This window comes from Pseudorhodoplanes sp. (genome assembly GCF_059499825.1).
In genome coordinates this window covers 56,605-169,872 of record NZ_JCABZI010000013.1, presented here as the reverse complement: position 1 = coordinate 169,872, position 113,268 = coordinate 56,605, and the positions used below count along the sequence as shown (strand labels likewise).

Here is a 113,268-nt window from a genome sequence, read left to right as displayed (position 1 = left end):
GCGAAATGGTGGCCGCGCTCGGCCCGATCCAAGCGAAGTTCACCGGCGATGCCACACTCGCATACGATGACGCGACTCGCTCCGGCCGCGTCACAGGCTCGGGACGCGATACCGCGAGCGGCACCCGCCTGCAGGCCGATGCTGCCTTTCGGCTGACCGCGAAAGGCCCCGCCGAAAGCGACATTGTCATCGACGTAACCTATGCGCTGAAAGGACCGCTGGCGCAGTTCGGCCGTGGACCGATCGTCCGGGTCTTCGCCGCCGAGCTTAGCGCTATGGTCGCGCGCAATCTGGAAGCGCGGCTGCGGGGCGAAGACCTGGCGAACGGAGATGCGATACGAACAGGCGGACTGATCTGGCGCGTTGCTTGGCAATGGTTGCGCGACCTGTTACCTCGCTCCCATGTCCGATAGACGGATCAAGACACCGCCGCAATCAGCGTTCGATCTGGCGAGCCGCCCGGGATTCCTGATCCGGCGGCTACACCAGATTCATGCGGCCTTATTCATGGAAGAATGCGCCGCGTTCAACGTGACGCCGGTCCAGTACAGCCTGCTGACGGCCGTCGCCGAGCAGCCGGGCCTTGAGCAGGCGCGGCTCGCGCATGAAATCGGCGTCGATCGCACGACACTCGCCAATGTCGTGGCGCGGCTCGAAGCCCGCGGGCTGTTGCGGCGCAGCACCACCAAGACCGACCGGCGCCTTAAGCGCGTCAATCTCACCGCCAACGGCAAGCGTCTGCTGGAACAGATGCGCCAGCCGGCACGGCGTGCCCATGCCAGAACCATCGAGGCCCTGCCGCCGGCGGAACGTACGGCGTTTCTCCATGCCCTGGCGCATCTGGTCGATGCTGGAAACGACTCGGGCCGCGCTCCTCTGCGCCTGAGCTGAGCGAGTCCGCCCGGACTCGCGGCATCTGCACACTTTGCCGACAGCTTGCTTACTCCGCAGTCAGAAGCCTGCTCTCTGTAGAACCCGTCAGCACACTGACGAGCTAAAACGCCTATCGTAGCGCAGCAATTCGCCCCATACGGGTGGCATGGGAGTTGCAAACCTTCCTGCCGATGAACGTTCACCAAAGTCCCGTCGGGATCCACAACAGCAAGAGCCTCGCAGGCGCGGTCGCAATTGTGACCGGCGGTGCCGCAGGCATTGGCCATGCTGTGGCGACAGACCTCGCCTCCCGTGGCGCCGCCGTGGTTATTGCCGACCAAAGCAACGCGCAGTCCGGCGCGCAGACGATCATCGACAACGGTTATCGCGCCATCGGCGTCGAGGCTGACGTGTCGGTCGAAGCCGACAACCTCGCGATGGTGTCGGCCGCGGAAGATGCGTTCGGTCGCGTGGATATCCTAGTCAATAACGCCGCCATATTCTCGTCGCTGCGTCCGAAGCATTTTGAACAGATCGACATCGCGGAATTTCGCCGCGTGATGGATGTGAACGTGCTTGGGCTGTTTCTGTGCTGCAAGGCGGTCACGCCTGCCTTCGCAAAACAAGGCGCGGGGCGCATCATCAACATCTCGTCGGGTGTGGCCTTCAAGGGCAATCCGCTGATGGCGCATTATGTCGCAAGCAAAGGCGCCGTAGTGTCACTGACCCGCGCACTCGCCACGGAGCTCGGCCCGCGTGGCGTGCTCGTCAACAGCGTCGCGCCCGGTTTCACGCTGAGCGACAACGTCGAGCGCAATGCCGAACTCGTTGCCGGCGCGAAGGAGCCCTCGTTGCGGGGCCGCGTACTCGCCCGCTCCATGATGCCCGCCGACGTTGTCGGGGCGGTTGCCTTCTTCGCCAGCCCCGATGCCGCATTCATCACCGGTCAGACCCTGGTGGTCGATGGCGGCGCCTATTTCCATTGAACGGAGTTGCGGATGCCGATCACCATTCCCGTCATCGACCTTGAGCCGGCACTGAAAGGCTCAGATGCCGACAAGCGCGACGTGGCCGCGCAGATCGACCGCACCTGCACCGAGATCGGTTTTTTCACAATCAAGGGCCACGGCGTTCCGCTGGCGATGATCAACAACCTCCGTGACAAGGCGAACACGTTCTTCGCGCAGCCGCTCGAAGAAAAGCTCAAGGCCGCGCATCAGGATATCAAGGTGCCGCGCGGCTATCGCGCGCTCGGCATCGAAGCGCTCTCGGCCGGCAACGCCACCGAAACTCCGGCCGACCTGAAGGAGTATTACCATCTCGGCCGCGAACGCTGGCCGGACGAACCCTATTACACGCAGGGCGGGGGGCCGCGTTACTTCATCCCCAATCACTGGCCGGAATTCCCGGCAGGTTTCGCGCAAGCCGCGGAGACCTATTACCTGGCGTTGGAGAAGTTGTCCGAGAAGATGATGGAGCTGACCGCTCTGGCGCTGGGTCTTCCCGAGCACTTTTTCCAGGACAAGATCGACAAACATATCACCGCGATACGCCTCAATTATTATCCCGAACAGACCACGCCACCAAAGCCGGGTCAGTTGCGCGCGGGCGATCACACCGATTACGGGCTTCTGACCATTCTGAACGGTGAGAACGTCCCCGGCGGATTGCAGGTGCAGACCCGCGCCGGCGAATGGATCGACGTCGAGACCGATCAGGATACGTTCGTCGTCAATATCGGCGATCTGCTGATGCGCTGGACCAACGACCGCTGGGTGTCGAACGTGCATCGCGTCGTCAATCCGCCCGACAGCGCCGCCGCGCGCAGCAAGCGGCTGTCGATCGCCTTCTTCCATCACCCGAACTACGACGCCCTGATCGAGTGCATCGCGCCGCCCGGCAAAGCGAAATACCCGCCGGTTCTGTCCGGTGAATACCGTGACCTGAAGTACCAGCAGACCCGGCTGAAATCAGCCTGACCTCAAACAAGGAGTAGACGCATGCAGAATATACGGTGGGCAGCAACAGCGTTGGCTGCGGTCATGGCCGCAGCCGGGTTGACGTCTGGCGCGGCGCAAGCGCAGGAGGCTATCAAGATCGGAATGACGCAGCCGCTGACTGGTCCGGTGGCGGCGTCCGGTAATTATGTCGCCAATGGCGCCAAGATCGCGGTCGACGTCATCAATGCGAAGGGCGGCGTCCTCGGCAAGAAGCTCGAACTCGTTCTTGAGGACAATAAGTCGAACCCGAAGGAGGCCGTCAACGCGGTCGAGAAGCTGATCCTGCGCGACAAGGTGCCGTTGCTGATCGGGGCGTGGAGCTCGACCTATACCCTCGCGATCATGCCGAAGCTGATCGAATACAAGGTGCCGCTGATCGTCGAAACCTCGTCATCGGGCAAGATCACCACCTCGGGCAATCCCTGGGTGTTCCGCATCAGCCCGACCTCGGAAATGGAAGCCAAGGCATTTTTGGCCAAACTCGACAGTTTCCAGCCGGCCATCAAGAAGATCGATTTTCTCTCGGTCAACAATGACTGGGGCCGGGGCGCGGCAGAAGAATTCAGCAAATACCTGAAGTCGAAAGGCGTCGAGGTCGGCTCGATCCAGTACATGACGCCGGATGCCACCGATCTGTCGGCTCAGTTGACCGCTCTCAAGCAGTCGGGCGGCGATACCCTGTTCCTGACTACCGGCGTCGAGCAGATGACGCTGGCACTGAAGCAGGCCAACGAACTGAAGCTGTCTCACCGGATCATCTCCACCGGCGGCTCCTTCCCGGATCAGCTGATCGCACAGCCCGGTCCGAAGAGCATGGAGAGCTTCCACATCCTGTTCTTCTCTCCCTGGTATCCGGAGAAGTCAAAGTATCCGGACATCGCCAAGGTCTATGTCGATGAATGGACCAAGCGCAAATACGACTTCCCCGGCCTGACCGAAGGCTTCCGCGGCTATGATGCCGTACTGACCGCGGTCGAGGCGATCAAGATCGCCGGCAAGGCCGATTCGGAAGCTTTGCGCGAGGCGCTGTGGAAGACCAAGCTGCCGGCGGTGAATGGCGACATCGCCTTCACCAAGCAGGGTCCAGCTGGCCAGGAAAGCGGACAGAATGAGCCCAACATCTATGTCGTGCGGCTCAACGAGGGCAAGGTGACCATGCCGCTGCCCTGATCTCAGGGGCGACATCCGCTTTTCTGAATACCGCAACGAACCGTCCGGGCTCTATCGGCCCGGACGGGATGTGAACGAACCTGAAACTCTGCCGGGACGGGACGCGTGGATCAATTCCTTCAGCATGTCATGAATGCCGTCATGCTCGGTAGCACCTATGCGCTGCTTGGCATCGGGTTGACGCTGATTTTCGGCATCATGCGTATCGTTAACTTCACGCATGGCGAGTTTTATGCGCTCGGCGCCTATATGGCGTATCTGTTCGTGGTCCAGCTCGGCATCAATTTCTTCGCCGCCATCCTGCTCGCAACCGCGGTTGGGATCGTGGTCGGCGCCGCGCTGGAATTCTTCATCCTGCGCCGTTTGAAAACCACCGATATCGATTCGGTCATGCTGCTGATGATCGGCCTGTGGATCGCCATGCAGAACACCGAGCAGTTGATCTGGGGCGGAGTGGCAAAACTCATCCCCTCGCCTTTCTCTCAGCAGCCGCTGGTGTTCGGCCCGGTCTCGGTGTCGCCCCTGAAGGTTTTTGTCCTGATCACAGCGGTGTTCCTGCTGATCGGCTTTCACTTTCTGATCAATCACACCCGCCTCGGCCTCGCCATGCGCTCCACCTTTCAGGATCGCGACGTCGCGGCGCTGATGGGCGTCAATGTCGGCACGATCTATCTGGCGACATTCGCACTCGGTTCCGGTCTTGCAGCGGTCGCCGGCGCCCTGCTCGGCCCGATCTTTCTGGTCAATCCGACCATGGGCGACCTTGCCAGCCTGAAGGCCTTTGCGATCGTCATCCTAGGCGGGCTTGGCAGCACGGTCGGCGCGACCATCGGCGGCTTCGCGCTGGCGCTGGTCGAGGAGTTCGGCGCAGGCTACCTGTCCGCCGATTTCCGTGACGCCTACAGCTTCCTGGTGATTGTTGCGGTCCTGATCCTGAGACCGCAAGGTCTGTTCGTCATGAAGGAGCGGGTGGGATGACCCGGCTCTTCCTCGGTCTTCTCGTCGTACTTGTTTTCGTCACGCTGCCGTTCTGGATGAGCGATCCGTATATTCTGGGATTGCTGATCCTCACCGGCATTTTCATCATCGCGGCGATCAGCCTCAATCTTCTGCTCGGCTATACCGGACAGCTCAGCCTCGGCCACGTCGCCTTCTTCGGCATCGGCGCCTATACCAGCGCGCTTCTGTCGCGCGGCTTCGACGTCGATCTCGGCTTTGGCATCATGCTCGATGTCACCGCCAAGCCAGTCTGGCTGTCGTTCCTGGCTGGCATCCTGATGGCCGCCCTGTTCGGATGGCTGGTGGGACGGCTGGCGTTCCGCGTGCGCGGGGCGTATTTCGTCATTCTCACCATCAGCTTCGCGCAGGTGATGCGGCTGATCGCTTTGAACTGGGTCGATCTGACCGAAGGCCCGATGGCGATCAACAATATTCCGTCCTTCACACTCTGGCTGCCCGGGCTTGGCGTCACCACCCTGACCACCAAGGCGCAGAACTACTGGCTGGTGCTGGCCGTGGCCGTGATCGCCTTCATCCTGGTCGCGCATATCGTGAATTCGCGCTTCGGCCGCGCGCTGATCGCGCTGCGGGAGAATGAAGGGCTGGCGCGCTCGGTCGGCATCCCGGTAACCCATTATCTGGTACTGGTGACGATCGTCTCCGCAGGCATCGCGGGTGCTTCGGGCGGCCTGTACACGCATTACGTCCGCATCGTCGATCCCGACGTGTTCATGTTCATCTACACCGTCACCATGATCATCATGGTGGTGACCGGCGGCAAGGGCACGCTCACCGGTCCGGTTATCGGCGGCCTCATCTTCGGGCTGATGCCGGAGTTGCTGCGCGATTACGCAGGGCCGGAGGTGCAATGGATCATCTACGGCGTGGCAATCGTACTAATTGTGTTCTTCCTGCCGCTTGGCATCGTTCCCACAATTGCTAAAGCCTGGCACCGCCTCGTCAGCCTTTGCATCCGTCTCGTTCCCGAACGCCTGCGGACCCGACTGTCATGACGATCGCCGTGGATTCCGTTATCGTACCTGAAGACAGCACCGCCGCGGTTTCGGCCGAAGCCTCGCCGATTTCGCTCGCGATCGAGGGCCTCGCGGTCCGCATCGGTGGACTGGTGATCCTGGAGCGGATGAATCTTTCGGTGCCGAAGGGCAAGATCGTCAGCCTCATCGGCCCCAACGGCGCGGGGAAGACGACCGCCTTCAACATCATCACCGGCTATATGAAGCCGAGCGCAGGCACGATCCGGTTCGAGGGACGCTCTCTCCTCGATATGACGCCGGATGCCATCGCCGCGCTTGGCCTGGTTCGCACGTTCCAGCGAACCAGTATTTTTGCCGGCTGCAGCGTCACCGACAATATCCTGACCGCCATGCATCTGCGCGGCCGCGCCGGATTGCTCAGCGCCATCTTCCGAACGCCCTCGATGCTGCGGGAAGAGGTGAGCCTGCGAGCGCAGGTCCAAGAAATCCTGCATTTTGTCGGGCTGCATGGGCGCGCTGGCGAGAATGCCGGCAGTCTCGCCTATGGCGAGCAGAGGCTTCTCGGACTCGCAATCGCACTTGCGGCACGGCCGAAGTTGCTGCTGCTGGACGAGCCTGCGGCCGGCCTCAATCCGTCCGAGACCGAACGCTTCAAGGAACTGGTCCGCCGCATTCGCGACGATGGCGTGACCGTGCTTCTGGTCGAGCACGACATGCACATGGTCATGAGCATCTCCGATACTGTGTTTGTGCTCAATCAGGGCCGCATCATCGCATCCGGACCGCCGGCCAGTATTCAGAACAATCCGGATGTCATCACGGCGTATCTGGGAACGGGATTGAAGAAGCGTGCTAAAGCTTGAAGAAGTCACAGTCCGCTACGGCGCCGTCACAGCGCTGCGCGACGTCTCGATCACGGTCGAGGAAGGCGAATTGGTGACGCTGATCGGCGCCAACGGCGCCGGCAAGACTACGACGCTGAAGGCAATCAGCGGGATGCTCCCGCTCTCGGGCGGGAGGATTACATTCGAGGGCCGCAAGATCGATGGGGCCAGTCCACGACAGATCCTGGCGCTCGGCATCGCGCATTGTCCGGAGGGCCGGCGGGTCTTCCCGCAGTTGACCGTGCGCGAGAATTTGGAGATGGGCGCATTCCTGCGATACGATCACGCCGCGGTCCGTTCCGACATGGAGCGGATCTTCGTCCGGCTTCCACGATTGCGCGAACGGGTCGCACAAGTGGCCGGCACATTGTCCGGCGGCGAACAACAGATGCTCGCGATCGCACGATCGCTGATGTCGCGTCCGCGCATGATCCTGCTGGATGAGCCATCGCTCGGTCTCGCACCGAACATCACCGAAATCATCTTCGAGATCATCGACGACATCCGCCGCGACGGCGCGACCGTGCTGATGGTCGAGCAGAATGCGCTAGCCGCCCTCGATATGTGCGATCGATCCTACCTTCTGGAAACGGGCCGCGTCGTGCAGTTCGGCACCGGAGAGCAGATGCTCGGCGACGCTCACGTGCGTCGCGCCTATCTCGGCGGCTGAAGGCCGTCCGCAGCGGCATGTCAGCGCGCTGGGTTCATGCCTGTGGCCTCGATGCTTTCGACAAGAGGCAGATCGTGACCGCCATAATGGACGGACGGCAGTTCATCCTGATCCAGGACCAAGGCCGCTTTTTTGCTGCGGAGCGCGCCTGCCCCCACGAGGGCGCCGACCTGGCTCTTGGCCGCTGTTCGCATGCCAGGCTTCATTGTCCGCGTCACCAGGCATCGTTCGACCTCACTGACGGCTCGGTGTCGCCAGGATGGTCGTTTCCGGCTCTGCGCGTTTTCGACGTTCGCAGGATAGGCGCCGAGCTCTGGGTCAATCTCAACCACCGGGAAGACCGCGGCAACTAACGGCTCTGTCCGGGTCACCGGCGATACCGGCCGTCATGCGCCGCCTCACGGCCGCACCCCCGGACTTTCCATCGTCATGCCGCGGGCGCGCCACATCAGGAACAGCTCGAGTTCGACATATTCTATCGCGCCAAGCGCGTAAGGCTCCGCTCGCACGCCGGTCATGCAATTGCGCAATCGCCGCTGCAGCGAGCCGACGCTCTGCCATTCCAACCGATAGATCGGATAGCCGGTCGGATGAGCTTGCGGAATCAGATTGCCGGCAAGGCTCTTGCCCCAATTGTCGTCATGGCATTGTGCGCAGGACAGGTTCAATTGCCCGATCCGTTGATTGAACAGCGCCCGCCCCCGCTCGCGGAAAGGCTCAATCCGAGCGTCCTCCGACGGAGCCACCGGCTCACCGCGCGACTGCAATGCGATAAAGGCGGTCAGCGCCAGCAATTCCGCGCTTTCAAAGCGGAACGGCGCCGCCTTCTGATCGCGCTCCCGCGAGAGGTTGATGCGCTGCTCGAGATTGACGGCGCGTGCCACCGTCTCATCGTAAGCAGGATAGCGCGCGGCGACACCCTTCATGCTGCTGCGCGCATCGCCATGACAATCGGCGCAGGACTTGCCCGATGCGCCGGCCTTCGCGTTCCACAATGCTTCGCCATCCAGAACCGACAACATGGCCGGATTGGATGTATCGTCATCCTGCATCGCCTTGGTGTCGCGACTCATGTCGTCGTAGCTGGAGCGGCGCTGATCCAGCGGAATTTCCGCGCGAGCGGCGACCAAAGCAGTCGCGGCAAGACCCAACAGTGCGGCGCCCAGCACGGCGATGCGCAAGGCCCCGGCTACCTTCATTCGACTGAGATCTTCGCGGACGCTTCCGCCTCGAAGCCGTTGTCGCCGGTCCATTTAAAGGCGATGGTGCCGCTCTCGGTCGCAACCGTATGGAAGGTGAGAAACGGATTGGCGGCAATGGCCGGATACAGCGTGGCGTTGAAAATCTCCTCGCCATTATAAGTGCAAACCATCGACGTGATGATGTTGCGAGGGATCGGCTTGCCGGTATTGTCGATGCGGAAGCCGTTCTCCATCACGTGTGAGATCAGTGTCCGTATCAGGATCGTGTCGCCGCGCTTAGCCTTCGGCGGCACGTTGATGAGAGTGCGTGCGGGAGCGGCCATCAGATGGGATCCTCCAGACAGGCGCTGAGTGTGAGAATGACATCCGCCTTGTCCGACCAGAACGATCCGTCCGCCATCTGACAGATCGCCACGACCTGCTGGGTGTCGGCGAGCCGGATGCGGGTCGAGATCTCGGCCTTTCCGGCGCGCGCGCCGAGCCGAATACCGATCACGTTCGGCAGTGGATTTTTTTCGGTGAAAACATGAATCGCGGTGACATGATCCTGTTCCGTCATCGGACTGTCGACCGCCACCGTCACCGCGACCGCATTGCCGTTCTCAACCAGCGGCGGGATGCTGAGCTTGACCTTACCAGCCGTGACCGGCTTGCCGCCAGTGACCTGTTTGATCGCAGCCGCCATGCTGTCCGGCGTCGCACCGGCCGGGCGCACGATCAGCAGCGCCGCGGTTCCAGCCAGGAAAAGGCGCCGCGTCGTGACGGGAGACAGGGGATTGTCGATCATCGTGCGTCCTTGATTCGATCCTTTGGCCGATCGTTGGGTTGGTCCTTCAATGTGATCAGAAACGCCACCACGTCCTCAACTTCCTGAGCGCTCAGGATCGGGCTGCCGCGCAGGTTTTTCGCGACACGGGTTAGTCCATCGACCCGATAAAACGACGGCATGATCGTAGCCTCATTGAGGCGCGTGGCATCGACCATGCGAAGTCGCAATTCTCCCTCGGTCCAGCGCGAACCGGTACCTGTGAGATCGGGCGAAAGATTGCCCTGGAACCGCTGGTCGGGGAACGGGCCGGCATGGCAGAGCAGACACGTGGTCTCGCGCTTGACCACCAGCGCGCGGCCGTTCGTCGGGTCGCCCGGCTTCCCGGTCAGCGATTTCGGTATCGCACCTTCGATCACCTTGAAAGAAACCAGCGTCTCCTGCGCAAGCGTGGAGCCGGACATTACCGCAACGACGGCAAAACCAAGGAAGCTGCGCCGCATCATCCGAAGGTCTCGCTGGTGATGCGATGGAACCAGTTGTTTGCCTCCTTCGCTTCTTCGGCCCGCACTGCGCGAGAGGCGCCAGTGGAACTGACGACCACAGGCTCGGCCTCGACATATTGACCGTCGTCCGGGCGATAAGTCCCGCGTTGCGAAATCGCGTAATCCGGCGCGACCAAGCTGAAGCACGAACTTCTCAACGTTGGCGTCGCCGGTTGCCGGTCGGCAAGCAGGACGGAGATAGCCGCCGCACATATCGCCCCTTGGGATTGGGCGGCCGACGCCGAGCGCGGCATCGCTCCGGCAATGGCCGCATCCCCGATCACATGCACATTCTTTTGCAGCTTCGACTCGAAGGTCAAAGGATCGACCGGGCACCAGCCGGTCCGGTCGGCAACGCCGGCGAGCCCGGCCGCTTTTCCGGCCGTCTGCGGCGGGATGATATTCACCACCCCGCCGGTGTATTTGTCGAAGTCCGTCATCACCGTCATGGTGGCGACGTCCACGGCCTTCGGCGCACCGCCATCCGACAAACCGACCCACTCGATCAGGCCGGGATAGAGCTCCTGCCACGCGGCCTCGAACAGCTTCTGCATGGTGAAGCTGTCCTTCGCGTCCAGAACGATAACCTTCGATCGCGGTTTTGCCGTCTTCAGATAATGAGCGATGAGGCTCGCGCGCTCGTAAGGTGCCGGCGGGCAGCGTGCGGGGTTGACCGGCACGGTGATGATAACCGCCTTGCCGTCATCTAGCGCTTCAAGCTGCCGGCGCAGCACCTCGATCTCGCCGCCGCTGGTGAAAGCCGGCGGCATCTTGGCCATAGCCGCCCGATCATATCCGTCGAGGACATCGTCCTGAAACGCGATACCGGGAGACACCACGAGGCGATCGAACGGCAGGGTCTGGCCGTCAGCGAGCGTCACGGTCCGTTTGGCATGGTCGACCCCCGTCAGGGGCGACAGCACGACATCGATACCCAGCGCCTTGACGCTATCGTAGCCGAATTGCTGGCTCCGGATGCTGGTCAGGCCACCCAGCACGGCATTGCTGTGCGGTGGCGCGGTGTAAACCGGATTGGTCTCTACCAGTGTGATAGTAACATTCGGTCTGACCTTGCGCAGAGCCCGCGCGCAATTGACGCCGCCGAACCCTCCGCCCACGATCACCACACGCGCGCTGCCCTGCGCGATCAGGGGCTTCGGAAACGCGGCAGCCGCGGCACCAGCCGCGGCTGCCTTGATCACATATCTACGGTCGACTCGGATCACGATATCTGCAGATTATGGTTCTTCAGCGGGAACGACCGATAACGGTTCCCTGTCGCCGCGAAGATCGCGTTGAGCACCGCGGGTGCCGCCACGAAAATCGTCGGTTCGCCGACACCACCCCAGAAATCGTTGGTCGGGATGATGATCGACTCGACATGCGGCATCTCGGCCATGCGGATCGAGCCATAGGTGTCGAAGTTGGTCTCGACCACAGCACCGTCCTTGATGGTGATGCCGCCGTGGAACAAGGCCGACAACCCGTACACGAACGAACCGGCGATCTGCCGCTCGATCTGCGCCGGATTGACCGCGTGCCCCGGATTGGTCGCCGCGACGATGCGGTGCATCTTGATGTTGTTGTCCTTCACCGATACTTCGGCCGCCGCCGCGACATAGCTGCCATAGCCCATATGCTGGCAGATGCCGCGGAAGATGCCGGCTGGCGCCGGCTTGTCCCAGCCGACCTTCTCCGCGACCGCATTCAGAACCGCCAGATGCTTCGGATGCTTGCTCATCATCTTGCGGCGGAAAGCGAGCGGATCCTGCCCGGCCGCATGCGCCAGTTCATCGATGAAGCATTCGAGATAGATCGCATTCTGGTTGTTGTTCACGCCGCGCCAGAACCATGGCGGAACATGCGGATTTCGCATCGAATAGTCGATCAGCACGTTCGGAATGTCATAGCCGAACTGCCCTTCCGCGCCGCCGGCATTCAGCCCTTGGAACGCGATTGGGTCGGAACCGCCTTGCATCGCCTCCGGACGCGCATAGGCAAGGATCGACTGGCCAGAGAGCCGCATATGCAGACCGACCAGGTTGTTGTCCTTGTCGAGCGCGCCGGTGAGCTTGCACTGCGTCACCGGGTGATAGACGCCGTTGGTCATGTCCTCTTCGCGGGACTTGATCATCTTGATCGGGACGCCCGGCATCTGCTTGGCGATGTTGATCGCCTCCGTGACGTATTCGCTGCGCGTGCGCCGGCCGAAGCCGGTGCCGAGCATCAGCCGATGCACCACGCACTTGTCGGCCGGCAGACCCGAGGCCGCGATGGTAGCCGCCAGCGCAGCCTCACCATTCTGCGACGAGGTCCACACCTCGCACTTCTCCGGCGTGTAGAGCACCGTGGCATTCATCGGCTCGAGGCAGACGTGGTTCTGGTACGGATAGGAGTACACTGCTTCGATCTTCTTCGCCGCACCACCGAGCGCGGCCTGGACGTCGCCTGCCTTGTTGCCGACGAACTTCGTATCGGCGGTCAGGCCCTCTTCCAGCCACTTGGCGATCGATTCAGATGAGACATTGGCATTGGGGCCCTTGTCCCATTCGATCGGAAGCGCCTCGAGTGCGGTCTTGGCCTGCCACCAGGTATCGGCAATGACCGCGACCGCCTTGTCGTCGACCTGAACGACCTTCTTGACGCCCTTCATGCCGGCGACTTTGGACGCGTCGAAGCTTTTCACCTTGCCGCCGAAGACAGGGCAATCCTTGATCGCGGCGTTCAGCATGCCCGGCATGGTGAAGTCGATCGAATACACCATCTTGCCGTCGACCTTGTCGCGCGTATCGAGCCGCTTCAGCGGCTTGCCGGCGATCTTCCAGTCTTTCGGATCTTTCAGTGCCGGCTTTTCCGGCACCGGCAGCTTGGCCGCGGCCTCGACCAGCTTGCCATAGCTGAGCTTGCGACCCGACGGACCATGCGTCACGACCGAATTGGCCGCGCTGCATTCTGCAACCGGCACCTTCCACTCATTGGCCGCCGCCTGCACCAGCATCATGCGGGCGGCCGCACCGCCCTCACGCACATATTGATGCGACTCACGGATCGCGCGGCTACCGCTGGAGTTGAAATTGCCCCAGGCGCGCTTGCGCTTCACGTTGTCCATGGGCGTCGGGTATTCGGTCGTGACCTTCGACCAGTCCGCGTCCAGTTCCTCGGCGATCAGCTGCGCCAGGCCGGTCTGCGAACCCTGCCCCATTTCGGCACGCACGACGCGGATCGCAACCGTGTCGTCGGGCTTGATCGCAACCCAGATGCCGAGTTCGTTTGGCGTCAGGTTTTCGCCAAAGCCCTGCGCCGGTCCAGCCTGGGCCAGCGCGGCGCGGCCGAACGGCAGATCGAAGCCGAGCGCCATGCCGCCGGCGGCGGCCGTTCCGATGACGAAGGCGCGGCGATTCATTTTCGGGACCATGTTCATGCGGACCTCCCTCATGCCTTCGCCGCGGCATGGATCGCCGCACGGATCTGCTGGAAGGTGCCGCACCGGCAGATATTGGTCATCTCGCGATCGATATCTTCGTCGGTCGGCTTCGGATTGTTCTTGAGCAGTTCCACCGCGGCCATGATCTGACCGGACTGGCAATAGCCGCATTGCGGCACATCGTGGTCGAGCCAGGCTTGCTGCACTTTGTGCAGCGCATCATTCTTGGCCAGGCCTTCGATCGTGGTGATGGACTTGCCTTCGGCATCTCCGACCTGAAGGCTGCAGGACCGCACCGCGCCCATGCCTTCGATCTGGACCGTACAAGCGCCGCATTGTGCGATGCCGCAACCGTATTTCGTGCCGTTCAGGCCTACATTTTCGCGGATGACCCACAACAGCGGGGTCGTTGGGTCGACATCGATATTATGCGTCTGCCCATTGATGGTCAGTCGAGGCATCAACTCCTCCAAATTTTTATGTCGCGCGGCTTACGGACACGCTGTGGCGAGTATAGCCAGTTTTGACTCGATCAAAAGAGTGATGGGGCGGGATAGAAAGTTTTTGATCGCAAGGAATAATCGAAGAATAGCCAAAACTGGATCGCGTCATCTGTCTCGCGGCGATGTCTATCCGCAGCAAAGCTTAGACCTGTTGGCACTGGCGTTCGGCGGGGCAACGCGTGACGACAATTTCACCGTCGCATTGCAGCCACAAATGCTGCAACGCGGCCGGTGTTCTGCTAACCAGCGAGCCATGCATCTCGCAGTCATCGGAAATGGTATCGTCGGTACCGCGTGCGGCGCATTCCTGCAGCGTGACGGGCGCCGGATCACCTTCATCGACCCTATCGAACCGGGCGAAGCCACCTCGTTCGGCAATGCCGGGTCGCTGTCACCATCTGCCTGCCTGCCGGTCGGCATGCCAGGGATGTGGAAGAAGGTCCCCGGCTGGCTGCTCGATCCGCTCGGGCCGCTCACCATCAAATGGTCCTATACACCCCTCGTGACTCCGTGGCTCATCCGCTTCATGCGTCACACAAGCCCGGCGGAGGTGACGCGGATTGCGACCGCTTTGCGCGGCCTGCTGGCGCCGATCTTCGAATGCTACGAACCCTTGCTGCAGCGCGCAAATGCCACCGGCCTCGTCCGCCACAGCGGCTGTCTCTACGTCTATTCGAGCAAGGACATCGCCCGCCAGTGGCAATGGGGCATGGACCTTCGCAGGAAACTCGGTGTCGAGCTGCAGGATGTGGCTCAGGACGAGTTGGAAGAACTTGAGCCGGACCTGAAGGGACGCTTCCGCTTCGGCATCCTGGCGCCGCAGAATGGTTCGACCCTCGATCCCGAGGCGCTGACCAAGGCGCTGTTCGCGCAATGCGTCAAGGACGGCGCGAGCGTGAAGCGTCAGCGCGTGACTGAACTGCAGCGCAGCCGCGATCGCCTCACCGGCATTACCCTCGAGGACGGGGAAACGGTCGATTGCGACGGCGTGGTGATCGCAGGAGGCGCATGGTCGCGCGCGCTCGCGGCGCAGCTTGGCGCGCAGATCCCGCTGGAAACACAGCGCGGCTATCATGTCACCGTGCGTAGCAACAATCTGAAGCTTCGGCACACCGTCATGGCAGTCGAGCATAACATGATGGTCAACCCGATGCGCATGGGACTGCGGCTCGCGGGCTCGGTTGAATTTGCTGGCTTAAAGGCGCCGCCGAATTACGCGCGCGCCGACGCCCTGCTCGACAGGGGTCGCGAGATGTTTCCGCATCTCGACGTAAGCGACACCAGTCAATGGATGGGCCACCGTCCCTGCCTGCCGGACAGTCTGCCAGTGATCGATCGCGTTCCCGGCCTGCAGAACGCGTGGTTCGCGTTCGGCCATGGCCATATCGGCATGTGCGGCGCACCGACCACGGGCCGCGAGATTGCCAACCTCGTCGCCGGCCGGACACCCGAAATCGATCTGACACCATTCGCTGCTGATCGTTTCGGCTCTGCCCGGTAATGCACCTGATGCCCCATCCCTTGATCTCACACGCGGACGATCCCTCACCGGGCGAGGCGTCCACAGGATGGGACATCGCGATCGATGTCGGCGGCACCTTCGTCGATATCGTTGCGCGCCCGCTTGCGGGTGGCCGCTGGCGCACAGGCAAGCATCTGCGAAGCGGCTTGGATACCGCTGACGCCATCTCGGCAGCGGTTTTGAGTTTTTTGCAGAAGGAAGAGATCGACCACAGCGACGTCGTCCACTTGCGTCACGGCACCACGATCGCCACCAACGCGCTGCTCGAATTGCGCGAGCCGCCGGTCGTGCTGATCACCACCTCCGGCTTCGCCGACGTCCTTACGCTCGGACGGCAGCACCGGCGCGATCTCCGGAAATCGTTTCCACAGCCGCCGGTCCCTCCGCATATCTGCCTAGGCGATCATCGGTTCGAACTGTCGGAGCGCGTCGACGCACACGGCAACGTGGTGACGGCACTCGACGCGTCCGCACTTGAAAACATGATCGACCGGGTCGCCGCAATCCACGGCCCGCATCAGACGCCACCGCCCGTCGCGGTGTGCCTCCTGTTCGCGCCGCTCAATCCGGTTCACGAATGCGCGGTCGCATCGGCGCTTCGCGCGCGATGGCCGGAAATTCATCTTTCGTTGTCTCACGAGGTCGATCCACGATTGCGCGAGTTCGAACGCACGCTCACCACGGTCCTCGACGCCTATGTCCGTCCCTCGGTATCGGACTATCTCCGACGCCTTGAACGATCGCTCCGCTCGCAGAGCCTGCCGGCTCCGTGGATCATGCGTTCGGTGGGCGGTCTTGCGCCATCGTCCAGTTGCGTTGCCGCTCCGTTGACACTCGCAATGTCGGGCCCCGCCGCCGCCGCAAACGCCGTCCGCGATGCAGCGGCGCGCCACTTCGCGACCACGGCCATCGGCATTGATGTCGGGGGCACCAGTACGGATATCTGTCTGATTGCAGATGGCGAAGTGCTCACATCCAGCACGCTCACACTCGGCGAACTCGATATCCGCGTTCCGTCCGCCGATATCGCTTCGGTCGCGATCGGCGGCGGCTCGATCCTCAGGATGGTGGGCGGATTGCTTCGCGTTGGGCCGCATTCGGCCGGAAGCAATCCCGGACCCGCATGTTTCGGCCGCGGCGGCACTTTACCCACGCTCACTGACGCCGCCTTGATGGCCGGGCTCCTCCCCGAACGTCTTGGCGCCGAACTCGCGCTCGATCGCAGCGCCGCGATGCTGGCATTGATGTCTGCGTTCGGAATTGATGCAGACGACGTCGCCGCGGCTGCCTTCGGCGCGGTCAAGGTGGCCGAAGCCCTGATCGCTGAAGCCGTTCGCCGCAAGGCGTTTTCGCGCGGGGTCGATCCACGAAGCGCGATGCTGGTCGCAGCCGGAGGCGGCGGCGCCCTGCACGCGGCCGAAATCGCCGACCGCATTGGATGCCGCAAAGTGATCGTGCCGCCGGCCGCGGGCGTTCTGGCGGCAACGGGACTCATGCAGGTTGGATTTTGCGAGCAGACCGAGCGGCCGGTGGAGATGCCGCTGACGAACGAGGCAGTTGTCGGCCTTGCAAAGCTGGCAGCGGACAATTGCGCAGAATTGCTCAAGACGGTGACGGCATGGTCCCACAGCACGAGCTGCGTAACGGTCCGGCACGAACTGGAGATCAGCTATCACGGCCAGGGCCATTCACTCGCAATTCCGTTCGCGCCGGATACGGACGATGCGGCGGCGCTGGCGGCACGCTTCGATGCTCTGCATGAGCGTGTGCGCGGCCATGCCTTCGAGACCAGACGGCGCATTCTGGCGTTGCGCAGCATCGCAACATCCGCCGTCAACGACCCCGCGACGACGATACGTGCCGACCATGCCGGGATCCCGGCCGATCCCATGCCGCACCGGATTGTCGCGACGGAGCCGCCATTACGCTGCCCGGTCTTTTCCCGCGCCTTCCTCTCGGCCGCCACACTCCTCAACGGTCCGGCCCTGATCGACGCCGTCGACACCACGATCTGGCTGCCACCGGGATGGCGCTGCGAGGTGGCGCCGGACGGAACTCTGCGGCTCACGGCGGGGGGACAGGCATGACCGCCGCACGTGAATCGCTGCGCGAGGCCGCGGCGCACGAAATCTTCCGTATAGCGCTGGAGGGCCTGGCCGATCGCATGCAGGATTCGCTGTTGCGCGCGGCCTGCTCTGTGGTGGCCCGCGAGGGCATGGACTGCGCGGCGGCCTTGTTCCTGCCGGACGGTCGCGTGCTGGCGCAGGCGAGTTCGCTGCCGTTGCTGCTGGGCGGCATGATCCCGGCGGTGCGCGGCATTCTCGATCGTTTTCCAGCAACGTCGATGCAGGACGGCGACGGATACCTGCAGAATGATCCGTGGTCCGGCGGCACCCATCTGCCCGACATTATTATCGTGCGCCCGGTGCGCGCCGATGGCCGGACCGTGGCGCTGGCGGCGACCATCCTGCATCATCAGGATGTCGGCGGGCTGGCCGCTGGATCGGTGCCGCCCGACGCCCGCGACATCTTCCAGGAAGGCTTGCGGATCCCGCCGGTGCAATGGCGCCGCGCCGGCACGGAAGATGCTGGAATCGCAGCCATTCTGGCTGCCAACAGCCGCGCCCCAGACCTGCTGAACGGCGACCTTGGAGCGCAATGGGCCGCGGTGTCGCTGGGCGCGCGCGAGGTCGGCGAGCTGGTTCTATCGATGGGCATACCGGCATTCGAGCGGGCGCGCGACGCGCTGATCGACCATGCCCGCCAGATGACGCAAGATGCGCTCGGCGGCCTGCATGACGGCGTCGCGATCGCCGAGGATGCACTCGACGGCGACGGCCTGAGCGACACGCCCGTCCCGCTGCGCGTGACCTTGCGCAAGAGCGGCGGCGCCCTAAAGCCCCATCTGGAGATCGATTTCGAAGGCTCCGCGCCGCAAACCCAGGGCCCGGTCAATGCCGCGCCGTCCGGGCTGCTCGCCGCCACCTTCGCGGTGCTGCGGCATCTGGCGCCGGACGCGCCGGCCAATCACGGCATGCTGGCGCCGGTCACGCTGAAACTGCCCGACGGCAGCGTGGTCAATCCGCGCTTCCCCGCCGCGGTCAATGCACGCACAGCGACTGTGAAACTCGCCTGCAACGCCATGCTCTCTGCGCTCTCACGGCTGGGCGAACCGGAAGACGCCGTGGCCTCCAATGGCGGCGTGGCCGTGGTGCTCTCCGCCGGCGGCCAGGACGATGCCGGCCGCAACTGGTTCTTCACCGAAATCATCGCCAGCGGCTCCGGCGGCGGACCGGCGGGACCGGGCGTCGCCGGCATCTCCACCGATGTCAGCAATGCGCGCAATGTGCCGGTGGAAATGCTGGAGATCGCTGCGCCAATCCGGGTCGAGACCACGATGCGACGGCGCGGATCGGGCGGCGCGGGCCTGCATCAAGGCGGCGATGGCGTGCGTCGCGTCTACCGGCTGCTGGAAGGCTCTGCGACGGTGTCCTATCGCGGCGAGCGGCATCATCGCGGCGCCTCCGGCGCCCAGGGCGGCGGCGATGGCGCGCCGTCCGCAGCCTTCATCGAGCGTCATAATGGCACTGTCGAAACGCTTGCCTCCAAGGCCCGCTTTGTCTGGAATGCCGGCGACCGGCTCATCATCGAAACGGCGGGCGGCGGCGGTTGGCGCGCTATCTCATCGCCCACCGCGCCCTCGCCCATCCCGAACCAGGAGTAAGACACATGCTGACCCGTCGCGACGCATTGGGAGCCGGTTTGATCGGCTTGGCGCTGGCGATCTCAGGACCCGCGCAGGCGCAATCCTGGCCGTCGCAGAATATCCGGCTGGTGGTGCCTTTCCCGCCGGGGGGGAGCACCGACGTACTGGCGCGCCGGCTGGCAGAAGGGCTGCGCGAACGCCTCGGCCAGACCGTGATCGTGGAGAATCGCGGCGGCGCCGGCGGCACCATCGGCTCGGAATTCGTCGCGAAATCGGCCCCCGACGGCTACACCCTGCTGATGGGAGTCACCGGATCGCACGGCGTCGCGCCGAGCCTCTATCCCAATCTCGGCTACCAGCCGCTGCGCGACTTCGCGCCGATCTCGCTGCTCGTGTCGGCGCCGCTGGTGCTGGTGGTGAACCCCGAGGTCCCGGCCAGGACGCTGCAGGACTTCATCGCGCTGGCCAAGAAGGAGCCGGACACGCTGACCTACGGCACGCCCGGCAACGGCACCTCGATGCATCTCACCGGCGTGACCTTCGACCTGCAGGCCGGCACCAAGCTCATCCATGTGCCCTATAAGGGATCCGCCGGCGCGCTGACCGACCTGTTGAGCGGGCAGATCAAGAGCATGTTCGGCGACCTTCTGGTTGTTCTGCCGCAGATCCGCGCCGGCAAGATCAACGCGCTCGCCGTCACCTCGAAGGATCGCAACCCGCTACTGCCGGACGTGCCCACCATGGCCGAAGCCGGACTGCCGGGCTTCGAGGTGCTGTCCTGGCAGGGCCTGTTCGCACCCGCCGGCACGCCGCCGGCAGTGGTCGAGCGTCTGAGCAAGGAGGTGCGCGCGGTGATGGAAAGCAAGGACGTGAAGGACTTCTTCGCCGCGCAGGGCTTCCTGGTCGGCGCCACCACGCCGGCCGAATTCACCGCCTTTGTCGGCTCCGAGGTCAAGCGCTGGGGCGAAATCGTCAAGGCCGGCAACGTCAAGCCGAACTAGGCATCACTCGCAGCCCGCGTCGAACCCCGGCGCGGGCCGTTGAGGTTAGCGGACATGTCCCGGACCGGCCGCGATGACCGGCCGATCATTTTGATCGCGACTTGCTCCGGCGCTTTCCGGCCCGAGCATCTGCGATGGTCTGCAATGGTCTGGGATGACGTGTGCGCGGCCCGGACGGCCAGACGGCGACTGCCGCGTTGCAGCGACATCGACACGATTGTTCCAGATTTTTGGAAAGTGCCTTCAGAGCTCGGCGCGGCCCGAGCCTGCTGGATACCTCGGCCTAATTGCCCTACCGTCGCCTGTTAGATGAAGCTTTCCGCTCTACACATTCAGGGTTGCAACGCCGACCTCAGGTCTGATTGAATGCCGGATAAAGTGAATCGGGCTAGCCCCTCAAGTGCGAGTCCAATCAACACGTAATAGCCCACCGACGCGAAGATAAAAAACCACTCTTCGGATTGAGACAGGGTTCGCCCTGCATCAAGCGAAGCCCAGACTAGCAAAATCCAATTCACCACAGCGCCCGCAGCGGTGAACCAAAGGAATGGCCAAAGTAATTTCTCCAACTTTTCTGTCTCGTTGTGCAGACGCAGTTTCAGCGAAGAGTAGGTGAAAACTTTCTCTCGCGCTGCAGTAGTAGCGACACCTTGCGAGGCACTAAGCGCGCCATCGATCTGCTTGCGCATATTATGTACGCGCATGTCTACGGGTATTCGAAACACAGAGAGGCCGGCTCCGATTCCGAAACCCAACTGCAGAAGACTAGAGAATTCACCGAGTGTAGCCACTACCGCCCCCTGAAAGTATGACCTTAAAGCATCTGAAAACCCTTCGCGAACAACGACACTTCCTTCTTCAGGACGTGGCTGAAAAAGCGATTATTGCACCTTCGAGGTTGAAAGCAATCGAGGAAGGCGATCGCGAGCCATCGTACATTCAAATTGAAAAACTAGCGGCCGTTCTCGGAGTTACTCCTTACGTTCTCGCATCAGACACACTTCCTAATCTCCAGCAATCATTGCCGGACTATCGGAAAGCAGAGCCCACGCCCGCTCATCTGAGTCCTGCTGGCGCGCGCAGGGTATGGCAGGCCGAGGCGGTTTCCGATTTTGCGGCGCAGATGGTTTCCACGTTCGGATACCAGCGCCCAAAATGGGCGGACGATGTCCCGAAGGGAGCGGTTGATAGAAAGCTTGCTGTTGCGCTGCGCAGCTATTTCGACAATTGGTGCGCCTCGCGCATAGATGCATTCGAATTGCTTGGGCCAGATGAACATAAAACCCTCCAGTGTTTTCGCATATTTTTGGAGGTGCAAGGTCTCGCGGTAAGCATAAATGATGCGCCCGCAAAGGATTATCTGGGTTTCTACACGAACAGCGACACCAGCGTACCCATCGCGTTTATCAATCGGAATATTCTTTCTAAGAAAGCTCAACTATTTACGGCGGTGCACGAATTTGCGCATCACCTACTCAAAGCAGACGGCATCTCAAATCCTTTTCAAGTGCGCAACGCAGTCGAGCGAACTTGTAATCAGTTCGCAGCCGAATTCCTCGCTCCGACTGAGGCGTTTAATGACTTGATTGAAAGAAAAATTACAGCCGGCATTCGCAGTGACGTTTTTGCACTTGTGGCTGCGGCGTCCTCTATTTCGTTGCTGAGCAAACATGCTGCGGCCATCCGCCTAGTCGAATGCGGTTACCTGACCCAGGCGCAACTTGTTGCTTGGGAAAACGTCTTTAGTAGAAATGCGCGAGAGGAAAAAGATAACGAGGAGAGCGCGGAATTTGGACAGGTGCATGCAAAGCGATTATCTGAAATTGGATATCTACCGACCTATTTAGCTTTGCAGGCCTTTAATGTCGGCGCCATCGACAGCATCGACGTGCGCGATGCAATTTCGCTTCCCGAAAGCCTTCAAGACAGGGCGTTTGCTCTAGTCGAGAGAAGATTTAAGATTGCAGGCGACCGATGAGTTTGCCTGAAGTCGATGGCTGGATAATTGACTTCCGAACCGTGCGCGCGATTTTCGAGTCCGGCAGCAACCAGCGCATCGATCATTGCGTCCAAGGCTGCAAGACCGGAAAGCTGTTCGCGTGCCATGAAGACAGGGATGATATTAAATCACACCCTGCGTTGAAGGCAGTTTTTTTCGATGATCAGATGTGCATCTGCGTTCCCGACGCAGACGTTTTGGCGAGAGCTTGCACTATAGCAAGCTCTGATGTGGCCGCGAAGCGTATGAAAGGGAATGAGGCCGCGGTATTCATTGCGGCGACAGCTGCCTCAAAAAATCTTGGCGTGATATCGGATCACACATCCTTCATTTTTTCCACGGTGAGCGATATTTGCATCTCTATTGGTGTGCCGGTGATGACTGCCGATCAGTATTTTGCGGCTTTGTGAACTCGGTCGCTCCCCATAACAGCGCACCCCCACCACACCCGATCGTGACTATCGCACTGCAATAACTGCCGCTAAGGCTTTGCCGCCCGCGCATCGGCGGGCGAAGAACCGGGCCCCGGCTCGATCCTTGCAAGTTCACCGAACCAATTCAGGCTCCGTCCTGTCGGCGTGACCGCGACGGGGTGCAAACGTACCTTTGACCGGTCTCAAAAACTTCAATGCCGCTTGGCATAAGACTTTCAGGATGCGTGCCCGATCATGACCGACACTCCCGCCACCAACACTCCCGCAGACAACGCCCCCGGCGCGCCGCGCCCGGCCCGCGAAGAGGTGCTGGTCGATCTCGCGCTGCAGGGCGGCGGCTCGCACGGCGCCTTCGCCTGGGGCGTGCTCGACCGGCTGCTGGAAGAGCCATGGCTGAAGATCGAAGGCGTGTCGGGCACATCGGCCGGTGCGATGAACGCCGCCTTGCTGGCCGATGGCTTTGCCGCCGGCGGCGCGGAGGGCGCGCGCAAGGCGCTCGACAATTACTGGCGCAAGGTGTCCGAGGCCGCACGCTTCAGCCCGTTCCAGCGCGGGCCGGTGGACCGGTTGCTGGGCCGCTGGTCGCTCGATCATTCGCCGCTGTTCGTGTTCATGGACATGATGTCGCGACTGTATTCGCCCTATGACCTGAACCCGAGCGGCTTCAACGCGCTGGCGCCGATCCTGGCGGAGCAGATCGATTTCGAGCGGCTGCGCAACTCGCCGATCAAGGTCTTCATCACCGCCACCAATGTGCGCACCGGACGTCCGCGCATCTTCCGCAACGCCGACATCACGCCGGAGGTACTGATGGCGTCGGCCTGCCTGCCGACGCTGTTCCAGGCGGTGGAGATCGACGGCGAGGCCTATTGGGACGGCGGCTATTCCGGCAATCCGACGATGGCGCCGCTGGTCAACGAACTCGTCTCCGACGACACCATCCTGATCCCGATCAATCCGGTGGAGCGGCCGGGCACGCCGAAGACCGCGCATGACATTCTCAACCGCCTCAACGAAGTCTCGTTCAACGCGGTACTGATCAAGGAATTGAAGATGATGGCGCTGTTGCGCCGGGTCGCCAATATCGACACCGGCGAAGGCGCGGCCTGGGGCCGGATGCGCATGCACATGGTCCGCAACCGGATCATGGACAAGCTCGGCGCATCGTCCAAGCTGAATGCCGAATGGGAATTCGTCAGCATGCTGCGCGAAGAGGGCCGCATCGCCGGCGAGGAATTCCTGGCCGCGCATGCGGACGATATCGGCAAGACGTCGACGCTCGACATCGACCGGTTGCTGACGGAGATGCAGTAAGTGGGGACGCGCTAGGTTATGGGTCTTCTTGGCATTCTGGTCGGCCTCGCGGGCCTGATCTTCTTCGCCTATCGCGGATCGAGCATCCTCATCCTCGCGCCAATCGCCGGCCTGATCGCGGCGGCCTTCGCCGGCTATCCGCTGCTGGCGAGCTGGACGCAGACCTTCATGTCCAATGCTGCCGATTTCATCGCGCAGTTCTTCCCGCTGTTTCTCCTAGGCGCATTGTTCGGCAAGCTGATGGAGGATTCCGGCTCGGTCACCTCGATCGCGAACTACATGGTGACCAAGCTCGGCGCGCAGCGCGCGATCCTCGCGGTGGTGCTGGCCGGCGCCATCGTCACCTATGGCGGCGTCAGCCTGTTCGTGGCGTTTTTCGTGATCGCGCCGATGGGCATGGCGCTGTTCAGCCAGGCCGGCGTGCCGCGCCGGCTGATGCCGGCCGCGATCGCGCTCGGCACCTCGACCTTCACCATGTCGGCGATGCCGGGCACGCCGGCGATCCAGAACGCGATCCCGATGCCGTTCTTCGGCACCACGCCGTTCGCCGCGCCGGGCTTAGGGATTCTCGCGTCGCTGATCATGCTCGGCTTCGGCCTGTGGTGGCTGCAGCGCGCGGAAGCAAAAGCGCGCGCCGCCGGAGAGGGCTTCGGCCCGATCGCCAGCGACACAGCCGACAAGGCAGCGGACGATCCGCTGATCCGCGAGCGCGCCTCGACCGCGCGCGAGTTCGATCCGGCCGAAGTCCATCGCAGCACCGAAGCGCCGAGCGGACCGCCCATTGGTCTCGCGGTCCTGCCGCTGATCGTGGTGATCGTGGTCAATCTCGCGATGTCGTTCTTCATCCTGCCGCGGATGAACGTCGCATTCCTCGCCGAACCGCAATGGGGCGCGACCACCATGTCCGCGGTCGGCGGCCTGTGGTCGGTGATGGTGGCGTTGCTGGCCGCCATCGTCACCGTGATCGCGATCAATTTCCGCAGCGTGCCGGCGCTGCGAGCGACAATGACCGCGGGCGCCAACGCCTCGGTGCTGCCGATCGTCTCGGTCGCGAGCCTGGTCGGCTTCGGCGCGGTGGTGGCGTCGCTGCCGGCCTTTGCATTGGTGCGCGACTGGGTGTTGTCGATCGACGGCGGCCCGCTGGTGTCGCTGGCGGTCGCAACCAATATTCTCGCCGCGCTGACCGGCTCGGCGTCGGGCGGCCTGACGATTGCGCTCGACGCGCTCGGGCCGAGCTACATGAAGCTTGCCGCCGAGACCGGCCTCAACCCGGAGCTGATGCACCGCGTCGCCGTGATCGGCGCCGGTACGCTCGATTCGCTGCCGCATAACGGCGCGGTGGTGACGCTGCTCGCGGTCTGCGGCTGCACCCACCGCGAGAGCTATCTGGATATCGTGATGGCCGCCGTGGTCGGCGCGCTGATCGCGCTCGCCGCGGTCATCGTGATGGGGACGCTGTTCGGCTCGTTCTGATGCGGCGCGATCCGCGTCGCATCAGAATATTGTCGGCTCCGACGCCTCAGGCGCTCTAGGTCTTCCGCACCGCCTCATCCGGCTCCGGGATTTCGCCCGGCTGATAGCCCGGCAATGAGCCGGCCGGAATGATGGCGATGAAAGCGAGCGCCGCCATCAGCAGCAGCCCGAATTTCAGCGCGCGCAATCGCGACTCGGTATTGACCCGCACCGCTTCCGCCACCTGTGCCGGTGATGCGGAGGTTTTCGACAGTGTCTCCTGCAGCCGGTCGTTGCTGACGAAGTTGATGCTGTCGAGATTGACCTGTGCCTGCAATTCCGGCGTCAGCTTCGGCGCGGCATTGATCGCCGCCAGCATGATGGCGCTCAAGAGACCGACCAGCAGCGCGCCGGCCACCGCGGTGCCGACCGCCGCCGCCAGGTTGTTGGTGGTGCCGCGCAGCGAGCCGACGTCGCCCGCAAGCTCCTTCGGCGACGCCGTCACCAGCACGTTGAACAACAGCGTCACCAGCGCGCCCTGCCCGATCCCGAACAGCACCAGGCCGATCAGCACCGGGCCGGCGCTCCAGTCGTTGCGCACCACATAGGCGAGCCACAGGAGCGCCGCGGTGCACAGGATGAAGCCGTAGCGGCCGATCTGGCGCGGGGTGAAGCGGTCATAGAACCGCACGATCAGCATCGCGGCGAAGAACACCGTCAGGTTGAACGGCATCATCGCGATCGCGGTCGCGATCGGCGAGCGGCCCTGCACGATCTGGATATAGAGCGGCACCGAGAAGTTCAGCATCGCCTCGAGCGCGACCACCGCGAACATGCAATAGACCGCGGCCCGCTCCTTCGGCGAATCCAGCACCTCCAGCGCCAGCAGCGGCGTCTTGCCGGCCTGCTGCACGCGATGCGTCCATCGCAGGAACACATAGCCCAGCATGACGCCGACCAGGATGAAGATCGGCGCCGGCGACGCGCCAGCGATGTTGAACGGCGCGCCGGGCGTCGCCAGCGTCAGGCCCCAGCGGTTCAGGTTGTTGAAGCCGAAGCTGATCAGCACGATCGCCGCCGCGGCCAGCACGACGCCGATGAAATCGATCTGCACCTCGGGGCGGCCTTTGTCCGGCTTGAGCCGGAAGCTCAGGAGGAAAACGATGGCCGACACCACGATCAGGATGCCGAAGGCCGGACGCCAGCCGATATAGGTGCCGAGGACGCCGCCGATCACGAAGGCCAGCACGCCGGCAGCGGCGCGGGCCGAGCCCAGCGCGCCCAGCGCGGTGGCCTGCTGCTTGCCCTTGTAGTTCTCGGCGATCAGCGCCACCAGCGACGGCACGATCACGGCACCCGCCGCTCCGCTCAGCGCTTGCGCGGTGATCATCATGTTCGCAGTCGGGCTGAAGGTCATCAGCACCTGCGCGCCGCCGAACACGATGACGGCCACCCGGAAGACATTGATTGCGCCGTAGCGCTGGGTGAGCTTGGCGCCGAGCATGACGAAACCGGCGACCAGCATCGAATAGGCGACGATCCCGGTCGCGACCGTCGTGGGCGGCACGTTGAAGCTCTGGACCATGCCGCCCATCGCCACCGGCAGCGAGGCGACGTTGAAGGACATGATCATCTGCCCGAGTGCGATGGCGATCATCGGCACCCAGGATTCCTGAACCTCCGACTGCGGTGCGGTTGCCGTTACGGTCGTCATGATGCGCCCCTCCCCGAAGGCTCGATCTTTTGCAGATGCTGTGCCGAAACGCGGTCGGCCGGCCGTCAGACTTCAGGCTTTGAAACGAACAGATCCATGCCCAGGCGCTGCGACAGATATTTCGCGACCAGTTGCCCCTTGACGCTGTTGCCCGCCTTGTCGAGCGGCGGCGCGAAGGTGCCAAGTCCGCCCTTGCCGGGCGATACGGTGACGATGCCGCCGCCGATTCCGCTCTTGCCCGGCAGGCCGATGTCGTAGAGCCAGTCGCCCGATGTTTCGTAAAGGCCCGCGGTGGTCATGACCGCCAGCGCGTAATGACACACCGACGGATCGACCACGCGCTCCTTGGTGACCGGATTGACGCCGCCATCGGCCAGCGTCGCGCCCATCACCGCAAGATCCCTGGCGCTCACATTCAGGGAGCATTGCCGGGTGTAGAGGTCCACCGCTTCCATCGGCTCGCAATAGATGCTGTTCACGCTGAGCAGGAATTGCGCGATGCTGCGGTTACGAAAATTGGTCTCCCGCGCGGAGGCCAGGACCTCGTCGTTCATCGGCAGTTTGCGGCCGGCGAATTTCGACAGGCCATCGTGGATGAAGGCCCATTTCTCCTCCACAGTCCGGCCCGGGACGAGACTCGTGGTGGCGATGGCGCCGGCATTGACCATCGGATTGGTGCGCCCGTCCGGCATGCGCTCGATGCCGGCGACCGAGTTGAAGGCATAGCCGGTGGCGTTGGCGCCGAGCTTCGCACGCGCCTCTTCCGCCCCGATCTGCTGACAGACCAGCGCGAAGATGAACGGCTTCGACACGCTCATGATGGAAAATTCGTGGTCGGTGGCGCCGGCGGCATAGACATTGCCACGCACGCCAACCACGCAGATGCCGAACAGATCGCGCGGCACGCGAGCGAGCGCCGGATAAACCTGGGAATTCTCACCCTCGTCGTTCGACTTGAAGCGCTCATGGGCGCTCTGCACAAGCTTTTGGACCTGCTCCGGCGACGGCAGATGACCGGTCGAGACATATCCGGCCTCCTCGTCGAGGCGCGCATCCATAACCGTATCCTCCGCAATGGCTTATTCTGAAAGCAATTCAAAAAAGACAGTCGAGGGCATCTGACATCAGGGGGCACGCTGCGTCAACGCAGTAACAGACTGGTGCATTGCAACACCCATGCCCTCGCGATATGCCAAACCGTGTTTTGACGGCGCGCCACGGTGTTCGATGATGTGTCATCGCTTCCGTGTATGGAGTGCATCAAAGTCGTGCAGGCGACCCAAGCCTGAAAGCCTGTTCACAAGCGGCGCATGACATGCGACAGGGACGTCCTCTGGTACAATTCTGCCACGACATCATTGCGTAATCGCAATGGCGTCATGCTGCTGCAACGGCAGTATTGGCGCTGTTGCAGTTTCCTGCCACGGTAGCTCGCAAAACAGATGCGAATTGCAGCCGGCCGATCTCGAGGGACTGATGAATTTGCGAACAACCGCCCGCCATCCGCTGCGAAGGGCCGCCACCGGCTCGCTGCTGATCGTTCTCCTTCCCGCCTTGCTCATCGGCTGCTCGCGCGAAGAGGAAAAGGCCGAGCCTGACATCCGGCCGGTGCGCGCGCTCAAGGTGGAGCGCCGCGACACCGGCGTGCCGGTGACACTGACCGGCCGTATCGCGGCCGAGGACGAGGTCTCGCTCGCTTTCCGCATTTCCGGCCGCATGATCAAGATGGACGTCAATGTCGGCGACCGGCTGACGCCGGGACAGGTGGTCGCGCAGCTCGATTCGGTGAACGAACAGAACGCCTTGCGCACCGCCCGGGCCAATCTCACCGCCGCCGAGGGCCAGCTGACCCAGGCGCGCAATCACTTCGAGCGGCAGGACACGTTGCTGAAGCAGGGCTGGACCACGCGGGTCATTCACGAACAGGCCACGCAGGCGCTGCAGACCGCGGAATCCCAGGTCGAGGCCGCCGAGGCGCAGCTCAAGACCGCGCAGGACCTGGTCGGCTTCACCGAATTGAAGGCCGATGCGCCCGGCGTGGTGACCGCCATCGGCCCGCGCGCCGGCGAAGTGGTGCAGATCGGCCAGATGATTGCACGGGTCGCGCGCCAGGATGGCCGCGACGCCGTGTTCGACGTGCCCGCGCAACTGATCCGGGCGGCGCCGAGCGATCCGCTGATTACGGTGTCGCTGAGCGACGACCCCAAGGTGACGGCCGAAGGCCGCGTGCGCGAGGTCGCGCCCCAGGCCAATCCGGTGACCCGCACCTTCGAGGTCAAGGTCGGCCTGACCAATCCGCCGGAGGCGATGCGACTCGGCGCGACCGTCGTCGGACGCATGGAATTGGCGGCGGTGTCGGTGTTCGAGATTCCGGCCAGCGCGCTGACGCGCTCGAATGATCAGGCCGCGGTCTGGATCGTCGATCCGAAGAAGAACACGGTGGCGATGCGCAATGTCGATGTGGTGCGCTTCGACCAGAACCAGGTGTCGGTCGGATACGGGCTGGAGAATGGCGACATCATCGTGACCGCCGGCGTGCAGGCGCTGCATCCGGGTCAACAGGTCCGCCTGCTCGGAATGAACCCGAGAAACAATCCATGAGCTTCAATCTGTCGGAATGGGCGCTCAAGAACCGCTCGATCACCATCTATCTGATGATCATCGCGGTGCTGGCGGGCGTCGGCTCGTATTTCAAGCTCGGCCGCGCGGAAGACCCGACCTTCATCATCAAGACCATGGTGGTGTCCGCGGCATGGCCGGGCGCCACCGTCGAAGAGACGCTGAAGCAGGTCACGGAGCGGCTCGAGCGCAAGCTGCAGGAGACTCCGCATCTCGATTTCCTGCGCAGTTTCACCCGCGCCGGCGTCACCACCATCTTCGTCAATCTCAAAGGGTCGACGACAGCGCAGCAGGTGCCTGACGTCTGGTACGATGTCCGCAAAAGCATCGGCGACATCCGGCACACGCTTCCGGCCGGGGTGATCGGCCCGGCCTTCAACGACGATTTCGGCGACACCTTCGGCATCATCTACGGCTTTACCGCGGACGGCTTCACCCAGCGCGAGTTGCGTGACTATGTCGAGACCATCAGGTCCGAGCTGCTGCATGTCGCGGATGTCTCCAAGATCGAAATCCTCGGCGCGCAGGACGAACGCATCTTCGTCGAATTCTCTACCAAGGACCTCGCCAATCTTGGGCTGGAGCGAGCGCAACTGATCGCGGCGCTGCAGGCGCAGAACGTGGTGCAGCCGGCCGGCGCCGTGCAGACCGCCGCCGAGACCCTGCAGATTCGCGTGTCCGGTGCCTTCCAGTCCGAAGAGGACGTGCGCAACATCAATTTCGTTGTCGGCGGCCGGGTGTTGCGGCTGGCCGACATCGCCAATGTGCGGCGCGGCTATGCCGATCCGCCGCAGCCGATGTTCCGCGTCAATGGCACGCCCGCCATCGGGCTTGCGATCGCGATGCGCGACGGCGGCGACATCCTCGCGCTGGGCAAGAACCTGACTAATACGATGACGCGCCTTAGCGCCAACCTGCCGATCGGCGTCGAGCCGAAGCTGGTCGCCGATCAGGCCGTCACGGTGGAGAGCGCGATCTCCGAATTCATGACGTCGCTGTGGCAGGCGGTCGGCATCATTCTGTTCGTCAGCTTCATCAGCCTCGGCCTGCGGCCGGGGCTCGTGATCGCGACCGCGATTCCGCTGACGCTGGCGGTCGTGTTCTCGGTGATGGAGATCGTCAATATCGACATGCAGCGGATTTCGCTTGGCGCGCTGATCATCGCGCTGGCGCTCATGGTCGACGACGCCATGACCACGACCGACGCCATGCTGACGCGGCTCGCAGCGGGCGACAGCAAGGAGGAGGCCGCGACATTCGCATTCCGGACCTACGCCTTCGCGATGCTGGCCGGCACGCTGGTGACGATTGCTGGCTTCGTTCCGGTCGGCTTCGCCGCCAGTTCGGCCGGCGAATATACATTCTCGCTGTTCGCCGTGGTCGCCATCGCGCTCGTGGTGTCGTGGTTCGTCGCGGTCCTGTTCGCGCCATTGCTCGGGCTGGCGATTCTGTCCACGCCGAAGAAGGAAACGAGCTCCGAACCGGGCTTCGTATTCCGGACCTATCGCGCTTTCCTGACCGGCGCGATCCGCGCGCGATACCTGACGATCGCACTCACGATCGGCATGTTCGTCGCGTCCTTCCTCGCGATGCCGCTGATCCCGCGGCAATTCTTCCCGTCGTCCGACCGGCCGGAGCTTCTGGTCGATCTCAGCCTGCCGCAGAATGCCTCGATCTATGCCAGCGAGGAGATTGCCAAGCGCTTCGACGCCGCACTGAAGGATGATCCGGATCTCGACCGCTGGAGCACCTATGTCGGGCGCGGCGCCATCCGCTTCTATCTGCCGCTGAACGTGCAACTGCCGAACAATTTCTTCTCCCAGGCGGTGCTGGTGGCGAAGGATGTGCCGGCGCGTGAACGCCTGAAGGTCAAGCTGGAAAAGCTGCTGGCCGAGGAATTCCCGAGCGTGGTGGCGCGGGTCTATCCGCTCGAACTCGGGCCGCCAGTCGGCTGGCCGGTCCAGTATCGCATCAGTGGCGCCGATATCTCCAAGGTGCGGGAATTCTCGCTGCAGCTCGGCGAGCTGATCGCGAAGAACCCGCAAGCCATCAACATCAACTACGAGTGGATGGAGCCGGCGCGCCAGCTTCGCATCCGCATCGATCAGGATGAGGCGCGATCGCTTGGCCTGAGTTCGCAGGCGCTGGCGAATATACTCAACACGGTGATTTCGGGCGTTACGATCACCCAGGTGCGTGACGACATCTATCTTGTGGATGTGGTGGTGCGCGCCACGCAGGATCAGCGGGTCTCGATCGACACGCTGCGCACGACGGCTGTCCCGCTACCGGGCGGACGCACGGTGCCGCTCAGCCAGTTCGCCACCTTCGAATACGGCCAGGAATATCCGCTGGTCTGGCGGCGCGACCGGCTGCCGACGCTCACCGTGCATGCCGACCTCCGGCCGGGCGTGTTGCCGGATACTGTCGTGTCCGCGCTTGCGCCGGAGATTACGGCCTTCTCGAAATCGCTGCCGGCCGGCTATCAGCTCGCGGTCGGCGGCACCGTCGAGGAAAGCGCGAAATCGCAGGCTTCGGTGCTCGCGGTGATCCCGGCCATGCTGCTGATCATGCTGACGGTGCTGATCTTCCAGCTCCGCAGCTTCCAGAAGCTGGTCATCGTGCTGAGCGTGGCGCCGCTCGGACTGATCGGCGTGGTGCTGGCGCTGCTGACGTTCAACCGGCCGCTCGGCTTTGTCGCCATTCTTGGCGTGCTCGCTTTGCTCGGGATGATCACCAAGAATGCGGTGATCCTGCTCGGTCAGATCGATGCCGAACGCGAAGCCGGCAAGGACATCATGAGCGCCGTGATCGACGCCTCCAGTGCGCGCTTCCGGCCGATCATGCTGACCGCGATCTCCACCGTGCTCGGCATGATCCCGATTGCGCCGACGGTGTTCTGGGGACCGATGGCCTTCGCGATCATGGGCGGGCTGCTGGTCGCGACCATCCTCACCCTCATCTTCCTGCCGACGCTTTACGTGACCTGGTTCAGCCTGACCGAAAAGCGCCGCGACCAGCCGGCGGCGAAGCCGGCATGATTGGACTTGTCATGCGACCTGTGACTGCAATTCTCGCCATGCTCGGCCTTGTCTCGGCACTAACCGTGAGCGCGCCTGTGACCGGCCACGCCGCATCGGTGACAAGCGGCGCGGAGATCTCCGCCCAGCGCAGATCCTCGCAGCGCCATGTCGTGCCGCGATCGGTCGGGCGGCGGCAGGCCGATCGGCAAAGCGCGCAAGCGATGGCGCCGCGGGTTTATGTGCCGGGCCACTTCGCGTGGGACCGCCGGCGCGGCCAGTATTCCTGGGTCGCCGGCCGTTGGGAGCGATACGATCCGAAGCACGCGTTCGTCGGCACCGGCCTCGTCTATCGCAATGGGCAATGGACCTTCGGCCCGGCGCGCTGAGACGTGGCTGAAGTCTTGCGCTGACGCGTTTTCTTAACGCGAACCGGCAACCACTTCGCTGGAAAACGCCCTAGCGCGCGGTGACCTGGCGGATTCGCGCCATCACGATATCCTGCAGCCGCCGAGACTGATCGATATTGCGGTGGTTCAGCCCCGGGCTGCTGGTCAAATTCAGGTTGACCTTTTGCTTCGTGCGCGACGCCGCATAAGATGCGCGGCGGCCGACGCCGTTATTCTGATAGAAATTGACGAAGTAGCGGACATTGTTGGGCACGGTGAAGCTGTTGGTCGGATCGAAGGTCGCGAGATAGGCGACCGGGATGCCTTTGCCGTTCAGCCTGCGCGCGATCCGGTAAGCGTTGTTGGCACCCAGCGAATGCCCGATCAGGATGATCGGCGCGGTGCGGCCGGCCCGGTAATTCTGCGCGATCGTATCCGCGGCATTCTGCCATCCGCGATGATTGATCAGGACCGGGCTGAAGCCATCGGCGGTCAGCTTCGCCGCCAGCTCATCCATCCCGCGCGAGAACACATTGGCCAGGCCGCGCAGCAGGTAGATCTGTGCGTCGGTATTGAGATTGTTGCGGGTGTTACGCGTGGCCTGCGCCGGCACGACGTCGCGCGGCAGGATCGGCGCGCCCTGAACCGGAGCGATTGCGGATTGTGCCGACGCGCCAGCCGGCACGAGGGCACATACAAAGGCAGCCAGCGCTGCATGGCAGATCGCACGCCTCACACTCATCGCCAACAATCCCTGCAGATCCCTCACGCACGTCTCGCTGCAGCATCTCGCCGCAGCCGGTTTTGTGAATGAAAATCAGCCCTGCCACAACCCGAAAGATGCCGCCATGCGGTTGCGCCAGCGGCGTCGGCGAGCAATCACAATATTGATTTTGACCCCTGCGGCACCTAATGTCAGCGTGTGGTCAACGCGTTGCGGAATGGGGGAGTCGCTGACTCATGACGTCAGGCCATTCCGGATCGAAAATGCCCCGCGGCTTTTTATGGCTGTGGCTGCTGCTGACCGTCATCTGGTTCGCCGCCAATTCGTCGCTCGCCATTGAATCGATCCTCAGCGGTGCCGTCATTTCCGGCGCGCTCGCCTTCGTGTTCGTGCGGCATTTCCCGGCCTGGGCGGATATCCAGCTCACGCCAGCGCGGCTGTTTCATTTCCTCCGCTACACCGGCGTTTTCTTCGTCGAGATGGTGCGCGCCAACCTGAAAATGCTGCGCTACGTCTATTCGCCACGTATCGACATCAATCCGGGGGTCATCAAGGTCCAAACGCGGCTGAAGACGCCGGTCGGGCGTCTGGCGCTCGCCAATTCGATCGCGCTGACGCCGGGATCACTGGTCCTCGATCTGGACGGCGAGACGATGACCGTGCACTGGCTCGACATGCAGACCACTGATCCCGAAGAAGCGACGCGCATCATCGTCGGGCCGTTCGAGCGCGACCTGGAGAAGACCTTTGGCTGACACCCTCCTGCTCGCGGCCGGTGTGCTGATCTTCTTCGCGATCGGCTTTTCGGTATTGCGCCTGATTATGGGCCATACGGTCGTGGACCGGATCGCCGCGGTCGATCTTCTCACCGTCATCTCGATTTCGATGATTGCGCTCTACGCCCATATCGCCGGCCGCTTCATCTATCTCGATGTCGCGCTGGTTTACGGCGTGCTGAGCTTCCTCGCGGTGGTTGCAACCGCGCGCTATCTCGAACGAGGGCTCTAGTCCGATGCTCGAGCTTCTCGTCTGCCTCATCTGCGCCGCCATCGTTGCCAGCGCTGTTCTTGCGGTCACGCTGAAAGGCGTGCTTGCCGCAGCCGTCAGCGGCGGTCTGGCGACGCTGTTCGCCGCCGTCTGTTACGTTCTGCTGGGGGCGCCGGACGTGGCCATGACGGAAGCCTCGATCGGCTCGGGTCTCTCTACGCTGATCTTCCTCTATGCGATCCGCAGGACCTCGGGCGCGAAGGAGTGAAGCCATGGCCGAATTGACCGGAAGCATCCTGATCCTGCTCGGCGCGTTCTTCCACTTCTCAGCCGGGCTCGGCATGTTGCGCATGCCGGATGTCTTCACCCGCATGCAGGCCGGCACCAAGGCCTCAACGCTCGGCAATGCGCTGATCCTGATCGGCATCGCCTTCTATCATCCGGGCTGGACGCTGAAGCTCGTGATCCTGATCTATTTCGTGTTTATGACCAATCCGGTGTCGTCGCATGCGCTGGCGCGCGCGGCACGCCGCATCGGCATTCCGATGGCCGGCAAGACCGAGCCGGACACGCGTACGGCGACAACGCCAATCCGGGACCGCGCCTGATGCAGCGCATCCTTTCGGCCGGTGCCGTCGTCCTGTTCGCGCTGATCCTGGCGAGTATCGCGATCGGCTATACCGAGCAGCAGACGCTGCGCCCGCTGGCCGAAAGCTATGTGCGGCTCGTGCCGCAGGAACTCGGCGCGCCGAATGTGATCACGGGCATCCTGCTCACCTACCGCGCCTTCGACACGCTGGGCGAAGTCGCGGTCCTGTTCATGGTGGCGGCCGGCGTCGGATTGGTGCTCACGGCGTCGGGCAAATCCTCAACTGCGAAGTCTTCACATGCCGGGGACAAGGACGCGGAGCGCAAGACACCCGCCTCCGAAATCGTGCAAAGCGCAACCCAGATCATGGTGCCGCTGATTGCAATCTTCGCCGCCTATATCATCATGAACGGACATATCTCGGCCGGCGGCGGATTCCAGGGCGGCGCCGTGATCGCATCGGCGGTGTTGCTGCTACTGCTCGCCAATCCCTCGCAGGCGCTCAACACTGCCTTCCTGAGCATCACCGAATCCCTGGCCGGCGTGCTGTTCGTTTGCGTCGGCATTGCCGGGCTGATCTTTGCCGGCGGCTTTCTCGATAACCGGGTGCTGCCGCTCGGCCAGTTCGGCGCGTTCTTCAGCGCCGGCGCGATTCCGGTGCTGTCGGTGCTGCTGGGGGTCAAGGTCGGCTGCGAACTCGCCGTCATTCTCGATCGCTTCCGAAGCTGATGTTTTTCATGCGGGCAGTCCGACCATGATCTCCACCATCGTGCTGACCACCGGCCTCGTGCTGATGCTGATCGGACTGTGGGGCGCGCTCACGCACCGAAACATCCTGCGTATCATCATCTCGCTGTCGCTGATCGGCACCGGCACGCACATCATGATTGTCGCGATCGGCTATGTCCGCGGCGGCACCGCGCCGATCATCGACCGCGCGCTTACCGTCGCCGAGGCCTCGACCCGCGCGGTCGATCCGGTGCCGTCGGCGCTGGTGGTCACCGCAATCGTCATCGGCCTTGCGGTCACGGCGGTGCTGCTCGCCTATGCGATCCGGCTCTATGACGCGAAGAAGACGCTCTCGATCGACGCCTTCACGGAGTCGAAATGGTAGAGGGCCTGCTGCATCCGCTGAACATCTTCATCGTCGGACTCGGCGGCGCGTTTCTGATCCCGCTGCTGTATCGTGTCGGTAGCAATGCGGTTGCGGCCGCCCTGATGGTCGCGCTCGCGGCGATGACCGTCATTTCTGGCGTAGGTCTGGTCGCGCTTGCCCAAGGCGGCGCCCCGATCGAGATCCTGACCGGCGGCGCGAAGCCGCCCATAGCGATCAATCTGCGACTGGGGTTGCCGGAAGCGATCTTCGCCTTCAGCGTCAATCTCGTCGCCCTGTTCGGCGCGGCTTATATCGCGCGCGAGAAATACGGCATCGTCCTGCTCTATCTGCTGCTGGTCATGGGCATCCAGGGCATGGTGATGACCCGCGACCTGTTCAATCTCTTCGTGTTCCTGGAGATCGTCTCGATCGCGACCTACGGCTTGCTGACCCTGCGCGACACACCGGCGGCATTGTCGGCCACGTTCAAATTCCTGATGGCGACGGTGCTGGCGTCCGGCTTTTTCCTGATCGGCTCGCTGTTGCTCTATGCGGTGACCGGCCTTCTCAATATCGATGATCTGATCGCGAGCCGTGCCGCCATTGCCGGCCCTATCGGCGTTGCGGGGCTGATCTTCCTGCTCGCCTGTCTGCTACTCGAATTGAAGCCATTCCCGGCCAATGGCTGGGGGCTCGATGTCTACGAGACCGCGCGCCCCGATATCGCGGCGATGATTTCGGGCGGCGTATCGGCGGGCGTGTTCTTCGCGCTGCTGAAGCTGCTGCCGCTGTTCGAGAACCAGCTGACGCTGATTGCGATCCTCGCCGCCATCACCTTCGTGTTCTCGAACCTGATCGGATTGCGGCAAACCAAGGCGCAGCGCCTGCTGGGCTATTCGTCGATCGGGCAGATGGCGCTGCTGATCATGGCCGCTGTCCTGCTGCATGGACGCGCGACCGAGGCCACCATGCTGCTGGTGATCGGCGGCCTGTTCGTCAACCACCTGTTCGCCAAGGTCGGACTGTTCTGGCTCGCCTACCATGTCGGCAAGACGCGCCTGCGCGACTGGACCATTATCGCGAAAAGCCCGGCCGCCATCGTCGTGTTCGGCATCTTCATTCTTGCGATTTCGGGGCTGCCGCCCTTCCCCGGCTTCTTCGCCAAGTGGCAACTGATCCTGACGCTGGCTGCGGAGCACCGTTACGTTTTCATCGGTGTCATCCTGCTCGGCTCGCTGCTGGAAGCCGCCTACATGTTTCGCTGGTTCGGCCATTCGGTGCATGCGCATGGCGCAGCCGAATCCGAAAGCGAAAGCCCGCCCAGCCTGATCCCGGCCTACGGCATGGTGGCGTTGCTGTTCGTCAGCGGCGCCATCGCCGCTCGCCTTGCCGGGATCGACGGGCTCTGGGTGGTGCTGCCGCTCGCGGCAGGATTGGCGGTGTGGCTGCTTCACCGCCTTCCAGCACGCATCCAGGGCGTTGTTGCGCTCGCGGTCGTTCTGGTCGGCGGGCTGTGGCTGATCCGCGATCTGTCCGGAATGATGCAACTCTACGCCGTCATCCTGCTTGCGGGCGGGCTGGTGGTGTCGATCGGCTGCCTCGCCCGCTCCGATCCGCGCCCGGGATTTTATCCGCTGCTGACGGTCATGCTGCTGGCGCTGCCGGCGCTGCCGCGTGCGACCACGAGCCTGGAATTCCTGGTGGTCTGGGAGCTGATCACGCTCTCCTCCTATTTCCTCGTGGTCCAGCGCCGCACCGCCGCGCCGCACGCGCTGCGCTATCTGCTGTTCTCGCTGGCCGCCGCATTCTTCCTGCTGGCCGGATTCGCCATGATGCATGCGGTTACCGGCGATATCTCGCTGTCGTCGTTCCGCACCGGCGGCCCGGACGTGGCGCCGGTCTTCGTGCTTCTCGCCATCGGCTTGCTGATCAAGGCCGGTGCGATCGGCGTCCATATCTGGCTGCCGGACACCTATGCGGAAGCGGATGACGACGTGTCCGCGCTTCTGTCGGCCGTCATCAGTAAGGTTGCGATCTTCGGGCTGTTCATCGGCACCTATGTCGCGATCCGGTCCGACGCCGGATTGGGGCTGGCGCATGTGCTGGGCTGGATCGGGATGCTCACCACGCTCGTTGGCGCGCTGCTCGCCGTGCGCCAGGACGACATCAAGCGCATTCTCGCCTATTCCAGCATGAGCCAGCTCGGCTATATCGTCGCCGCGATCGCGCTGATGAGCCATCTCGGCTGGGTGACGGCGCTCTATCTCGTCGCCAATCACCTGCTGGTCAAGGGCATCCTGTTCCTCGCCGCCGCAGCGATCATCCTGCGCACCGGCACGCGGCTTCTCTCCGACCTCGGCGGTCTCGCGCGCGCCATGCCGCAGACGTTTGCGCTGGCGACAATCGCCATCGTCGCGATGTCGGGGCTTCCGCCGCTGGCCGGGTTCGGCGGCAAATGGCTGCTGCTCAGCGCGATGATGGAAAAGGGCTGGTACATGCCGGCGCTGATGACACTGCTCGCCACCTTTGTCGGCTTTCTCTATATGGCGCGCTTCATCCAGGCGATCTTCCTCGGCACGCCGAAGCGTCCCGCACCGGTCGCTGCCGAAGCGCCGGCGGCGATCCTGATCCCGCAATATCTGCTGGTCGCCGGCATTCTGGTGATGTCGTTCTTCCCGAAACTCCTGATTGATCCCGTCTCGCGGGCGATCGACCCGCAATTCTCCGCGACGCTCCGCTGGCAGGGCATGTCGCTCGAGCTGATCTACGCGTACTGGAATCCGCTGCCGACCATGGCTGTCGCAGTCGCCATCGCCGCTTCTCTGTTCGGCTTGTTGTGGCTGCTGTTCCGCTCGCGATCCGTCGATCCGCGCGCGTCATCGACGGGCATCTACAGCTTCGCGCAAGCCGTCTGCACGGCGCTCACGCCATCGATCGCCACACGGTTCTGGGGCGAAACGGCCGCACTGGCTGCATTCACCGCCGAGCGCAGCCGGAGTCTCTATAACGGCAACGGACAGACCTACAATCTCTACATTGTCTATTACCTTCTCGCGCTCTATGCCTTCGGCGGCGGCACGCAGCAGATTCTGGCGCTGGCGCATTAGGCACAGCAGCATCATGCGATTTCGGATTGCCAGAGCGTGCGGATGACTGCAGGCTGCGAACACGCAATCGCCACCATGACGGCCGCATGACAGATCAAATGCATTCACAGAGCGCCACCGCCCGGCTTGCCGCCTATGCCGGCATCCTTGCCATGATCGCAATCGTGGCCTCGCTCTATTTTGCGACCAGCGTGTTTGCGCCGGTGGCCTGCGCGCTGTTCATCATTGCGCTGGCCTGGCCCTTGCAGGACGCACTGGAGCAGCGCATGCCGCGCCTGCTGGCGCTGGCGATCGTGATGTGCATGATCGTTGTGGTTTTCCTGGCCTTCGCTTCGACCGTGGCCTGGGGCTTCAGCCGCGTCGCCCGCGCGCTGATCGCCGAGGCCCCGCGATTCCAGTCGCTCTACGATCAGGCCTCGGCCTGGCTGGAGGGGCACGGCATCGTCATCGACGGCATGTGGGCCGAGCATTTCAACGTGCGATGGCTGATCGGCACGCTGCAGAGCGTCACCGGGCGGCTCAACACCACGCTCACCTTCTGGCTGGTGGTCGCCGTCTATGTGATCCTCGGCATGCTCGAGGTCCGCACGATCGGCGCCAAGATCGGCGGCCTGATGAGCAGCGATGCGGCGCGCGTCCTGATCGACGGAAGCCGCGCCACCGCGCAGCGCTTCCGGCGTTACATGATGATCCGCACCTGGATGAGTCTCGCGACCGGCATCACCGTCTGGGCGATCGCGGCCCTGTCCGGGCTGGCGCTGGCGCCGGAATGGGGCGTGATCGCCTTCGCGCTGAACTATATCCCGTTCATCGGCCCGTTCATCGCGACCGTGTTCCCGACCTTCTACGCCCTCGGCCAGTTCGAGTCCTGGCAAACCGCGCTGGTCGTATTCGCCTGCCTCAACGTGGTCCAGTTCGTCATCGGCAGCTATATCGAGCCGCGCGTCTCCGGTAGCGCGCTGGCGATCTCGCCGTTCATTGTGCTGCTGTCGGTGTTCTTCTGGACCTGGATGTGGGGCCTGTTCGGCGCCTTCATCGGGGTGCCGATCGCGATCGCGATCCTGACCTTCTGCGCGCAGCATCCGGCAACGCGCTGGCTCGCCGAATTGCTCGGCGATCCCGACGCGCCGCCCGGGCAGGCATCACAATCCGGGCCGCCGGCCTGACCGAAACGTCAGTCCTTGACGGTCGGCACGTCCTTGCGGATGCGCTCGGAGAAATTTGGTCCGTCGCCCGCGGCCTGCGCATTAGCGTTGATCAGCGATTTCCGGCGCAATTCAACGAATGGCAGCGACGTATCGATCCGCCCGGTCAGATAGAGATAGGCGTCGATCCAGCCATTCAGCACATGCCGGATATTGAGTCGACCCTCGCGGCCGGCGGCATTGGCATAGCGGATGATATTGATGGTGCAGCTGTTGCTGAGCAGGTGATACCATTCCGGCTTGTCGGCGAGCTGGTTGATCCGCTCGAGATAGATCCGCAGCAATTCGCGCTCTTCCGCGAGCGACGCGTTGAGACGATAGAGATACGTCGTCTCTCCGCGATGATTGGTCCGCACGCCGACGACGTCGCGCTCGGTGCCGACCACGTAGATCAGCTCGAACTGCTTGAACAGCGACGCGATCGGATCGAACCCCTCGCCGATCTCGGGGCGGGTCTCGATCGAGATCGAGAGCGGCGGCGCGTTGTCGAAGATGAAGCTCAGGAACGTATGGCCGACCGGACCTTCGGTCCAGTAGGAGACATAGAAATCGATCGCCGTGAGATGGGAAATATCGATCGTGCGCTCCACGTAGCGCACGTCGAAATCGTTGCGGCTGCGATAGGTGAAGTCGCGCACATTGGTGATCCGCACCTTGTCGCCGTCGAAAAAGGCGCGCGGCATCACCGCGACTTCCGGCCGCCACGGCCGGTCATGCGACGGCGGAATGGCGATCCACCACGCCACCACGGCGAGGAAGCCGGCAAAGAACACGTAAGTCCGCCGCGGCCGCGACAACAGCAGCGTCCAGGCGGCGAATACGGCGAAGATCACGGCCAAGGCCGTGCGCCCCCATGACCAGGGCAGATTGGAATAATAGATCGCCAGCGTCGCCCATACGACCAGCAGAAACAGGAACAGCGCCCAGAAGGCGCGTCCTAATCCCCGCATCATCCTGCGGAAGAAGCTGCGGCGCGCCTTCGTCGAGCCATCCTGCAGAACGTCGTCTGTCACGTGAAAACCATGCGCGCTGGAGAGACTGTCCGGAAACGGACGCCTCACTCTGTTCTGTCATGCCGGCTTTGTCCGCCGGAGCCCCTGCGGCGCGTGTAGCACAGGCGGAACCGCGATTGAACAGAGGAAAAGCAACATCGCTGCGCGAGCTGATCCGTCACCCTGAGGCGGCCGGCATCACTCGCACGTCAGGATGACGGATCGACTTACCCCTTCGCCGCAAGCCGCATCATCGCGCCGATATCCGGCTGCGTCTCCAGCGTCTCGACCACGCCGAGCAATTCCCCGGCGCGCTGCGCGCCCAGCACCTCGCCGGCCAGCGCCTTGAACTTGCCCTGCAGCCGCGCCTTCTGAATGCCGAGGTCGGTCTCGGGTCTGCCGGAATCGTGCTCCGCCTCGATGGCGCGGCCACCCTTTGCGATAAGCCGGATCCCGGTGCGCGTGATCGGCCGGATGTCGGCGAGTTGCACCTCGACCTTCTCGCGCGCTTGCGCGATCGCGGGGTCTGCGGCTGCATCGTCGGTAAAGCTCGACAGGGCACTGGTATCGCGTCCGAGCATCGACAAAGCCGCAACCGTCCGCAGACTGAACTTCATACCGAGACCGGTGTCCGGATTGGGGATGTTGCAGACGCTGTTCAGCGACTGGTCGGCGGTGACGACGATCCGCTCCACTGCGTCGGGTGACAGCGCATGCGCCTTCATCGTCTCGTTGATCGCGTTTGCGGCTGCATGCGTCATGTAGCAGGCGGCGTGATACTTGAAGAGATTCTGCCGCAGGAAGAAACCGCCCGCCGGCTCCGCAAAGGCCTCCGCACCATTGCGGGACCCGGCATGCGTCGCGGCGAAACCGTTGGCGCATTCGACCGAACCGGTCGCAGAGGTGATATCGCGCGCCGCCAGCAATGCCGCGAACAGGCCGTTGAACGCGCCCTTGCCGGCATGCAGCGGCTTGCAGTCGGTGCCAAACATCGAACGGATGCCGGCCGCCTGCGCTGCGGCAATGCCGATTGCGCGTTCGGTGCGGTCGGCATCGAGCCGCATCAGATGCGCACAGGCGGCAGCGGCGGCGAAAGTGCCGATCGTGCCGGTGCCGTGGAAGCCGCTGTCGTAATGCGTCGGCGCCATATACATGCCGATCCGCGATCCGGCCTCGTATCCGGCGACGAAGGATTCCAGCACCTGCCGACCCGAGGCCTTGCGCTTCTCCGCGAGCGCCAGCAGCGCCGGCAGGATGACCACGCTGGCATGCGCCGACATCGGCAGGCTGACGTCGTCGTAGTCGAGCGCGTGCGCGGCCATGCCGTTGATCAGCGCGGCGTCGAGCGCGGAAGCGCGCTGAGCCAGTCCGATCAGCGTCGACGGACCGTCGCTGCCGCGCCCGTCAAGGAGCTCAGCCGCAACCGCCTGCGATCCGCTTTCGCGTGTGCCCGCCAGTGTGACGGCGAGGAGATCGATCACGCATTGCTTGGCCAGTTCGACGATGTCCGCCGGATATTGCTCGATCCGGCGGGCAACGAGTTCGTCGACCACCGCGCGTGTCACCGCGCTCGGAATGCCGTCCTGGGCGTGCGACTTAACGGCTTGCAGCATCGGTCTGCTCCAGTTTACTGCGTCGTCCTACATGCCGAACAATTCGGCGCGGTCCAGCGTATTCTTCAGGATGCGCAGCGACGCAATATCGACCATTTGCCCGTCGATCTGCGCGGCGCCGAGCCCCTTGGCTTCCGCTTCGAGAAAGGCATCGCGCAGCTTGCGCGCCTGCGCAATCTCTTCCGGCTTCGGCGAGAATACTTCAAGGGCCGGCTCGATCTGCGCCGGATGAATCGCCCACTTGCCCACGAAGCCGAGCGCCAGCGCCTCGATCGCCTGCCGCCGGTAGCCCTCAATGTCCCTGAAATTGGGGAACGGGCCATCGATGGCGTCGATCTTCGCCGCGCGCGCGGCCATGCCGAGCCGCACCCGCGCATAATGCCAGATGTCGCCGGGATAGGGATTGGCGGCGCTGCCGACGAACCCGAGGTCGATCCCCATCGCGGCGGAGAGATCGCCCATGCCGAGGATCAGCGATTCGACGCGCGGGCTCGCCTTGGCGATGGCTTCGACATTCTGCACGCCCTCGACCTCCTCGATCAGCACCTCGATGCCGATCTCGCGATCGAGACCGATGGTGCGTTCGATCTGGCTCAGCAGCGTTGCCGCAAACTGGATGTCCGATGCCGACGTCACCTTGGTCATCATGATGGTGTCGAGATGGGAGCCCGCGCCCTCCACCACCTCGATGATGTCGCGGTAGGCATACCTGGTGGTGAGATCGTTGATCCGGACGCAACGCGTCTTGCCGGTCCAATCCAGCTCCTTCAGCGCCTTGACGATGTTCTGGCGCGCGCCTTCCTTCGCGCTCGGCGCAACCGCATCCTCGAGATCGAGAAAGACATGATCGGCACGGCTTGCCGCGGCCTTGGCCATCATCTTGTCGCTGGAGCCCGGGACCGACAATTGAACGCGGCGCGGGCGGCGGGGGCGTGTGCTCTGCATCGTCTTCACTTCCTACTGAACGATCTTGCGCTGACGCAGGTCGGCGATTTCTGACGGTTCGAGACCGGCTGCTGCGAGAATCTGGTCGGTATGCTGGCCCTGCAATGGCGGACCGGACCAGATCCCGCCCGGCGTCTCGGTGAACTTGATCGGTACGCCGGCCAGTTCGACCGGCGCTGCCGTGTCTGGATCGCTCGTCTCGACAATCATGTTGCGCGCCGCGAAATGCGGATCCTGCGCGATATCGGCCATGTCGTAGACCGGACCGAACGGGATCTTGCCGCCGAAAATCTCCAGCAGTTCTTTCTTGGTGCGGATGCGCGTGAACGATTCGACGATCTCGAAGACTCGCTCGCGATTTTTGGTGCGCAACGCATTGGTCGCGAGCGTCTCGTCGGAGAGGAGATCCTCGCGCCCGATCAGATTGAGGATCTTGCGCCACCATTCATCGGTCGGCGCGCCGATGCTGACGAAACCGTCGGATGCCTTGAACAGGCCGAATGGCGTGAGAATCGGATGCTGGTTCCCCTCCGGGCCCGGAACCACGCCGGCGTAGCTGTGCTGATGCACGATGCGTTCGCAGATCGAGAGCACCACATCGACCATGCAGATGTCGACGAACTGGCCGCGTCCGGTCATCTTCGCACGCAACAAAGCGGCGAGGATGCCGGTCGCGGCGAAGGCGCCCGGCACGATATCGCCAAGGCCAGGACCGACCTTGGTCGGTGTTTTGGCGTCGGGACCGGTGATCCCCATCATGCCGCCCATCGCCTGTGCGACGACGTCGAAGGCGGGCCAGTCCACATACGGGCTCTCGCCGGTACGCGGATCGCCGAAGCCGCGGATCGCGGCATAGACCAGCGCCGGATTGTCCTCGCGCAGCGACTCAAATGAAAGGCCGAGGCGGTCCATCACCCGCGCGCGATAATTCTCAACCACCACATCGGCGGTACGAACCAGCCGCCGTAGCAGCGCGCGGCCATCCTCCGACTTCAGATCGATGACGATGCTCTTCTTGTTGCGGTTCACCGAGGCGAAATAGCCGCCGGTCCGCCGCACCTTGTCGTCGGGCCGGTACGGTCCGAGGTTGCGGGATGAGTCACCCTGCGGCGGCTCGATCTTGATGACCTCCGCGCCCTGATCCGCGAGCATCTGCGTGCAATACGGCCCGGCCAGCATCTGGGTCAGATCGATGACCCGGGTCCCCTCCAGCGCGCCGCCTCTGCTCTCGGTCATTGGCCGTCCTGCCGCCTTTGCTTTTGCCGGCGCTTTCTCTGCGGCCCTTCCCACCACCGATCATCAAACCGGTCAAGCGAAATTGTACGGACATTGTCGGCCTGCTGCGACCGACCGGATTGCGACCAGGAGCAGGTCCTAAGCTCAATGTCATCGCCCGCGAAGGCGGGCGATCCAGTAACAATCAACATTTCAGTGGTTTAACGGATGCCTCGCCGGTGCTGTGGGTGACCGGGCGAGAGACCGGTGGCTCTGCAGAATTTCGTTGCAAGCAGGCCCGGCGCATGCAAACAAATGTTCGGACATTTGCAGCACCGATCCTCTCGGGCGGAGAAAGAGCATGTCGTCGCCGACCCTGTACCAGCAGATTCGCCGGACGCTGACCGACGAAATCATGTCGGGCCGCTATGCGGCGGGGGACAAGTTCCCTCCGGAAAACGAGCTGTGCGACCGGTTCGGCGTCAGCCGCCAGACCGTGCGCGAGGCGATCCGGGAATTGCAGTCCCGCGGCCTGCTGAAGCGCCGGCGCGGCGCGGGCACCGTGGTCTGCGGCCGGACCGACCCCACTTTGTTCGTGCAGGAGATCGACACCCTCGGCCGTCTTTTCGACGCGGCACAGGACACGAGGCTCGAACGCAAATCGGAAGGGCTGATCGCCGTCCGCGAGGGCCTCGCCGATCTGCTCGGCTGCAAAGCGGGTGAGAGCTGGCTGCGCTTTGCCGGCCTGCGCTGGCACCTCACGCGCAACATCAAGCTGTGCTGGACCGAGATCTTCGTCGCTCGGAAATATTCGGATGTGCGCAAGCACCTCACGCCGCAGACCTCCGGCATCTTCACCCTGCTGGAACAGCATTTCGGCGTGGTGCTGACGCGGCTCGAACAGGAAATCAGCGCGGTTGCGATCGATGACAAGCATGCCGCGGAGCTCGACGCCGAGGCCGGCAGCCCCGGCCTGTTCGTATTGCGTCGCTATTTCGATCCCGCCGACGACCTCTATCAGATCGCGATCAGCCTTTATCCGGCCGATCGCTTCACCATGAAGACGCAGCTGCTGCGTCAGGCAGGAGGCGCATGACAGCAACACAAACCGATCCGGCCGCGCTGAAGCAGCGGGCCGTCCTCTGGCGCAAGGGCACGTCCTTCGAGGAGTTCAAGCCCGGGCGCGTGTTCGTGCATCACTGGGGCCGCACAATCACCGAAGCCGACAACACCATCTTCACCACGCTGACGCTGCATTACAACCCGCGCTACTTCAACGCGGAGTTTGCGCGCGCGGAAGGGCATCCGGATGTCGTGGTCTGCCCGATGCTCGTGTTCAATACGGTGTTCGGACTGAGTGTCCAGGACCTGAGCGAGGCCGGAGGCATGTTCCTCGGCATCGAGGATCTGACCTTCTACGAGCCTGTCTATCCCGGCGACACGTTGACCGCATCGAGCGAGGTGCTGGATTGTCGCTCCTCGAAGAGCGACGAGCGCCACGGCATCGTGACCTGGCACACACGCGGATTCAATCAGCGCAAGGCGCTGGTGGTGGATTTCAAGCGAACGAATCTGGTGCGGAAAGAACGATTTAGATGACATACCTGACAGAAGAACGCCGCCTCATTCAGGAGAGCGCGCGGGAATTCGCCATGCGCGAAGTGATGCCGATCGCCAACAAGCTCGATCCGGAGAAGGGCGACATCCCGATGGCGCTGCGCGAGAAGATGGCCGAAATGGGTTATTTCGGCATTCTGATTCCGGAAGAATATGGCGGCTTAGGCTTGGGATGTTTTGAGTATTGTATTGTTGCGGAGGAGCTTTCGAAAGCCTGGATGAGCGTCGCCAGCATCATGGCGCGCGGTAACGGCCTCGTCGGTATGCCGGTGATGACGGAAGAACAGCGCCGCAATTATCTCCCACGCATGGTGCGCGGCGAATTCATCGGATGCGTCGCAATCTCGGAACCCGATGTCGGCTCGGATGTGTCCGCCATTGCCTGCCGCGCGCGCCGCGACGGCGACAGCTGGGTCATCAACGGCAACAAGTACTGGTGCACCTTCGCCGACGGCGCCGACTTCATGATCCTGATGGCGCGCACATCCGAGCCAACCAACCCGAAGCGGCGGCACGAAGGCATCTCCTGCTTCATGTTCGAGAAGCCGCGCGGCAGCTTTCCGAAGGGCCTGCAAGGCCATGCCATACCGAAGATCGGCTATTTCGGCATGAAGACCTTCGAATTGGCCTTCGACGATTTCCGCATTCCAGCCTCTTCGCTCATGGGCGAAGAAGGCAAGGGCTTCTACCTGATCACGAGCGAGCTGGAGAAGGCGCGTGCACACACCGCCGCCCGCGCGATCGGATGCGCCACCGGCGCGCTGGACTCCGCTATCGCCTATGCCAAGGAGCGCGTGCAGTTCGGCAAACCGATCTCCGACTTCCAGGGGGTCCGCTTCAAGCTTGCGAAGATGGCGACCGAGATCGAAGCTGCGCGGCAATTGATGTATTTCGTGTGCGATTGCGTGGATACTGGCCGTCGGAGCGACAAGGAATCGTCGATGGTAAAGTATCTTGCGAGCGAGATGGCCGAACGCGTCACCTCGGACGCGCTCCAGGTGCTGGGCGGCGCGGGCTATACGACGCTCCACCCGGTCGAACGGTTCTGGCGCGACGCACGGCTGACGAAGATCTTCGAGGGCACCTCCGAGATTCAGCTTCGCATCATTTCCGACCGCTTGCTCGCATAGGTTCCGCCATGAACGACCCTGCACTGACCGGAGCCAGCAACTATTTCGAGGACTTCACGCCCGGCCTGGTTATCCGGCACAGTCGCGGCAAGACGGTCGAAGCGCTGGAAAACCAGTTCATCACCAACCTCGTGATGAATACCGCCGATGGCCATTTCAACGAGCATCTTATGAAGCAGACGCCGTTCGGCACCCGCATTGTGTTCGGCGGCGTCACGGCATCGATCGTGATCGGGCTTGCCGCGCAGGACACCGCGGAAAACGCGCTCGCAGAGCTTTCGCTGACAGGGCTCCGCCTCAAGCATCCGGTCGTTCACGGCGACACCCTCTATGCCTTCAGCGAGGTGATCGACAAGGAAGATAGCGACCGCAGGGATGCCGGCGTCGTGCGCTTCCGCCACATCGGCCTCAATCAGGACGACAAGATCGTATTCGAGGCGGAACGCCGGGTGCTGATGCGCCGCCGACCAAAGGCGTAACGCGGAAGAGCGGTCAGGCGCGCGGCAGAACGATGCTCTTGCCCGTCACGTTGCGGCTTATCATGTCACGAAGCGCATCGGCCGCATTCTTCAGTGGATAGGTCTTGCCGGGCAACGGCCGCAGCCGCCCGTCGCGATACAGCGCCAGCGCTTCACCGAGCACCGTGCGGGCGAATTCCGGATCGCGCTCCATTTCAGCGCCCCACAGCGAACTCATCACCGCAATATTTTTCACCAGCACGATATTCGCGGGGATCTGCTGCCATGTACCAGAAGCAAATCCAACGATCAGCATGCGCGCGTGCCAGCCGACGACCCTCATGGCCTGCATGAAGGCATCGCCGCCAACCGGATCGAACACGACATCCACGCCCTTGCCGTCGGTGAAAGCCAGCGCCCTGTCGCGCACGCTTTCGCTCACATAATTGATGCAGCAGTCGGCGCCATACGATGCCGCGAGCGCGATCTTGTCTGACGTCGAGGCGCAGGCTATGACGCGCGCTCCCAGCGCCTTGCCGACCTGAATAGCGGCCAGACCAACGCCACCGGCCGCGCCATTCACAAGCAGAGTCTCTCCGGGCTGCAGCATGGCACGATAACGAAGCGCGAAATACGCAGTGCCGTATCCGATGATGAAGCCCGCACCCGCCTCGAAGCTCATGTTGTCCGGAATGCGATAGACCTTGTCGGCCAGCGCTACATATTCCTCTGCGAAGCCACCGCCCTGCCGCGCCGATGCGATGACACGATCGCCTACGGCGCATTGCGTCACGCCCTCGCCCGTTTCCAGCACGATTCCGGCAAGCTCGTGACCCGGAATATGCGGCAGCTTCGGCTTGAACTGGTATTTTCCGGCAACGATCAACGTGTCGGTGAAATTCACCGCGCTGGCCTCGACGCGGATCAGAACTTCAGCGCCCCCCGGCCGCGGCGCTTCGATGTCTTCGACCGTCAGGACGTCGGGGTCGCCCCACTCGTGACAACGAACCGCTTTCATCGCTCGCTTCTCTTTCAATCTATGGGCGCCGCAGGAACAGATCAGTTAGTCCAGCCGCGACGCATTCGGCGATGCCGGTCTCGTGCCGATGACATTGTCCTGCGCAAGCTGCGCGATCTCGGCAGATGAGAGGCCGAGAATATCGCGCAGCACCTCCTCGGTGTGCTGGCCGAGATCCGGCGCCGACAGGGTCACCGCGATGGGTCGCTGCGGCAGATGCAGCGGGAACCCTTTCACGATGTCGTCCGACGGTGATCGCGCGAGGGGCTGGATCGCGCCACCAGCTCCTTGCCGTGCGCAATGCCAAGCATCCTGCCCGTTGCAGACAACCGTCGCCGCAAGGCCACTCGCGTTCAGGCGTTTGCAAATGTCCTGAGATGTCTCGCTCGACGTCCAGGCGCTCAATGCGCTCTTGCAGGCGGCAACATCGCGGCTGTTCGCGCCGGCCATGTGCGGCGCGGCGAGTGTCAACGCGCGCATCATATCCTGTTCATCCCGCAGGCTGATCGCAATCCAGCCGTCCTTCGTCGCGAACGCATCCTGCAGAAGATATTCGGGAGACGCATTTCCGCGCGATGCCGCAACGACGTCGGCAGACGCCATAATCGCCTCGCCCAACAGATAGGTCGTCAGCTCACGCTGCGAGATGTCGAGATGTGCGCCGGCTCCCGAACGTTGCACGGCATGCAAGGCCGCCACGATGGCGGAGGCGCCAAAAACCGAGCCGACCTGATCCGGATAATTCAGGTCCATGCCTGTCACCAGCGGAACCCCGTCGTCATAGGCTGTCAAAGCGGCAAGTCCCGAGGTCGCTTCAAGGGTTGAACCAAATGAGATATTGCCCGCGTCCGGTCCATTCTCGCCCTGACTCGAGACAGACGCGAGGATGATCCCGCCATTCGCTGCGCGCAGCGCCTCATAGCCAAGGCCGAGCCGCTGCATCACACCGCGCCGAAAATTCTCGATCACCACATGCGATTGCGCAGCAAGCTCGAGGAATATCTCGCGGCCGCGGTCCGATTTCAGATCGAGGCAGATACCCCGCTTGTTGCGGTTGGTGCTCTTGAATGCGTCGGAATTGTTCCACCAGCCCTCGGCGCGGCTCGTTCCTGGCGTGCCGCGAAACGGATCGAGATAGGTCGGCGATTCCACCTTGATGACGTCGGCACCGAGATCGGCGAGAATTGCGGACGTGCTCGCGCCGGCCGTGAGAATCCCGAGATCGATCACACGAATGCCGGACAGCGGACCGCCGCCGCCCGCCGCTCGATCACGCCGCGGCGCGTTGCCCGATGCGCCGCGCGCCGCAATCATCATCGGCAGTCGCGGACGGGGAGCGTTCCCATCTACCGCCGCGCCGAAGAAGCTGCGCGCTCGATATTGTTGGTCATTGAGCAACTCCGCCGGGGTCCAGACGGCGCCCAACGCCAGGCCTGATGCCTTCGATGCCGCCGATATCTGCTCGCGTGTCTGACCGAGCGCCCAAGCTTCAAGCCGGCGCTCAAGCGCGGAGAGTTTCGTAGGGTCGGTCCAGGCTCGCTCCGCGGCTAGCGCCTGCATCTCCGGATCGCCTGTCATTCTGGCGAGCACCGGCCAGTCGCGGTCGAAATACACAAGTGCGACATGACCATCCGCACATGGCGCGGTGCGCCACTTTCCACTTTCCGCGGAGCGCCGCGGGATCGGCTTCCCCCGCGCGGCCGCTGCCAGCGACTTCCAGTTGATCCACAACGCAGTGCCGAGCGCCGAAACTTCGGCACGATCGAGATCCGTCCCGTGCAACAGCGCCGAGGCTGCAAGAAAACCGGACAGACCCGTCGAATATGAAATCTGATGGCCACCCAGCATGAGCGGCCGCGCGTCCGAGCGACCGACAATGTCGAGGAGCCCGCTTCTCGCACAAATTGTGAATTCGCTTGCGGCAGCCTTGGCTCCCCGCTGGCCGGTCACGTCCTCGGCGAAGATCACGGTCTTGGTCGAAAGATCGCCGGCGCCGGCAGTCGAGACAGACGGACTCGCGTCGCCGTCGTACGTCAGACGCACATGGGTGCGAGGCCGGATGGAGCCGTGGGCCACCAAAGGCGTGTCCGGTGGCGCGCATTCCTTTCCGTGGGACAGAAAGGCTTGCAGCGCCTCCAAATGAGCTGCGCGTGGCGCGTCGCCCGCATCCGCTCGCGCGACCGATAGCGGATCGGTGCCGCGACACACGCGAACGACACGCGCGCCGAAATCCGCGGCAAGGCGGCCGGTCAGAGCTATCGCCAGCACGGCCCAGAACGGTGTCGTCTCCGACACCTCCTCCGTCAGGAGGACGTCACACAAGGAATCTGCAATCTGATCCACGTGAAGAATCCAGGTGACGGATCAACCGACTATTGCGGCGTAACGCCGGCGAGTTCAACCGCGCTTTTCCAGAACTTGAGATCGTCGCGAACGCGCTTTTCGAAATCCGCGATCGAACCGGGCGTCGGCACAACGCCGATCCGATCGAGCTTGGTCTGGATTTCGGGAATTTCGATCACCTTGTTGATCGCGGCATTCAGCCGTTCAACCACCGGCTTCGGCGTACCGGCCGGCGCGAATACGCCGACCCAGACGGTCGCCTCGACGCCGGGCACCACCTCGTCCATCGTCGTGACTTGCGGCAGCTTCTTGATGCGCTTGGGTTCGGCGATTGCAATCAGCTTCATCTGCTTGGATTCCACATAGGGCAGGATGCCGGCGAGCGTGCCGTAGCTCATGGTGATGTGGTTGCCGAGCAGGCTTTGCATCGCCGGGCCAGCGCCCTGGAACGGAACCGGAGTGATGTTGATACCGGCCTTCTTGTTCAGGAGAGCGCCGGCGATGTTGTGGGCCGAGCCGACGCCGATATGCCCGTAAGTGAGTTCGCCGGGTTTGGCCTTCGCGGCTGCAATGATGTCCTGAAGCGAATTGAACGGCGACGATGCGGGGACGACCAGCCCGATATAGGTCTCGCCGATCATCGCGACGTCGGCGAGATCCTTTACCGGATCGATGGGATAGTTCTTGAAGGTGAAGGGGTTCGTCACCAGCACGGAATTGGGAGCCATCAGGAGGGTGTGCCCGTCCGGCTGCGCGCGAGAGACGAGGTGGGTGCCGATGTTGCCGCCGCTGCCGCCCTTGTTCTCGATGACCACCGGCTGGCCAAGTTCCTTGCTCAGTTCGGATTCGATGACGCGCGCCGTGGTGTCGATGACGCCGCCCGGCGGGAATGGAACCACGATGGTGACCGGACGGGACGGGTAGGTCTGCGCCGCGACTTTGTCCGCAGCACCCGATAAAGCGGCCGAAATCGCGGCTATCGCTGCTGCAACGCGGAAAAATGTCCTCATGGATCCCTCCCTGGTCCGGCCCGCGAGCGCGATCGAGCCGAACTCTCAAATTTCGGGCACCCTAAATGACCGGACAATTGACCGCAAGGCAGCTTGATCCGTGCCGGCCAACAAAATGGCCGGACATTTCGAGTTAATTAGCTTGCAGGGATACTGCTGCCGACGCCTTCACCCTACGGAACGGCCTAGGCGCGGCCGGGAACCCGGATGACCGTCCCCTGGACGCTAAAACGGCAGCGGCGCCGCGATGATCGCGGCGCCGTCCAGGCCGTTCAGGTGTCAGTATCCCGCGGCAAGCCTGCCTGATCACTATTGCGGCGTGATACCGGCCACCTCGATCGCGCCCTTCCAGAATTTGAGATCTTCCTGAATGCGCTTGTTGAACTCCGCCGGAGTCTCCGGCATCGGCACGACACCGATACGGTCCAGCTTCGTCTTCACATCGGGTAGCGCAAGCAGCTTGTTGATCGCCGCATTGAGACGATCGACAACCGGCTTCGGCGTTGCCGCCGGCGCGAACACGCCGACCCAGGAGGTCACCTGCACGCCCGAAACGACCTCGTTGATCGTTGGCACGTCCGGCATCTGCTTGACGCGGGAAGGCTCGGCGAAGGCGATCAGCTTCATCTGCTTGCCTTCGAGATACGGCACGACGCTGGCGACAGTGGCGAAACTCATGGTGATGTGACCCCCGAGCAGACTCTGGAGGGCCGGACCGGCACCCTGGAACGGCACCGGAAGAATATTGATTCCAGCCTGCTTGTTCAGCAATGCGCCCGCGATGTTGTGGGCCGAGCCGACGCCGATATGCCCGAAGCTGAGTTCTCCGGGCTTTGCTTTTGCCGCGGCAATGACGTCCTGGATCGTATTGAACGGAGAGTCCGCCTTGACGACGAGGCCGATATAGGTCTCTCCAATCATGGCGACCCCGGTCAGATCCTTACCCGGATCGATCGGATAATTCTTGAAGGTGTAGGGGTTCATAACCACGGTTGCATTGGGCACGACCAGAAGGGTGTGTCCGTCCGCCTGCGCGCGGGCGACCATGTTGGTCCCGATGTTGCCGCCGCTGCCGCCCCTGTTCTCGATGACGACGGGCTGGCCGAGCTCCTTCGCGAGCTCCGCTTCGATGACGCGGGCCGTGGTGTCGGTCACACCTCCGGGCGGGAACGGGACAAGCAATGTGACCGGGCGTGAGGGAAACGTCTGCGCCGACGCAAGAACCATAAAACCAACGAGCGTAGACGAGATCGCAGTGGCTGAGATCGCTGCCCAGAAAAGCCTTTTCATATTTCATTCCTCCCAGATCCGATGTCGCTGCGCGATTATTCGCGTCATTGCGGACCTGGGGGGCAGCCTAAATGACCGGACAATTCGCTGCAACAGCGGCCCGATTCCGGGCTTCGCATTTGACCGGACATCGACAGTCGACTGGGAGACGCCTGTGCGGCGTCGCAGCCGCTTTGCAGCCACCGGTCATCGTCAGCTTGGCGCCGCAGCCGGCAGCGCCGAAGCACTGCCGGCCGCGATTGCGCTTTACGGGCTGGTCTAGCGAGCGGGCGCCGAGAACCGTGCGCTGTCCAGCCGGTATTCCGCGAGGCGGAACCAGTCATTCGACTCGCGGGCGAACTTGGTCCAGGGCTCGTAGATGGTCTTGAAGTCAGGGTTCTTGCTCGACAGGTCGTCGAAGGTTTCCAGCGACGCCTTGTAGGCGGCCTCCATGACATCCCGCGGGAAGGCCCGAATTTCGGTCCCGTTGGCGATCAGACGACGAAGCGCCGCCGGATTCTTGGCATCGTAATTCGCGAGCATCATCGTCATCTGCTCGTTGGCTGCGGTCTCGAACGCAATGCGGAATTCCTTCGGCAGGCCATCCCACGCGCCCTTGTTGACCAGCGAGGTGATCTGCGCCGATCCCTCCCACCAGCCGGGCGTGTAGTAGTATTTCGCCACCTTGAAGAAGCCGAATTTCTCATCGTCATGCGGGCCGATCCATTCGGCCGCATCGATGGTGCCACGTTCGAGCGACGAATAGATGTCCGCAGCGGCGATCTGCTGCGGGATCACGCCGAGCTTCGAAAACACCGTGCCGCCCAGACCGCCGATGCGGAATTTGAGGCCCTTGAGGTCCTCGACCGAATTGATCTCCTTGCGGAACCAGCCGCCCATCTGGACGCCGACATTGCCGACCGGCACCTGCACCAGTCCGGCCTTTCCGAACAGGGTACGCAGCAGCTCCATGCCGCCACCGTAATAGAGCCACGCCGCCTGCTGGCGCGCGTTGAGCCCGAACGGCAGTCCGCCGTCAAAGGCATACGCGGTGTTCTTGCCGATGAAGTAGGACGTCAGCGTATGCGAGCACTCGACGGTGTTGTTGGCGGCCGCATCGAACACCTGAAGCGGCGGCACGATCTCGCCGCCGGCGAAGACCTGAATCTGGAATTTGCCATCGGTGATCTGGCTGATCCGCTCGCACATCGCCACGGCCGAGCCGTAAAGTGTATCCAGGCTTTTCGGCCAGCTCGCCGCCATGCGCCACTTGATGGTCGGCGTCTGCGCAATAGCCGGCGCCGCAATCCCGGCCGTCGCTGCGACCAGACCGGCACCCTTGAGAAATTTACGACGTTGCATGATCCACCTCTCTCTGTCCCCGTTGCAATTCAGTTGATGTGCAAACCTTCAGTCCGTCTCGACAGCGCTTCTCCCTCCTGCTGCTCGGTCCCGCACCGGCATCAGGCCTTCTTTCCGACCACCATGAAGCAGTGGACGTAATCCATCGCATGACCCTCAGGCGAAGCGGCGACATCCGCCTCGTAGGATTCGTAGAAGCGATTGACGATCGCCATGCGCTCCTGCTGCGGCCGGCTCGGATCGAGCCCGCCCATGAATGTGCTTTCGCTCCACGAACGCAGCGTCGGGACATAGCTTTTGGCAAAGGCGGCAGCGTCGCCCTTCTGCTTGAAGTCCGCCGCATAGGGGCAGCCCGTGGTGCGCGTGAAAACCTTTTCCAGAACCAGCCCCGCTTTGCTGACGGCCGAATTCGGGTCCTGGAACGGCGCCACGAACTCGTCCTTGGTCTTGTAGAATTGCAGGAAGTTGGCGCCCCGGTATTCGGCCTCGGTGATGGTGCCGTCACGCAGCAGGTTTCGCCAATGCTTGGCGAAAGTGTCGTGCATGTTCACCCCGCCGGTATGGCCGAGATAATGCCCTTTCTCGTCCTCGCAGAAATTGGCGAACACGAACTTGCCGCCCGGCATCATCTCGCGGGCGCGATGCAGCAGGATCGTGTCCCAATCGGCGAGCGCAGCCTTGCGCAGCTCTTTCTTCTCTTCCGCGTTGGCGCCGACCGCGTGGGTGTGATCGGCAATCTGTAGCGGCAGCTTGCTGAGCCAGTGCATCGCCGTCGCCGAGAAGCCGAGCGAAATGGTGCTATCTGGAAAAATCTGACGATAGAAAGACATGCCGCTGCCGAAGGTGAACACGTTCGGCTGTAGCGCCAGCGGATTGTCCTTGAAGGCCGGCAGCAGCCCCTGCAGCAGCTGGAACAGCACGGAGAAGTCGTTATGCGGCAGGTCGGTATAGGTGATGGCGATCTGCCGCTCGGGAGCATCCTTGCGGATTCGGGCAATCGCCCTGCGCATCATGTCGATCGAGGTGCCGCCGTCGGCCGCGCCATAATCCGCGATTGTGAACGGCGTCGTGCCGGTCAGCGGCATCGATTCCAGCGCTTCCAGCACGAGGTCGGCAGCCGCATCGATCACGGCCTTGGCGCCGACCGTGTTGGCGCTGTAATAGCCGGCGCCACGCATCGCGATCACTGGCGAATTGGTTTCGCTCTCTTGTTTGGTGGTAACGGCCATCTGTTTCTCCCTGTCGATCACCCGCTATGCGGCGAGATCCCTGATCTGCTTCACGAGGTCCGCGGACACCGCGACGCCCGCGCCCGACTTCGCCCGCGCGGCCTTGCGCTTGCTGCCGGGGATGTGCGCGCCGTCCTGCGCCGCGATCGCCTCAACCAGACGCGTGACGCGCTCGCCGAATGCGCCGCCCGAACTCGTCGCCACATCGATTGCGATAAAGAATTGCCCGGTGCGCGGCGGCCCGCCGGCCGTGCCGGAAAACGGGCTCGCATCCATCGCCAGCAATGCGCCGCTCGCGGCGGCCGCGAGCAGTTCGACCATCAGGCCGGCACCGAAACCTTTGTAGCCGCCGCTCGGCGCCATCGTGCCTTTCAGCGCGACATCCGGATCGGTGGTTGGCTCGCCGTCCGGACCGAAGGCCCAGCCTTCCGGAATCGATGCACCGGCGCGCTTCCTCCGCATCACCTCGCTCTTGGCGATGACGCTCGCGCTCTGGTCGATCGAGATCGCGGCACCGCCTTTGCCGTCGGGCGCTGCGATCGCGAACGGATTGGTGCCGATCACGGCCTTGCGGCCGCCAAAGGGCGCGATCGAGGCCGGCGCGTTGGTATAACCAAGCCCCAGCAGACCGGCCGCCGCGATGCGCTCGGTGTGATAGCCGAGCACGCCGCAATTATAGGAATTGCGGATCGCCAGTGCGGCAATCCCCATCTCGCGCGCCAGCGGAATCAACTGTTTGAATCCGGTATCGATCGCCGGATGCGCGAAGCCGCTGTTCGCATCGACGACCAGCAGCGCGGACTTCGGCTTGCTCAGCAGCGGCACGGCGCCGCCGTCGACCTTGCCGCAGCGCAAATGCTCGCAATAGGTCGGCACATAGGCGAGGCCATGCGAGGCGATGCCGTCGGCTTCGGCACCGGCAACAGCCGAAGCAAGCGGCTGCGCCTGCTCGGGCGATGCACCGGCGGCCACAAGCGCGGCCAGCGCCAGCGCTTCGATCTCGCTCAGGGTCATCGTCACTTGATTCATATTACATGGCTCATCGGCGATACTCAGTCTTTGGGAACGGCTCAATCATTGTCGATCAGACCGGCGCCCGCGCCCTCGCGCCGCGAACGCTCGCTGGCGGGAACGTAGGTTCGGTGACCATAGGCAGCGATACGCTGCCACGCCTGCGGATCGGTCGCGATCCCGCGCGTGGATGCCGCCTTGACTGGTGAAGTTGACGGACCATCGGCAATCGCGGCGCATCGGATTTCGCCTGCGTCCAACACGTCGAGCATCGCAAGATCGCTCGACGGATCGCCGCACTCATCCAGTACGATTCGCGTTCCATCCGCCTCCAACTGCGATGGACGTCCGAGGATACGCGCGGCCGCGGCCACAAATGGAGCCAGCAGCAACGGCCGCGCGACCGGACCGGCGACGAAAGCATTCGTCGTCAGCCGATCAGCATCATCGCAAAGCGTGGCCCCGAGCGTGATCGGACAGAGCGGCGCATCGGCAGTCAGACGGCCGGTCTCCGTGAACCTGCAAGCCGAAGTGATCCGCTCGCGGCGATCATGACGTTCCAGCACGTCGGCCAACGCCGGCAGCGGGTCGATACCGTGCGCCGCAAGCCAGCGCACCGCCTTGCCGCCCTCTTCGGCCAGCCCCCATGGCAAGCCTGCGCCGCGAATGGCTTTCCTGGCTTCGCTTTCCAGCTCGCTCAGCGACCAGGTCATGCCCTGGCCTCGCCGAGCGGCGGAAGCACCCAGTCGTCCGCATCGCAGGTGCCGATTTCGTCCAGCAGCGGGGCGTTCTGGAACATGGTGATGCGCACCCAGCGATCCGACTTGGGGTCGAAACGGGTGGCACCGAAACACGCCAGCTTCGCGCGCAGCAGATCGATCGGACGCATCTGCGCGGAGAGAAGATTGTCCCGCACCTCCGCATAGGGATGCCGCGCCGACATCTGGATGCGGCGGACCAGATGCCGATGCTCCGGTTGCTGCAACAGGAAAGCCGAAACGCGGTCGCCACGCTCGCGCGTCAGCAGCACCCGATAAAGCGCGGCGACATCGCGGGCGATGCCGAGCGGCTGCTCGCGGTCGGCGCCTTCCTCCTCAGCCCGTTCGCCGAGCCGCGGTTCGAGCTTTTCCTCGGAGACATACCAGAAGCGGGCCTGCTGCGCGGTCTCACCGAAATCGGTGTCGATCGCGAAGCGGTAATTCTGCTCGATCAGCGTGATAAGCGCGGAAACGCTCATCCTGCCGTCGATCGTAAATTCCGCGTCCTCGTCGCAGGCCATCGTCTCGGCAAGATCGTCGACGAGGTCGCCATGCGGCTCGATCAGGAGCGAGACCAGCAATTCCTGCGCCTCGAGGCCAATCTCCGCCTCCGCCCATCGATAAAGCGAATCGAACGGCAGCGAGCCGGATGGACCGCGGGCAATCTGCGCCGACAATCTCGCGAGGTCGGCGGCGAGGCCTTCGATGCGCGCCTGCTGCACGGCATCCGTCGTGGTCCAGGACGCGACCAGCTTTTTTGCGCGTGCGACGAGGGGCGGAAGCATGTCCCACGTCTGAGGATCTGACAGACCGCGGACGCGGGCCAGTGCGGTCTCGCGCGCGGTGATCCAGTGATCGAGCAGCGCCGGATGATTGATCAGGAAAGGCGCCATGCCAAGACCGGTGGCGTTACCCACGCCAAGACTGCGCCGGAGCGTGGGCGCAAGCGTGACCGCTGTCTTCGGCGCTTTGATCTTCGCCGCGTGATCGACCAGATCGAGTGTGAAGGCGCGGATCAGGAAGACGGCGAGCATCTCCGCCTGGAACGGCGCATTGAATTCCTCGCGACCGCAGATCGCCTCGCGCACCGCCAGTCCGAACTTGCCGCTGCCATAGACCGCCGTCGTCCGCATCAGGTAGCCGATAGGCGCGAGGTCTTCGGCGCGCGGCTGCTGCCCGGCCGCGAGGCAGGACACCGCATGATCGAACAGGCGCACGCTCTTGTTGGCGCGTGCCAGCACGATCTCATTCTCACTGACGCGGCCCGCCTCCTGCTTCGGGACATTCGCGCGCAGCCGCTCGATATCGGCCGGGGACGGATCGCCGTCATACAGGGCGAAAGCCGCGTCCCATTCCTCCGCAATCACCCGGTCGGTACGTTTCTCGGGCGGCAGGTCATGAGCGAATGCGACCAGGCTGTAGCTGCGTGACGGACCGGCGGCACGATAGATCGCGACGCCTTCGCCTCGCGCGTTCACGTCCCACGAGATACGCGACAGCCGCCAGTTGTCGCGCGCAAGCCGGCGAAGCAGCACGCGCATGAAGGACAGACGGGTCTGATGGAAACTGCCGAGACGATCGAGCCGCATCACCATGTCCGGCGAGCGTAGCGCCACGCGCGGCGCATTGTCGGCGCCGGAGGCGGGCCCGTCCAAGTCGCGCAAGACTGGTGCAGGCCGCGTCATCATCGTCAGACGCCCTTGCTCGCAGCGCGCCTGGCCGCCGCTTCACGGCTCGGCTGCGCCTCCGCTTGGGGACAGAAGGATCGCTCGAAGAAGTCGAGCCAGTTTCCGCCCATGATCCGGTCGATATCCGGCTGCGCGAAACCAACCTCCGCAAGTCCGGAGGCGATGCCCGCAAATTGCGTGTTGTCGCGGAACCAGTCCGGTTGCGGCGGAAACACCGCAGCGCCGAGCGGACCGGATGCGCCACGCGAATCGCGGGTCCAACGCCCGACACGCATCCATTCGACCACCGAATCCGGCTGATCCTGACAAAGGTCCGACCCGATGCCGATGCGCTCGACGCCCATCAATTCGGCGGTGCGCGCCACCATCTCGCAGAAGCTGCGCAGCGTGCAGCCCGAGCCGCCCTTGAGGTGCAAGGGATAGAGCGAGAAGCCGAGCATGCCGCCACTTTCGCCAAGCGCCTTCAGCACCGCGTCGGACTTGTTGCGCGGCACGTCGTGCCATGACGACGGATTGGCATGGGTGATCGCGACCGGCCGAGACGAGAGTGCGATCGCCTCCAGCGTCGAGCGTTCGGCCGAATGCGACATGTCGATCACCAGCCCGACGCGGTTCATTTCACGGATCACTTCGCGTCCCATGCGCGTGATGCCGGGATCTTCCGCCTCGTAGCAGCCGGTCGCAAGCAGGCTCTGGTTGTTATAGGAGAGCTGCATGAAGCGCACGCCGAGGCGATGCCAGATTTCAACCAGCGACAGATCGTCCTCGATCGGCGATGGATTCTGGAAACCGAAGATCACCGCGGTGCGCCCGCTTTCTTTCGCGCGCCGCACATCGTCGGCGGTGTAGGCCGGGCAGATCAGGTCGGGATAATCCTGAAACCACCGGTTCCATTGCCCAATATTGGCGATCGTTTCGCGGAAATTCTCGTGATAGCAGATCGTGACATGGATCGCGGTGACACCGCCCGCGCTCAGCTCCCGGAAAATCTTCTCCGACCAGTTGCAATATTGCAGGCCGTCGATGAGGACGCGGTCGCTTGCGGTCATGGCCTATTCCGGCGCTCCCGCATTGACGTAGGACGTCTTCATCGCGGTGAAGAATTCGACCGCGACGCGGCCCTGCTCGCGCGGCCCGTAGGACGATTTCTTCCGGCCGCCGAACGGCACATGGTAATCGGTCCCCGCCGTCGGCAAATTCACCATCACACAACCGGTCTTCATGTTGCGCCGGAAATGGTTCGCGCGCGCCAGCGATTTCGTGATGATGCCCGAGGTCAAGCCGTAAGGCGTGTCGTTTGCGAGCGTGAGAGCCTCTTCATAGCTGCCGGCCTCGATCACGCAGGCGATCGGGCAGAACATCTCTTCGCGATTGACGCGCATGTCGTTCTTCGTCCGGATGAACAGCGTCGGAGCGAAGTAATAGCCCTCGGTGCGCCGAGTCAGCCGTTCGCCGCCGCAGACGCGCTCGCAGCCTTCGCTCTCGGCGAGCTTCACATAATCGAGCGCCTGCGCGAGCTGCTTCTCGTCGACCACCGGACCGATCTGCGTGCCCTCATCGAGCGCGTGGCCGACCACCAGAGCCTCGGCCTTGGCCTTCAGCTTCGATACGAATTCGTCATGCACCTTGCGATGCACGATGAGGCGCGACGAAGCCGTGCATTTCTGGCCCGATCCGAAATAGGCGCCGTTCAGCGCATGCGCGACGGCCAGTTCCATGTCGCCATCGTCCATGACGACCAGCGGATTCTTGGAGCCAAGCTCAAGCTGGATGCGGGTGAAGTTCGGCGCGGCCCGAGTCGCGACCTGCTGGCCGATCTCGTAGGAGCCGGTGAAGGTGACGGCATCGATGTCGGGGCTTGCGGCCAGCGCATTGCCGACGACGCTGCCCGAGCCCATCAGCAGATTGAAAGTGCCCGCCGGCAGATTCTGGCGGCTGACAATGTCGGCGAATTGCCAGGCAATGGCTGGGGTCGCACTCGCCGGCTTCCAGATCACCGCATTGCCGAAAGCCAGCGCCGGCGCGATCTTCCAGCATGCGGTGGAGAGCGGAAAATTCCACGGCGAGATGACCGCCACCACGCCAATCGGCTCGCGCCGCACATCGACCTCGATGCCGGGGCGCGTCGAGTCCACCGCATCGCCGGAAATCCGCAGCGCCTCGGCAGCGAAATACTGGAAGAACTGTCCGGAGCGAAACACCTCGCCGACACCCTCGGCGCGCGGCTTGCCCTCTTCGCGCGACAGCAATCCACCCAGCTCCTGGCTGCGGGCGCAAATCTCGTCGCCGATAGCCATCAGCGCCTTGTACCGGGTCTCGAGCGGCGAAACGCCCCAGACGCCAGCCGCCTTGCGCGCGGCCGCGATCGCCTCGCCGACCTGGGCCGGCGTCGCCTCGGTGAAATGGCCAACGATGTCAGAGATATCGGAGGGATTGACGCTGGGACGGGAGGAGCCGCCAGCGACCCAGCGGCCATCGATGTAATTGTGCTTGTCCGACGCCATCGTGACACCCGCCAGTTCCATCGGTATCGAAGGCCGATGACACATTTCGGTCAATTCGGAAATGCGGTACAGTATTTCGGTTTTTCCGAATTTTGGTAACTCTGATGCGCACCTCGCTGGCCACCCTTCGCGTCTTCGCCACGGTGGCGGAATCAGGAAACATCCGCCTCGCGGCGGAGCGGTTGGGCCGGACCCCCTCCTCGATTTCCGAGAAGCTGAAGCAGTTCGAGCAGGACATCGGCGCGCCGCTGTTCGAGAGCGGCCGCAAGAACCGGCTCACCCCGGTCGGCAGCTTTGTTCACACCCAAGTTCGCGACCTCTTGAGTCATGTCGACCGCAAGCTGGCGTCGCTGCAGGCGTACTCGCGCAACGCCATTGGCCGCATCGACATCGCGTCGGTGCCGTCGATCGCCACCACGCTGCTTCCTGCGGTCGTCGCGCGTTTCAGAAGCCAATGGCCTGCGGTCGAGATCACTGCACGCGATGCCGACTCGCGCAGCGTCGCCGATCTCGTGCAGTCGGGCACCGTGGAACTCGGCATCGCCAGCATGCCCAGCGAACGCCGGGCGCTTGTGTTCACGCCGCTGTTCGAAGAGCCGCTCGGTATCGTCTGCCGCAAGGATGACCCGCTCTATCGCAAACGTGGCAAGCGGCGCTGGTCGGATCTCGAGAGCCGCACGCTGCTCGCGAATGCGATTTCCGACGCGCACAATATCGGCGCAATACCGTCGCCGACGCAGGCGCCGATCGTGGTCTATAACGTGCTGTCGCTGCTGGCGCTGGTTCGCGCCAATATCGGCATCACCATTCTTCCGCAACTCTCGGTCAACGAGCCGCAAGCCGATATCGGCTTTGTCCCGATCGACGAACCCGACGCAACGCGTACGGTCGGCGTGATCACGCGCGCAGGCGAGGCGCTGTCGCCGGCCACCGCGGCGCTGCTGGAAATCGTGCGCGGCCAACTGCACGACATGGCCGATCGCTTCTCGATCACGCTGAGCGATCCTGCCTCTGCCGCGGCCAAATCCGGATGACCATTGTCACGGACGCCGGACTGCGGCATCGTTATGCGTTGCCGCACCACGCGGCGCCGCTGTGCATATGCGAGGCCCGATGAGATCGATTGTCCGCTTGTTCTGTATGGGCCTCGTTGCCGCTCTCGTGGGCAGTGCGCTCGTCGGCCACGCTCATGCCCAGACCGATGCCTATCCCAGCAAGTCGATCCGAATCTTCGTCGGCTATTCGCCCGGCGGCGGTATGGACACGATCGCGCGCGTGCTCGCGCAACGGCTCGAGGAGAATCTCGGCGTTTCGGTTGTGGTCGAGAACCGTCCCGGAGCAACAAGTACGCTGGCCGCGGCGGCGGTCGCACAAGCGGCACCGGACGGCTACACGCTGCTGCTCGGCGAAACAGGATTGCTGCTGGCGCCGGCGTTGCTGCCGTCATTGTCCTTCGACCTGAAGAAAAGCTTCACGCCGGTGGGATATGTCGCGCAGATTCCGATGGCCTTCGCGGTGACCAACAGCTTCCCCGCCAAGACCACGCAGGAATTGATTGCGACCCTGAAGGCGGACCCGAAGAAATACGACTATGCCTCGCCCGGTGTCGGCACCGTTCAGCATCTCGCCTTCGAGCAGTTCAAGCGCGTCGCGGGCGTCGATGCCCAGCACGTCCCCTACAAAGGCGGGACCGCCTTCTCGCCGGACTTGATCGCGGGCCGCGTCCATATTGCGATCATGAGTTCGTCGGTCGCCGTCGGGCTGGCGCGCGCGAACAGCGCGCGGGTGATCGCCGTGACATCGCTCGATCGATCGACCAATCTGCCGGACGTTCCGGCGATCGCCGACGTGATCCCGGGCTTCGACATGAGCGCGCGCATCTTCCTCGCGGCACCGGCCGGGACGCCGCCCGCCGTGATTGCGCGGCTCGAACAGGCGGTTGCGGCTGCACTGAAGAATCCCGATCTGCAGAAACGCTTTGCCGACCAGGGCGCGAATGTGGTCGCAACGACGAGCGCGCAGACTCAAGTCCAGCTTGCCGAGGAGATGGATCGCTGGGCCTCGGTTGCGAACGCGCTCGGCATGAAGCCGAATTAAGCGACGCAGCCTCCGGTCACCCGGCTGCCGCCGCGAACGAACTCGGCGGCCGGTTCAGGCCGAGATGATCGCGCAGCGTCGTGCCTTCATACGCGGTGCGGAACAGACCGCGCCGCTGCAGCAACGGCACAACTTCCGTGCTGAATATGTCCAGCATATGCGGCAACACCGGTGGCATCAGGTTGAAGCCGTCCGCTGCGCCGTCGTTGAACCAGTCCTCGATCAGATCGGCGACCTGTTCCGGCGTGCCCGCAATCGTCAGATGACCGCGCGCGCCGGCAAGGCTGGACAGCAATTGCCGCAGTGTCGGCTTCTGCCGCCGCACAAAGCCGACGATCACCTCAGCCCGGCTACGCGCCGCTTCGACCGTGGCGGGATCGGGAAAATCCTCCGGCGACAATATCCGGTCGAGATCGAGGTGGGAGAAATCATGCCCGCCGAAGCGATTGGACAGCCGCCGGCGGCCGATTTCAGGATCGGCCAGATCGTTCGCCTCCTGCTCGAGCCGACGCGCCTCCGCCTCGGTGGACGCAATCGTCGGGCTTAAGCCCGGAAGAATATGAATCTGGCTGGCGTCGCGCCCTTCGGCCTGCGCATGCGCCTTCAGGTCGGCATAGAAGGCCTGCGCCGTCGTCTTCTCCATATGCGCGGTGAACACGGCTTCCGCGTGCCGCGCGGCAAAGCGCCGGCCGGTATCGGACGAGCCCGCCTGCACCAGCACCGGCCGGCCTTGCGGGCATCGCGGCATATTCAGCGGCCCGGCCACATCGTAATAGTGGCCCTTGTGATTGATCGGCCGGATGCGATCCGGTCGCGCATAGCGCCCGCCCGCGCGATCGTCGAGCACCGCATCGTCCGCCCATGAATCCCACAGCGCGTTTGCGACGGCGACGAACTCCTCGCCGCGCGCATAGCGCTCCTCGTGCGCGGGCGAACCGGCGCCGCCGAAATTGCGCGCGGCCGCGGGCAGCCACGACGTGACGATATTCCAGCCTACACGGCCATTGCTCATGTGATCGAGCGACGCAAATTGCCGCGCCAGATTGAATGGCTCCGTATAAGTCGTGGAGGCGGTGGCGATCAGCCCGATCTGGCTGGTCGTCACCGCAAGCGCCGCCAGCACCGTGATCGGCTCGAGCCAGGCCTGCGGCGCCTGCATATCCTCGCCCAGAGCCAGCGTATCGCCGAGAAAGATGGAATCGAAGCACGCGGCCTCGGCGCGGCGGGCCAGATCCTGAATGTACCGGATATCGGTCAAGGCCAGCGGCGACGACGTCGGATGGCGCCAAGAGGCTTCATGATGTCCGCGGCTCTGAACGAACAGATTGAGATGCAACTGGCGTTTCATTGAAGGCTAGAACCTGAGGAACAAAATGCGGCGACGGAGCGCGGATGGACTTCCACACTGCCCGACTTTGCACCGCCGTCGCAACCAACCGCGCGTACGGCAGCCCTCAGATGCGCGCATGATCGCAGCTACCTGTCGCGCTCGTCAGGCGGGCTGATCGCTGTCGAGTCCCGTTTGCTGGACGCGACGAATGGCAGCCCCGATCTTCTCGATGCGGGCCGCGAACAGGCCATCATGAGAGCGGGCTTCCAGCGCAATCTGGATTTCGGCCGCCAGAATATGCAGTTGATCCGCCAGCTTCGGATGCGAGTTGTTAAGTCCGCGCTGCAACTGGACGCATGAGCCGATCGCAGCTTTCGCGCGATCCTCCCATTGACCGGATGCCCGAAGCTCGCGTTCGGACAATGCGGCGGCGCCGGTGCATACGTTCCGCAACAATTGAAGAAGCTGCTGCCGCGAGGCCACACGGCCATCGATAATCTGATCTGTCATAACCTGAGCCACGTCGGGGATTGCCGGCAAAGATCGCCGTCCCGCCGCAGATATTACAGGTCTTTTTGCCGCGCCGTCTCCGATATCGCGATCCGAAGGCGTGGGAGACCGAGGATCGGTCAGTCTATCGGTCGGTCGCAGTCCCGTCGGTCGCAATCGATGGGGCGCCGGGCAGAGTTGCACGTTGTTCGGCCGGGAACCGGTCGAGCGCGATCTGCAGTTGACGGGCCTCGTCTTCAAGCCCGATCCAGCGCAGTTTCCGGATCAGCTTGACCAGCTCCACCGACGTCGGACGTTCCACCGGGTCAGCAATTTCCTGCGGATCGACGTTACGTTCCATGGGCGTCCTCCGATGCAAAGTTTCTTTGTCCCAGATTGACGTGCTGTCCCCCGATTGCCGTTTCACCCCGAGCAGACCGACGTGCGGCCGTCCGGCGTTGCGGGCTGATTGAACTATTAGGTACTCGAGCCTTTGCCACCGGTCGACATGAACCGGTTCATCGAGGTGACGAGCTTCTGGCTGTCGGCGAAGAACTTCTGACTGTCCTTGGTAATGGTCTCCATGCGGCGGCCCATCCAGTCCTGATAGGCCTTGGCCGCATCCGGGAGCGACTTGGCCGCAGCCAGCTTGGCGGCAAGATCGGAGGCCAACTCCCTTTCCTGTTCCATGCGGGCGAGCCAGTCCGCATTGGCTTGCTCAATCAGCTTGGCGAACTCCTTCTGCATGTCGGTGAGCGCGTCCGCCTGCTCTTTTCCCAGCTTGGTGAAGTCTGCCGGGTTGAACATCGGCATTGGCCATTTCGTGTGCTCGTCGGATGACATCGTTATTTCCTCCTCGCGCCGAGAACCTTGTACCCAGGTCCGAATGCCGAAGCGCGGTTGAGCCAAACTCGCACCACCGCCAAGGCCTCACCTGTTTGGGATCCATCGGACCACGCCGCGTTGACCTCTCTCAAGTCCGGCGCCGGAAATATTTCCGGTGCTGCGGGGTTTCCGGAATGCAAGGGTCAGGCGACATCGTTTGATGGATCTTGATAAAATTCAAATCGTCGTCAGATAACGTAAGCTCATTCGTCGGAGCGGTCTTGTGCCGGCTGGCGAACGCGGCAAGCACTAAACACAGAATGCTGGCTGGGTCCGCTGCGGACCAAGGCAGTGTACGACAAGACATCGTGTCTATGGAGAGTTTCATGCGCGCCAATTTTGTTTTCATCGCGCTCTTCGCTTGCGCCCTGAGCGCGACGGCGCCGGCACCTTCGGATGCGTTGGCTGGTCAACAAAACTTGATGCTGCAGCGCAGTACCGAGATTTCTGCGGCGGCAAAGCGAAAGCCCAAGAAGCCCGTGCCACAAGGCACCCCCTATGTCCGCCGCGGCTTCGCCGATCCCTCGTTCGGCCCGGATGGAAAGCCTTACAAGGTTCCGGAATATCTCCGGGGGCAATGCTACATCGACGACGGCTATGGCCGCTTTTCGGCGTGTAACAATCGAATCTGAACGCGTCCGACCTCGAGGACGATCAAGCGTCCTCGAGTTTGTCGGGGTCAGCCAAGTGGCTGCAGCCAGTTGCCTGCGCTTTCCATGGCTCCGTAATCTCCCGTAGGGGCAATATCCAGCTTTCAGCCAAGCAATTCCGTCCGGAAGATGCAGCGCATTCACCGCGCGCATCTGACGGAGGGAACGATGAGAACCGGCCTTCGCAACGGCGCATTGCTGATCGCAATCGGTCTCTCGGTGCTTGCCGCACCGGCCGGCGCGGGTCCGTTTGAGGATTGCACGCAAAATTACCGTCCGCGGCTGAGACTGGCGGGCTGCAGCGAGGTCATCCGCTCTCCGTCTTTCGACGCGGCAGCAAAGAGCAAGGCCTACACCAATATCGGCGAATTGCGGACGCAGGCTGGCGCGCTCAAGGAGGCGATCCGGAATTTCAGCCTGGCGCTGCGACTGGATAGCGAAAACAGCATCGCTTATGCAGGACGGGCCGAGGCGTACGCCGCGTCCGGCGACGTGGCGGGTGCAATCCGCGACTACGACAAGGCGATTTCGATCTCGCCGTCCGACAGCGCCAACTTCGTCGGAAGAGGCCATGCCTATCTGGTTCGCGGCAATGCCGATGCTTCGATCCGCGACCTGAGCGAGGCGCTTCGCCTGCAGCCCGGCAGTGCGGTGGCCTATAACAATCGCGGCCTTGCCTACCGCAAGAAGGGCGACACGACGGCAGCACTCGCGGACTACAGCGCTGCGATCGCACTCAATCCGGCTTACGCGCTGGCCTATGCCAATCGCGGCCGTCTCAACGAGAGCATCGGCAAGACCGACGACGCGATACAGGATCTCTCCGAAGCGCTGCGTCTCGACCCGTCGCAAGCTTCGGTGCGAAACGCGCTGAAAAAACTCGGCGCCCTCGATCCGGCCGAGCGCGAAAGCAATGCGCGTCTGCGCGAGGGCCGAACGCTGGTCGAGGTCAGTTGCGCGCCCTGCCATGCCGTGGGCCCAAGCGGAACGAGCCCGAATGCCAAGGCGCCTCCGTTCCACGAGCTTCAGAAGCGGTACGCGATGCTGTCTCTGCGCACGCCAATCACCCGCGGCCTGGCAGCGCCGCATGACGAGATGCCGCGATTCAGGCCGACGGATCAGGAACTGGACGCGATCATCGCTTACATCAACAGTCTCGCGCCACGCCGCTGATCCTAGCCGCGATCCCGCAACAGCCGGCGGATGATCTTGCCGGAGGTCGTCATCGGCATCTGATCGATGAAGTCGATCTCGCGCGGATATTCGTGCGCAGACAGCCGCGTGCGAACGAACTCCTGCAACTCGGCGACCAGTTGGTCGCGCGGCGTCTCGATGCCCGGCTTGACGACGACGAACGCCTTCACGATTTCAGTGCGCAACGGATCGGGTTTGCCGATCGCAGCCGCAAGCGCGACCGCGGGATGACGGATCAGGCAATCCTCGATCTCGCCCGGCCCGATCCGATAGCCCGACGAGGTGATGACATCATCATCGCGACCGACGAAATGAAAATAGCCGTCTTCATCGACGATGCCCTGATCGCCGGTGGTCATCCAGTCGCCGATGAACTTGTCGCGCGTCGCGTCCGGCCGGCCCCAGTAATCGAGGAACATTACCGGGTTCGGACGGCGCACCGCGATCTGGCCGATGGTGCCGGACGCGACCGGCACACCATCGGCATCGATCACTGCGACCTCATGCCCGGGCACCGGCTTGCCGATGGCGCCCGGGCGCGACACGCCAAGCATCGCGCAGGATGACAGGACCAGATTGCATTCGGTCTGGCCGTAGAACTCGTTGATGGTCAGGCCGAAAGCATCCCGGCCCCATTCGAACGTTTCCGAGCCGAGCGCCTCGCCGCCCGATCCGATGCTGCGCAGTTTCAGATCGTATCGCCCGCGCGGATTCGGTGCCGCGCGCAGCATGCGAAGCGCCGTCGGCGGAATGAACGCGTTGCGGACGCCGGTGCGCGCCATCAGCGCATAGGCCTCTTCCGGGTCGAACTTGTCGAACCGGTGCGCCACCACCGCGACGCCGTGATGCAGCGACGGCAGCAGCGCATCGAGCAGGCCGCCGGCCCAGGCCCAGTCCGCCGGCGTCCAGAACAGGTCACCTGGCTGCGGAAAGAAATCGTGCGGCAATTCAATGCCCGGCATGTGTCCAAGCAATACGCGATGCGCATGCAGCGCGCCCTTGGGCGGCCCGGTGGTGCCGGAAGTGTAGATCATCATCGCGGGATCGTCGGCCGATGTAGCCTCGGCCGTGAACGCGTCGGACGCCGCCTGCAGGAGCGAGGCAAAGCCGATCGCGCCATCGGCGTCGCCATCGGTCGAGATCACAAGCTTCAAGTCGGGCGGAGTGTCGCCCAGACTGGCGAGCTTCTGCACGCCAACATCATTGGTGACCAGCACCTTCGCGCCGGAATTCTGCAACCGGTAGGCCAGCGCCTCGGTGCCGAACAGCAGCGCCAGCGGCAGCGCAATCGCGCCAAGCTTGTAGATCGCAACATGCGCGATCACCGCTTCCGGCGATTGCGGCAGCAGGATCGCCACCCGCTCTCCGCGCCCGACGCCGTGTGCCCGCAAGGCATTGGCGAGCCGGTTCGACCTCTGCATCAGCGCGCGAAACGAAATCGCCTCGGTTCCACCGCCACTATGGACATGGATGATGGCAGCACGATCTGGGTCGGTCCGCGCCCAGCGATCGCAGACATCGACGCCGATATTGTAACGGGCAGGAATCTCCCAGCGAAATTCGCGATAGAGCCTGTCGTAGTCCTTGATGAATGGAAGCATCCCGGCAGCCTTGCGGGCGGCAAGCTAGTCGGGCAAGCAGCCTGCGTCCAGTGATTGGTGCATGTGATGAACGATGGCAGCCCCGCGCCGCTGCAATGGCGACCGATGAGTGCGGCCGATCTCGCCGCGGTCGACGATCTGTCGGCCCGTATTCACCCGGATTTTCCCGAACGGCCGGAGGTCCTGGCGGAAAAATTCCGGCTGTTCCCGCGCGGCTGTTTCGTACTTGCTGCCGCCCCCGAGGGCCAGCCGAACGGATATTGCTTTTCTCATCCCTGGATGTTCGGCCCCCCGCCTGCGCTGGACACGATGCTCCGCGCGCTGCCGGAGGCCGCGACCACGTATTTCATCCACGATCTCACCGTCGAAGCATCTTTGCGGGGCAGGAATTTCGCATCCACGCTGGTGCCGCGGCTATTCGAGGCCGCCCGCGATGCTGCACTCCGCCGGATGATGCTGGTCGCGGTCAGCGGCAGCACGCCGTTCTGGATGAGGATGGGGTTTCACCGGACCGGCGATGACCAGCTTCAGGCTGCGACCCGCGCGAAATACGGCGCGGGTGCGGTTCACATGGTCCGAGAACTCGCTTGATCGGCTATTGCGCGACCTGCGCCATGCGCTGATCCGGCGAAGCCAGGATCAGCGCCCAGAACACCTTGTATTTGGTGTTCGGCACATAGACCGCGGCGATCCCCATCTGGGTGGCGCCTTTCAGCAGCATATTCGCCTTGTGCGACGGCGAGTCGCGCCAGCCCGAAAAAGCCTCGGCAAGCGTATGGTAGCCGGCGCCGATATTCTCAGCACCCGTTTGTGCCTTGTAACCCGACTTGCGCAGCCGCTGCTGGAAATTGCCGGCGACATTGTGGTCGAGCTTGTCCTTGGTCGCCATGGCTCGCGCCTGCTCCTCGGCCATCCGCATCAGCTGCGGATCGAGCGTCACGTCGCCCAGCAGGTTGTTGCGCCGGTAGCCGGAAATCATCGAGGCCGCGGCCTGCGGATCGAGTTGGGCGCCTTCGCGGGCCATGCTCTGATAGAATGTCGGCTGCGACGGCAGGGGCTCGGTCGCGCAGCCCGCGAGCGCCAGACCGAGCCAACACAATATTGCTGCAGACATCGGCCACCCGCCCACCATCGCCTGAAATCCCCCGATCGACCGAATTGGCCGCAAATTGGTAACCAAACGGTAAATGCCGTCTGGAACCCACAAGTCACCGCGCTTTCGGCTTTTTTGGGGCCGGCCGCTTGTGGTCCTCGGATTCGGGCGCGTCCGGCTCGTCGTCCTCGGCTATGCCTTCGATGTGAATGTGCCGGTGCGGGTACGGCATTACGATACCCTCGGCCCGGAAACGCTCGAGAATCGAGAAACAGATATCGCTCTTGATTCCTGCACCGTCGCCGAGATTTCGGACCACCCAGCCAAGCTCGAAATTGATGGCGCTTTCGCCGAAGCCGGTGAGGAATACGGTCGGCCCCGGGGTCTGCATGACATGCGGGTGCGCCTTTGCGATCTCCAACAGGATGTCTCGTACCTTTGCGACGTCGCTGTCATAGGCGACGCCGATTGCCACCGCCACCCGCGCAAAGGTGTCGGTGTGGGTGCGGTTCTTCACCACCTGCGTGATCAGTTCGGAATTCGGAATGATGACGCTTGCGCGGTCGCCGGTTTCGATCTCGGTTGCGCGCACATGGATACGGCGCACCCGCCCCTCCTCGCCCTTGACCGCAATGATGTCGCCGACCCGGATCGGCCGCTCCGCCAGCAGGATCAGCCCGGACACGAAATTCGACACCACCGATTGCAAGCCAAAGCCGATACCGATCGAGAGCGCGCCGGCGACCAGGGTGATCTTCTGAAAATCGACGCCGAGTTGCGCGAGCGCGAGCGCGCTGGCGACAATCACGCCGAGATAACCGAAAATGGTGGTCACGGAGTTCTGCAGGCTCGGATCGAGCGTGGTGCGCGGCAGGAAGCGGTTGTTGAGCCAGCCCTGGACCGCGCGCGTTGCCAGGATTCCGATGATTAGAATCGCAAGCGCGATCAGGATCGTGGTGAGCGATATCGAAATCTCGCCGATGCGGAATCCGAAGGTCGCGTCCTTCAGCACACCGACAAAATCCGCGGCGAAGATGCCCCACGGGCCAAGCAGCGGCATCAGCACGACCAGCACCAGGAGCACCCGGATGACCGCGGACAGCAGCGTGCCGAGCAGATCGATCGACCGCGGCTTCATGCCGAAGAAATGCGCAACCGAACGTCCGCGCGGCGTGGCAGCCGTCAGCACTTCGGTGAACAACGCGTCGACGAAAGTCAGCAGAATATAAAGCGCGCCGATCAGACCGAGCGCGGACAGAAAGCGGCCGGCGAGGAAGGCTGCCAACCCGATGAAGCCGGTCACCAGCGCGGCAATGATGCCGATTGCGAGCAGCCATCCTGCACTCCGAAGCCAACCGGCGCCGGCGACATCGTCTTCCAACGTTTCGCGGTTGCCCATCAGGAACAGGAACCGGCACAGCAAAGCCGCAATCACGGCAGCGAAGATCGCGTTGGTCGCAACCGTCAGAATGACCGGCGCCACGATGATCTGCAGGATCGCATTGATCAGAATGATCGCGCCGAGAATGCGGGCGACCCAGGTCAATTTCGACGCGACCAGCCCTGCGGTCTCCTCCTTCACCGAAAGCAGACGCCGGTCGGGATCGCCGGGCGCAAACAGTCCGACAGCGACCCCACGGCCGAAGGCCGCAATCGTGACCGCGATCGCGAGCGTCAGGCCGATATTGCCGATCCGCTCGGTCAGCAGGCCGAACCCGTTCAGGATCAGCAGCGCGCCGATCACGATCGCTGGCGCAGTGATGGTGACGCGCAGCAGCGACAACAACGCGAAGAACGACTTGGCGAAGCGGGTGCCGAGCTCTTTCGGCCGGAAGTCGCGCCGCACGAACCAACGCAGGAACAGTGCCGCGCTGACGAAGAACACAAACAACGCGAGGCCTGCCGCTCCCAAATTCCATGAGGTTGCGCTGGCGCGGAAATGATCCATCCAGCCTTGCGCCAGCAGCTTGACGCCAAACCATGCATCCGGCGCGGCCTTGAATGCCTGGGTCCAAAGCGCCGGATCGAGCACGCTCGAGGAGCGACCGAGCAATTGCTGGGTGAACAGCCCGCGGCGGCGTTCGGTGATCCGCACCGAAATATTGTCGGCGCGCAGCATCAAGAGCCGTGTCTGCTTCAGCGCGCCGTCGAGTGCCGCGCGCCGTTCCTCCAGCCGTGCGCGCTCTTCGGTGAGGGCCGGGTCCTCCTTCGGCTCGGCCTCGTCAGGCGCATCGCCAAGCTGCTTCAGCCGCGCTTCGACATCGACCAACCGCTCGTCGAGCGAACTGATGATCTCGCGCAGTTCATCACGGACCGGCTCCAGCCGGCCACGATGCTGAACCAGGGTCGAGTCGCCGATATCGGGACTTCGGAGCGACGTCTCGATCTGATCGATAGCCTCTTTCAGAGGCTCGATCGACGCCATCGTCCGCGACAGCCTCGGCCGTTCCGGGTCCGGCGCAGCCGGTTGCGCCGCAGGATCTGCAGCCTTTGGCGCCGGGGCACCCGCCTTTGGCGCCGGACTGGCCGCTTTTGGAGCGGCGGCCTTGGGAGCGGCCGCATTGGGCGCGGCAGCCTTCGGGGCGGTTTCCTGCGCGAGGCTCGCCGTCGAAATGGCGGCGGCCATGGCCAGCAATACCGATGCGGCGGAGAAACGGCGGATCAGAACATGAATCGACATTGGCCCTGTCAAGCAGTGGAATCGGAGGGCATTGTGGCATGCTCCGCCACGCAATCCCCCCATGCAAGGCGCCGCGCCTGCCGGAAGCGCGCGCCGTCCCGCTTTGACAGCAGGTTCTGGCTGGCGGTGCCGTTTTGCCCGCACAGCTTCAGGGAGACCGTGCCGCCTCTCACCTGCACCGACGCGATCACCCGCGCCGCCACCGGCAGCGGCGGATGACGGGATGCTGCGATGTAGATGAACTTCTCGTCCTCCCATGGCACATCGGCGGACTTGATCCGGCGGTGCATCCGCGAGCGCGCCACCCGGCGCGAGAAATGGCACCAATCCGGGGCCACAAGCGGACAGGCCAACGCATGCGGACACGGAGCGACGAGATGCGCGCCGGCCGCTATCAGACTCTCCCGCACCGAAAGGATACGCGACCAGCCGGCCGGCGTGCCCGGTTCAACCACAACGATCGTATCACCGGTGGCCTGCCAGAGCCGCTCGATCAGCGGGCCGATCGCCAACGGCGCGAGTTCGTCCAGCACATAGGCCAGCATGACCAGATCGTGCTGCGACTGCCCGGCTGCTGCGGCTGCGAGATCAGATGTACGCCAGTCGATGCTCCGGAACGCGAAACCGGACGCCAGCAACTCGCCCCATCGCCGGATGGCAGGACTGGTCTCGATCAGCGTGGCGTCTGAAACGCTCGGCCAGCAATCGCGCGCGGCAAACAGCGCGGTGCCGGGCCCGGCGCCGGCATCGAGCAGGCTTTCCGGCATGAAGCCGGGCCGCAATTGCGCGACCGCATCAAGGCTGGCACGCACCGCGGCATAAGTCGCCGGCATGCGGACCGCGAGATAGGCCCGTGCGGACAGGTCGTCCGCCAGATGCGCGCGACCGTCGCGGGTCTCGCTGCGATAGCGCGCCGACAGACGCGCGGCCGCGGCCTGCAGATCGGCAAGCGGCACGCCTTCGAGCGCATTGTCGACGGCCGTGCGAAGGACGGTAGGAAGCTCCATGCCGCGATTTCAACGAAATCCCGGCACGGCGCAACCTGCTTCACGCGTATGCGGCCCAGAACCGTCCTTCGTCAGGCGGCATAGGCCGGGTCTGCGGCCATCTGCCGGATTGCGCCGAGTGTGGCGTCGACCGCCTTGAGGTAATCGCGCTCCATGATGGCGCGAAACTCGCGTTCTTCCGCGCTGTCGGAGGGCGCATCGACAAGTTGCAGCGCGAACGAGAAGCGCAGACGCAAGTCCTTGTCGTCACCGAGAATCTCGTTGACGATGAAGCCGTCGACATTGCCGGATTCGCGCACGAACACGACCTTGTCCTCGGGATAGAACGTGATGCGCTCGCGCGCGTCCTCCCCCCGGAACACGATGTCGCGCACCAGTCCGTTTTCGAAGCGCGAAATCACGTCGCACTTCGCCATGCCGGGGACGAAAGGCAGCGCATTCTCCGCCTTCATCACCAGCCCGCGCCAGATATCGCTGCGGCTCAGGGGTTGCTGACCCGGCGCGTTGGCGGGAATTTCTTTCGATACGTAGATCATGTTGTCTCCTGACTGCTTCTTCCAAGCGCCGGGCTGGCGTCCTCAGCGAGGGCCCGCGGCTAGAAAATGCCTTGCGGTTGCAGCCCCAATCGTTGCGTCCCGTACATGGCCGACAGCATGTCCCAGTCGATGCTGGCATGCGTCGCCGCGGTGTTCGCATCGCGCCAGAAGCGCTGAACGCGACTTTTCTCGTCGGCCGCCGCGGCGCCCGACTTGTTGAAGATCTCGTTCACCACTTCAGTCGAGGTGCGTCCCGCAAAGCCGTGATTGCGCCGAATGCGGACCCGCAGCTCGATGTCGGGTGTGCCCCCGGCGAGCACGATGTCCTGCCCTTCGCGCAGACTGGTCACCATCAGCGTGCGTGCGGCGTCGATATGGGCGGCCGAGCGGCCGATCAGGCTCTGGATCAAAGGCTGCTCCGCCACTTTCTCGAATACGCCGGGACGCGCCATGCGCTTCGCATCGCGCGCAGTTTCGGTGAAGGCATCGAGCGCGCCCTGCGCCATGCCGACGATCGGCGCAACCAACGCGGTCGGACCGAAGGTCGGATATCCGAAGCGCGCCTGCCCGTTATCCGGAATGTCGAGGCCCGGCATCTTACCGGTGAAGATGGCGCCCAGCGGCAGGATCCGATGGTGCGGAACGAAGACCGGTTCGGTGATATGCAGCGTCTTCGATCCGGTGCCCTGCAATCCGGCGACATTCCAGCTGTCGTGATCGACGACGACATCCTTCACCGGAACTAGGCACCACGCCACCGTAGGCGGGCCCTCCTTGTTCGGTATCGCCGCCGAGAGAATGAGCCAGGCCGCGCTGTCGACGCCGCTGGCCCAGGGCCAGGTTCCGGTGATTTTGATACCGCCGTCGACGATCTCGACCTTCGGTGTCGGCACGTAGGAGACCGCGAGCAGATTGTCGGTGTCGTCCCAGACTTCCTGCTGCGCTTCGAGCGGGAAGAAAGCGGTCATCCAGCCGAAGCAGACCGCAAGCGTGCCGCACCAGCCGGTGCTGCCGCAGGCCCGGCCGAGTTCGAAACCGACCTGCGCCAGTTCCGCCGGCCCGTATTCGTAACCGCCGAAGCGCTTCGGCTGCATCATGCGAAAGACATTCGCATCGCGCAGCGCGTCCATGGTCTCTTGCGGGACCCGCCTGGCTTTTTCCGCGCGGAGCGCACGCGCGCCGATCTCCGGCGCAAGCCTGCGAATCCGTTCGAGGATGTCGTCGAATTCCGGCCGCGCTGCCAGCGCGTGAACCGCGGCGGAGCGTTTCGCTTCCTGCTGCATAGCCCGCTTCCTCCCTGAAAGCGTAACGTTCGTTACGGTACGAAATACTGCACAGCTTCTGACATTTGGCAACGACAATTCATTCGCTGCATTGCGAAGGCCGCGCGAGCTCATTCGTTGCAGACGCAACGAATTGATTTCATCGGATTGCGATTGCTGCGAAAAAGGAGGGCCCGCATCTGACAATTCAGATGGTTATCCCGCGGCTTTATTTTTTTGCCGTTTTGCTTTTTGACGCTGCCGGCCGTGACGTGTTGGATCGCCCGCGCGTTGAAGACGGCTTCGATGTCGTGCCGGCCGCGCAGCCGCTTAGAAAAACGGAGACCGCGATGTCGACCGTCTCATCGATCCGCCGGGCGCGATCCTTCTCACTCGACGCCGACGTGAGCCAGCTGAGGATCTGCTCGCCGATCAGCATGTCGTGAAGCAGGATGGCAAGGCGGCGCGGCTCCTTGTCCGCACGGATGTTGCCGTTCGCCTGCTGAAGCGCGATCCACTCCGCGAAGATGCGATACACCGTCTCCGGACCGGTCTTGTAAAACAGCCGGCCGGCCTCGGGAAATTCGCGGCCGATCGACGTCACCAGACGATGGAACGACATGATCTGCGGCGTCAGCACCATCGACACGAAGGAGCGTGCGATCCGCGTGGTCTGCTGTTCGAGCGTTCCGACCGGCCGGGTGTCGATGCGAATCGTCACATCGGAGCATAATTGCTGGACCACCGCCTCGAACAGCTTCGCCTTGTTCCCGAAGTTGGAGTAAATCGTCTCTTTCGAACCGCCGACGACCGCGATGATCTCGTTGATCGACACGCTGTCATAGCCGCGCTCGAGAAACAGCTTCGCGGCCGAACGCACGATCTTTTCGCGCTTGATCGCAGTGCTCTTGCGCAGGCCGGCTGAAGAGCCGTTGCTGTCCGCGGTCGCCTGATTTGCCGGTTTCCTCAGCGAGTCCATGGCTCAAGCTATGACAGGAACCGGTCGGGAGGCCAGCGGAAACGTGGAGCCCGGCCTCAGCGGCGGCTTGCCGCCGGCTTCAGGCATCCGCCGAGAAAGACGCGCACGGCGACGCGCACGGTTTCGTCGACCCGCGCCTTTTGCGCGGCGCGCGGCATGCTCGTGAGCCAGCCGAGTTGGTGCTCGCCAATCAGCATGTCGAGAAACAACACGGCAAGACGGTACGGATCCTCGTCGATCAGCCTGCCCTCTTTCTGATGCCGCTCGATCCATTTGCCGACGATGGCGTAAGCTGAACTCGGTCCGGACTGGAAGAACAGCCGCCCCGCTTCCGGGAAGGTGCGGCCGATCGAGACCATGAGCCGATGGAATTCCAGGATCGGCGGCGTCAGCACCATCTCGACAAAGGAATGGCCGATCTTGGTCAGCTGCTCCTCGAGCGTGCCGCCGGCATCGATATCGATGCCCAGCGTAACGTCGTCGCATTTCTGCCGGACGACCGCTTCGAACAATCCCTGCTTGCCGCCGAACCAGGCATAGATCGTAGCCTTGGAGCCGCCGGCGACACCGATGATGTCGTCGATCGAAACGTTGTCGTAACCCTTTTTCAGAAACAGCGGCGCCGCCAGCCGGACCAGCCGCTCACGGCGCGGATCGGAATTGGCTGCCTCCGCCGCGACCGGCGCCGACGAACCCTTCTGCGGCGCGCGTCGCGACGACGGAGCCTTGGCATCCTGAACTGACATGCGGTTTACCACGATGGACGATGTCGTCATGTAGCGCCAAAAGTTTTCTGTTGCACTATCCCTGATTTTGACTGTAACGTACAGTACAGTACAACGACAACACAATAAATGCGCTCGGGAGGACGTGAATGCAGACCGGATACCGGCTGATCAGCTACGCCGGCAAAGACGGATCGCCTGTCGCGGGGATCCTGGCCGCAGATCGCGTCGTTCCGGCAGCAAGCGTTCTCGGCGACACCTTCTCATCGGTGATGGATATCCTCCGGTCGTGGGATCAGGTTCACCCACGCCTCGCCAAGGCATGCGAGGACAAGTCCTTTGCCGACAAGGGCGTCCCGCTGTCCTCGGTCAAATTGCTGGCGCCGATCCTCTATCCCGGCACGTTCTATTGCGCGGGCGCAAATTACTGGGACCATCTCAACGAGATGGCCGCAATCGCCAAGAAGACCACCGGCCGTGACGTCCACATCACCAAGCCGGCCGAGCCGTGGTTCTTTCTGAAGACCGCGGCCGGCTCGATTATCGGCGACGGCGCACCGGCGCGTCTTCCGAGCTTCTCCAAGCAGGTCGACTGGGAGGCCGAAATCGCCGCGGTGATCGCGCGGCCGACCCGTAACATTTCCGAACAGGATGCGCTGAGTGCGGTCGCGGGATACGTCATTGTCAACGATCTCTCCGCGCGCGATCTGATGAAGCGCGAAGGCTCGATCTTCGTCTATGACTGGATCGGACAGAAGTGCTTCGAGGACGCGGCGCCGATGGGGCCCTGGCTCACGCCGGCCGCCTATGTGTCCGACCCGAACAATCTCGACATCAAGCTCTGGGTGAACGGCGTCCTCAAGCAGGATTCCAACACATCCAAGATGGTGCACAACACCGCCGAACAGATCGCCTATCTCAGCCGGCACATCACGCTGCAGCCGGGCGACGTCATCGCGACCGGAACGCCCGCCGGCGTCGGCCTGCCCAAGGGCGAATTCCTGAAAGTCGGCGACGAGGTGAAGATCGAAATTGCCGAGCTCGGCACCCTGACCAACAGGATGGTCGCCGACAACGCGTAAAAGTTTGTGTCCTTGTAGGAGTGCGTGATGCCGTCCGCCGCCCAGATGAAGATCGCGGAACTGACGAAAGGCATGCTGAAGCTCAAGCTTTTCGTCATCTTTTCACAAGGCAAGGGCCTCGACGTGACGCCTTATCTCGCCGAGCACCTTGAATACATGATCGCGCTCGAACGCGAGGGAAAGCTGTTCGCGTCCGGTCCGCTGGGCGATCCGTCAAAGGCCGACGGCATGACGATCGTGCGCGCGGCCGACGAAGAGGAAGTCCAGAAGATCGCGCTGAAGGACCCGTTCGTCGTTCATGGCATCCGCACCTTCCGGATCGTGCCATGGACGGTGATGGAAGGCTCGCTCAGCGTCACGGTCAATTTCTCCGACCAGACCGCAAAGATTTCCTGACAGCATCACAGCCGCCGACAGAGCGCTGGACGACAAGAAACGGAATCGGGACAGGGGAGCACGCGCATGCAGACGATTGGATTCATCGGCGTCGGGAAAATCGGACTGCCTATCTGCGAGCATCTGATCAAGGCGGGTCACAAGGTGATCGGTTATCGCCGGTCGTCGCTCGCCGATTTCGAGGCGCTCGGCGGCGTGGCGGCAAAGTCGCCGGCCGATGTCGGCGCACAGGCCGATATCGTCTTCACCTGTCTGCCGAACGATGCGGCGCTGGAAGAGGTCATCAACGGACCGGACGGCCTGCAAAAGACCGCGCGTCCCGGACAGATCATCGTCGAGTTCGGCTCTCACCCGGTTCCGGTGAAGCAGCAATACGTCAAGCCACTTGCCGAGAAAGGCGCGGTCTTCCTCGATGGCGAGGTCAGCGGCACGCCCGGCATGGTGCAGGCGCGCAAGGCGGTGATCTATCTCGGCGGACCGGCCGATGCGGTGAAGAAACTCGAACCGGTCATCGCGGATTTTGCCGACCTGTGCCTGCATCTCGGCGATTTCGGCGCCGCAACCAAGGTCAAACTCGTCAATAATTTCCTGGTCGCGCTCCACATTGCCGGCACCGCGCAGGCGATGGCGCTGGGACTGAAGACCGGCGTCGACAAGGATCTGCTGATCAAGGCGGTGGCCACCGGCAGCGGCGGCTCGTCGGCCTTCTCGATCCGCGCGCCTCTAATGGCGGAGCGGAAATTCATGCCGCAGATGGGAAATGCGGCCGGGCTCGCTCACTATCTCGACACCGCAAAGGACATGGCCGCGGAAGCCGGTGTCGCGACCGACCTTCTGGACAGCCTGATCGATATCTACGCGCGTGCGGTGCCGAATATCGGCGACCGCGATGTCGCAGCCATTCTCGAACACTTCGAAACCACCCGAAAAAACTGAAGGAGCGATCTCCATGATCGGCGTGCGCAAAATCTCTCATGCAGTCTACGAGGTTCCCGACCTCGAGCATCAACTCGAATATTACACCGAGGTTCTCGGCCTCTCGGTGACCGGGCGCGACAGCGACGCGGTCTATCTCGCGAACACGATCGACCACCATTCGGTCGTTCTGCGCAAGGGCTCGCATCCGCGTTGCACCAGCATCGGCTTCCAGCTCGGACCGGATGATGACCTGGACGGCTTCGAGAAGCAGACCGCGGCGCATGGCATCCGCACCGAACGCAAGAAGGACGCCCAGCCGACCGTCTCCGACATGGTGTCGTTCGAGGACATCAAGGGCACGGTGATGGAAGTGTTCCGGCAGCCGGAGCCGCAGAAGCAGCCGTTCACCAGCAAGGGCGGTGTCGTCCCGCACAAGCTCGGCCACATCGCCTTTCATGTCACCGACGCGCAGAAGGCGACGCGCTTCTATTGCGACGTGCTCGGCTTCCGCGTCTCCGACTGGATGGGCGACTTCTTCTCGTTCCTGCGCTGTGGGCCGGATCACCACACCATCAACCTGGTGGAGACCGGAAAGAACAAGCACTTCCACACCGCGTTCGAGCTGCGCGACTGGGCTCACATGCAGACTGCACTCGATTACATCAGCCGGCATGGCTACAAGACGCTGTGGGGCCCCGGCCGTCACGGCATCGGCCACAACCTGTTCTCCTACCATCGCAGCCCGAACGGCCTTATCACCGAGTTGTTCGCAGAACTCGACCAGATGAAGGATGAGTCGCTCGGCTATTTCGAGCCGCGCCCCTGGCACCGCGATCATCCGCAGCGTCCGAAGACGTGGCCGAAGACGCCCGAGGCCGCGAATCTCTGGGGTCCGATGCCGCCGGACGAAATGATGGAATAAGCACACTGCACAGAACCGGACGCAGAAGCCGGACCGAACTTTATCGATACGCAAACAGGGAGGTTTTTATGAACGTGACATTGCGGACGCTATGGGGGCGTGTCGCCGCGTTACTTGCGATCGTCGTCCTTTCCGTCTCCGCCGCCTCGGCGCAGGCACCGGCAGGCGATCCGATCAAGGTGGGCTTCAGCATGTCGCTGACCGGCGCGGTGGCGCCGAACGGTCAGCAATTGCTGCGGGCGCTGGAAATCTGGCGCGATGACGTGAATGCCGCGGGCGGTCTGCTCGGCCGTCCGGTCGAACTCATCCACTACGACGACCAGAGCAGCCCGGCGAATGTGCCCGGCATCTACCAGAAGCTGCTCTCGGTCGACAAAGTCGACCTGCTGCTCGGACCATACTCCACGAACATGGCCGCTCCCGCCATGCCGGTGATCATGCAGGCCGGCAAGACCACCATCACCATGCTGGCAATCGGTGTGAACCGGCACTTCAACTACGACCGCTATTTCTCGATGGTGCCGGTCTCGTCGGAGGGCGTGGCTTCGTTTTCCAGAGGCTTCTTCGAACTCGCCGCCGCTCAAAATCCGAAACCTGTGACCGTTGCCATGGTGGCGGCCGACGCGGAATTCGCCCGCACCGCGGCGGACGGCGCCAAGGAAAACGCCAAGAAGCTCGGCTTCAAGATTGTGTATGACCGGAGCTATCCGCCGACCAATACGGATTTCGCTCCGATCATGCGCGCGGTGCAGGCGGCCAATCCCGACATCGTGTTCGTCGCGGCCTATCCGCCAGACACCGTCGGCATCATCCGGTCCGCGAACGAAATCGGCCTGAAGCCGAAGATGTTCGGCGGCACCATGATCGGCTTGCTCGCAACCCCGCTCAAGGTGCAACTCGGGCCGCTCACCAACAACCTGGTGATCATGGAAAGCTTCACCCCGGCCTTCAAATTCCCGGGGCTGGAGGAAGTGCTCGCCAAGTATCGCGAAAAGGCGGCCGGGCAGAAGATCGACCCGTTCGGCTACGGCTTCGTGCCGTTCGGTTACGCCGCGGGGCAGATCCTCGCCAAGGCGGTGACCGAGACGAAAAGTCTCGATCACGACAAGATCGCGAAATACATCCACGCCAACACCTTCGACACCGTGGCCGGACCGCTGAAATTCGGCAAGGACGGCGAATGGGCGGAGCCGCGGACCGTGTTCTCGCAATTCCAGAATGTGCTGCCGAATGACGTCGCGCAGTTCCGCGACGGCTCGAAGCAGCCGGTTCTGTGGCCGGAGAAGTACAAGAACGGCACGATGATCTATCCGTACGCGAAAGACTGATCACCTGCCGAATGAAGACCGGGCGGACGACGTGAAAAACGCCGTCCGCCCCACAGCCGTCAACGGACGGCACCCGATACCAAAAACAAGATCCGGAGGAACCGATGCTCAAGCTCGCGCCGAAGCTGTGCACGATCGCGCTCGCCGCTCTGTTTTCTGCCTTAGGGATCAAAGCGCCTGCGATCGCCTCCGACTATCCCACGCGTCCCATCCGGGTGATCGTCGCAGTCGCGCCCGGCGGTGTCAGCGACATCTTCATGCGCGCGCTCGCTGAGCGCGTGACCGCGATCATCAAGCAGCCGTTCATCATGGAGAACCGGCCCGGCGGCGCGTTCAACATCGCGACGAGAAACTGCGCGGAGGCAACACCGGACGGCTACACCATTTGCCTGCTGCCGGGAGAGCCGCTGACCTACAACCAGTTTCTGTTCAAGAATCCCGGCTACAATGCAGCCACCGATCTGGCGCCGATCACCGGCCTGTTCTCCATCACGCAAGTGGTTGCGGTGAACGCCGACCTCGGCGTGAAAAATTTCGACCAACTCGCCAAGCTGTCGAAGGAAAAGCCCGGCACTCTCAGCTACACCGCGCCGTCACTCGCCCATGCCATGTTCCTGGAAGAATACAAGAAGAAGACGGGCGCCGACATCATCGGCGTACCTTTCAAGGGCGGCGGCGACGCGATGGCAAACTTCCTCTCGGGTAGCGTGCCGGTGGTCTTCCTCGGACTCGGCAATGTGCTGCCCTTCATCGAGTCCGGAAAGGCGACGGTGCTGGCCAGCGACGGCATCAAGCGCTCCACCATCATTCCGGACGTACCGACCGTGCAGGAAATCTACAGCGATATCGAATTGACGCGATCCTACTTCGTCCTGGTCGCGCCGGCCAAGACTCCACCCGACGCGATCGCAACGTTCAACAGCGCGATTTCCGAAGTCTACAAGGACCAGGAGTTCATCCAGAAGCAGCTGACGTCCAGAGGACTGGCGCCCGCTCTGATGACGCCGACCGAACTCACTGCTTTCCTCAATCAGGACCGCATGATCGCCGAGAAGGTCGTCAAGGCATCCGGCCGCCAGCCGCAGTGACGGCGACGTTATGCGAGTGTGGAGTAGACAACTTATATGAATACGCTTCAGCCGAGCTTTATCGCCACCATCACCGCGAAGGATGGCGTCGAGCTTGCAGCCGCGGTCTATCTTCCGGACGGCAAAGGGCATTTTCCGACGCTGTTTGCCGCCTCGCCGTACCGGTTCGACAACAATGTCGCGCCCGCCATGCCTATCTTCCTGTGGCGGGAGACCGGCCCCATCGACTATTACCTGTCGCATGGCTACGCCTTCGTGCATCTGGATGTGCGCGGCACCGGCCGCTCCGGCGGCGAATACCGCTACATGTGCGAAGCCGAGCAGCGCGACCTCTACGATGTCATCGTCTGGATCACGCAGCAGGCCTGGTCGAATGGCAAGGTCGGCGGAATCGGCCAATCCTATTACGCACGCATGCAATGGTTCATGGGCATCCAGAATCCGCCGGGACTGGCCTGCATCGCGCCCTATGACGGCAACGTCGATACTTATCGTTCATCGGCCTATACCGGCGGCATCCCCGGCGCGTTCCCGTCGACCTGGTACAACTCGACCACCCGCAACATCAATCAGTATCCGGCAAGCGGACCCTCGCGTTTCATCGCGTGGGACTATGTCGGCGCCGTCAAGCAGCACAACACCTACGACGACTTCTGGAAACAGCGCGCCGCGGCGGAGAATCTCGACAAGATCAAGGTGCCGGTGTTCTCCATCGGCGTCTGGACCAAGGTCGATTTGCATTTGAACGGCAATGTCGTCGGATTCCAGCGCACGCAGTCACCCAAGAAGCTGCTGGTCTTCGGCTCGTCGTCGTTGTTCGCAGCGGTCGCCGATTTTTCGAGCGTGGCGTTTCACGAGACCTATCTGCGCCCATTTTACGACTGCTACCTGAAGGGCGAGAAGACGTCCTATTCCGACCAGCCAGATGTCCGCTATTTCGTTCCGGGAGCGGAAGAATTCCGCTCCGCGCAGACATGGCCGCCGCAGAATATATCCTACCGCGCGTATTATCTCGGCGCCGGCCCAACAGCTTCGGTGCTGTCGCTGAACGACGGCAGCCTTGGCCCGGATACGGGCAACGGCTCTACCAGCTACGACTATCCCAATCCGCAATGGCGGGCCGGCGTGGTCGGGTTCGACAAGACCGGACGACCCGACCCGGTGCGACATGTGCTGACCTTCACCACCGGGCCGCTCGAAAGCGACATCGAGATCGCGGGCCCGATCCAGCTCAACCTGTATGCGTCATCCAGCAACCGCGACACCGACTTCATCGTCAAGCTGTCCGAGCAATATCCGCATGACGGACCCGCTGCCGACGGCGCGCAGCCCCGGTCGCGGGTCGTGACCAAGGGTTGGCTGCGTGCTTCGCATCGCGCGATCGATACGGAGAAGTCATTGCCGAACGCACCGTGGTACAGCCATGTTGCGCCGGAGCAGATCGAGCCTGGCAAAGTCTATTTGTTCGAGATTGCCGTGATGCCGACCGCCTACCGGTTCAAGAAGGGCAGCCGCATCCGGCTCGAAATCGCCAACGGCGATTCGCAACTCACGGAATTCGTATTCCAGCACGACTACACGCCGGACAAGGTCGGCCGCGACACCATCCATCACAGCGCCGAACACCCGTCCCACATCCTTCTTCCAGTGGTAACGGACTGAGAGCCGGCCGGAACATATTATTTGCAACTGAAAATAAATTACCATAGGACATCCCCCAAGGATTGAACGCAACGACCGGGAGGACACAGGGATGAAAGGCAAGATCGCGCTTGAAGAGCATTTCGCCATTCAGGACACGCTGGAGGATTCGAACGGCTTCCTGCCGGACGCCGTGTGGACCGAACTGAGCGCCCGGCTGCTCGACATCCACGGCAAGCGCCTTCAACAGATGGACGAGCACGGCATCGAAATGATGCTGCTCTCGCTCAATGCGCCGGCGATCCAGGCGATTGCCGATGTGAAGCGGGCCAACGAACTGGCGATCAAGGCCAACGATTTCCTGGCCGAACAGGTCGCCAAGCGCCCGGACCGCTTCCAGGCGCTGGCGGCGCTGCCGATGCAGGATCCCGACCTTGCGGCGCGCGAATTGCAGCGCTGCGTGAAGGATCTCGGCTTCGTCGGCTCGCTGGTCAACGGCTTCTCGCAGGCGGGCGACCCGAATGTTCCGATCTATTACGACCTCAAGCAATACTGGCCGTTCTGGGCGGAGCACGAGAAGCTCGACGTGCCGTTCTATCTGCATCCGCGCAACCCGCTGCCGCAGGACTCGCGCATCTATGCCGGACATCCGTGGCTGATGGGCCCGACATGGGCGTTCGGGCAGGAAACTGCGGTTCACGCCTTGCGGCTGATGGCCTCGGGGCTGTTCGATACGCATCCGAACCTGAAGATCGTTCTCGGTCATATGGGCGAAGGTCTGCCCTACAGCATGTGGCGGGTCGACAATCGCAATGGCTGGACCAAGGCGCCGCCCAGCTATCCGGCCAAGAAGAAGCTGGCCGAGTATTTCCAGGCCAATTTCTGGCTGACCACCTCGGGCAATTTCCGCACCCAGACCCTGATCGACGCGATCCTCGAGATCGGCGCCGACCACATCCTGTTCTCGACCGACTGGCCGTTCGAGAACATCGATCACGCCGCGATCTGGTTCGACGCCGCCTCCATCAGCGAGAGCGATCGCATCAAGATCGGCCGCACCAACTGCGTCAATCTGTTCAAGCTGAAGCTTTGACGCCTCGGCCGACGCGCTTCTTCTTCGGCGCGGCGAGCGCCTTGGCCGGCCGCTTTATTGCGGCCGGCCGTTTGCTTGCGGCGCGATCGGCCTTCTCAAGATTCAAATAGACGCGCTTCAGCAGGTCCTTGAGCGTTGCGACCTCGCGCGTCGTCATCCCCTTCATCGCGACGCCCTCGTAGCGCACGGCATGGGGCGCGACCTTCTCGGTCAAGGCCAGCCCTCGCGGCGTCAGCGTCAGGCTGAGCGCGCGTCCATCGAGACCCGATCGCCGGCGGACGATCAAATTCTTGCGCTGCATCGCGACCAGGAGTCGCGACAGCGTCGAAATGTCGATGCTGGTCCGTTCCGACAGATCGCCCAGCCGAAGGTCGCCATTATGCCAAAGCTCGATCAGCACGCGCCACATCGGCAGCGTGACGTCGAACGCCTCGATGTCGCGCGAAAACATCAGACCCACACGCAGTCCGGCGCGGTTCAGAAGGTAAGGCAGGAAATCCTGCAGATCGAGCTTGCGTGACATCTTGGCGCGCCGGCAGTTCGGGCGCCCTCGATAGGCGCGAAAGCCTTTGGATTCAAGCTCTTTTCCCACGTTGCGACGCAGCGACGCAAACGGCGAAATACTTGCAAATGCAAGTTTTTGCTTGCCGTCGGCGCGGGGCCGCACTAATGTCGAAGGAAAGAAATTCAGGGAGGATACACGTGGCCCTCGCCGCAAAAGTCCAGCCAACGATCACCCCCAGCGTCCCCGAATTGATGAAGCGCGCCGAAAAAATCGGCGCGATTGCACGCGAACGTGCGATCGAGTTCGAAAAGGCACGCCAGGTGTCCGCCGATCTCGTCGACATGATGCGCGAGCAGGAGCTGTTTCGCATCATGCAGCCGAAGCGCTTCGGCGGCTTCGAATATGGTTACGACGTGTTCGTCGAGGCGGTGTCGAAGGTCGCGAGCGGCGACGGATCGACCGGCTGGGTCTACAGCCTCGGCGCCGTCCATCCCTGGATGATTGGCTGCTATCCCGACGAGGCGCAGCACGATTTCTGGCGCGACAGCCTCGATACCGTTGCCGCCGTCTCATACGCACCGACCGGCAAAGCCATTCCCGAGAGCGGCGGCTACCGCCTGAGCGGACGCTGGAGCTTCGCCAGCGGCGTCGACAACGCAACATGGGGCATCGTCGGCGGCATCGTGCCGCTCGCGGACGGGCCGAAGCCGGGCTTCTTCCTGGTGCCCAAGGCCGATTACACCATCCATGACGACTGGAACCCGATGGGCCTCGCCGGCACCGGCAGCAAGACCATCGTGATCTCCGACGCATTCATCCCGGCGCATCGCGTGGTGACATTCGCCGAGATGCTCACCGGCACCGGACCCGGCATCGCCGTCAATGCCAATCCGATCTACCGGCAGCCGATGCTTGCGGTTGTGCCGCAATGCCTTGTCTCGCCTGCGCTCGGCATGGCGCGCGGCGCGCTGAAGGCTTTCATCGAGCAGGTCGGCAATCGCACCACACGCGGCGCGGTTGCCGGCGGCAATAACCGCATGTCGGAATTCGCCACCGTCCAGCTTCGCGTTGCCGAAGCGACCGCCTCCATCGACGCCGCGCAGTTGATGATCCATCGCGATCTGCGCGAGACCAGCGAGACCGTACATGCCGGCAAAGCCGTCGATCTCGACATGCGACTGCGCAACCGGCTGACCCACACCTATGCGACCAAGCTGTGCGTGCAGGCGGTCGACGCGGTGTTCATGGCGATGGGCGGCTCCGCACTCGGTATCCACCATCCGGTACAGCGCTTCTGGCGTGACATTCACGCCGCGAGTTCGCATATAAGCCTCAACTGGGATGCGGTTGGCGCGATGTACGGTCAGCACGCATTCGGGCTGCCGCCGCAGGGGCAGTATTAACGTCGTTCGATCCTGTTCGAACCATTCAAAAACCAAGGGCGGGAAAGCCCAATTCCAAGGAGGGACAATGAAACTATTCCGTAGCGTCGCGATCGGCGCTGCCGCGCTTCTGTCGGCAACGGCAGCGCAGGCGCAGACCCACACGATGAAGATTTCATCGCCGACGGTAAACGATCTCAGCCAGGAATGGGCGAAGGAGTTCAAGGCCGGCATCGAGGCGCGCTCGGGCGGCAAGATCAAGGTCGAGTTCTATCCCGCCAACCAGCTCGGCCCGATTCCGGCAACGGTCGAAGGCACCGCGATGGGCACCATCGAGGCGGTCGTCCCGGCCTCCGGATTCTTCATCGGTCTCGAGCCGCGCTTCCAGGTTTTCGACGCCCCCGGCCTGTTCAACGACCAGGCGCATGCACAGCGCGTGTTCGCCGATCCGGCGGTGCGCAAGCAGCTCTCGACGCTCGGCAACAGCAAGGGCATCGAACCGATCGCCATCCTGGCACACGGCCCGATGTTCCTGCTCTCGCACAAGCCGATCCGTGCCGCCGCCGACTTCAAGGGCCAGAAGATCCGTGTGCCGGGTGCGGCACCGTTGCAGATCGAACCGTTCAAGAAACTCGGCGCCAACCCGGTCTCCATGCCGCTCGGTGAAGTCCTGTCTGCGATGCAGAACCGCACCATCGACGGACTGATCGCCAGCGCCACGATTTTCACGGCGTTCAAATATTACGACGTCGCCAAGGGGCTGACCGGCCTGCCCGGCTCGTTCCTGATCGCTCCGGTGATGGCGAACAGCAACTTCCTCAAGTCGCTTGGACCGGAACTGCAGGCGATGGTGCGGGAAGAGGCGTTCAAGGCGCAGCAGAAGGTCGAGAAATTCGCCGTTGAGGACGTCGGCCGCACCGCCGGAGTCTGGACCAAGAATGGCGGCGAGCTGATCGTGCTGCCCGACGCCGAGAGCAAGGCCTATCTGGAGCAGGTGAAGTCGGTTCTGCCCGGCCTGCTCAGCGCCAATGCCGCGATCAAGGCCGATTTCGACGCCTTGGCTGCGGCCGCCGACAAGACCAAGTAGGACGCGCGGGCGTTGCTCGCCGCGATCGATAAACGCGTGGACGCGCTCGTGACTTTTCTCGAGCGCGTCCTTGCCATTGGGCTTCTGCTCGGGCTGTCCCTCAACTTCATCAACGTCATCGGCCGCTATCTCGGCGGCTATGCCCTGAACGGCGCCGCCGAGGTCGAGATCTATATCCTGATCTGGATCACGTTTCTCGGTGCGGCATTCGTCACATGGCGCAACACCCATCTGCGCATGGACGTTCTCATCGATGCCTGCCCGCCGATGGTGAGGTGGCTGGTCGGTATTCTCGAATTGCTGTTGATGCTGGTCGTTTTCAGTTTCGTCGCCTGGCAATCCTTCAAATATGTCGAGCGGATCTATGCGCTCGGCGCCGTCAGCGACATCGCGCACATTCCCACCTGGATCCCGCACAGCGCCATCGCAACAGGCTTCGGCGCCATGGCGCTGATCGTCGTGCTGCGCGGCATACAGCGCATCGCCGCCGGCCCTCCCGGTAATGAGAGTGCGGAGCGCGCCAGGCCATGAGTTTTGCACTCGGCGTCCTGCCCGCCATTCTGTTGCTGCTGGGTTTCCCGATCTTTCTGGTGCTGCTCACCGCGGTGACGGTCGCGCTCGTCTTTTTCATGAATATCCCGCTGGCTGTCCTGCATCAGAACCTGTTCGGCTCGGTCAGCGCCTATGCGCTCCTGTCGGTCCCCTATTTCATCTATGCCGGCGAACTGATGGGACGCGGCAGCGTCGCACAGCGGCTGGTCGATTTCGTGCAGAGCGGCGTCGGTCCGCTGCGCGGCAGCCTCGGCATCACCACCGTCGGGACAGCGACGATTTTCGGCGCGATCTCGGGCGTGAGCGCCGCCGCCGTCGCGACCATCGGCAAGGTGCTGTATCCGCCGATGGTCAAGGAAGGCTACCCGAAGCCCTTCGCGGTCGGCCTCATCACCGCCGTCGGCGCGATCGATATCATCATCCCGCCCAGCATCCCGATGATCGTCTACGGTGCGGCGGCGCAGGAATCCGTACCCCGGCTCTACGCCGCCGGCATCATCCCCGGCATCCTGATCGCCCTGATGCTGGCGGGCTACGTGATGTGGCGCGCACGGAGCGGGCAGTTCGGGACCGGTGCGCCGTTCAATGTCAGGCACTTCCTACGCGCGACCGCTCGCGGATTGTGGGCCCTGGGTGCACCTTTCATCATCCTCGGCGGCATCTATGGCGGCGTGTTCTCGCCGACCGAGGCCGCCGCGGTCGCCTGCATCTACGCCATCTTCGTGACCCGCTTTGTGTTCCGTGAGTTGTCCTGGGGCGATATCATCGACGCGGCCGCATCGACGACGCGCTTTACCGCGCAGATCCTGATCGTCGTCGCCTGCGCCGGTGTGTTTTCATGGCTGCTGACGGTCAACCAGGTCCCGGCGACCCTGGTCAGCTGGTTGCAGTCGCTTGGCGTCGGACCATTGACGTTCCTGCTGTTGGTCAATTTGCTGCTGCTGCTGGTTGGCTGCGTCCTCGACCCGCTGTCCGCGATCCTGCTGCTGACGCCGCTCCTCATTCCGGTGGTGAAGGCGCTCGGGATCGACACCGTTCATTTCGGGATCATCATGACGGTCAATCTGGCCATCGGGTTGTTTACGCCGCCCTTTGGCATCAACATCTTCGTCGCCCAGTCGGTGCTCGGGGTCGATCTGAAATCGATCTATCGCGGCATTCTTCCCTTTGTCGTTCTGTATCTGATCGCTCTGGCCTTGATCACCTACGTGCCTTCGATCTCACTGGCAGGCGTCTGGCTGCTGATGAACTAGCATGCGCCCGCGGCAGCCTCGCCGCGGCGGACAGAACCGCATCGCCGACTTTTGATCGTTGCCGCGTCCCGTGCTCTTGGTGTACCCCACCAAAACTGATCACGATTGGCGGGATGACAGGGCATGGCACAGCCGCGCATTCTTTTTCTCAACGGTCCCAACGCCAATCTTTACGGATTGGACGCCAAGGGTACGTACGGCACCGAAAGCTTTCCGCAGATCGAGGCCCGCTGCCGCGCCCATGCGCAAGGCCTCGGCGCATCGCTCGACTTCCGCCAGTCCAATCACGAGGGCGAGTTGATCGACTGGATCCAGGCCGCGCGCCAGGATACCGACGGGCTGATCATCAACGGCGCTGGACTGACCTACACCTCGATCGCCATTCTCGATGCGCTGCTCGCCTACGAGAAGCCGATCATCGAAGTGCATATGAGCAATATCTACAAGCGCGAGCCGTTCCGGCACCATTCCTACATCTCGAAGGCGGCGACCGGAATCGTGGCCGGCCTCGGCCCGCTCGGCTATGAACTGGCGATCACGGCGCTGCTCAAGCTGATCGACAAGGCGCGCACCGCATGAGCAAGGATGCGCTGATCTTCTACAGCGAGTTCGACGATCCCGCCGCCTGGAAGGCCACGCTGACGGCCGAACTCCCCGATCTCGATTTCCACACCGATCCGGACGCCGTCGATCCGGCGCGCGTGCTTTATGCCCTCGCCTGGAAACCGCCGGCCGGATTCTTCGCGCGTTTCCCGAATCTGAAATTGGTCACCAATCTCGGCGCCGGCGTGGATTCGCTCATCGGCCGCGACGACCTGCCGGACGTGCCGATCTCGCGCCTGTCCGACACCGGCATGGTGTCGCTGATGTCCTCCTATGTGCTGTTCTCGGTGATCCGCTATGCGCGCGATATCCACATTTTCGAGCGCGCGCAGCGTCGCGGCGAATGGAAATACGTGCATCCGCGCGCATTGTCGGACATCCGCGTCGGCGTGCTGGGCTTGGGCGAACTCGGCGGCCCTGCGGCGCAGGCGCTGGCGCGAACCGGTTTCGACGTGCGCGGCTGGAGCCGCAGCCGGAAAGAGATCGACGGCGTCGCCTGCAGCGCCGGGATCGACACGCTCGACGATTTCCTGCGCAGCGTCGAAATCCTGGTGATCCTGCTGCCGCTGACGCCGGAGACCCGCGGGCTGATCGATGCGCGGCGGCTCGCCCTGCTGCCACCCGGCGCCAAGCTGATCAACGCCTCGCGCGGGGCCGTGGTCGACGAACCGGCACTGATCGCGGCGCTGCAGTCAGGCGCCGTTGCCGAAGCGACACTCGATGTTTTCACCGTCGAGCCACTGCCGAAGGATCACGTCTTCTGGCGCATGGACAATGTGCTGATCACGCCGCATCTCGCCAGCATCACCGTGCCGGAAGCCGCGGCCCGCGAGGTCGCAGAATCCATCCGCCGCGTGCGCTCAGGGCTTCCGCCGCTTCACCAGGTCGACCCCCGGCGGGGTTATTGATCCAGGCGCGAAGATGCCGTCCGGCAAAAAGGCTTCGTGCACATAGGTCTGGAACGCCTGCACCGCGGGACGCGGGGCATAATGCTTCAGCCGCAGTGTCATGATGCGCGTGGGCAGCAGCGTTTCCTCCAACGCCAGCACCGCGATGCGGTTGCCGTCATAGGCGACGGTGGTGGCGGGGATCGCATTCTGGATCGCGAAGCCGTGGCCATGCGCGACCAGGCCGCGGATCAATTCCTGCGAGCGCGACTTGAAGACGACGCGCGGCTCGATCCCGGCCGACCGGAACAGTCCGAAGAAATAGTCGCGTGAATGCGGCAGATCGAGCAGGATGAAGGGCTCGTCAGCAAGCTCGCGGAGGTTGACCGACTTCCGCCGTGCCAGCCGGTGATTGGCGGCCACGATCGCAAACGGAGGCAGGTCGATCAGCGGCGCCGCTTCGATCTCGTCCGGCACCGCCAGACTGTAGGCGAGCGCCAGTTCGATCCGGCCCGCCAGCATGGCCGAAATCATCTCTTCCTGGTCGCCTTCGCGCAGCGTCACTGTAATGCCGGGATATTTCTGCGCAAAACCCGCGAGCAGGCCGGGCATGAAGCGGATCGCAAGCGTGAGGAAGCAACCGACGGTGATCTCCCCTTTCAGGGCGTCGCCGTGCTCGACCGCGTTCTGGGCGAAATCCTGCGCGTGTTTGAGCAGGAGCCGGGCCTCATTCACGACCCGTTCGCCAACCGGGGTCAGAGTCACACCCCGGGCATGATGCCGGATGAACAGCGGGACCCCGATTTCCGCCTCCAGCTCGGCAATGGCGCTGGAAACCGACGGCTGCGACACATTGAGGCGCTTGGCCGCGGCGGTGACATGGCCCAAATCGGCCGCCGCCACCACGTAACGCAATTGCCGCAGGGACAAGTTCATCGGACGCCCAGCTACATCGGAAAACCCGATCAAGATCGACAGAATAAACTATTTTATCGATTTAGGTGCGGCGCGCAATCTTTTCGCCAGATCAAGACGCGGAGACAGGGCGATGATCCGGACAGGCGAGCAATACCGTGAGGGGCTGCGGGACGGTCGCGAAATCTGGATCGACGGCGAACGGGTCAAGGACCCGACCAAACACGCCGCGCTGAAGCCGATCGTCGACATCCGCGCCCGCATCTACGACATGCAGCACGAAGACGCATACGCGCCGGCGCTGACCTATGTCGAGGACAACAACCGGCATTCCATCTTCAACCGGCTGCCGCGCGAGCAGAAGGACTGGAACGACAAATGGGCCGCATGCGACGCGGTCATGAACGACATCGGCGGCGTGGTGACCCGGGTCGGCGACGAGACCGTCGGCGAAATGTGGTCGCTGTATGATGGTCGCGATGTGCTCAACGAGATCGATCCGCGCTTCGGCGACAATATCGCCAACCACATCCAGGGCGTGATCGAGAACGACCCGTTCCATGTGTCCGCCAACACCGATCCCAAGGGCGACCGTTCGAAAGCGCCGCAGGATCAGGACCCCGACATGATGGTGCATGTGGTCAGGGAAACCGATGCCGGCATCATCGTGCGTGGCGCGAAATACGAGACCGCGTCAGGCTATGCGGATCAGGCCTTCCTGAAGCCGACCGTCGGGGCGTGGACCAGCGAGCAATTGTCCGATTACGCGGTTGGCGGCATCGTGAAGATGGGCGCCAAGGGCGTTAAGCATATCGCACGCTCGGGCTTTGCCGGCCGCGCCAGCGCCGCCGATTATCCGCTCGCCAACAAGTTCGACGAGGTCGACTTCCTGATGGTGCTGGACGACGTCCTGATCCCCTGGGAGGACGTGTTCTTCTATCGCCATACCAAGGCCGCGCAATATATCCGCGGCACGCTGCACCGCTATTCGGCGTTTCCCTATGTGCTGCGCATCCTCTACGTCGCCGACATGATGATCGGCGCGGCGATGTGGAACGCCAAGCAGACCGGCCTCGACAAGATGCAGGCGGTGCGCGAGAAGCTCGCCGACCTCGTCTGCTATCGCGAAGGCATCAACGCGCATCTCACAGCTGCGATCGCCGCGGCCCAGAAAAGCCCGGGCGACCTTTTGATGCCGAACCAGCCGATGCTTTACGCCGGCCGCGTCTTTGCCTGTTCGAACCTGCCGCAGATGATGCATATTGCTCGCGAATTGTGCGGCGGTCAGATCTGCGTCACGCCGAACGAGGCCGCGTTCAAGGCGCAGGGCTCGGGCAGTTGGCTCGAGAAGTTCTATTCACTGAACGACAACTGGCACGCCGAGGATCGGCGCAAACTGCTCGCCTTCGCCCGCGACCTGCTCAACTCCGATTATGCCGGCCACCGTCTGACCTTCATCCAGTTCGCGCAGGCGCCGCACTTCAATCACCTCGCGGCGGTCTACAATTCCTTCGACTTCAATGGTCCGCTCGACTTCGTGAAGCGGGCGGCCGACCTGTCGGACCGTGTGACCGGCGGCAAGAAATGATCTCACATACCAGCATTCAGCCGTCCCTGTAGGAGTACATCGCGCCGTGTCCCATACCCGTATCCGCAAGTTCAACACGCGCGACGCCTATCCGGAACAGAAGCTCGACAACGACGTCTGCATGGCCGTGCGCGCCGGCAATACGGTCTATCTGCGCGGCCAGACCGCGATGAATCTCGAAGGCAAGATCGTTGGCATCGGCGACGCCGCGGCGCAGACCGAAAACGCGATGTCATGCGCGAAGATCCTGCTCGAAGAGGCCGGCGCAAAACTCGAGGACGTGGTCAAGATCACGATCTACATTACCGACCGCGCCTACCGCGAGGCGGTGTATACTGTCGTCGGTAAATGGCTGAAGGGCGTGTTTCCGGTCTCGACCGGCATCATCGTCAACGGGCTTGCGAAGCCAGAATACCTGATGGAAATCGATATCATCGCTGAAATTCCCGCAGATCGGACCTGATCCGCGACAAAAACCGCTGCGCGCGTGTCGGGCGCGACGACGGCGGAACTCGAAACGAAAAGGTCCGTGTCGTAAGATCAAGGTCGGGCGACACGGGTGAGGAAACTAGGACGGGCAAGGGATGGCAGGCGACTGCCGTCCTCGTTTTGCGTCTCCCGATGGCGCGCAACTTGCTTGCTCTCGGGTTGATCAACAGAGGGAGTCTAAGCATGAAACGAATTCTTCTCGCATCAACGGCATTTGCCGTCGCGCTCTGGGCGATGCCGGTAAATGCCGCCGAAAAGCTGGTCATCTCGGTCTGGGGCGGAAGCTGGAAGGACCTGGTCGAAAAGACGGTCGCCAAGAAATTCAAGGAGCAGACCGGTGCGGACGTTGAATTCGTCACCGGAGGCACGATCGACCGCCTGAACAAGGCGAAGCTCGCCAAAGGCAGCCCCGAAAGCGACCTCACTTTCACCACCTCGCATGTCGGCTGGCTCTACGCCAATGACGGCCTCTACGAGCAGTTGGACATGAGCAAGATTCCGAACGCGAAGTCGCTGGTGGAGCAGGCCAAGATCAGCCCCTATCATCTCGGCACTTGGGCCTATGTCTACACCATCGGCTATCGCCCCGACATGGTGCCGGCCGGCATGACCTTCGAGTCCTGGAACGACCTCTGGAATCCGGCGCTGAAGGGCAAGATTTCGGCGCCCGATTTCGACGCCAGCCATCTCGTCGTTGTCTCGGCCAAGCTTCAGGGCGGCGATGCGGCAAGCTGGGAGAAGGGGAGCGACAAGCTCAAGGCGCTGAAGCCGAACTTCAAGGCCTATTACGCCAACGATGCCGCCTCGCAGCAACTGATGCAGAACGGCGAAGCGCCGGTCCAGGTCATGCTGTCGATGAACGCCTACCACATCGCAAGCCAGGGCGTGCCGGTGAAGCTGGCGATCCCGAAGGAAGGCGCGGTGCTCGGTATCGACACCATCGGCATCATGAAGGGATCGAAGAACCAGGACCTCGCTTACAAATTCATCAACATCATGCTCGATCCGGCGGTTCAGGCTGAGGTCGCCACCATGAAAAAGGGCAGCCCGGTGGTCACCGACGCCAAGCTCGGCGACGACGTCGCCAAGCTGCCCGGCGTGTTCACCACGCCGGACCAGTGGAACAAGGAAGCGCTCGTCATCGACCACAAGCTCCGCGCCGAAAAGACCGGCGAGTGGCGCAAGTGGTTCACCGAGAACATCATCAACTAGTGACAGCGGCCGGGCTCGCACTTAACGCGGGCCCGGCTTTTTCCTGTTCAGTCGGGCGACACGTTCTTGAATCAGGCAGAACCGGCAACGGGGGCGGCTCAGAGCCGGCCTTTCCTGAAGCTGTTCACGGCACCCGCCGTGATCACGGCGGCGATCTTTGCCGTTTCGATGTTTGCCATTCTCCAATACAGCGTCCGCGCGCACATTCCCGGCTCGCTGGATGTCGGCGGATTCACGCTGGCGAATTTCACCGGGATGCTGCGTCCGCTCTATGCCTGGGTGTTTATCGACACCGTGTGGCTGTGCCTGCTGACGGCGGTCCTGAGCCTGATCTTCGGCTACCCCCTCGCCTATGCACTGGTCCGATCAAGCAGCCTGTCGATCAAGTCCTTTATTCTTATCACGACCGTCACACCGTTGTTCCTCGGCGAGGTGGTGCGGACCTATTCCTGGATCGTGGTGCTCGGCAATAACGGCTTCATCAACTCTGTATTGCTGCAGCTTGGCATCGTCGCGCAGCCAATCCAGCTCCTGTTCACGGTGACCGGCGTCACCATCGCGCTCGTGCATGTGACGCTGCCCGTCGTGGTCGTGATGCTGGCGGCCGCCATCGCCCATATCGACCCCGCCTACGAGAAGGCGGCCGAGAGCCTCGGCGCCGGACCGGTGCGCGTGTTTCTCACCGTGACGCTGCCGCTGTCCGGGCCAGGCATCGTTGCCGGCCTGACCACGGCCTTCGCCTGGACGTTCAGCGCCTTCGCCACCCCGCAGCTTGTCGGCGGCGGCAAGGTCAACATGGTGTCGAACCTCGTCTATCAGCTCGGCTTTTCGAACTTCAATTTTCCATTCGCGGCGGCTTTGTGCGTTGCCGGGCTGGCGCTCACCTATGTCTCGATTGCGGCGATGCGAATCACGCTCCGGCCGCTCGAGAAGGTCGGACTGCACTGATGGCGAAGCCTCTGTCGCACCGGATGCTCGGCTTCGCCGGCAAGGCGCTGGTGGTCGCCGTCCTCGGCTTCATCATCCTGCCGGCCTTCGTGGTCACCGTCGCCTCGTTCAACGACAAGGCGCTGCTGTCGTTCCCGCCGCAGCAATTGTCGCTGCGCTGGTTCTACAACGCCATCAATTATCGCGACTTTCGCATCGGCTTCCAGAACGGTCTGATCGTGATGCTGGCGGCATCCATGATTGCGCTGATCGTCGGTTCGGCATTCGCGTTCGTGATCGACCGCTACAATTTCCGCGGCAAGAACGTGATCGAGGGCCTGTTGCTGGCTCCGTTGGTGGTGCCGCATTTCACGGTCGGGTTGGGCATCCTCATTCTGGCCGCCCAGGTCGGCGTGATGCGGACCTTCAGCGTCGTGATCGTTTGTCACGTCATTCTCGTGCTCCCGTTTGTCCTGCGCAGCGTCTATATCTCACTCCGCAATCTCGATCACCGTCTCGAGCTTGCGGCGGCGAGCCTCGGCGCACGGCCATGGCGGGTGCTCTTGACGGTGACGCTGCCGCTCCTGACACCTGGCCTGGTCAGCGGCTGGTTGTTCGCAGCGATCCTGTCCTTCAACGAATTCACGGCCTCCCTTTTCGTCACCGGACAGCGCACGCAGACGCTGCCGGTCGCGATGTATAATTATGTCCGCGAATACGCGGACCCGACGATGGCGGCGTTGTCGGTTATCTTTATCGTGGTGACTGCGACCCTGCTCGCATTTGCCAACGCGTTTCTCGGTCTCGGAAAGGTTCTGAATGTTGACCAGGCCCGCTGATCCCGCGGCGACTTCGGCGGTGGCAGAAGCCGCGGTCCGTCTCGACGGCGTATCGAAGCGTTTCGGCCCAAGTGTCGCGCTCGACAAGGCCTGGCTGAAGATCGGCCGCGGCGAGTTCATGACGCTGCTCGGCCCGTCCGGCTGCGGCAAGACTACGCTGCTGAATCTGGTGGCCGGATTTCTGGCGCCCAACGAAGGCGAAATCTTCATCGATGGCGCGCTGGTGACCGATGTCCCCGCCTTCGCCCGCCAGACCGGCATCGTGTTCCAGAATTACGCGCTGTTTCCGCATATGACCGTCGCCAACAACGTGGCCTATGGCCTGAAGGCGCGCGGCGTCGGCAAGGACGACATCAAGCAGCGCGTCGCCGACATCCTGGCGATGATGAAGCTCAGCGGATACGAAGGCCGCAAGCCCCGCGAATTGTCGGGCGGCCAGCAGCAGCGCGTGGCGCTGGCGCGCGCGCTGGTGATCGAGCCGAAGGTGCTGCTGCTGGACGAGCCTTTCTCCGCGCTCGACAAGAATTTGCGCGCCTCGATGCAGGTCGAGGTCAAGGAAATCCAGCGCCGGCTCGGCGTGACCACGATCTTCGTCACGCACGACCAGAGCGAAGCGCTGTCTCTGTCCGACCGCATCGCCGTCATGTCCGCCGGCCGCATCTGCCAGATCGATACCCCGGAAACGCTCTACCGGCGTCCGGCCGACCGCTTCGTTGCCTCCTTCATCGGCGAAGGATCGCTTATCCGCGCCACACTCGACCAGATCCAGGGCGACGGCGCGCTGGTGTCAGTCGGGCGCGCGAAGATTGCCGTTCCGGCGGCGCCCCTGACCGGACTTCAGCCCGGCGCGCAGGTCGACCTGTTCGTGCGGCCCGAACATCTGCATGCCGGCTCGGAAGCCGATGCGGCATTCGCGGGCCATGTGGCCGCCAGCATCTATCAGGGCGACCATGTCGATCTGTATGTCGACGCACCGGAAGCGGACAACGGCCGTTTGATGATGCGGCTTCCCGCGCGCGAAGCGGCCGGCATATCGGGCGTCGGCGCCAAGGTCGCGATCGCCATCACCGGTGATGACGCCGTTGCGTTTCCACGGCCCGGGGCGTGACGTGACGGCTTCAGAAAGCCGGCGCTGTGCCGGGCGCGCGGGCCCGCGATTCATACGCCGCCCGCTGCGGCGCATAGAGGGTCCAGATCCGGCGCAATTCCCCGATCGGATCGTCATGCCAGTCGACCCGCAGATCGACGACCGGCCAGTCGAGGGTGTCGGCAACGTGCAGCCCGGCGGCATGCTCGTCACCGGTCTCGCCGCCGGCGTCGAGGCCGGCTTCGAGCGCGAGCATCAGCCGTTCGGCAAGCGGTTCACCGTCAGCCGCCGCGAACGCCGCGATCATTCGCCCCGGTACATCCGGCGAAGCCAGCAAATTTCCGAGCGCCATGCAGGACGGACCTTCCGCGACCGCAGCCACCGGCAGCGCCTCGGCGCCGGAATGCAGCGCCACCTGCCCGTAACGATCGATCACGCCGACCTGCCGGTATTCGGGCTGCGGCGTGCCGTCGAGCAGCAAGCGCAACACCGCGCCGGCGCCGAGCCCCTGCCGCAGGAGCGCAAGACCGGCCGGTCCGAGAGCCGGATCGGTGATGTTCTGCGTCGACACGCTGCCGAGCGGACTGACCCACGCACAGCGGCTCGCTACACAAATCGAAGAGGACGTAATGGCGATGCCGAAGGCTCCGGTCTTGTCGCATCGCGCGGCAATCGAATATGTCATGGCGCGTAACCCTGTGGTCCGGCAATCGTGATGGCACACAATGGCGCCTGAGCAAAGCACGATTGAAATTCTGAGTCGCCTGATCGAATTCGCAAGCGTCAGCAGCGAATCCAATCTCGATATCGTTTCCTGGATCGAGAACTACCTGTCGCAGCACGGCGTCACGTCGCGCCGCATCCCCGATCGCACCGGACGAAAGGCGTCGATCCTCGCAACCATCGGACCAAGCGAACGCGCCGGCGTCGTGCTGTCCGCTCATACCGACGTGGTGCCGGTCGCAGGCCAGGACTGGACCAGCCCGCCCTTCACCGCGACCGCGCGCGACAGTCGCATCATCGGCCGTGGCGCGACCGACATGAAGGGCTTCATCGCCTCGGTGCTGGCGCACGTTCCGCATTTCAAGGCGGCTGCGGCCGCCACGCCGGTGCATATCGCGCTGTCTTATGATGAGGAAGTCGGCTGCCTTGGCGCCCCGGATCTGGTTGCCGAAGTCGCGAGCGCGGCCGTCAAGCCGGCCCTCTGCATCGTCGGCGAACCGACGGGATTAAGGATCGGCTATGCCCACAAGGGCAAGGTCGCGCGCCGTGTGATCGTCACCGGCCGTGGCGGGCATTCGGCGCTGCCGCACCGCGCCGCGAATGCGGTGTTCGCGGCAGCACGGATCGTCATTGCGCTGGAAGACCTTGCGCTACGCGCGGCGAGCGCGGGGCAACGCGACGCCGCCTTCGATCCGCCCTATACGACGATCCATGTCGGCTCGCTGCATGGCGGCACCGCGCTGAATTTCGTGCCCGACCGTGCGACACTGGAATTCGAAATTCGCTATATGCCCGAAACGGACGTCAACGCGCTGCTCGCGGAAGCCGACGCCGCGATTGCCGAGGCGCGCCAAAATCTGAGGGCGCAGGCTCCGGAAGCCGATATCTCGGTCGAGAACATGGCGTCGTATCCGGCGCTATCGACCGCAGTGGCAAGTGCCGTGGTCGCGACCGCGCAGCGGCTTGCCGATGGCTGGAACAGCGCCACCACCGTCAGCTTCGGTACCGAAGCGGGTCTGTATGCACAGGCCGGCATCCCGACCGTGGTGTGCGGTCCCGGCGATATCGGACGCGCCCACAAGGCCGACGAATGGATCGGAACGGATGAACTGGCCGGAGCCGACCGCATGATGCAGCGGCTCGCACGACAGCTCGGCAAACCCGCGGAGGAATGGATCACCCCATGACAAAACAACAGACCGCCGCAACCCGTCCGTTTCTGAAGCTGACGCATCACGGCGCGATGATCGCACTACAGGCGGCGATCGCCAAGGCGGAGGAACTCGGCGTTCCGCAGAACATCACCATCGTCGACGATGGCGGCAACATGCTGGCCTATATCCGCATGGACGGCGCCAAGCTCCTCTCTGCGGAAACCTCGAAGAGCAAGGCGATCACCGCCGCCTCGCACCGGCAACCGACCTCGCGGCTTGATCCCGCGCTCGAGGTGAAGCTCGCGATCGCCGCGGGCGGACGGTTGACCAATCTCGAGGGCGGGCTGCCGATCGTCATCGACGGCGTCTGCGTCGGTGCAGTCGGGGTCGGCTCCGGGACCGGCGCGCAGGATGTGGAAGTCGCGCGCGCCGCCCTCAAGGGCCTTGGCGCAGATGATCAGGTGCCCTGAGCGCGCCGCGTAGCCCCCCGCGCCGACATCGGCGGCAGACGTCCGTCACCGCTCCTGTTCGATCATGGCCGCGATGGCCTTGATCCGGCTGCGTGCAAATTGCGGCAGCCCGGCGCTGATGGAGTCGCCATTATTGAAGGAGCTTCGCCCCAGCAGCAATTGCGCCGGGACAAGGTTGCGCAGGATCGGCGCCTTCAGGAAATCACGCTGCTTCGTCAGCATGTCGCTGCGGATCGCGAGCGCCAGATAGACGGTCGCGATCGATGCCTTCGGTTCGGATGGATGTTGCTGGATCACGGCCAGGATCTTGCCCGAATGGATTACCTGGTTGACCCAGAAAATGCTCTGCTCGAATGCGCCCGAAACCGGCGTAGCAATCCCGGTGAAGGTCGCCAGTTCCGGAAGCAGCGGGTCGCCAGGCGCATGCAGGCGAATCTCGCTCTGGAATTCGATGAAATCCGGGATCGGCTTCTTGGTCTCGTCCCGCAGCTTGTTCACGAGCAGAATGCCGGCAGGGATCCGCCCCTCGAATTTGTAGCGCGACTCGAAACAGCCCGCGGCATCCTCGCACCAGCCACGCGCGGGCGACGAATTCGAAGCGGCCGGCTTGTCCTTGCCCTTGTTCGGCGCTGCGTCGGCGGCGGCGATGGCGCGGTGCTTGATCGCCGGGTCCAGTTTCTCGAGGAAGGAGATGCTGGCGTAGCGTGACAGATCGAAAGCCTGCGCAGGCTTCGACATGCGGAAGCGGGCCTCCGCGACATACATGGACAGCTTCACCCCCGCAGGCTCCCTGAATTCAGGAGACAGCGACAGAAAACGGTGCTGCAGCGGCTGCTTGCGGGTCCATTCCTCAAACGGGACCAGTTCGTTTGCCGCATCGGTCGCGCTTTCCGCGCGCTGCTCGGAAAAGACGATGGTGCGGGGCTTCAGGTTCTCCACCGGAACGGAAGCAAGCGACGGCACCTGTTCCAGCTTGAAATCCTGGGCAAGCGAAGGGGTGCCGAGCGCCAGGACAGTGGCGGCACAAAAGAAGGCTGATCGAAGTCTCATTCCATGCCGCTCAATAGGGCCTGCGCCCAAAAAATCCGAAGAAGTAATCCGGATCGATACGGCGCGGAGCGCCCGGGCGGTAGTCTTCCGGAAACTCCGGCGAGCGCGGTTGCACCCGCTGGCCGTAATAATATCCGGAATTGTAACCCGATTGCGGTGGATAGATATCGCGCGTGCCGTAACGGCTGTCATAGGGCCAGCGCTGCACCGGACTGCCATCCTCTTCGTAGCCGTCGCCGCCGCGATACATGTAGTAATTGTCGCCGCGCGAAACGATCTTGTAGCGGGTATCGGCAATTCCGCCGACCGAGTCACGCTTCAGATATTCGACCGCGCCTCCACCTTGCGCACCGGCCTGGCCCATATCGCCGGTATAGGGATCGATCCGCACCGCCACCAGTTCGCGCAAGGCGTCCTTTGACGGACCGCTCAACGCGACTTTCGGCGCATGGGTGCGCCACACCGCGTCCAGGATCGGCTCGAACATCGGCAGGGCGACGCGCCCGCCGGTCTGGCCGCGGCCAAGGGTGCGTCGTCCTTCGGCATTGTCGTAGCCGACCCAAAGGGCGACGGTGACGTCATTGGTGAAGCCGACGAACCAGGCATCGAGTTCATTGTCTGTGGTGCCGGTCTTGCCGGCGGCATAGGTGGCGAGGTGCCTCGCGGAACTCGCGGTCCCTCGCGCCAGCACACCCTGCAGCATCGACTTGAGCTGGAAGAACGAGGCGCGGTCGACCGAACCGATCCAGCTGGCGGAGTTGTTGTCGGCCTTGAAGACCTGCCGTCCCCCCTGCTCGACCGAATCGATCACATGCGGCACCGGGCGCGCGCCCTCATTCGCGATGGCAGCGTAGAACGCGGCGAGATCGATCATCCGCAGCGGCTGTGCGCCGAGAATGAAAGGATAGAAGCGATTGCATTCCTTGTAGAGCTGCGCCTCGACGGCAAGCTCGCAGATCCGGTCCAGGCCCTGCTCGGCGCTGCTTTCGATGCCGTTGGCCATCAATTGCGCGGTCGCCAGATTGCGCGAATCCTCCAGCGCACGCCGTAGCGTGACGGCGCTGCCTTCGCCACCGCCGGCATTGCGCGGCGCCCAGTAATCCTTGGCGCGGGCACTGTTCTGCTGCCCGATCGGCGGCAGCACGATCGAGGAATCCATCACCAGCGTGTTCGGCTGCAGGCCGCTGCGCAACGCCGCGAGATAGGTGACCGGCTTCAGCGTCGAACCGGGCTGGCGCACGCTCTGGACAGCGCGATTGAGCTGGCTTTGCGGATAGGAGAAACCGCCGGTCATCGCCAGGATGCGCCCCGTCTTGTTTTCCAGCACCACGGCCGCGCCCTGCACATTCGGCCGCACCCGCAACTCGGCGCGCGCACCCTGCTTCTTTGCGGCTTCGCGGATCCGGACATAAACGACATCGTTGACCTGCAGGCTGCGCCGGGTCGCCGCGTTCCAGGGATTGAGCGGCACGATGCGGCCATCCATCAGGCCGACATTGGTGACCTCGCCGCGCTTGCTGCGGCCATTCTCCAGCACGACGGCGGGTTCCCAATGCACGTCATAGAGCGGCAGCCGCACCGATTTCAGGGCCGCGAGCCAGGCGGGATCGGCGCCGCGGCGCTCGTCGGTCATGGTCTTGAGCGCGTCGGTGATCGTTGCCTCCGGACCCTCGAACTTGTAGCGGCCGGTATTCAACTCGTAACGCGCGAGCGCTTCCTGCAGCACAGACTCGGTGGCGCGCTGCAGGTCCGGATTGATGGTCGAGCGCACGACATAGGATTTTGCGTTGAGCGAGCCGATTTCGGGGATCGAACGCGCCTCGCGAGCGACGTGATCGACGAAATGGTAGCCCGTATTCTGCCGCAAACGCTCGTAGGGAATGATGCCGGGCAGTTGCACCTTGGGATCGACCGACGCGATCATGCCGTCCTCGTGCATGCGGCCCAGCACATAGGCTAGCCGATCGCGGGTGCGGCCGGCATTGCGATCGGGACTGAAATAGCTCGGGCCCTTGGCCAGCCCGGCAATGAACGCGGCCTCGACCGGCGTGAGCGCGCTGACGGATTTTCCGAAATACCCCTGCGCCGCCATCTCCACGCCCCAGGCGCCGCGCCCGAGATAGATCGAGTTCAGATAAAGCTCGAGGATCTCGTCCTTGCTCAGCAGCCGCTCGATTTTCGAGGCGACGATGATCTCGCGCAGCTTGCGTTCGTAGGTGATGTCGTTGCCGACCAGAATGGTCTTGGCGAGTTGCTGGGTGATGGTCGATCCACCCTGCGGCCGGCCGGGCTGCGCCAGATTGCCGACAAAGGCGCGGACCAGGCCGCGCTCGTCGACGCCGCTATGCTGGCGGAACCGTTTGTCCTCGGCGGCGATGAAGGCGTTGCGGACGGTCTCCGGGATCGTCGTGATCGGGACCCAGACCCGCCGGTTTTCGGGCGTGAACACTTCGGCGAAGCGCTCGCCCTTGCCGTCGAGGATAACGCTCATGCCCGGCAGCGTCATGCCCTTCAACTGCCCTGCATCCGGCAGATCTTTCAATGCATCGTTGTAGAACTGGATGACTTCGGTCAGATCAACCGGGGAATTCTGCACGGCCTCGCCCTTGCAGAATTGCCGGTAGACCGTGTGGAGATCGGAAAAAGACAGTCCTTTCAAGACCTTGATCTCGTCGCCGAACGCGCCCTTGTCGTCCATCGCGGTCGCGATCAGGTCGTCGAGATTGATCTGCTCGATATCAAATGATCTGCGCATGTGGAGGCAGCCGGCCTGCAACAATTGCTGCACCTCGGCGGTGTCGGTGGCGGGATTGAACTCGGCCTTGATGGCCTCCGGCCGGGTCGTTGCCTGGCTGAATGCGAGTGCCGTCGCCAGAATCTTGACGAGTATGATGTTCATGAACCGCCGCGTACCCGAATGCCGCCCCCGGCTTTCGTGGATGCATGATTCTACCCGAAGGCGGGCAAAATAAGGAGCGCTATTGGGGCGATAGCGCTTATTTGACCGGGCTAGCCCCGCGGCTCATCCGGCGCGATAAGCTTGGAACTTCGCTGGATGCGGTCGCCCGACCGGAGATTTTCTTCCTCGCTACGTCGTCACCGGATTCTCCGGGCGGCAGTTGCAACTGTATGGACCTGGGCTAGCGACGCACTTCACGCGGAACAACGCAGAGCCCTTGGATACCGCGCAGCCACACACGCGCGCTGTAATAAAGCTGACATCTCATTTCGTAATAGTTTCACAGGATTGATTCTACCAACGTCCGAGAGCCGATGATCGGCCGGTGCATAGCGTTTGCCGGCTACGTGGGCCCTTGCGCCGCTCAACCGAAAGCCGTCGCGATCAAAGCGGGTGCGACTTTCAGTGCGACCGGTCCGTCCTCACCTTTAACCCGACTTCGATTGGCGTAACACATGAAGGCTCAGCAGAACATCAACAAGGAAGCGGTCATCGGCGCCTACGATCGTTGGGCGCCTGTTTACGACATCGTGTTCGGTCCGATTTTCCAGCGAGGCCGCCAAGCCGCGATCGAAGCGGCTGAACGGATCGGCGGACGCATTCTCGAAGTCGGAATCGGCACCGGCATTGCGCTCAGGGATTACTCCCCGAAGAACCGCATCGTCGGCATCGATATCTCCGCGCTGATGCTGGAAAAGGCGCGTATGCGTGTCCGCGGGATGGGGCTGACCCATGTCGAGCAACTCGCAGTGATGGACGCGAGCAATCTCGACTTTCCGGATAATTCCTTCGATGTCGTGATGGCTCAATATGTGGTGTCCACGGTCCCGCGCCCGGAAGCAACGCTCGACGAGTTCGCGCGGGTTCTGAAGCCCGGCGGAGAGATCATTCTCGCCAGCCGGCTCAGCGAGGAAAACGGATTGCGGCGCTCGATCGAACATTTCGTTGCACCCGCCGCGCGCAAGCTCGGCTGGCGCACCGAATTCGGCTGGGAGCGATATCTCGCCTGGGAGTCGCGCACGCCCAGCATCGAGCTGGTCGAACGGCGCAAAATGCCGCCGCTTGGCCATTTCGCGCTGATCCGGTTCCGCAAGAAAGCCGCACTGAATGCTGCTGACATGTCCGCGGATGGTCAACGCACTACCGGCGTTTCGAACCACGGCCACAGCACCAGCATCGCGTAGCTGACACGGCCACAGCTTGCCCGGCCGATATTATCGATCACACTCGTCAAACAAGGGATGTGTCATGGGTTTCTTGGAGGCGCTGCGCGAACAGCGCTGGGACGACCACCGCTACTATCATCACAGCCGAATCAATCAGACGCTTCATTTGGTGAGCGCGCTGAGCTTCCTGACCGCCTATGTGCTGGTCTTCTTCGACCCGGCCGTGGCGGCTCTGATCGGGTGGCTGGTGGCGATGACGACGCGGCAGGCGGGGCACTTCTTCTTCGAGCCCAAGGGCTACGACCACATCAATCACGCCACCCATGAGCACAAGGAAGACATCAAGGTCGGGTATAACCTGCAGCGCAAGATCGTGCTGCTGACGATCTGGGCTTTGTCACCGCTCGTGCTGCTGGCGGACCCGACCCTGTTCGGCATTTTCGAGCCGGCAACCGGTGTCGCGGACTTCATTCGGCAGACTGCAAAAATCTGGCTCGCTCTCGGTCTCGGCGGCCTGATCGCCCGCACCATCCAGTTGTTCTTCATTCGCGACGTGCAGACCGGCCTCGTCTGGGCGACCAAGATCCTCACCGACCCGTTCCACGACATCAAGCTCTACTACAAGGCGCCGCTCTATCTTCTGCGCGGCGAGTTGATCGACCCAAACCACGGCAAGCATCGGCCTGGCGAGGATGATGACGAAGAAGAGGTCGCGTTGCGGCCGCTGTGAGGCCAGCCGGGTTGAGACTATCCGCAGCAGCCGATCAGCGGGTGCCCAACCGGTGAGCGATGATCTCTCTCAACAGCGCTCGCTTGACCGACTTGTTGGTGGTGGACGGATCGGTCCACCACCAGCCATCCCGCTCCATCTCGGTCGCTGCGGCAACGAACCGGTCCGTCACAGCAGCAAAATCCGCCTCGGTATAATTCAGGCTGAAGATCAGCCGGCCGCTGCCGACCCAGCTCAAGGCCAGACCGTGAGCGCGCAGATAATATTGCAGCATCCAGTTGTAGCGCGACGGCCGCGTGTACAGCACGGTCCAGATCGAGGACAGATTTGCGACCTGCACCGGCAGATTTTCCTCCTGAAGCCGTGCATTGAGCGCCGCAGCGCGCGCGTTCCAAGTCTCGTCCAGCCCATCATAGGCACTTGCGAGTTCCGGTTCATCGAGCCGGGTGAGAAATTCGTTCATCGCTCCCATGACATAGGGGTGCGAGTTGAACGTGCCGCGCGCGAAGCAGATATCGGCGGGCCGGTCCTCGCGGAAACGCCGCATCAGATCGCCACGGCCGCAAACCACGCCGACCGGCAGCCCGCCTCCGAGCGTCTTGCCGTACGTCACCATATCGGCCTTCACACCGAAATAATCCTGCGCGCCACCGCGCGCGAGCCGGAAGCCGACAAAAACCTCGTCGAAAATCAACACGATGCCGCGCTCGCTGCAAACCTGCCGGAGCTGGCGCAGCCATTCCGAATAGGCCGCGCGATCGAAATGCGCGCGACGCGAACCGTCCATCAGGGACGAATCGCCCGGCGCATTTGCATTCGGGTGCAGCGACTGGAGCGGATTTACGAGAACGCAGGCGATATTCTTTTTGGACCGAAGCACCTGCAACGTTTTTTCCGACATGTCGCTCAGCGTGTAGGTATAATCGGCGGGAAGCGGATTGCCGATGCCGGGTTGCACGTCGCCCCACCAACCGTGATAGGCGCCGCACAGACGCACGAGATGCGTGCGCTTCGTGTGATAGCGGGCAAGCCGCACCGCCTGCATCACGGCCTCGGTGCCGGACATGTGGAACGAGACTTCGTCGAGACCGGAAATCTCTTTCAGGCGCCGGACATTGTCGACGATCACCGGATGATAGCCACCCAGCACGGGGCCAAGATCGCGCACTCTTTCGGCGCCCCTGGCGATGCACTCCTTGTAGAAATCGTAACCGAAGACGTTGACTCCGTACGACCCGGTCAGATCGTAGAAGCTGTTGCCGTCGAGATCGGTAACCATCACGCCGCGCGACGATTGCAGAAACGACCCGCCCTTCAGATTGTCGCGCACGATCCTGCTGAACTGAAACGGAACGCGATATCGCGCGGTGAACTTCAGGTCGGAGATGTCCTCAGCAGCCTCGGCCGAGAGTTGCGCGGTTATCGGAAAATGCGCGCGGTAATAGTCGGCGAGCTGACCGAACCCTGCGCGACGCCTCGCAACGACGTCATCCGGTGCACGATCGGCACGAAAAAACTCTGCCTCATTGTACTCGTAGAAGGGAATGAACGAGGCGAGCCGGCGCGACATGCGCGAATGTCCCTCGAGCGACCTGTGCTTGGCGCCCGACAGCATAAGGCGCGCTCGGACTTTCGGGAGCAGCGCCACCAGTGCCGCCGCACCGGTGGCGTAGAGGGCGAAGGCGGCGTGTGACGAATCCATGACCGATGCGGTTAAGCAAAGAAGAATACAGGATGATGACATTACGTAGACTGTTCGATCTCCTCAGCGAGGATCTCAATTTTCTCCTCACCAACCGCATTCCGCGGCGGTGGGCGACACAATTCATCGGCTGGCTAAGCAAGGTCGAGCAGCCGATCGTTCGTGACGCTGCCATCGGGATCTGGCGGCTGTTCTCGGACCTCGATCTGAGCGATGCGAAGAAGACCAGCTTCACCAGCATGCATGATTGCTTCACGCGAGAACTGAGGGAAGGCGCGCGGCCGGTCGATCGCGATCCGACCGCTCTGGTCAGTCCCTGCGACGCCACTGTCGGGGCTTGCGGGCGCATCACCGACGGTCAGCTGTTTCAGGTGAAGGGCCTGCCCTACCGGTTATCCGAACTCGTGGCCGACCCGGCCTTCGACGCTGCGTACCGCAACGGCCGCTACGTCACCCTGCGGCTGACGGCCAGCATGTACCATCGCTTCCACGCGCCCTATGACTGTGTTGTGGAGCAGGTGACGGCGATTTCCGGCGACACCTGGAACGTCAATCCGATTGCGCTCAAGCGCATCGAGAAGCTGTTCTGCCGGAACGAGCGCGCCGTCATCCGCACGAGGCTTCCGGGCGGCTGGCTGGTGACGCTGGTGCCGGTCGCGGCCATTCTCGTGGCCAGCGTCCGGCTGCATTTCCTCGATCTGACACTCGGGATGCACTACCGGGGCGCGCGCACCATCGGCTGCGACGTCACGTTATCCAAGGGCCAGGAGATGGGTTGGTTCGAGCACGGCTCCACCATCATCGTGTTCGCACCGGACGGGTTTGAACTGCAGCCGGGGGTGCAGGAAGGCACGAAAATCCGGATGGGCGAGCCGCTACTGCGGATACCGTGACGGAGCCGCCGCCTCAAGGCCTGCGGCGCTGCCGCGGCGCGAATGGCAGGACTGGAACCGTTCGTGCCGTGGCCTTGAGCTGGGGAACGAACTGGAATCCACCGCTGGCATTGACAACGCTCGTCTGGGTCACCACGGCGGGCCGGATCGAACGGATGTTCGCATATTCCAGCACCAGATAATCGCCGACGTTGTCGAGGATTTCCGCAAACTGGTCGCGGCATATGATCCTTTCGGCGAGTATCGATCCGGTGCGAGCTTCGATGATCGCCGCCTCCCCGTTTCGGCTCAGCACCGAAAGCGCTTGCTTCATCTTCTCCGAACGGACCGCAGCGATGGAAATGACCTTGCTCATGGCCGTGTAACTCCGTTATCCGGCAGCTGTTCCCGCAGACTGAAGTTGGTCGGAGCTGACGGATGGTCGGTTCATGACGTGTCGGCGGCTCAATTTGCGCTGGTGCAACCTGCCGGGGAGGAACCTTATGCCTCGCGCGCGGTTGCAACGGCATTCCCGACCGCTGGAGGCGTAAATGGCTGCCAAGGAAAAGACGCTGGAAGATCTCTTCCACGATACCCTGAAAGACATCTACTTTGCCGAGAAGAAGATCCTGTCCGCCCTGCCGAAAATGGCCAAGGCGGCTCACTCGGACGAGCTGAAAGCCGCTTTCGAAAAGCATCACACCGAGACCGAGGGCCAGATCGAGCGACTCGAACAGGTTTTCGAGCTGATGGAGAAGCCCGCCCGCGGCAAGACCTGCCAGGCGATCCTGGGCATCGTCGAGGAAGGTCAGGAGATCATGAAGGAGTTCAAGACGTCCGACGCGCACGATGCCGGCCTTTTGGCCGGTGCGCAGGCGGTCGAGCATTACGAGATTTCGCGCTACGGCACGCTCATCGCATGGGCCGACCAGCTCGGCATGCGCGACGCCGCCCGGCTTCTCAAGCAGAACCTGGACGAGGAAAAGAAGACGGACGCGAGCCTCAGCAAGCTTGCAGAAAGTTCGCTCAATCAGATGGCGGCCTGAAGC

109 protein-coding genes and 1 pseudogene (1 of these 110 only partly in view) are annotated in these 113,268 nt (G+C 63.1%); 65 read left to right on the top strand and 45 right to left on the bottom strand.

Going from position 1 to position 113,268, the window contains the following annotated elements; all coding sequences use genetic code 11:
* From AC5I5I_RS19150 to AC5I5I_RS19105, 10 genes are all read left to right on the top strand, one after another.
* Positions 1-413, top strand: partial view of a 2Fe-2S iron-sulfur cluster-binding protein gene (locus tag AC5I5I_RS19150; RefSeq protein ID WP_495975590.1) — the 3' end only. The gene continues 703 nt to the left of window position 1, outside the view; the window shows 413 of its 1,116 coding nt (coding positions 704-1,116); its start codon lies off the left edge, out of view; it ends in the stop codon at positions 411-413.
* Positions 403-891 (top strand): MarR family winged helix-turn-helix transcriptional regulator, encoded by a 489-nt coding sequence (locus AC5I5I_RS19145; protein WP_495975588.1) that lies wholly within the window; start codon positions 403-405, stop codon positions 889-891. The genes AC5I5I_RS19150 and AC5I5I_RS19145 overlap by 11 nt, the downstream gene beginning before the upstream one ends.
* Before the next feature lie 173 nt (positions 892-1,064).
* Entirely contained in the window at positions 1,065-1,859 is a 795-nt protein-coding gene (locus tag AC5I5I_RS19140; protein ID WP_495975586.1) for an SDR family NAD(P)-dependent oxidoreductase, read from the top strand.
* Between the two features lie 12 nt (positions 1,860-1,871).
* On the top strand, positions 1,872-2,852 hold the full coding sequence (locus AC5I5I_RS19135) for an isopenicillin N synthase family dioxygenase (RefSeq protein WP_495975584.1): 981 nt from the start codon (positions 1,872-1,874) through the stop codon (positions 2,850-2,852).
* A gap of 21 nt (positions 2,853-2,873) precedes the next feature.
* Positions 2,874-4,043, top strand: a complete 1,170-nt coding sequence (locus tag AC5I5I_RS19130) for an ABC transporter substrate-binding protein (RefSeq protein ID WP_495975582.1) — start codon at positions 2,874-2,876, stop codon at positions 4,041-4,043.
* A gap of 105 nt (positions 4,044-4,148) precedes the next feature.
* Entirely contained in the window at positions 4,149-5,021 is an 873-nt protein-coding gene (locus AC5I5I_RS19125) for a branched-chain amino acid ABC transporter permease (protein ID WP_495975580.1), read from the top strand.
* On the top strand, positions 5,018-6,055 hold the full coding sequence (locus AC5I5I_RS19120) for a branched-chain amino acid ABC transporter permease (protein WP_495975578.1): 1,038 nt from the start codon (positions 5,018-5,020) through the stop codon (positions 6,053-6,055). The genes AC5I5I_RS19125 and AC5I5I_RS19120 overlap by 4 nt, the downstream gene beginning before the upstream one ends.
* On the top strand, positions 6,052-6,900 hold the full coding sequence (locus tag AC5I5I_RS19115; protein ID WP_495975576.1) for an ABC transporter ATP-binding protein: 849 nt from the start codon (positions 6,052-6,054) through the stop codon (positions 6,898-6,900). Before AC5I5I_RS19120 ends, AC5I5I_RS19115 begins: the two co-directional genes overlap by 4 nt.
* Positions 6,887-7,591, top strand: a complete 705-nt coding sequence (locus tag AC5I5I_RS19110) for an ABC transporter ATP-binding protein (protein WP_495975574.1) — start codon at positions 6,887-6,889, stop codon at positions 7,589-7,591. The genes AC5I5I_RS19115 and AC5I5I_RS19110 overlap by 14 nt, the downstream gene beginning before the upstream one ends.
* Positions 7,592-7,608: 17 nt before the next feature.
* The gene (locus tag AC5I5I_RS19105) at positions 7,609-7,944 is read left to right on the top strand and encodes a Rieske (2Fe-2S) protein (RefSeq protein WP_495975572.1); all 336 of its coding nucleotides are present in this window, start codon (positions 7,609-7,611) and stop codon (positions 7,942-7,944) included.
* A 45-nt stretch (positions 7,945-7,989) separates the two neighbouring features.
* On the opposite strand, the gene soxA is transcribed toward AC5I5I_RS19105, so the two are convergent.
* Genes soxA through AC5I5I_RS19070 form a run of 7 tightly spaced genes read right to left on the bottom strand, consistent with a single transcriptional unit; the run spans position 7,990 to position 13,989 of the window.
* Positions 7,990-8,790 (bottom strand): sulfur oxidation c-type cytochrome SoxA, encoded by an 801-nt coding sequence (gene soxA / locus AC5I5I_RS19100; protein ID WP_495975570.1) that lies wholly within the window; start codon positions 8,788-8,790, stop codon positions 7,990-7,992.
* A complete protein-coding gene (gene soxZ, locus AC5I5I_RS19095) occupies positions 8,787-9,116 on the bottom strand; it encodes a thiosulfate oxidation carrier complex protein SoxZ (protein ID WP_495975568.1) in 330 nt (109 codons plus the stop codon). The genes soxA and soxZ overlap by 4 nt, the downstream gene beginning before the upstream one ends.
* Positions 9,116-9,580, bottom strand: a complete 465-nt coding sequence (locus AC5I5I_RS19090) for a SoxY-related AACIE arm protein (protein WP_495975566.1) — start codon at positions 9,578-9,580, stop codon at positions 9,116-9,118. Before AC5I5I_RS19090 ends, soxZ begins: the two co-directional genes overlap by 1 nt.
* Positions 9,577-10,065, bottom strand: a complete 489-nt coding sequence (gene soxX, locus AC5I5I_RS19085) for a sulfur oxidation c-type cytochrome SoxX (RefSeq protein WP_495975564.1) — start codon at positions 10,063-10,065, stop codon at positions 9,577-9,579. The genes AC5I5I_RS19090 and soxX overlap by 4 nt, the downstream gene beginning before the upstream one ends.
* Positions 10,062-11,330, bottom strand: a complete 1,269-nt coding sequence (locus AC5I5I_RS19080) for an FCSD flavin-binding domain-containing protein (RefSeq protein WP_495975562.1) — start codon at positions 11,328-11,330, stop codon at positions 10,062-10,064. The genes soxX and AC5I5I_RS19080 overlap by 4 nt, the downstream gene beginning before the upstream one ends.
* Positions 11,327-13,519 (bottom strand): xanthine dehydrogenase family protein molybdopterin-binding subunit, encoded by a 2,193-nt coding sequence (locus AC5I5I_RS19075; RefSeq protein ID WP_495975818.1) that lies wholly within the window; start codon positions 13,517-13,519, stop codon positions 11,327-11,329. The genes AC5I5I_RS19080 and AC5I5I_RS19075 overlap by 4 nt, the downstream gene beginning before the upstream one ends.
* 17 nt (positions 13,520-13,536) lie before the next feature.
* On the bottom strand, positions 13,537-13,989 hold the full coding sequence (locus AC5I5I_RS19070) for a (2Fe-2S)-binding protein (RefSeq protein WP_495975560.1): 453 nt from the start codon (positions 13,987-13,989) through the stop codon (positions 13,537-13,539).
* On the opposite strand from AC5I5I_RS19070, the gene AC5I5I_RS19065 reads away from it, so the two are divergent.
* Genes AC5I5I_RS19065 through AC5I5I_RS19050 form a run of 4 tightly spaced genes read left to right on the top strand, consistent with a single transcriptional unit; the run spans position 13,973 to position 20,260 of the window.
* A complete protein-coding gene (locus tag AC5I5I_RS19065; RefSeq protein WP_495975816.1) occupies positions 13,973-15,532 on the top strand; it encodes an NAD(P)/FAD-dependent oxidoreductase in 1,560 nt (519 codons plus the stop codon). The two genes, AC5I5I_RS19070 and AC5I5I_RS19065, sit on opposite strands and share 17 nt — an antisense overlap.
* 8 nt (positions 15,533-15,540) lie before the next feature.
* Positions 15,541-17,640: a hydantoinase/oxoprolinase family protein gene (locus tag AC5I5I_RS19060; RefSeq protein WP_495975558.1), complete on the top strand. Its 2,100-nt coding sequence runs from the start codon at positions 15,541-15,543 to the stop codon at positions 17,638-17,640.
* The gene (locus AC5I5I_RS19055; RefSeq protein WP_495975557.1) at positions 17,637-19,277 is read left to right on the top strand and encodes a hydantoinase B/oxoprolinase family protein; all 1,641 of its coding nucleotides are present in this window, start codon (positions 17,637-17,639) and stop codon (positions 19,275-19,277) included. Before AC5I5I_RS19060 ends, AC5I5I_RS19055 begins: the two co-directional genes overlap by 4 nt.
* A 5-nt stretch (positions 19,278-19,282) precedes the next feature.
* A complete protein-coding gene (locus tag AC5I5I_RS19050) occupies positions 19,283-20,260 on the top strand; it encodes a Bug family tripartite tricarboxylate transporter substrate binding protein (RefSeq protein ID WP_495975555.1) in 978 nt (325 codons plus the stop codon).
* A gap of 332 nt (positions 20,261-20,592) precedes the next feature.
* On the opposite strand, the gene AC5I5I_RS19045 is transcribed toward AC5I5I_RS19050, so the two are convergent.
* On the bottom strand, positions 20,593-20,964 hold the full coding sequence (locus tag AC5I5I_RS19045) for a hypothetical protein (RefSeq protein WP_495975553.1): 372 nt from the start codon (positions 20,962-20,964) through the stop codon (positions 20,593-20,595).
* Between the two features lie 104 nt (positions 20,965-21,068).
* Here AC5I5I_RS19045 and AC5I5I_RS19040 point away from each other — a divergent pair, with 104 nt between their 5' ends.
* The 4 genes from AC5I5I_RS19040 to AC5I5I_RS19025 all read left to right on the top strand — a co-directional run bounded on the left by AC5I5I_RS19040 (position 21,069) and on the right by AC5I5I_RS19025 (position 25,480).
* Complete coding sequence (locus AC5I5I_RS19040; protein ID WP_495975551.1) at positions 21,069-22,238, top strand: XRE family transcriptional regulator; 1,170 nt, start codon at positions 21,069-21,071, stop codon at positions 22,236-22,238.
* Positions 22,235-22,669, top strand: a complete 435-nt coding sequence (locus AC5I5I_RS19035) for a hypothetical protein (RefSeq protein ID WP_495975549.1) — start codon at positions 22,235-22,237, stop codon at positions 22,667-22,669. Before AC5I5I_RS19040 ends, AC5I5I_RS19035 begins: the two co-directional genes overlap by 4 nt.
* Positions 22,670-22,927: 258 nt before the next feature.
* On the top strand, positions 22,928-24,007 hold the full coding sequence (locus tag AC5I5I_RS19030) for a patatin-like phospholipase family protein (RefSeq protein WP_495975547.1): 1,080 nt from the start codon (positions 22,928-22,930) through the stop codon (positions 24,005-24,007).
* A gap of 18 nt (positions 24,008-24,025) precedes the next feature.
* On the top strand, positions 24,026-25,480 hold the full coding sequence (locus AC5I5I_RS19025; protein ID WP_495975545.1) for a GntP family permease: 1,455 nt from the start codon (positions 24,026-24,028) through the stop codon (positions 25,478-25,480).
* Positions 25,481-25,535: 55 nt separating this feature from the next.
* Here AC5I5I_RS19025 and AC5I5I_RS19020 read toward each other — a convergent pair whose 3' ends face one another.
* Positions 25,536-27,173, bottom strand: a complete 1,638-nt coding sequence (locus AC5I5I_RS19020) for an MFS transporter (protein WP_495975543.1) — start codon at positions 27,171-27,173, stop codon at positions 25,536-25,538.
* Positions 27,174-27,238: 65 nt separating this feature from the next.
* Positions 27,239-28,231: a glutaminase A gene (gene glsA / locus AC5I5I_RS19015; protein WP_495975541.1), complete on the bottom strand. Its 993-nt coding sequence runs from the start codon at positions 28,229-28,231 to the stop codon at positions 27,239-27,241.
* Positions 28,232-28,649: 418 nt separating this feature from the next.
* Between glsA and AC5I5I_RS19010 the strand changes: the two genes are divergently transcribed.
* From AC5I5I_RS19010 to AC5I5I_RS19000, 3 genes are read left to right on the top strand one after another with little or no spacing between them, the layout of a single operon-like run.
* The gene (locus tag AC5I5I_RS19010) at positions 28,650-29,774 is read left to right on the top strand and encodes an efflux RND transporter periplasmic adaptor subunit (RefSeq protein WP_495975539.1); all 1,125 of its coding nucleotides are present in this window, start codon (positions 28,650-28,652) and stop codon (positions 29,772-29,774) included.
* Entirely contained in the window at positions 29,771-32,833 is a 3,063-nt protein-coding gene (locus tag AC5I5I_RS19005) for an efflux RND transporter permease subunit (protein WP_495975537.1), read from the top strand. The genes AC5I5I_RS19010 and AC5I5I_RS19005 overlap by 4 nt, the downstream gene beginning before the upstream one ends.
* A gap of 11 nt (positions 32,834-32,844) precedes the next feature.
* Entirely contained in the window at positions 32,845-33,201 is a 357-nt protein-coding gene (locus AC5I5I_RS19000) for a hypothetical protein (protein ID WP_495975535.1), read from the top strand.
* 70 nt (positions 33,202-33,271) lie between these two features.
* Here AC5I5I_RS19000 and AC5I5I_RS18995 read toward each other — a convergent pair whose 3' ends face one another.
* The gene (locus AC5I5I_RS18995; protein ID WP_495975533.1) at positions 33,272-33,943 is read right to left on the bottom strand and encodes a thioesterase domain-containing protein; all 672 of its coding nucleotides are present in this window, start codon (positions 33,941-33,943) and stop codon (positions 33,272-33,274) included.
* 218 nt (positions 33,944-34,161) lie between these two features.
* Between AC5I5I_RS18995 and AC5I5I_RS18990 the strand changes: the two genes are divergently transcribed.
* The 8 genes from AC5I5I_RS18990 (at position 34,162) to AC5I5I_RS18955 (ending at position 40,870) form a co-directional block, all read left to right on the top strand.
* The gene (locus AC5I5I_RS18990) at positions 34,162-34,680 is read left to right on the top strand and encodes a Na+/H+ antiporter subunit E (RefSeq protein WP_495975532.1); all 519 of its coding nucleotides are present in this window, start codon (positions 34,162-34,164) and stop codon (positions 34,678-34,680) included.
* Complete coding sequence (locus tag AC5I5I_RS18985) at positions 34,673-34,933, top strand: MrpF/PhaF family protein (RefSeq protein ID WP_495975530.1); 261 nt, start codon at positions 34,673-34,675, stop codon at positions 34,931-34,933. Before AC5I5I_RS18990 ends, AC5I5I_RS18985 begins: the two co-directional genes overlap by 8 nt.
* 4 nt (positions 34,934-34,937) lie before the next feature.
* Positions 34,938-35,180: a hydrogenase subunit MbhD domain-containing protein gene (locus AC5I5I_RS18980; protein ID WP_495975528.1), complete on the top strand. Its 243-nt coding sequence runs from the start codon at positions 34,938-34,940 to the stop codon at positions 35,178-35,180.
* Positions 35,181-35,184: 4 nt separating this feature from the next.
* Positions 35,185-35,520, top strand: a complete 336-nt coding sequence (gene mnhG / locus AC5I5I_RS18975; protein ID WP_495975526.1) for a monovalent cation/H(+) antiporter subunit G — start codon at positions 35,185-35,187, stop codon at positions 35,518-35,520.
* Positions 35,520-36,230, top strand: coding sequence for a hydrogen gas-evolving membrane-bound hydrogenase subunit E (gene mbhE, locus AC5I5I_RS18970; RefSeq protein WP_495975524.1), 711 nt, complete (start codon positions 35,520-35,522; stop codon positions 36,228-36,230). The genes mnhG and mbhE overlap by 1 nt, the downstream gene beginning before the upstream one ends.
* A 25-nt stretch (positions 36,231-36,255) precedes the next feature.
* Positions 36,256-36,615, top strand: a complete 360-nt coding sequence (locus AC5I5I_RS18965) for a sodium:proton antiporter (protein ID WP_495975522.1) — start codon at positions 36,256-36,258, stop codon at positions 36,613-36,615.
* Positions 36,609-39,704: a proton-conducting transporter transmembrane domain-containing protein gene (locus AC5I5I_RS18960; RefSeq protein WP_495975520.1), complete on the top strand. Its 3,096-nt coding sequence runs from the start codon at positions 36,609-36,611 to the stop codon at positions 39,702-39,704. The genes AC5I5I_RS18965 and AC5I5I_RS18960 overlap by 7 nt, the downstream gene beginning before the upstream one ends.
* A 98-nt stretch (positions 39,705-39,802) precedes the next feature.
* Entirely contained in the window at positions 39,803-40,870 is a 1,068-nt protein-coding gene (locus AC5I5I_RS18955) for an AI-2E family transporter (RefSeq protein ID WP_495975518.1), read from the top strand.
* An 8-nt stretch (positions 40,871-40,878) separates the two neighbouring features.
* On the opposite strand, the gene AC5I5I_RS18950 is transcribed toward AC5I5I_RS18955, so the two are convergent.
* The 4 genes from AC5I5I_RS18950 to AC5I5I_RS18935 form a co-directional block, all read right to left on the bottom strand.
* Positions 40,879-41,922, bottom strand: a complete 1,044-nt coding sequence (locus AC5I5I_RS18950; RefSeq protein ID WP_495975516.1) for an Lnb N-terminal periplasmic domain-containing protein — start codon at positions 41,920-41,922, stop codon at positions 40,879-40,881.
* Between the two features lie 206 nt (positions 41,923-42,128).
* On the bottom strand, positions 42,129-43,514 hold the full coding sequence (locus AC5I5I_RS18945) for an MmgE/PrpD family protein (RefSeq protein ID WP_495975514.1): 1,386 nt from the start codon (positions 43,512-43,514) through the stop codon (positions 42,129-42,131).
* Positions 43,515-43,541: 27 nt separating this feature from the next.
* Positions 43,542-44,459 carry an HpcH/HpaI aldolase/citrate lyase family protein gene (locus tag AC5I5I_RS18940; protein ID WP_495975512.1) on the bottom strand — a complete coding sequence of 306 codons (918 nt, stop codon included), beginning with the start codon at positions 44,457-44,459 and terminating at the stop codon, positions 43,542-43,544.
* 12 nt (positions 44,460-44,471) lie between these two features.
* Positions 44,472-45,695: a CaiB/BaiF CoA transferase family protein gene (locus AC5I5I_RS18935; RefSeq protein WP_495975510.1), complete on the bottom strand. Its 1,224-nt coding sequence runs from the start codon at positions 45,693-45,695 to the stop codon at positions 44,472-44,474.
* Positions 45,696-46,035: 340 nt separating this feature from the next.
* On the opposite strand from AC5I5I_RS18935, the gene AC5I5I_RS18930 reads away from it, so the two are divergent.
* From AC5I5I_RS18930 to AC5I5I_RS18915, 4 genes are read left to right on the top strand one after another with little or no spacing between them, the layout of a single operon-like run.
* Complete coding sequence (locus AC5I5I_RS18930; protein ID WP_495975508.1) at positions 46,036-46,770, top strand: GntR family transcriptional regulator; 735 nt, start codon at positions 46,036-46,038, stop codon at positions 46,768-46,770.
* On the top strand, positions 46,767-47,273 hold the full coding sequence (locus tag AC5I5I_RS18925) for a MaoC family dehydratase (protein WP_495975506.1): 507 nt from the start codon (positions 46,767-46,769) through the stop codon (positions 47,271-47,273). The genes AC5I5I_RS18930 and AC5I5I_RS18925 overlap by 4 nt, the downstream gene beginning before the upstream one ends.
* The gene (locus tag AC5I5I_RS18920) at positions 47,270-48,421 is read left to right on the top strand and encodes an acyl-CoA dehydrogenase family protein (protein ID WP_495975504.1); all 1,152 of its coding nucleotides are present in this window, start codon (positions 47,270-47,272) and stop codon (positions 48,419-48,421) included. The genes AC5I5I_RS18925 and AC5I5I_RS18920 overlap by 4 nt, the downstream gene beginning before the upstream one ends.
* An 8-nt stretch (positions 48,422-48,429) precedes the next feature.
* Complete coding sequence (locus tag AC5I5I_RS18915) at positions 48,430-48,900, top strand: MaoC family dehydratase (RefSeq protein ID WP_495975502.1); 471 nt, start codon at positions 48,430-48,432, stop codon at positions 48,898-48,900.
* 13 nt (positions 48,901-48,913) lie between these two features.
* Here the strand turns inward: AC5I5I_RS18915 and AC5I5I_RS18910 are convergent, their stop codons facing one another.
* From AC5I5I_RS18910 to AC5I5I_RS18860, 11 genes are all read right to left on the bottom strand, one after another.
* Complete coding sequence (locus AC5I5I_RS18910) at positions 48,914-49,897, bottom strand: NADPH:quinone oxidoreductase family protein (protein ID WP_495975500.1); 984 nt, start codon at positions 49,895-49,897, stop codon at positions 48,914-48,916.
* Positions 49,898-49,942: 45 nt separating this feature from the next.
* Positions 49,943-52,240, bottom strand: a complete 2,298-nt coding sequence (locus tag AC5I5I_RS18905; protein WP_495975498.1) for a CaiB/BaiF CoA-transferase family protein — start codon at positions 52,238-52,240, stop codon at positions 49,943-49,945.
* 29 nt (positions 52,241-52,269) lie between these two features.
* The gene (locus AC5I5I_RS18900; RefSeq protein ID WP_495975497.1) at positions 52,270-53,250 is read right to left on the bottom strand and encodes a Bug family tripartite tricarboxylate transporter substrate binding protein; all 981 of its coding nucleotides are present in this window, start codon (positions 53,248-53,250) and stop codon (positions 52,270-52,272) included.
* Positions 53,251-53,559: 309 nt separating this feature from the next.
* Positions 53,560-54,405: a Bug family tripartite tricarboxylate transporter substrate binding protein gene (locus tag AC5I5I_RS18895; protein WP_495975495.1), complete on the bottom strand. Its 846-nt coding sequence runs from the start codon at positions 54,403-54,405 to the stop codon at positions 53,560-53,562.
* 393 nt (positions 54,406-54,798) lie between these two features.
* On the bottom strand, positions 54,799-55,881 hold the full coding sequence (locus AC5I5I_RS18890; protein WP_495975493.1) for a TRAP transporter substrate-binding protein: 1,083 nt from the start codon (positions 55,879-55,881) through the stop codon (positions 54,799-54,801).
* Positions 55,882-55,982: 101 nt separating this feature from the next.
* Entirely contained in the window at positions 55,983-57,110 is a 1,128-nt protein-coding gene (locus tag AC5I5I_RS18885; RefSeq protein WP_495975491.1) for a class I SAM-dependent methyltransferase, read from the bottom strand.
* Positions 57,111-57,134: 24 nt separating this feature from the next.
* Entirely contained in the window at positions 57,135-58,124 is a 990-nt protein-coding gene (locus AC5I5I_RS18880) for an Ldh family oxidoreductase (RefSeq protein ID WP_495975814.1), read from the bottom strand.
* Positions 58,125-58,180: 56 nt separating this feature from the next.
* The gene (locus AC5I5I_RS18875; protein WP_495765221.1) at positions 58,181-58,834 is read right to left on the bottom strand and encodes a DUF3726 domain-containing protein; all 654 of its coding nucleotides are present in this window, start codon (positions 58,832-58,834) and stop codon (positions 58,181-58,183) included.
* Positions 58,831-60,534, bottom strand: a complete 1,704-nt coding sequence (locus tag AC5I5I_RS18870; protein ID WP_495975489.1) for a hypothetical protein — start codon at positions 60,532-60,534, stop codon at positions 58,831-58,833. Before AC5I5I_RS18870 ends, AC5I5I_RS18875 begins: the two co-directional genes overlap by 4 nt.
* A gap of 35 nt (positions 60,535-60,569) precedes the next feature.
* A complete protein-coding gene (locus AC5I5I_RS18865; protein WP_495975487.1) occupies positions 60,570-61,616 on the bottom strand; it encodes a membrane dipeptidase in 1,047 nt (348 codons plus the stop codon).
* Between the two features lie 3 nt (positions 61,617-61,619).
* On the bottom strand, positions 61,620-63,071 hold the full coding sequence (locus AC5I5I_RS18860; RefSeq protein WP_495975812.1) for an aldehyde dehydrogenase family protein: 1,452 nt from the start codon (positions 63,069-63,071) through the stop codon (positions 61,620-61,622).
* A 104-nt stretch (positions 63,072-63,175) separates the two neighbouring features.
* Here AC5I5I_RS18860 and AC5I5I_RS18855 point away from each other — a divergent pair, with 104 nt between their 5' ends.
* Together AC5I5I_RS18855 and AC5I5I_RS18850 are read left to right on the top strand one after the other, a co-directional pair.
* Positions 63,176-64,105 carry a LysR family transcriptional regulator gene (locus tag AC5I5I_RS18855; protein ID WP_495975486.1) on the top strand — a complete coding sequence of 310 codons (930 nt, stop codon included), beginning with the start codon at positions 63,176-63,178 and terminating at the stop codon, positions 64,103-64,105.
* A 79-nt stretch (positions 64,106-64,184) separates the two neighbouring features.
* Complete coding sequence (locus AC5I5I_RS18850) at positions 64,185-65,168, top strand: Bug family tripartite tricarboxylate transporter substrate binding protein (protein WP_495975484.1); 984 nt, start codon at positions 64,185-64,187, stop codon at positions 65,166-65,168.
* A gap of 16 nt (positions 65,169-65,184) precedes the next feature.
* Here AC5I5I_RS18850 and AC5I5I_RS18845 read toward each other — a convergent pair whose 3' ends face one another.
* From AC5I5I_RS18845 to AC5I5I_RS18830, 4 genes are all read right to left on the bottom strand, one after another.
* A complete protein-coding gene (locus AC5I5I_RS18845; protein WP_495975482.1) occupies positions 65,185-66,516 on the bottom strand; it encodes an LLM class flavin-dependent oxidoreductase in 1,332 nt (443 codons plus the stop codon).
* Positions 66,517-66,660: 144 nt separating this feature from the next.
* A complete protein-coding gene (locus tag AC5I5I_RS18840) occupies positions 66,661-67,008 on the bottom strand; it encodes a hypothetical protein (RefSeq protein WP_495975480.1) in 348 nt (115 codons plus the stop codon).
* A gap of 124 nt (positions 67,009-67,132) precedes the next feature.
* A complete protein-coding gene (locus AC5I5I_RS18835; RefSeq protein WP_495975478.1) occupies positions 67,133-67,348 on the bottom strand; it encodes a hypothetical protein in 216 nt (71 codons plus the stop codon).
* A gap of 116 nt (positions 67,349-67,464) precedes the next feature.
* Positions 67,465-67,830, bottom strand: coding sequence for a phasin family protein (locus tag AC5I5I_RS18830; RefSeq protein WP_495975476.1), 366 nt, complete (start codon positions 67,828-67,830; stop codon positions 67,465-67,467).
* Positions 67,831-68,198: 368 nt separating this feature from the next.
* On the opposite strand from AC5I5I_RS18830, the gene AC5I5I_RS18825 reads away from it, so the two are divergent.
* Positions 68,199-68,504: a hypothetical protein gene (locus AC5I5I_RS18825; RefSeq protein WP_495975475.1), complete on the top strand. Its 306-nt coding sequence runs from the start codon at positions 68,199-68,201 to the stop codon at positions 68,502-68,504.
* Between the two features lie 186 nt (positions 68,505-68,690).
* A complete protein-coding gene (locus tag AC5I5I_RS18820) occupies positions 68,691-69,695 on the top strand; it encodes a tetratricopeptide repeat protein (protein WP_495975473.1) in 1,005 nt (334 codons plus the stop codon).
* A gap of 2 nt (positions 69,696-69,697) precedes the next feature.
* Here AC5I5I_RS18820 and AC5I5I_RS18815 read toward each other — a convergent pair whose 3' ends face one another.
* Positions 69,698-71,317, bottom strand: a complete 1,620-nt coding sequence (locus AC5I5I_RS18815) for an acyl-CoA synthetase (protein WP_495975471.1) — start codon at positions 71,315-71,317, stop codon at positions 69,698-69,700.
* Between the two features lie 66 nt (positions 71,318-71,383).
* Between AC5I5I_RS18815 and AC5I5I_RS18810 the strand changes: the two genes are divergently transcribed.
* Positions 71,384-71,908 (top strand): GNAT family N-acetyltransferase, encoded by a 525-nt coding sequence (locus AC5I5I_RS18810; RefSeq protein WP_495758389.1) that lies wholly within the window; start codon positions 71,384-71,386, stop codon positions 71,906-71,908.
* A 4-nt stretch (positions 71,909-71,912) separates the two neighbouring features.
* On the opposite strand, the gene AC5I5I_RS18805 is transcribed toward AC5I5I_RS18810, so the two are convergent.
* The 7 genes from AC5I5I_RS18805 to AC5I5I_RS18775 all read right to left on the bottom strand — a co-directional run bounded on the left by AC5I5I_RS18805 (position 71,913) and on the right by AC5I5I_RS18775 (position 79,620).
* A complete protein-coding gene (locus AC5I5I_RS18805; RefSeq protein WP_495975469.1) occupies positions 71,913-72,431 on the bottom strand; it encodes a CAP domain-containing protein in 519 nt (172 codons plus the stop codon).
* 94 nt (positions 72,432-72,525) lie between these two features.
* Positions 72,526-75,090: a DUF3772 domain-containing protein gene (locus AC5I5I_RS18800; RefSeq protein ID WP_495975467.1), complete on the bottom strand. Its 2,565-nt coding sequence runs from the start codon at positions 75,088-75,090 to the stop codon at positions 72,526-72,528.
* Between the two features lie 8 nt (positions 75,091-75,098).
* Positions 75,099-76,097: a small ribosomal subunit Rsm22 family protein gene (locus AC5I5I_RS18795; RefSeq protein WP_495975465.1), complete on the bottom strand. Its 999-nt coding sequence runs from the start codon at positions 76,095-76,097 to the stop codon at positions 75,099-75,101.
* A 71-nt stretch (positions 76,098-76,168) separates the two neighbouring features.
* On the bottom strand, positions 76,169-76,633 hold the full coding sequence (locus tag AC5I5I_RS18790) for an SRPBCC family protein (protein ID WP_495765183.1): 465 nt from the start codon (positions 76,631-76,633) through the stop codon (positions 76,169-76,171).
* Positions 76,634-76,692: 59 nt separating this feature from the next.
* The gene (locus tag AC5I5I_RS18785; RefSeq protein WP_495765184.1) at positions 76,693-77,916 is read right to left on the bottom strand and encodes an acyl-CoA dehydrogenase family protein; all 1,224 of its coding nucleotides are present in this window, start codon (positions 77,914-77,916) and stop codon (positions 76,693-76,695) included.
* Between the two features lie 208 nt (positions 77,917-78,124).
* Positions 78,125-78,874, bottom strand: a complete 750-nt coding sequence (locus AC5I5I_RS18780; protein ID WP_495975463.1) for a TetR/AcrR family transcriptional regulator — start codon at positions 78,872-78,874, stop codon at positions 78,125-78,127.
* A 56-nt stretch (positions 78,875-78,930) separates the two neighbouring features.
* Positions 78,931-79,620: a TetR/AcrR family transcriptional regulator gene (locus AC5I5I_RS18775; RefSeq protein WP_495975461.1), complete on the bottom strand. Its 690-nt coding sequence runs from the start codon at positions 79,618-79,620 to the stop codon at positions 78,931-78,933.
* A gap of 128 nt (positions 79,621-79,748) precedes the next feature.
* Here AC5I5I_RS18775 and AC5I5I_RS18770 point away from each other — a divergent pair, with 128 nt between their 5' ends.
* From AC5I5I_RS18770 to AC5I5I_RS18730, 9 genes and pseudogenes are all read left to right on the top strand, one after another.
* The gene (locus AC5I5I_RS18770) at positions 79,749-80,681 is read left to right on the top strand and encodes a fumarylacetoacetate hydrolase family protein (protein WP_495975460.1); all 933 of its coding nucleotides are present in this window, start codon (positions 79,749-79,751) and stop codon (positions 80,679-80,681) included.
* A gap of 27 nt (positions 80,682-80,708) precedes the next feature.
* Complete coding sequence (locus AC5I5I_RS18765; RefSeq protein WP_495975458.1) at positions 80,709-81,077, top strand: YciI family protein; 369 nt, start codon at positions 80,709-80,711, stop codon at positions 81,075-81,077.
* Between the two features lie 27 nt (positions 81,078-81,104).
* Positions 81,105-81,611, top strand: a pseudogene (locus AC5I5I_RS18760) (NAD(P)-dependent oxidoreductase); the annotation flags it as partial.
* Positions 81,588-82,013: an NAD-binding protein gene (locus AC5I5I_RS18755; RefSeq protein WP_495975810.1), complete on the top strand. Its 426-nt coding sequence runs from the start codon at positions 81,588-81,590 to the stop codon at positions 82,011-82,013. The pseudogene AC5I5I_RS18760 and the gene AC5I5I_RS18755, both read left to right, overlap by 24 nt.
* A 13-nt stretch (positions 82,014-82,026) precedes the next feature.
* Positions 82,027-82,917 (top strand): VOC family protein, encoded by an 891-nt coding sequence (locus AC5I5I_RS18750; protein ID WP_495975456.1) that lies wholly within the window; start codon positions 82,027-82,029, stop codon positions 82,915-82,917.
* A 68-nt stretch (positions 82,918-82,985) separates the two neighbouring features.
* Complete coding sequence (locus tag AC5I5I_RS18745; protein ID WP_495975454.1) at positions 82,986-84,245, top strand: amino acid ABC transporter substrate-binding protein; 1,260 nt, start codon at positions 82,986-82,988, stop codon at positions 84,243-84,245.
* Between the two features lie 104 nt (positions 84,246-84,349).
* The gene (locus AC5I5I_RS18740; RefSeq protein ID WP_495975452.1) at positions 84,350-85,333 is read left to right on the top strand and encodes a Bug family tripartite tricarboxylate transporter substrate binding protein; all 984 of its coding nucleotides are present in this window, start codon (positions 84,350-84,352) and stop codon (positions 85,331-85,333) included.
* Between the two features lie 36 nt (positions 85,334-85,369).
* The gene (locus tag AC5I5I_RS18735; protein WP_495975450.1) at positions 85,370-86,995 is read left to right on the top strand and encodes a CocE/NonD family hydrolase; all 1,626 of its coding nucleotides are present in this window, start codon (positions 85,370-85,372) and stop codon (positions 86,993-86,995) included.
* A gap of 91 nt (positions 86,996-87,086) precedes the next feature.
* Positions 87,087-88,067 carry an amidohydrolase family protein gene (locus tag AC5I5I_RS18730; protein ID WP_495975448.1) on the top strand — a complete coding sequence of 327 codons (981 nt, stop codon included), beginning with the start codon at positions 87,087-87,089 and terminating at the stop codon, positions 88,065-88,067.
* On the opposite strand, the gene AC5I5I_RS18725 is transcribed toward AC5I5I_RS18730, so the two are convergent.
* Positions 88,051-88,590, bottom strand: a complete 540-nt coding sequence (locus tag AC5I5I_RS18725) for a MarR family winged helix-turn-helix transcriptional regulator (RefSeq protein ID WP_495975447.1) — start codon at positions 88,588-88,590, stop codon at positions 88,051-88,053. The genes AC5I5I_RS18730 and AC5I5I_RS18725 overlap by 17 nt on opposite strands.
* A 179-nt stretch (positions 88,591-88,769) precedes the next feature.
* Between AC5I5I_RS18725 and AC5I5I_RS18720 the strand changes: the two genes are divergently transcribed.
* The 6 genes from AC5I5I_RS18720 to AC5I5I_RS18695 all read left to right on the top strand — a co-directional run bounded on the left by AC5I5I_RS18720 (position 88,770) and on the right by AC5I5I_RS18695 (position 94,357).
* The gene (locus AC5I5I_RS18720) at positions 88,770-89,975 is read left to right on the top strand and encodes a flavin-dependent monooxygenase (RefSeq protein WP_495975446.1); all 1,206 of its coding nucleotides are present in this window, start codon (positions 88,770-88,772) and stop codon (positions 89,973-89,975) included.
* Positions 89,976-90,042: 67 nt separating this feature from the next.
* On the top strand, positions 90,043-91,041 hold the full coding sequence (locus tag AC5I5I_RS18715; protein ID WP_495975444.1) for a TRAP transporter substrate-binding protein: 999 nt from the start codon (positions 90,043-90,045) through the stop codon (positions 91,039-91,041).
* A gap of 48 nt (positions 91,042-91,089) precedes the next feature.
* Positions 91,090-91,572, top strand: coding sequence for a TRAP transporter small permease (locus AC5I5I_RS18710; protein ID WP_495975442.1), 483 nt, complete (start codon positions 91,090-91,092; stop codon positions 91,570-91,572).
* Positions 91,569-92,846: a TRAP transporter large permease gene (locus tag AC5I5I_RS18705; RefSeq protein WP_495975440.1), complete on the top strand. Its 1,278-nt coding sequence runs from the start codon at positions 91,569-91,571 to the stop codon at positions 92,844-92,846. The genes AC5I5I_RS18710 and AC5I5I_RS18705 overlap by 4 nt, the downstream gene beginning before the upstream one ends.
* A gap of 123 nt (positions 92,847-92,969) precedes the next feature.
* Positions 92,970-93,425 (top strand): type II 3-dehydroquinate dehydratase, encoded by a 456-nt coding sequence (locus AC5I5I_RS18700; protein ID WP_495975438.1) that lies wholly within the window; start codon positions 92,970-92,972, stop codon positions 93,423-93,425.
* Entirely contained in the window at positions 93,422-94,357 is a 936-nt protein-coding gene (locus tag AC5I5I_RS18695) for a 2-hydroxyacid dehydrogenase (RefSeq protein WP_495975436.1), read from the top strand. The genes AC5I5I_RS18700 and AC5I5I_RS18695 overlap by 4 nt, the downstream gene beginning before the upstream one ends.
* Here the strand turns inward: AC5I5I_RS18695 and AC5I5I_RS18690 are convergent.
* Positions 94,310-95,272: a LysR family transcriptional regulator gene (locus AC5I5I_RS18690; protein ID WP_495975435.1), complete on the bottom strand. Its 963-nt coding sequence runs from the start codon at positions 95,270-95,272 to the stop codon at positions 94,310-94,312. The two genes, AC5I5I_RS18695 and AC5I5I_RS18690, sit on opposite strands and share 48 nt — an antisense overlap.
* Before the next feature lie 112 nt (positions 95,273-95,384).
* Between AC5I5I_RS18690 and AC5I5I_RS18685 the strand changes: the two genes are divergently transcribed.
* From AC5I5I_RS18685 to AC5I5I_RS18660, 6 genes are all read left to right on the top strand, one after another.
* On the top strand, positions 95,385-96,839 hold the full coding sequence (locus AC5I5I_RS18685; RefSeq protein ID WP_495975434.1) for a 4-hydroxyphenylacetate 3-hydroxylase family protein: 1,455 nt from the start codon (positions 95,385-95,387) through the stop codon (positions 96,837-96,839).
* 46 nt (positions 96,840-96,885) lie between these two features.
* A complete protein-coding gene (locus AC5I5I_RS18680) occupies positions 96,886-97,302 on the top strand; it encodes a RidA family protein (RefSeq protein WP_495975433.1) in 417 nt (138 codons plus the stop codon).
* A gap of 209 nt (positions 97,303-97,511) precedes the next feature.
* Entirely contained in the window at positions 97,512-98,540 is a 1,029-nt protein-coding gene (locus AC5I5I_RS18675; RefSeq protein ID WP_495975432.1) for an ABC transporter substrate-binding protein, read from the top strand.
* 66 nt (positions 98,541-98,606) lie between these two features.
* Entirely contained in the window at positions 98,607-99,488 is an 882-nt protein-coding gene (locus AC5I5I_RS18670; RefSeq protein WP_495975431.1) for an ABC transporter permease, read from the top strand.
* Entirely contained in the window at positions 99,488-100,306 is an 819-nt protein-coding gene (locus tag AC5I5I_RS18665) for an ABC transporter permease (protein ID WP_495975430.1), read from the top strand. Before AC5I5I_RS18670 ends, AC5I5I_RS18665 begins: the two co-directional genes overlap by 1 nt.
* Positions 100,290-101,414 (top strand): ABC transporter ATP-binding protein, encoded by a 1,125-nt coding sequence (locus AC5I5I_RS18660; RefSeq protein WP_495975429.1) that lies wholly within the window; start codon positions 100,290-100,292, stop codon positions 101,412-101,414. Before AC5I5I_RS18665 ends, AC5I5I_RS18660 begins: the two co-directional genes overlap by 17 nt.
* A 10-nt stretch (positions 101,415-101,424) precedes the next feature.
* On the opposite strand, the gene AC5I5I_RS18655 is transcribed toward AC5I5I_RS18660, so the two are convergent.
* Positions 101,425-102,078, bottom strand: a complete 654-nt coding sequence (locus AC5I5I_RS18655; protein ID WP_495975428.1) for a DUF1028 domain-containing protein — start codon at positions 102,076-102,078, stop codon at positions 101,425-101,427.
* 40 nt (positions 102,079-102,118) lie between these two features.
* Here AC5I5I_RS18655 and argE point away from each other — a divergent pair, with 40 nt between their 5' ends.
* Both argE and AC5I5I_RS18645 read left to right on the top strand, forming a co-directional pair.
* Positions 102,119-103,303, top strand: a complete 1,185-nt coding sequence (gene argE / locus AC5I5I_RS18650) for an acetylornithine deacetylase (RefSeq protein ID WP_495975427.1) — start codon at positions 102,119-102,121, stop codon at positions 103,301-103,303.
* Positions 103,300-103,740, top strand: coding sequence for a GlcG/HbpS family heme-binding protein (locus AC5I5I_RS18645; RefSeq protein WP_495975426.1), 441 nt, complete (start codon positions 103,300-103,302; stop codon positions 103,738-103,740). Before argE ends, AC5I5I_RS18645 begins: the two co-directional genes overlap by 4 nt.
* Before the next feature lie 45 nt (positions 103,741-103,785).
* On the opposite strand, the gene AC5I5I_RS18640 is transcribed toward AC5I5I_RS18645, so the two are convergent.
* The gene (locus AC5I5I_RS18640) at positions 103,786-104,790 is read right to left on the bottom strand and encodes a hypothetical protein (protein ID WP_495975425.1); all 1,005 of its coding nucleotides are present in this window, start codon (positions 104,788-104,790) and stop codon (positions 103,786-103,788) included.
* A 10-nt stretch (positions 104,791-104,800) separates the two neighbouring features.
* On the bottom strand, positions 104,801-107,689 hold the full coding sequence (locus tag AC5I5I_RS18635; protein ID WP_495975424.1) for a penicillin-binding protein 1A: 2,889 nt from the start codon (positions 107,687-107,689) through the stop codon (positions 104,801-104,803).
* A gap of 515 nt (positions 107,690-108,204) precedes the next feature.
* Here AC5I5I_RS18635 and AC5I5I_RS18630 point away from each other — a divergent pair.
* Together AC5I5I_RS18630 and AC5I5I_RS18625 are read left to right on the top strand one after the other, a co-directional pair.
* On the top strand, positions 108,205-108,933 hold the full coding sequence (locus AC5I5I_RS18630; RefSeq protein WP_495975423.1) for a class I SAM-dependent methyltransferase: 729 nt from the start codon (positions 108,205-108,207) through the stop codon (positions 108,931-108,933).
* 64 nt (positions 108,934-108,997) lie between these two features.
* Positions 108,998-109,645: a DUF962 domain-containing protein gene (locus AC5I5I_RS18625; RefSeq protein ID WP_495975422.1), complete on the top strand. Its 648-nt coding sequence runs from the start codon at positions 108,998-109,000 to the stop codon at positions 109,643-109,645.
* A gap of 34 nt (positions 109,646-109,679) precedes the next feature.
* Here AC5I5I_RS18625 and AC5I5I_RS18620 read toward each other — a convergent pair whose 3' ends face one another.
* Complete coding sequence (locus AC5I5I_RS18620; protein ID WP_495975421.1) at positions 109,680-111,347, bottom strand: aminotransferase class III-fold pyridoxal phosphate-dependent enzyme; 1,668 nt, start codon at positions 111,345-111,347, stop codon at positions 109,680-109,682.
* A 35-nt stretch (positions 111,348-111,382) separates the two neighbouring features.
* Between AC5I5I_RS18620 and asd the strand changes: the two genes are divergently transcribed.
* A complete protein-coding gene (gene asd, locus AC5I5I_RS18615; protein WP_495975420.1) occupies positions 111,383-112,240 on the top strand; it encodes an archaetidylserine decarboxylase in 858 nt (285 codons plus the stop codon).
* A 13-nt stretch (positions 112,241-112,253) separates the two neighbouring features.
* Here the strand turns inward: asd and AC5I5I_RS18610 are convergent, their stop codons facing one another.
* Complete coding sequence (locus AC5I5I_RS18610; protein ID WP_495975419.1) at positions 112,254-112,595, bottom strand: hypothetical protein; 342 nt, start codon at positions 112,593-112,595, stop codon at positions 112,254-112,256.
* A 175-nt stretch (positions 112,596-112,770) separates the two neighbouring features.
* On the opposite strand from AC5I5I_RS18610, the gene AC5I5I_RS18605 reads away from it, so the two are divergent.
* Positions 112,771-113,265: a YciE/YciF ferroxidase family protein gene (locus AC5I5I_RS18605; RefSeq protein WP_495975418.1), complete on the top strand. Its 495-nt coding sequence runs from the start codon at positions 112,771-112,773 to the stop codon at positions 113,263-113,265.
* Positions 113,266-113,268 lie beyond the last annotated feature (3 nt).

Coding starts and splice junctions, on each gene's coding strand:
- AC5I5I_RS18890 (WP_495975493.1), bottom strand. CDS start 55,881: ATGCAACGTCGTAAATTTCTCAAGGGTGCCGGTCTGGTCGCAGCGACG.
- AC5I5I_RS18770 (WP_495975460.1), top strand. CDS start 79,749: ATGCAGACCGGATACCGGCTGATCAGCTACGCCGGCAAAGACGGATCG.
- soxA (WP_495975570.1), bottom strand. CDS start 8,790: ATGAAGGTAGCCGGGGCCTTGCGCATCGCCGTGCTGGGCGCCGCACTG.
- AC5I5I_RS19145 (WP_495975588.1), top strand. CDS start 403: ATGTCCGATAGACGGATCAAGACACCGCCGCAATCAGCGTTCGATCTG.
- AC5I5I_RS19120 (WP_495975578.1), top strand. CDS start 5,018: ATGACCCGGCTCTTCCTCGGTCTTCTCGTCGTACTTGTTTTCGTCACG.
- AC5I5I_RS18830 (WP_495975476.1), bottom strand. CDS start 67,830: ATGTCATCCGACGAGCACACGAAATGGCCAATGCCGATGTTCAACCCG.
- AC5I5I_RS19000 (WP_495975535.1), top strand. CDS start 32,845: ATGCGACCTGTGACTGCAATTCTCGCCATGCTCGGCCTTGTCTCGGCA.
- argE (WP_495975427.1), top strand. CDS start 102,119: ATGGCGCCTGAGCAAAGCACGATTGAAATTCTGAGTCGCCTGATCGAA.
- AC5I5I_RS18930 (WP_495975508.1), top strand. CDS start 46,036: ATGTCGTCGCCGACCCTGTACCAGCAGATTCGCCGGACGCTGACCGAC.
- AC5I5I_RS19040 (WP_495975551.1), top strand. CDS start 21,069: ATGACCTTAAAGCATCTGAAAACCCTTCGCGAACAACGACACTTCCTT.
- AC5I5I_RS19025 (WP_495975545.1), top strand. CDS start 24,026: ATGGGTCTTCTTGGCATTCTGGTCGGCCTCGCGGGCCTGATCTTCTTC.
- AC5I5I_RS18935 (WP_495975510.1), bottom strand. CDS start 45,695: ATGACCGAGAGCAGAGGCGGCGCGCTGGAGGGGACCCGGGTCATCGAT.
- AC5I5I_RS19115 (WP_495975576.1), top strand. CDS start 6,052: ATGACGATCGCCGTGGATTCCGTTATCGTACCTGAAGACAGCACCGCC.
- AC5I5I_RS19075 (WP_495975818.1), bottom strand. CDS start 13,519: ATGGTCCCGAAAATGAATCGCCGCGCCTTCGTCATCGGAACGGCCGCC.
- AC5I5I_RS18980 (WP_495975528.1), top strand. CDS start 34,938: ATGCTCGAGCTTCTCGTCTGCCTCATCTGCGCCGCCATCGTTGCCAGC.
- AC5I5I_RS18995 (WP_495975533.1), bottom strand. CDS start 33,943: ATGAGTGTGAGGCGTGCGATCTGCCATGCAGCGCTGGCTGCCTTTGTA.
- AC5I5I_RS18960 (WP_495975520.1), top strand. CDS start 36,609: ATGGTAGAGGGCCTGCTGCATCCGCTGAACATCTTCATCGTCGGACTC.
- AC5I5I_RS18700 (WP_495975438.1), top strand. CDS start 92,970: ATGGCACAGCCGCGCATTCTTTTTCTCAACGGTCCCAACGCCAATCTT.
- AC5I5I_RS18665 (WP_495975430.1), top strand. CDS start 99,488: ATGGCGAAGCCTCTGTCGCACCGGATGCTCGGCTTCGCCGGCAAGGCG.
- AC5I5I_RS18740 (WP_495975452.1), top strand. CDS start 84,350: ATGCTCAAGCTCGCGCCGAAGCTGTGCACGATCGCGCTCGCCGCTCTG.
- AC5I5I_RS18625 (WP_495975422.1), top strand. CDS start 108,998: ATGGGTTTCTTGGAGGCGCTGCGCGAACAGCGCTGGGACGACCACCGC.
- mbhE (WP_495975524.1), top strand. CDS start 35,520: ATGCAGCGCATCCTTTCGGCCGGTGCCGTCGTCCTGTTCGCGCTGATC.
- AC5I5I_RS19130 (WP_495975582.1), top strand. CDS start 2,874: ATGCAGAATATACGGTGGGCAGCAACAGCGTTGGCTGCGGTCATGGCC.
- AC5I5I_RS18750 (WP_495975456.1), top strand. CDS start 82,027: ATGATCGGCGTGCGCAAAATCTCTCATGCAGTCTACGAGGTTCCCGAC.
- AC5I5I_RS18655 (WP_495975428.1), bottom strand. CDS start 102,078: ATGACATATTCGATTGCCGCGCGATGCGACAAGACCGGAGCCTTCGGC.
- AC5I5I_RS18845 (WP_495975482.1), bottom strand. CDS start 66,516: ATGAAACGCCAGTTGCATCTCAATCTGTTCGTTCAGAGCCGCGGACAT.
- AC5I5I_RS18835 (WP_495975478.1), bottom strand. CDS start 67,348: ATGGAACGTAACGTCGATCCGCAGGAAATTGCTGACCCGGTGGAACGT.
- AC5I5I_RS18940 (WP_495975512.1), bottom strand. CDS start 44,459: ATGCAGAGCACACGCCCCCGCCGCCCGCGCCGCGTTCAATTGTCGGTC.
- AC5I5I_RS18965 (WP_495975522.1), top strand. CDS start 36,256: ATGATCTCCACCATCGTGCTGACCACCGGCCTCGTGCTGATGCTGATC.
- AC5I5I_RS18925 (WP_495975506.1), top strand. CDS start 46,767: ATGACAGCAACACAAACCGATCCGGCCGCGCTGAAGCAGCGGGCCGTC.
- AC5I5I_RS18810 (WP_495758389.1), top strand. CDS start 71,384: ATGAACGATGGCAGCCCCGCGCCGCTGCAATGGCGACCGATGAGTGCG.
- asd (WP_495975420.1), top strand. CDS start 111,383: ATGACATTACGTAGACTGTTCGATCTCCTCAGCGAGGATCTCAATTTT.
- AC5I5I_RS19070 (WP_495975560.1), bottom strand. CDS start 13,989: ATGCCTCGACTGACCATCAATGGGCAGACGCATAATATCGATGTCGAC.
- AC5I5I_RS19135 (WP_495975584.1), top strand. CDS start 1,872: ATGCCGATCACCATTCCCGTCATCGACCTTGAGCCGGCACTGAAAGGC.
- AC5I5I_RS18640 (WP_495975425.1), bottom strand. CDS start 104,790: ATGAGACTTCGATCAGCCTTCTTTTGTGCCGCCACTGTCCTGGCGCTC.
- AC5I5I_RS18690 (WP_495975435.1), bottom strand. CDS start 95,272: ATGAACTTGTCCCTGCGGCAATTGCGTTACGTGGTGGCGGCGGCCGAT.
- AC5I5I_RS18800 (WP_495975467.1), bottom strand. CDS start 75,090: ATGTCGATTCATGTTCTGATCCGCCGTTTCTCCGCCGCATCGGTATTG.
- AC5I5I_RS18865 (WP_495975487.1), bottom strand. CDS start 61,616: ATGACCGCAAGCGACCGCGTCCTCATCGACGGCCTGCAATATTGCAAC.
- AC5I5I_RS18955 (WP_495975518.1), top strand. CDS start 39,803: ATGCATTCACAGAGCGCCACCGCCCGGCTTGCCGCCTATGCCGGCATC.
- AC5I5I_RS19005 (WP_495975537.1), top strand. CDS start 29,771: ATGAGCTTCAATCTGTCGGAATGGGCGCTCAAGAACCGCTCGATCACC.
- AC5I5I_RS19030 (WP_495975547.1), top strand. CDS start 22,928: ATGACCGACACTCCCGCCACCAACACTCCCGCAGACAACGCCCCCGGC.
- AC5I5I_RS18765 (WP_495975458.1), top strand. CDS start 80,709: ATGCCGTCCGCCGCCCAGATGAAGATCGCGGAACTGACGAAAGGCATG.
- AC5I5I_RS18695 (WP_495975436.1), top strand. CDS start 93,422: ATGAGCAAGGATGCGCTGATCTTCTACAGCGAGTTCGACGATCCCGCC.
- AC5I5I_RS18920 (WP_495975504.1), top strand. CDS start 47,270: ATGACATACCTGACAGAAGAACGCCGCCTCATTCAGGAGAGCGCGCGG.
- AC5I5I_RS18685 (WP_495975434.1), top strand. CDS start 95,385: ATGATCCGGACAGGCGAGCAATACCGTGAGGGGCTGCGGGACGGTCGC.
- AC5I5I_RS18820 (WP_495975473.1), top strand. CDS start 68,691: ATGAGAACCGGCCTTCGCAACGGCGCATTGCTGATCGCAATCGGTCTC.
- AC5I5I_RS19090 (WP_495975566.1), bottom strand. CDS start 9,580: ATGATCGACAATCCCCTGTCTCCCGTCACGACGCGGCGCCTTTTCCTG.
- AC5I5I_RS18805 (WP_495975469.1), bottom strand. CDS start 72,431: ATGTCTGCAGCAATATTGTGTTGGCTCGGTCTGGCGCTCGCGGGCTGC.
- AC5I5I_RS19105 (WP_495975572.1), top strand. CDS start 7,609: ATGTCAGCGCGCTGGGTTCATGCCTGTGGCCTCGATGCTTTCGACAAG.
- AC5I5I_RS19050 (WP_495975555.1), top strand. CDS start 19,283: ATGCTGACCCGTCGCGACGCATTGGGAGCCGGTTTGATCGGCTTGGCG.
- AC5I5I_RS18915 (WP_495975502.1), top strand. CDS start 48,430: ATGAACGACCCTGCACTGACCGGAGCCAGCAACTATTTCGAGGACTTC.
- AC5I5I_RS18620 (WP_495975421.1), bottom strand. CDS start 111,347: ATGGATTCGTCACACGCCGCCTTCGCCCTCTACGCCACCGGTGCGGCG.
- AC5I5I_RS19045 (WP_495975553.1), bottom strand. CDS start 20,964: ATGCGCGTACATAATATGCGCAAGCAGATCGATGGCGCGCTTAGTGCC.
- glsA (WP_495975541.1), bottom strand. CDS start 28,231: ATGGATGCGCGCCTCGACGAGGAGGCCGGATATGTCTCGACCGGTCAT.
- soxX (WP_495975564.1), bottom strand. CDS start 10,065: ATGATGCGGCGCAGCTTCCTTGGTTTTGCCGTCGTTGCGGTAATGTCC.
- AC5I5I_RS18990 (WP_495975532.1), top strand. CDS start 34,162: ATGACGTCAGGCCATTCCGGATCGAAAATGCCCCGCGGCTTTTTATGG.
- AC5I5I_RS18610 (WP_495975419.1), bottom strand. CDS start 112,595: ATGAGCAAGGTCATTTCCATCGCTGCGGTCCGTTCGGAGAAGATGAAG.
- AC5I5I_RS18850 (WP_495975484.1), top strand. CDS start 64,185: ATGAGATCGATTGTCCGCTTGTTCTGTATGGGCCTCGTTGCCGCTCTC.
- AC5I5I_RS18900 (WP_495975497.1), bottom strand. CDS start 53,250: ATGAGGACATTTTTCCGCGTTGCAGCAGCGATAGCCGCGATTTCGGCC.
- AC5I5I_RS18780 (WP_495975463.1), bottom strand. CDS start 78,874: ATGGACTCGCTGAGGAAACCGGCAAATCAGGCGACCGCGGACAGCAAC.
- AC5I5I_RS19035 (WP_495975549.1), top strand. CDS start 22,235: ATGAGTTTGCCTGAAGTCGATGGCTGGATAATTGACTTCCGAACCGTG.
- AC5I5I_RS18645 (WP_495975426.1), top strand. CDS start 103,300: ATGACAAAACAACAGACCGCCGCAACCCGTCCGTTTCTGAAGCTGACG.
- AC5I5I_RS18675 (WP_495975432.1), top strand. CDS start 97,512: ATGAAACGAATTCTTCTCGCATCAACGGCATTTGCCGTCGCGCTCTGG.
- AC5I5I_RS19065 (WP_495975816.1), top strand. CDS start 13,973: ATGGTCAGTCGAGGCATCAACTCCTCCAAATTTTTATGTCGCGCGGCT.
- AC5I5I_RS18635 (WP_495975424.1), bottom strand. CDS start 107,689: ATGAACATCATACTCGTCAAGATTCTGGCGACGGCACTCGCATTCAGC.
- AC5I5I_RS18825 (WP_495975475.1), top strand. CDS start 68,199: ATGCGCGCCAATTTTGTTTTCATCGCGCTCTTCGCTTGCGCCCTGAGC.
- AC5I5I_RS18730 (WP_495975448.1), top strand. CDS start 87,087: ATGAAAGGCAAGATCGCGCTTGAAGAGCATTTCGCCATTCAGGACACG.
- AC5I5I_RS18840 (WP_495975480.1), bottom strand. CDS start 67,008: ATGACAGATCAGATTATCGATGGCCGTGTGGCCTCGCGGCAGCAGCTT.
- AC5I5I_RS18735 (WP_495975450.1), top strand. CDS start 85,370: ATGAATACGCTTCAGCCGAGCTTTATCGCCACCATCACCGCGAAGGAT.
- AC5I5I_RS18860 (WP_495975812.1), bottom strand. CDS start 63,071: ATGGCGTCGGACAAGCACAATTACATCGATGGCCGCTGGGTCGCTGGC.
- mnhG (WP_495975526.1), top strand. CDS start 35,185: ATGGCCGAATTGACCGGAAGCATCCTGATCCTGCTCGGCGCGTTCTTC.
- AC5I5I_RS18745 (WP_495975454.1), top strand. CDS start 82,986: ATGAACGTGACATTGCGGACGCTATGGGGGCGTGTCGCCGCGTTACTT.
- AC5I5I_RS18855 (WP_495975486.1), top strand. CDS start 63,176: ATGCGCACCTCGCTGGCCACCCTTCGCGTCTTCGCCACGGTGGCGGAA.
- AC5I5I_RS19020 (WP_495975543.1), bottom strand. CDS start 27,173: ATGACGACCGTAACGGCAACCGCACCGCAGTCGGAGGTTCAGGAATCC.
- AC5I5I_RS19055 (WP_495975557.1), top strand. CDS start 17,637: ATGACCGCCGCACGTGAATCGCTGCGCGAGGCCGCGGCGCACGAAATC.
- AC5I5I_RS18790 (WP_495765183.1), bottom strand. CDS start 76,633: ATGATCTACGTATCGAAAGAAATTCCCGCCAACGCGCCGGGTCAGCAA.
- soxZ (WP_495975568.1), bottom strand. CDS start 9,116: ATGGCCGCTCCCGCACGCACTCTCATCAACGTGCCGCCGAAGGCTAAG.
- AC5I5I_RS18795 (WP_495975465.1), bottom strand. CDS start 76,097: ATGGAGCTTCCTACCGTCCTTCGCACGGCCGTCGACAATGCGCTCGAA.
- AC5I5I_RS19060 (WP_495975558.1), top strand. CDS start 15,541: ATGCCCCATCCCTTGATCTCACACGCGGACGATCCCTCACCGGGCGAG.
- AC5I5I_RS18885 (WP_495975491.1), bottom strand. CDS start 57,110: ATGGCCGTTACCACCAAACAAGAGAGCGAAACCAATTCGCCAGTGATC.
- AC5I5I_RS18605 (WP_495975418.1), top strand. CDS start 112,771: ATGGCTGCCAAGGAAAAGACGCTGGAAGATCTCTTCCACGATACCCTG.
- AC5I5I_RS19010 (WP_495975539.1), top strand. CDS start 28,650: ATGAATTTGCGAACAACCGCCCGCCATCCGCTGCGAAGGGCCGCCACC.
- AC5I5I_RS18880 (WP_495975814.1), bottom strand. CDS start 58,124: ATGACCCTGAGCGAGATCGAAGCGCTGGCGCTGGCCGCGCTTGTGGCC.
- AC5I5I_RS19140 (WP_495975586.1), top strand. CDS start 1,065: ATGAACGTTCACCAAAGTCCCGTCGGGATCCACAACAGCAAGAGCCTC.
- AC5I5I_RS18945 (WP_495975514.1), bottom strand. CDS start 43,514: ATGCTGCAAGCCGTTAAGTCGCACGCCCAGGACGGCATTCCGAGCGCG.
- AC5I5I_RS18705 (WP_495975440.1), top strand. CDS start 91,569: ATGAGTTTTGCACTCGGCGTCCTGCCCGCCATTCTGTTGCTGCTGGGT.
- AC5I5I_RS18630 (WP_495975423.1), top strand. CDS start 108,205: ATGAAGGCTCAGCAGAACATCAACAAGGAAGCGGTCATCGGCGCCTAC.
- AC5I5I_RS18910 (WP_495975500.1), bottom strand. CDS start 49,897: ATGAAAGCGGTTCGTTGTCACGAGTGGGGCGACCCCGACGTCCTGACG.
- AC5I5I_RS18875 (WP_495765221.1), bottom strand. CDS start 58,834: ATGACCTGGTCGCTGAGCGAGCTGGAAAGCGAAGCCAGGAAAGCCATT.
- AC5I5I_RS18815 (WP_495975471.1), bottom strand. CDS start 71,317: ATGCTTCCATTCATCAAGGACTACGACAGGCTCTATCGCGAATTTCGC.
- AC5I5I_RS18785 (WP_495765184.1), bottom strand. CDS start 77,916: ATGCAGCAGGAAGCGAAACGCTCCGCCGCGGTTCACGCGCTGGCAGCG.
- AC5I5I_RS18725 (WP_495975447.1), bottom strand. CDS start 88,590: ATGTCACGCAAGCTCGATCTGCAGGATTTCCTGCCTTACCTTCTGAAC.
- AC5I5I_RS18775 (WP_495975461.1), bottom strand. CDS start 79,620: ATGTCAGTTCAGGATGCCAAGGCTCCGTCGTCGCGACGCGCGCCGCAG.
- AC5I5I_RS18715 (WP_495975444.1), top strand. CDS start 90,043: ATGAAACTATTCCGTAGCGTCGCGATCGGCGCTGCCGCGCTTCTGTCG.